This window comes from Tolumonas auensis DSM 9187, from assembly GCF_000023065.1.
In the GTDB taxonomy this organism is placed as follows: domain Bacteria; phylum Pseudomonadota; class Gammaproteobacteria; order Enterobacterales; family Aeromonadaceae; genus Tolumonas; species Tolumonas auensis.
This window is the reverse complement of sequence record NC_012691.1, coordinates 30,001-145,343: the sequence shown is the minus strand read 5'-3', so window position 1 is coordinate 145,343 and position 115,343 is coordinate 30,001. Positions and strand designations below refer to the sequence as shown.

113 protein-coding genes, 1 tRNA gene and 2 rRNA genes (2 of these 116 only partly in view) are annotated in these 115,343 nt (G+C 52.2%); 46 read left to right on the top strand and 70 right to left on the bottom strand.

What is annotated here, in order from left to right; translation table 11 throughout:
• From TOLA_RS00700 to TOLA_RS00690, 3 genes are all read right to left on the bottom strand, one after another.
• Positions 1-509 carry the 5' portion of a 3-deoxy-D-manno-octulosonic acid kinase gene (locus TOLA_RS00700; RefSeq protein WP_012728364.1) on the bottom strand. The gene continues 211 nt to the left of window position 1, outside the view, so the window shows 509 of its 720 coding nt (coding positions 1-509); it begins with the start codon at positions 507-509; its stop codon lies beyond the left edge, outside the window.
• Positions 510-577: 68 nt separating this feature from the next.
• Positions 578-1,504 (bottom strand): PA2778 family cysteine peptidase, encoded by a 927-nt coding sequence (locus TOLA_RS00695; RefSeq protein WP_012728363.1) that lies wholly within the window; start codon positions 1,502-1,504, stop codon positions 578-580.
• A gap of 3 nt (positions 1,505-1,507) precedes the next feature.
• Positions 1,508-1,891 (bottom strand): PA2779 family protein, encoded by a 384-nt coding sequence (locus tag TOLA_RS00690; protein ID WP_012728362.1) that lies wholly within the window; start codon positions 1,889-1,891, stop codon positions 1,508-1,510.
• A gap of 143 nt (positions 1,892-2,034) precedes the next feature.
• Here TOLA_RS00690 and coaD point away from each other — a divergent pair, with 143 nt between their 5' ends.
• Positions 2,035-2,529 carry a pantetheine-phosphate adenylyltransferase gene (gene coaD / locus TOLA_RS00685; RefSeq protein ID WP_012728361.1) on the top strand — a complete coding sequence of 165 codons (495 nt, stop codon included), beginning with the start codon at positions 2,035-2,037 and terminating at the stop codon, positions 2,527-2,529.
• Here the strand turns inward: coaD and mutM are convergent.
• The gene (gene mutM, locus TOLA_RS00680; protein ID WP_012728360.1) at positions 2,520-3,350 is read right to left on the bottom strand and encodes a bifunctional DNA-formamidopyrimidine glycosylase/DNA-(apurinic or apyrimidinic site) lyase; all 831 of its coding nucleotides are present in this window, start codon (positions 3,348-3,350) and stop codon (positions 2,520-2,522) included. The two genes, coaD and mutM, sit on opposite strands and share 10 nt — an antisense overlap.
• A 171-nt stretch (positions 3,351-3,521) precedes the next feature.
• Here mutM and yccX point away from each other — a divergent pair, with 171 nt between their 5' ends.
• Positions 3,522-3,803, top strand: a complete 282-nt coding sequence (gene yccX, locus TOLA_RS00675) for an acylphosphatase (RefSeq protein ID WP_012728359.1) — start codon at positions 3,522-3,524, stop codon at positions 3,801-3,803.
• 2 nt (positions 3,804-3,805) lie between these two features.
• Here the strand turns inward: yccX and TOLA_RS00670 are convergent, their stop codons facing one another.
• Together TOLA_RS00670 and metB are read right to left on the bottom strand one after the other, a co-directional pair.
• Positions 3,806-6,244: a bifunctional aspartate kinase/homoserine dehydrogenase II gene (locus tag TOLA_RS00670; protein WP_012728358.1), complete on the bottom strand. Its 2,439-nt coding sequence runs from the start codon at positions 6,242-6,244 to the stop codon at positions 3,806-3,808.
• A 52-nt stretch (positions 6,245-6,296) separates the two neighbouring features.
• Positions 6,297-7,457, bottom strand: a complete 1,161-nt coding sequence (metB, locus tag TOLA_RS00665) for a cystathionine gamma-synthase (RefSeq protein ID WP_012728357.1) — start codon at positions 7,455-7,457, stop codon at positions 6,297-6,299.
• Positions 7,458-7,611: 154 nt separating this feature from the next.
• On the opposite strand from metB, the gene metJ reads away from it, so the two are divergent.
• On the top strand, positions 7,612-7,932 hold the full coding sequence (gene metJ / locus TOLA_RS00660) for a met regulon transcriptional regulator MetJ (protein WP_012728356.1): 321 nt from the start codon (positions 7,612-7,614) through the stop codon (positions 7,930-7,932).
• A 14-nt stretch (positions 7,933-7,946) separates the two neighbouring features.
• Here metJ and TOLA_RS00655 read toward each other — a convergent pair whose 3' ends face one another.
• From TOLA_RS00655 to argC, 33 genes are all read right to left on the bottom strand, one after another.
• Positions 7,947-8,534, bottom strand: a complete 588-nt coding sequence (locus TOLA_RS00655; RefSeq protein WP_012728355.1) for a GNAT family N-acetyltransferase — start codon at positions 8,532-8,534, stop codon at positions 7,947-7,949.
• Between the two features lie 196 nt (positions 8,535-8,730).
• Positions 8,731-9,117: a 50S ribosomal protein L17 gene (gene rplQ, locus TOLA_RS00650; RefSeq protein WP_012728354.1), complete on the bottom strand. Its 387-nt coding sequence runs from the start codon at positions 9,115-9,117 to the stop codon at positions 8,731-8,733.
• A gap of 43 nt (positions 9,118-9,160) precedes the next feature.
• Entirely contained in the window at positions 9,161-10,150 is a 990-nt protein-coding gene (locus TOLA_RS00645) for a DNA-directed RNA polymerase subunit alpha (protein ID WP_012728353.1), read from the bottom strand.
• A gap of 25 nt (positions 10,151-10,175) precedes the next feature.
• The gene (gene rpsD / locus TOLA_RS00640; protein ID WP_012728352.1) at positions 10,176-10,796 is read right to left on the bottom strand and encodes a 30S ribosomal protein S4; all 621 of its coding nucleotides are present in this window, start codon (positions 10,794-10,796) and stop codon (positions 10,176-10,178) included.
• 31 nt (positions 10,797-10,827) lie between these two features.
• Positions 10,828-11,217, bottom strand: coding sequence for a 30S ribosomal protein S11 (gene rpsK / locus TOLA_RS00635; RefSeq protein WP_012728351.1), 390 nt, complete (start codon positions 11,215-11,217; stop codon positions 10,828-10,830).
• A 15-nt stretch (positions 11,218-11,232) separates the two neighbouring features.
• On the bottom strand, positions 11,233-11,589 hold the full coding sequence (gene rpsM, locus TOLA_RS00630; protein WP_012728350.1) for a 30S ribosomal protein S13: 357 nt from the start codon (positions 11,587-11,589) through the stop codon (positions 11,233-11,235).
• A gap of 140 nt (positions 11,590-11,729) precedes the next feature.
• Positions 11,730-11,843, bottom strand: coding sequence for a 50S ribosomal protein L36 (gene rpmJ, locus TOLA_RS00625; RefSeq protein ID WP_012728349.1), 114 nt, complete (start codon positions 11,841-11,843; stop codon positions 11,730-11,732).
• A gap of 27 nt (positions 11,844-11,870) precedes the next feature.
• Positions 11,871-13,202 (bottom strand): preprotein translocase subunit SecY, encoded by a 1,332-nt coding sequence (gene secY / locus TOLA_RS00620; protein ID WP_012728348.1) that lies wholly within the window; start codon positions 13,200-13,202, stop codon positions 11,871-11,873.
• 7 nt (positions 13,203-13,209) lie between these two features.
• Positions 13,210-13,644 (bottom strand): 50S ribosomal protein L15, encoded by a 435-nt coding sequence (gene rplO / locus TOLA_RS00615; protein ID WP_012728347.1) that lies wholly within the window; start codon positions 13,642-13,644, stop codon positions 13,210-13,212.
• Between the two features lie 2 nt (positions 13,645-13,646).
• Positions 13,647-13,829, bottom strand: coding sequence for a 50S ribosomal protein L30 (gene rpmD / locus TOLA_RS00610; protein ID WP_012728346.1), 183 nt, complete (start codon positions 13,827-13,829; stop codon positions 13,647-13,649).
• A 7-nt stretch (positions 13,830-13,836) separates the two neighbouring features.
• On the bottom strand, positions 13,837-14,337 hold the full coding sequence (rpsE, locus tag TOLA_RS00605; protein ID WP_012728345.1) for a 30S ribosomal protein S5: 501 nt from the start codon (positions 14,335-14,337) through the stop codon (positions 13,837-13,839).
• Positions 14,338-14,351: 14 nt separating this feature from the next.
• Positions 14,352-14,705 carry a 50S ribosomal protein L18 gene (gene rplR / locus TOLA_RS00600; RefSeq protein WP_012728344.1) on the bottom strand — a complete coding sequence of 118 codons (354 nt, stop codon included), beginning with the start codon at positions 14,703-14,705 and terminating at the stop codon, positions 14,352-14,354.
• A 9-nt stretch (positions 14,706-14,714) separates the two neighbouring features.
• The gene (gene rplF, locus TOLA_RS00595; protein ID WP_012728343.1) at positions 14,715-15,248 is read right to left on the bottom strand and encodes a 50S ribosomal protein L6; all 534 of its coding nucleotides are present in this window, start codon (positions 15,246-15,248) and stop codon (positions 14,715-14,717) included.
• A gap of 11 nt (positions 15,249-15,259) precedes the next feature.
• On the bottom strand, positions 15,260-15,652 hold the full coding sequence (gene rpsH / locus TOLA_RS00590) for a 30S ribosomal protein S8 (protein ID WP_012728342.1): 393 nt from the start codon (positions 15,650-15,652) through the stop codon (positions 15,260-15,262).
• Between the two features lie 22 nt (positions 15,653-15,674).
• Positions 15,675-15,980 (bottom strand): 30S ribosomal protein S14, encoded by a 306-nt coding sequence (gene rpsN, locus TOLA_RS00585; RefSeq protein ID WP_012728341.1) that lies wholly within the window; start codon positions 15,978-15,980, stop codon positions 15,675-15,677.
• An 11-nt stretch (positions 15,981-15,991) separates the two neighbouring features.
• A complete protein-coding gene (gene rplE, locus TOLA_RS00580) occupies positions 15,992-16,531 on the bottom strand; it encodes a 50S ribosomal protein L5 (RefSeq protein WP_012728340.1) in 540 nt (179 codons plus the stop codon).
• Positions 16,532-16,544: 13 nt separating this feature from the next.
• On the bottom strand, positions 16,545-16,862 hold the full coding sequence (rplX, locus tag TOLA_RS00575) for a 50S ribosomal protein L24 (RefSeq protein WP_012728339.1): 318 nt from the start codon (positions 16,860-16,862) through the stop codon (positions 16,545-16,547).
• A 12-nt stretch (positions 16,863-16,874) separates the two neighbouring features.
• Positions 16,875-17,243, bottom strand: a complete 369-nt coding sequence (rplN, locus tag TOLA_RS00570) for a 50S ribosomal protein L14 (protein WP_012728338.1) — start codon at positions 17,241-17,243, stop codon at positions 16,875-16,877.
• Between the two features lie 154 nt (positions 17,244-17,397).
• Complete coding sequence (gene rpsQ, locus TOLA_RS00565; RefSeq protein ID WP_012728337.1) at positions 17,398-17,646, bottom strand: 30S ribosomal protein S17; 249 nt, start codon at positions 17,644-17,646, stop codon at positions 17,398-17,400.
• Positions 17,646-17,837: a 50S ribosomal protein L29 gene (rpmC, locus tag TOLA_RS00560; protein WP_012728336.1), complete on the bottom strand. Its 192-nt coding sequence runs from the start codon at positions 17,835-17,837 to the stop codon at positions 17,646-17,648. Before rpmC ends, rpsQ begins: the two co-directional genes overlap by 1 nt.
• The gene (rplP, locus tag TOLA_RS00555) at positions 17,837-18,250 is read right to left on the bottom strand and encodes a 50S ribosomal protein L16 (protein ID WP_012728335.1); all 414 of its coding nucleotides are present in this window, start codon (positions 18,248-18,250) and stop codon (positions 17,837-17,839) included. The genes rpmC and rplP overlap by 1 nt, the downstream gene beginning before the upstream one ends.
• Before the next feature lie 13 nt (positions 18,251-18,263).
• The gene (gene rpsC / locus TOLA_RS00550) at positions 18,264-18,980 is read right to left on the bottom strand and encodes a 30S ribosomal protein S3 (RefSeq protein ID WP_012728334.1); all 717 of its coding nucleotides are present in this window, start codon (positions 18,978-18,980) and stop codon (positions 18,264-18,266) included.
• A gap of 3 nt (positions 18,981-18,983) precedes the next feature.
• Entirely contained in the window at positions 18,984-19,328 is a 345-nt protein-coding gene (gene rplV / locus TOLA_RS00545; RefSeq protein ID WP_024872127.1) for a 50S ribosomal protein L22, read from the bottom strand.
• Between the two features lie 10 nt (positions 19,329-19,338).
• Positions 19,339-19,617: a 30S ribosomal protein S19 gene (rpsS, locus tag TOLA_RS00540; protein WP_012728332.1), complete on the bottom strand. Its 279-nt coding sequence runs from the start codon at positions 19,615-19,617 to the stop codon at positions 19,339-19,341.
• Between the two features lie 21 nt (positions 19,618-19,638).
• On the bottom strand, positions 19,639-20,460 hold the full coding sequence (gene rplB, locus TOLA_RS00535) for a 50S ribosomal protein L2 (RefSeq protein ID WP_012728331.1): 822 nt from the start codon (positions 20,458-20,460) through the stop codon (positions 19,639-19,641).
• A 14-nt stretch (positions 20,461-20,474) separates the two neighbouring features.
• Positions 20,475-20,780: a 50S ribosomal protein L23 gene (gene rplW, locus TOLA_RS00530; RefSeq protein ID WP_012728330.1), complete on the bottom strand. Its 306-nt coding sequence runs from the start codon at positions 20,778-20,780 to the stop codon at positions 20,475-20,477.
• Complete coding sequence (gene rplD / locus TOLA_RS00525; RefSeq protein WP_012728329.1) at positions 20,777-21,382, bottom strand: 50S ribosomal protein L4; 606 nt, start codon at positions 21,380-21,382, stop codon at positions 20,777-20,779. Before rplD ends, rplW begins: the two co-directional genes overlap by 4 nt.
• 17 nt (positions 21,383-21,399) lie before the next feature.
• Positions 21,400-22,038, bottom strand: coding sequence for a 50S ribosomal protein L3 (gene rplC / locus TOLA_RS00520; RefSeq protein ID WP_012728328.1), 639 nt, complete (start codon positions 22,036-22,038; stop codon positions 21,400-21,402).
• A gap of 22 nt (positions 22,039-22,060) precedes the next feature.
• Positions 22,061-22,372: a 30S ribosomal protein S10 gene (rpsJ, locus tag TOLA_RS00515; RefSeq protein WP_005307944.1), complete on the bottom strand. Its 312-nt coding sequence runs from the start codon at positions 22,370-22,372 to the stop codon at positions 22,061-22,063.
• Between the two features lie 286 nt (positions 22,373-22,658).
• Positions 22,659-24,044 carry an argininosuccinate lyase gene (gene argH / locus TOLA_RS00510; RefSeq protein ID WP_012728327.1) on the bottom strand — a complete coding sequence of 462 codons (1,386 nt, stop codon included), beginning with the start codon at positions 24,042-24,044 and terminating at the stop codon, positions 22,659-22,661.
• An 89-nt stretch (positions 24,045-24,133) separates the two neighbouring features.
• Entirely contained in the window at positions 24,134-25,045 is a 912-nt protein-coding gene (locus TOLA_RS00505; RefSeq protein ID WP_012728326.1) for an ornithine carbamoyltransferase, read from the bottom strand.
• Positions 25,046-25,071: 26 nt separating this feature from the next.
• Entirely contained in the window at positions 25,072-25,854 is a 783-nt protein-coding gene (gene argB / locus TOLA_RS00500; RefSeq protein WP_012728325.1) for an acetylglutamate kinase, read from the bottom strand.
• Positions 25,855-25,871: 17 nt separating this feature from the next.
• Complete coding sequence (argC, locus tag TOLA_RS00495; RefSeq protein WP_012728324.1) at positions 25,872-26,879, bottom strand: N-acetyl-gamma-glutamyl-phosphate reductase; 1,008 nt, start codon at positions 26,877-26,879, stop codon at positions 25,872-25,874.
• Between the two features lie 243 nt (positions 26,880-27,122).
• Here argC and argE point away from each other — a divergent pair, with 243 nt between their 5' ends.
• Both argE and ppc read left to right on the top strand, forming a co-directional pair.
• Positions 27,123-28,268 (top strand): acetylornithine deacetylase, encoded by a 1,146-nt coding sequence (gene argE, locus TOLA_RS00490; RefSeq protein ID WP_012728323.1) that lies wholly within the window; start codon positions 27,123-27,125, stop codon positions 28,266-28,268.
• A 129-nt stretch (positions 28,269-28,397) separates the two neighbouring features.
• A complete protein-coding gene (gene ppc, locus TOLA_RS00485) occupies positions 28,398-31,031 on the top strand; it encodes a phosphoenolpyruvate carboxylase (RefSeq protein ID WP_012728322.1) in 2,634 nt (877 codons plus the stop codon).
• A gap of 60 nt (positions 31,032-31,091) precedes the next feature.
• On the opposite strand, the gene TOLA_RS00480 is transcribed toward ppc, so the two are convergent.
• The gene (locus TOLA_RS00480) at positions 31,092-31,679 is read right to left on the bottom strand and encodes a YhgN family NAAT transporter (RefSeq protein ID WP_012728321.1); all 588 of its coding nucleotides are present in this window, start codon (positions 31,677-31,679) and stop codon (positions 31,092-31,094) included.
• Between the two features lie 184 nt (positions 31,680-31,863).
• Between TOLA_RS00480 and TOLA_RS00475 the strand changes: the two genes are divergently transcribed.
• The gene (locus TOLA_RS00475; RefSeq protein WP_012728320.1) at positions 31,864-32,406 is read left to right on the top strand and encodes an acyloxyacyl hydrolase; all 543 of its coding nucleotides are present in this window, start codon (positions 31,864-31,866) and stop codon (positions 32,404-32,406) included.
• A 65-nt stretch (positions 32,407-32,471) separates the two neighbouring features.
• Here the strand turns inward: TOLA_RS00475 and TOLA_RS00470 are convergent, their stop codons facing one another.
• Positions 32,472-32,714 carry a YecH family metal-binding protein gene (locus tag TOLA_RS00470; protein ID WP_012728319.1) on the bottom strand — a complete coding sequence of 81 codons (243 nt, stop codon included), beginning with the start codon at positions 32,712-32,714 and terminating at the stop codon, positions 32,472-32,474.
• 574 nt (positions 32,715-33,288) lie between these two features.
• The gene (gene pspF / locus TOLA_RS00465) at positions 33,289-34,323 is read right to left on the bottom strand and encodes a phage shock protein operon transcriptional activator (RefSeq protein WP_012728318.1); all 1,035 of its coding nucleotides are present in this window, start codon (positions 34,321-34,323) and stop codon (positions 33,289-33,291) included.
• Positions 34,324-34,499: 176 nt separating this feature from the next.
• On the opposite strand from pspF, the gene pspA reads away from it, so the two are divergent.
• From pspA to wrbA, 4 genes are all read left to right on the top strand, one after another.
• Positions 34,500-35,174 (top strand): phage shock protein PspA, encoded by a 675-nt coding sequence (pspA, locus tag TOLA_RS00460; RefSeq protein WP_012728317.1) that lies wholly within the window; start codon positions 34,500-34,502, stop codon positions 35,172-35,174.
• Positions 35,174-35,431 carry an envelope stress response membrane protein PspB gene (gene pspB, locus TOLA_RS00455; protein ID WP_012728316.1) on the top strand — a complete coding sequence of 86 codons (258 nt, stop codon included), beginning with the start codon at positions 35,174-35,176 and terminating at the stop codon, positions 35,429-35,431. Before pspA ends, pspB begins: the two co-directional genes overlap by 1 nt.
• A gap of 13 nt (positions 35,432-35,444) precedes the next feature.
• Positions 35,445-35,816, top strand: a complete 372-nt coding sequence (gene pspC / locus TOLA_RS00450) for an envelope stress response membrane protein PspC (protein ID WP_012728315.1) — start codon at positions 35,445-35,447, stop codon at positions 35,814-35,816.
• A gap of 166 nt (positions 35,817-35,982) precedes the next feature.
• Positions 35,983-36,582, top strand: coding sequence for an NAD(P)H:quinone oxidoreductase (wrbA, locus tag TOLA_RS00445; RefSeq protein WP_012728314.1), 600 nt, complete (start codon positions 35,983-35,985; stop codon positions 36,580-36,582).
• An 829-nt stretch (positions 36,583-37,411) separates the two neighbouring features.
• On the opposite strand, the gene TOLA_RS00440 is transcribed toward wrbA, so the two are convergent.
• Complete coding sequence (locus tag TOLA_RS00440; RefSeq protein WP_012728313.1) at positions 37,412-37,711, bottom strand: YfcZ/YiiS family protein; 300 nt, start codon at positions 37,709-37,711, stop codon at positions 37,412-37,414.
• Between the two features lie 104 nt (positions 37,712-37,815).
• On the bottom strand, positions 37,816-39,882 hold the full coding sequence (locus TOLA_RS00435; RefSeq protein WP_012728312.1) for a S9 family peptidase: 2,067 nt from the start codon (positions 39,880-39,882) through the stop codon (positions 37,816-37,818).
• Between the two features lie 233 nt (positions 39,883-40,115).
• On the opposite strand from TOLA_RS00435, the gene TOLA_RS00430 reads away from it, so the two are divergent.
• The 6 genes from TOLA_RS00430 (at position 40,116) to TOLA_RS00405 (ending at position 45,379) form a co-directional block, all read left to right on the top strand.
• Entirely contained in the window at positions 40,116-40,712 is a 597-nt protein-coding gene (locus TOLA_RS00430; protein WP_012728311.1) for an NAD(P)H-dependent oxidoreductase, read from the top strand.
• Positions 40,712-42,574, top strand: a complete 1,863-nt coding sequence (locus tag TOLA_RS00425; protein WP_012728310.1) for a monovalent cation:proton antiporter-2 (CPA2) family protein — start codon at positions 40,712-40,714, stop codon at positions 42,572-42,574. The genes TOLA_RS00430 and TOLA_RS00425 overlap by 1 nt, the downstream gene beginning before the upstream one ends.
• 14 nt (positions 42,575-42,588) lie before the next feature.
• Positions 42,589-43,029 (top strand): universal stress protein, encoded by a 441-nt coding sequence (locus tag TOLA_RS00420; protein ID WP_012728309.1) that lies wholly within the window; start codon positions 42,589-42,591, stop codon positions 43,027-43,029.
• Between the two features lie 146 nt (positions 43,030-43,175).
• Entirely contained in the window at positions 43,176-43,364 is a 189-nt protein-coding gene (locus TOLA_RS00415) for a hypothetical protein (RefSeq protein WP_012728308.1), read from the top strand.
• 131 nt (positions 43,365-43,495) lie between these two features.
• Complete coding sequence (locus tag TOLA_RS00410; protein WP_012728307.1) at positions 43,496-44,602, top strand: CobW family GTP-binding protein; 1,107 nt, start codon at positions 43,496-43,498, stop codon at positions 44,600-44,602.
• A gap of 216 nt (positions 44,603-44,818) precedes the next feature.
• The gene (locus TOLA_RS00405) at positions 44,819-45,379 is read left to right on the top strand and encodes a gamma carbonic anhydrase family protein (RefSeq protein WP_012728306.1); all 561 of its coding nucleotides are present in this window, start codon (positions 44,819-44,821) and stop codon (positions 45,377-45,379) included.
• A gap of 92 nt (positions 45,380-45,471) precedes the next feature.
• On the opposite strand, the gene TOLA_RS00400 is transcribed toward TOLA_RS00405, so the two are convergent.
• From TOLA_RS00400 to TOLA_RS00375, 6 genes are all read right to left on the bottom strand, one after another.
• The gene (locus tag TOLA_RS00400) at positions 45,472-45,840 is read right to left on the bottom strand and encodes a PDZ domain-containing protein (protein WP_148210400.1); all 369 of its coding nucleotides are present in this window, start codon (positions 45,838-45,840) and stop codon (positions 45,472-45,474) included.
• A 143-nt stretch (positions 45,841-45,983) separates the two neighbouring features.
• Positions 45,984-47,198 (bottom strand): DUF3289 family protein, encoded by a 1,215-nt coding sequence (locus tag TOLA_RS00395; protein ID WP_012728304.1) that lies wholly within the window; start codon positions 47,196-47,198, stop codon positions 45,984-45,986.
• A gap of 2 nt (positions 47,199-47,200) precedes the next feature.
• Positions 47,201-48,064, bottom strand: a complete 864-nt coding sequence (locus TOLA_RS00390) for a DUF4123 domain-containing protein (protein WP_012728303.1) — start codon at positions 48,062-48,064, stop codon at positions 47,201-47,203.
• On the bottom strand, positions 48,064-50,097 hold the full coding sequence (locus TOLA_RS00385) for a type VI secretion system Vgr family protein (RefSeq protein ID WP_012728302.1): 2,034 nt from the start codon (positions 50,095-50,097) through the stop codon (positions 48,064-48,066). The genes TOLA_RS00390 and TOLA_RS00385 overlap by 1 nt, the downstream gene beginning before the upstream one ends.
• A 139-nt stretch (positions 50,098-50,236) precedes the next feature.
• Positions 50,237-50,845, bottom strand: coding sequence for an HAD family hydrolase (locus TOLA_RS00380; RefSeq protein ID WP_012728301.1), 609 nt, complete (start codon positions 50,843-50,845; stop codon positions 50,237-50,239).
• Positions 50,846-51,799, bottom strand: a complete 954-nt coding sequence (locus TOLA_RS00375) for an NADP-dependent oxidoreductase (protein WP_012728300.1) — start codon at positions 51,797-51,799, stop codon at positions 50,846-50,848. It abuts the gene before it with no gap.
• Between the two features lie 53 nt (positions 51,800-51,852).
• On the opposite strand from TOLA_RS00375, the gene TOLA_RS16740 reads away from it, so the two are divergent.
• From TOLA_RS16740 to glpD, 3 genes are all read left to right on the top strand, one after another.
• Positions 51,853-52,020, top strand: a complete 168-nt coding sequence (locus TOLA_RS16740) for a hypothetical protein (protein ID WP_012728299.1) — start codon at positions 51,853-51,855, stop codon at positions 52,018-52,020.
• A 167-nt stretch (positions 52,021-52,187) separates the two neighbouring features.
• Positions 52,188-53,681, top strand: a complete 1,494-nt coding sequence (gene glpK, locus TOLA_RS00370) for a glycerol kinase GlpK (RefSeq protein ID WP_012728298.1) — start codon at positions 52,188-52,190, stop codon at positions 53,679-53,681.
• A gap of 171 nt (positions 53,682-53,852) precedes the next feature.
• Positions 53,853-55,394: a glycerol-3-phosphate dehydrogenase gene (gene glpD / locus TOLA_RS00365; protein ID WP_012728297.1), complete on the top strand. Its 1,542-nt coding sequence runs from the start codon at positions 53,853-53,855 to the stop codon at positions 55,392-55,394.
• A 215-nt stretch (positions 55,395-55,609) separates the two neighbouring features.
• Here glpD and TOLA_RS00360 read toward each other — a convergent pair whose 3' ends face one another.
• Positions 55,610-56,371: a DeoR/GlpR family transcriptional regulator gene (locus tag TOLA_RS00360; protein ID WP_012728296.1), complete on the bottom strand. Its 762-nt coding sequence runs from the start codon at positions 56,369-56,371 to the stop codon at positions 55,610-55,612.
• A 344-nt stretch (positions 56,372-56,715) separates the two neighbouring features.
• On the opposite strand from TOLA_RS00360, the gene dbpA reads away from it, so the two are divergent.
• Positions 56,716-58,125 carry an ATP-dependent RNA helicase DbpA gene (dbpA, locus tag TOLA_RS00355; protein ID WP_012728295.1) on the top strand — a complete coding sequence of 470 codons (1,410 nt, stop codon included), beginning with the start codon at positions 56,716-56,718 and terminating at the stop codon, positions 58,123-58,125.
• Positions 58,126-58,197: 72 nt separating this feature from the next.
• Positions 58,198-59,667: a DEAD/DEAH box helicase gene (locus tag TOLA_RS00350; RefSeq protein ID WP_012728294.1), complete on the top strand. Its 1,470-nt coding sequence runs from the start codon at positions 58,198-58,200 to the stop codon at positions 59,665-59,667.
• Between the two features lie 49 nt (positions 59,668-59,716).
• On the opposite strand, the gene TOLA_RS00345 is transcribed toward TOLA_RS00350, so the two are convergent.
• Entirely contained in the window at positions 59,717-60,214 is a 498-nt protein-coding gene (locus TOLA_RS00345) for a MarR family winged helix-turn-helix transcriptional regulator (protein WP_012728293.1), read from the bottom strand.
• Positions 60,215-60,346: 132 nt separating this feature from the next.
• Between TOLA_RS00345 and TOLA_RS00340 the strand changes: the two genes are divergently transcribed.
• A complete protein-coding gene (locus TOLA_RS00340; RefSeq protein ID WP_012728292.1) occupies positions 60,347-61,501 on the top strand; it encodes an aminotransferase-like domain-containing protein in 1,155 nt (384 codons plus the stop codon).
• A gap of 69 nt (positions 61,502-61,570) precedes the next feature.
• Here TOLA_RS00340 and metF read toward each other — a convergent pair whose 3' ends face one another.
• The 4 genes from metF to recC all read right to left on the bottom strand — a co-directional run bounded on the left by metF (position 61,571) and on the right by recC (position 71,438).
• Positions 61,571-62,464 carry a methylenetetrahydrofolate reductase gene (gene metF, locus TOLA_RS00335; protein ID WP_012728291.1) on the bottom strand — a complete coding sequence of 298 codons (894 nt, stop codon included), beginning with the start codon at positions 62,462-62,464 and terminating at the stop codon, positions 61,571-61,573.
• 162 nt (positions 62,465-62,626) lie between these two features.
• On the bottom strand, positions 62,627-64,525 hold the full coding sequence (recD, locus tag TOLA_RS00330) for an exodeoxyribonuclease V subunit alpha (RefSeq protein WP_012728290.1): 1,899 nt from the start codon (positions 64,523-64,525) through the stop codon (positions 62,627-62,629).
• Positions 64,522-68,049 (bottom strand): exodeoxyribonuclease V subunit beta, encoded by a 3,528-nt coding sequence (recB, locus tag TOLA_RS00325; RefSeq protein WP_012728289.1) that lies wholly within the window; start codon positions 68,047-68,049, stop codon positions 64,522-64,524. Before recB ends, recD begins: the two co-directional genes overlap by 4 nt.
• The gene (gene recC, locus TOLA_RS00320) at positions 68,046-71,438 is read right to left on the bottom strand and encodes an exodeoxyribonuclease V subunit gamma (RefSeq protein WP_012728288.1); all 3,393 of its coding nucleotides are present in this window, start codon (positions 71,436-71,438) and stop codon (positions 68,046-68,048) included. Before recC ends, recB begins: the two co-directional genes overlap by 4 nt.
• Before the next feature lie 291 nt (positions 71,439-71,729).
• On the opposite strand from recC, the gene TOLA_RS00315 reads away from it, so the two are divergent.
• Positions 71,730-72,653, top strand: coding sequence for a L,D-transpeptidase family protein (locus TOLA_RS00315; RefSeq protein ID WP_012728287.1), 924 nt, complete (start codon positions 71,730-71,732; stop codon positions 72,651-72,653).
• Between the two features lie 244 nt (positions 72,654-72,897).
• Here the strand turns inward: TOLA_RS00315 and TOLA_RS00310 are convergent, their stop codons facing one another.
• Together TOLA_RS00310 and TOLA_RS00305 are read right to left on the bottom strand one after the other, a co-directional pair.
• Positions 72,898-73,146: an LPP leucine zipper domain-containing protein gene (locus tag TOLA_RS00310; protein ID WP_012728286.1), complete on the bottom strand. Its 249-nt coding sequence runs from the start codon at positions 73,144-73,146 to the stop codon at positions 72,898-72,900.
• 217 nt (positions 73,147-73,363) lie between these two features.
• Positions 73,364-75,982, bottom strand: coding sequence for a hybrid sensor histidine kinase/response regulator (locus TOLA_RS00305; RefSeq protein ID WP_012728285.1), 2,619 nt, complete (start codon positions 75,980-75,982; stop codon positions 73,364-73,366).
• Positions 75,983-76,139: 157 nt separating this feature from the next.
• Here TOLA_RS00305 and TOLA_RS00300 point away from each other — a divergent pair, with 157 nt between their 5' ends.
• The 7 genes from TOLA_RS00300 (at position 76,140) to TOLA_RS00270 (ending at position 83,836) form a co-directional block, all read left to right on the top strand.
• A complete protein-coding gene (locus TOLA_RS00300; protein WP_012728284.1) occupies positions 76,140-77,663 on the top strand; it encodes a sugar ABC transporter ATP-binding protein in 1,524 nt (507 codons plus the stop codon).
• A gap of 25 nt (positions 77,664-77,688) precedes the next feature.
• Positions 77,689-78,678: an ABC transporter permease subunit gene (locus TOLA_RS00295; protein ID WP_218916112.1), complete on the top strand. Its 990-nt coding sequence runs from the start codon at positions 77,689-77,691 to the stop codon at positions 78,676-78,678.
• Between the two features lie 73 nt (positions 78,679-78,751).
• Positions 78,752-79,693: an ABC transporter substrate-binding protein gene (locus tag TOLA_RS00290; RefSeq protein WP_012728282.1), complete on the top strand. Its 942-nt coding sequence runs from the start codon at positions 78,752-78,754 to the stop codon at positions 79,691-79,693.
• A gap of 109 nt (positions 79,694-79,802) precedes the next feature.
• Positions 79,803-81,248, top strand: a complete 1,446-nt coding sequence (xylB, locus tag TOLA_RS00285; protein WP_012728281.1) for a xylulokinase — start codon at positions 79,803-79,805, stop codon at positions 81,246-81,248.
• The gene (locus TOLA_RS00280) at positions 81,249-81,938 is read left to right on the top strand and encodes a D-lyxose/D-mannose isomerase (protein WP_012728280.1); all 690 of its coding nucleotides are present in this window, start codon (positions 81,249-81,251) and stop codon (positions 81,936-81,938) included.
• A gap of 12 nt (positions 81,939-81,950) precedes the next feature.
• Positions 81,951-82,811: a ketose 1,6-bisphosphate aldolase gene (locus TOLA_RS00275; protein ID WP_012728279.1), complete on the top strand. Its 861-nt coding sequence runs from the start codon at positions 81,951-81,953 to the stop codon at positions 82,809-82,811.
• The gene (locus TOLA_RS00270; protein ID WP_012728278.1) at positions 82,811-83,836 is read left to right on the top strand and encodes a carbohydrate kinase family protein; all 1,026 of its coding nucleotides are present in this window, start codon (positions 82,811-82,813) and stop codon (positions 83,834-83,836) included. Before TOLA_RS00275 ends, TOLA_RS00270 begins: the two co-directional genes overlap by 1 nt.
• Here the strand turns inward: TOLA_RS00270 and TOLA_RS00265 are convergent, their stop codons facing one another.
• Positions 83,837-84,577 carry a response regulator gene (locus TOLA_RS00265; protein ID WP_012728277.1) on the bottom strand — a complete coding sequence of 247 codons (741 nt, stop codon included), beginning with the start codon at positions 84,575-84,577 and terminating at the stop codon, positions 83,837-83,839.
• Between the two features lie 113 nt (positions 84,578-84,690).
• Between TOLA_RS00265 and mak the strand changes: the two genes are divergently transcribed.
• Positions 84,691-85,605, top strand: a complete 915-nt coding sequence (mak, locus tag TOLA_RS00260) for a fructokinase (RefSeq protein ID WP_012728276.1) — start codon at positions 84,691-84,693, stop codon at positions 85,603-85,605.
• Positions 85,606-85,653: 48 nt separating this feature from the next.
• Here the strand turns inward: mak and malT are convergent, their stop codons facing one another.
• Positions 85,654-88,374, bottom strand: coding sequence for an HTH-type transcriptional regulator MalT (malT, locus tag TOLA_RS00255; RefSeq protein ID WP_012728275.1), 2,721 nt, complete (start codon positions 88,372-88,374; stop codon positions 85,654-85,656).
• Positions 88,375-88,630: 256 nt separating this feature from the next.
• On the opposite strand from malT, the gene malP reads away from it, so the two are divergent.
• Both malP and malQ read left to right on the top strand, forming a co-directional pair.
• Positions 88,631-91,066: a maltodextrin phosphorylase gene (gene malP / locus TOLA_RS00250; protein ID WP_012728274.1), complete on the top strand. Its 2,436-nt coding sequence runs from the start codon at positions 88,631-88,633 to the stop codon at positions 91,064-91,066.
• Between the two features lie 9 nt (positions 91,067-91,075).
• Positions 91,076-93,196 (top strand): 4-alpha-glucanotransferase, encoded by a 2,121-nt coding sequence (gene malQ, locus TOLA_RS00245; RefSeq protein ID WP_012728273.1) that lies wholly within the window; start codon positions 91,076-91,078, stop codon positions 93,194-93,196.
• Positions 93,197-93,324: 128 nt separating this feature from the next.
• Here the strand turns inward: malQ and TOLA_RS00240 are convergent, their stop codons facing one another.
• From TOLA_RS00240 to malE, 6 genes are all read right to left on the bottom strand, one after another.
• Positions 93,325-94,290 carry an MBL fold metallo-hydrolase gene (locus TOLA_RS00240; protein WP_148210399.1) on the bottom strand — a complete coding sequence of 322 codons (966 nt, stop codon included), beginning with the start codon at positions 94,288-94,290 and terminating at the stop codon, positions 93,325-93,327.
• 90 nt (positions 94,291-94,380) lie between these two features.
• Positions 94,381-94,713, bottom strand: a complete 333-nt coding sequence (locus TOLA_RS00235; protein WP_012728271.1) for a type II toxin-antitoxin system RelE/ParE family toxin — start codon at positions 94,711-94,713, stop codon at positions 94,381-94,383.
• Positions 94,697-94,957 carry a type II toxin-antitoxin system Phd/YefM family antitoxin gene (locus TOLA_RS00230; RefSeq protein ID WP_041609574.1) on the bottom strand — a complete coding sequence of 87 codons (261 nt, stop codon included), beginning with the start codon at positions 94,955-94,957 and terminating at the stop codon, positions 94,697-94,699. The genes TOLA_RS00235 and TOLA_RS00230 overlap by 17 nt, the downstream gene beginning before the upstream one ends.
• A 165-nt stretch (positions 94,958-95,122) precedes the next feature.
• Complete coding sequence (gene malG, locus TOLA_RS00225; protein WP_012728269.1) at positions 95,123-96,013, bottom strand: maltose ABC transporter permease MalG; 891 nt, start codon at positions 96,011-96,013, stop codon at positions 95,123-95,125.
• 11 nt (positions 96,014-96,024) lie between these two features.
• A complete protein-coding gene (malF, locus tag TOLA_RS00220; protein WP_012728268.1) occupies positions 96,025-97,611 on the bottom strand; it encodes a maltose ABC transporter permease MalF in 1,587 nt (528 codons plus the stop codon).
• 69 nt (positions 97,612-97,680) lie between these two features.
• The gene (malE, locus tag TOLA_RS00215) at positions 97,681-98,862 is read right to left on the bottom strand and encodes a maltose/maltodextrin ABC transporter substrate-binding protein MalE (RefSeq protein ID WP_012728267.1); all 1,182 of its coding nucleotides are present in this window, start codon (positions 98,860-98,862) and stop codon (positions 97,681-97,683) included.
• Positions 98,863-99,332: 470 nt separating this feature from the next.
• Here malE and malK (TOLA_RS00210) point away from each other — a divergent pair, with 470 nt between their 5' ends.
• The 13 genes from malK (TOLA_RS00210) (at position 99,333) to TOLA_RS00150 (ending at position 112,783) form a co-directional block, all read left to right on the top strand.
• Positions 99,333-100,442, top strand: a complete 1,110-nt coding sequence (gene malK / locus TOLA_RS00210) for a maltose/maltodextrin ABC transporter ATP-binding protein MalK (protein WP_012728266.1) — start codon at positions 99,333-99,335, stop codon at positions 100,440-100,442.
• Positions 100,443-100,514: 72 nt separating this feature from the next.
• Positions 100,515-101,750: a maltoporin gene (locus tag TOLA_RS00205; protein ID WP_012728265.1), complete on the top strand. Its 1,236-nt coding sequence runs from the start codon at positions 100,515-100,517 to the stop codon at positions 101,748-101,750.
• 66 nt (positions 101,751-101,816) lie between these two features.
• Complete coding sequence (gene malM / locus TOLA_RS00200; RefSeq protein WP_012728264.1) at positions 101,817-102,692, top strand: maltose operon protein MalM; 876 nt, start codon at positions 101,817-101,819, stop codon at positions 102,690-102,692.
• Between the two features lie 146 nt (positions 102,693-102,838).
• Positions 102,839-103,948 carry a maltose/maltodextrin ABC transporter ATP-binding protein MalK gene (gene malK / locus TOLA_RS00195; RefSeq protein ID WP_012728263.1) on the top strand — a complete coding sequence of 370 codons (1,110 nt, stop codon included), beginning with the start codon at positions 102,839-102,841 and terminating at the stop codon, positions 103,946-103,948.
• Positions 103,949-104,047: 99 nt separating this feature from the next.
• Positions 104,048-105,001, top strand: coding sequence for an ADP-glyceromanno-heptose 6-epimerase (rfaD, locus tag TOLA_RS00190; RefSeq protein ID WP_012728262.1), 954 nt, complete (start codon positions 104,048-104,050; stop codon positions 104,999-105,001).
• Positions 105,002-105,085: 84 nt separating this feature from the next.
• Positions 105,086-106,336 (top strand): O-antigen ligase family protein, encoded by a 1,251-nt coding sequence (locus TOLA_RS00185; RefSeq protein ID WP_012728261.1) that lies wholly within the window; start codon positions 105,086-105,088, stop codon positions 106,334-106,336.
• Positions 106,336-107,361: a lipopolysaccharide heptosyltransferase II gene (gene waaF, locus TOLA_RS00180; RefSeq protein WP_012728260.1), complete on the top strand. Its 1,026-nt coding sequence runs from the start codon at positions 106,336-106,338 to the stop codon at positions 107,359-107,361. The genes TOLA_RS00185 and waaF overlap by 1 nt, the downstream gene beginning before the upstream one ends.
• Positions 107,362-107,464: 103 nt before the next feature.
• Positions 107,465-108,532, top strand: a complete 1,068-nt coding sequence (locus TOLA_RS00175; protein WP_012728259.1) for a glycosyltransferase family 9 protein — start codon at positions 107,465-107,467, stop codon at positions 108,530-108,532.
• Positions 108,525-109,310 (top strand): glycosyltransferase family 2 protein, encoded by a 786-nt coding sequence (locus TOLA_RS00170; protein WP_012728258.1) that lies wholly within the window; start codon positions 108,525-108,527, stop codon positions 109,308-109,310. Before TOLA_RS00175 ends, TOLA_RS00170 begins: the two co-directional genes overlap by 8 nt.
• Before the next feature lie 63 nt (positions 109,311-109,373).
• Positions 109,374-110,408, top strand: coding sequence for a glycosyltransferase family 4 protein (locus tag TOLA_RS00165; protein ID WP_012728257.1), 1,035 nt, complete (start codon positions 109,374-109,376; stop codon positions 110,406-110,408).
• A 38-nt stretch (positions 110,409-110,446) separates the two neighbouring features.
• Complete coding sequence (locus TOLA_RS00160) at positions 110,447-111,532, top strand: glycosyltransferase family 4 protein (protein ID WP_012728256.1); 1,086 nt, start codon at positions 110,447-110,449, stop codon at positions 111,530-111,532.
• A gap of 70 nt (positions 111,533-111,602) precedes the next feature.
• The gene (locus TOLA_RS00155; RefSeq protein WP_012728255.1) at positions 111,603-111,947 is read left to right on the top strand and encodes a transposase; all 345 of its coding nucleotides are present in this window, start codon (positions 111,603-111,605) and stop codon (positions 111,945-111,947) included.
• Positions 111,899-112,783 carry an IS3 family transposase gene (locus tag TOLA_RS00150; RefSeq protein WP_083757710.1) on the top strand — a complete coding sequence of 295 codons (885 nt, stop codon included), beginning with the start codon at positions 111,899-111,901 and terminating at the stop codon, positions 112,781-112,783. Before TOLA_RS00155 ends, TOLA_RS00150 begins: the two co-directional genes overlap by 49 nt.
• Positions 112,784-112,820: 37 nt before the next feature.
• On the opposite strand, the gene TOLA_RS00145 is transcribed toward TOLA_RS00150, so the two are convergent.
• From TOLA_RS00145 to TOLA_RS00130, 4 genes are all read right to left on the bottom strand, one after another.
• A complete protein-coding gene (locus tag TOLA_RS00145) occupies positions 112,821-113,618 on the bottom strand; it encodes a lipopolysaccharide kinase InaA family protein (RefSeq protein ID WP_012728253.1) in 798 nt (265 codons plus the stop codon).
• 192 nt (positions 113,619-113,810) lie between these two features.
• A tRNA-Asp gene (locus TOLA_RS00140) sits at positions 113,811-113,887 on the bottom strand.
• A 63-nt stretch (positions 113,888-113,950) separates the two neighbouring features.
• A 5S ribosomal RNA gene (gene rrf / locus TOLA_RS00135) occupies positions 113,951-114,065 on the bottom strand.
• Positions 114,066-114,191: 126 nt separating this feature from the next.
• Positions 114,192-115,343: ribosomal RNA gene (locus TOLA_RS00130) — 23S ribosomal RNA — on the bottom strand (it continues 1,737 nt past the right edge of the window).

Sequence of the window (115,343 nt, the reverse complement as noted above, 5' to 3'; positions counted from 1 at the left end):
AAATCCGAATGATAAACACCGGCCTGATGGAACTGCGCCAGCACTTGTCCAATCTGCTGCCAGGTCTCCCGGGATAATGCCTCCCGCTTGAGGATCTGAACCAGATCTTCGGCTTCCGGAATACGTTCAATCAGGATGTCTGCCTGATAATACCAGCGCTGGCGCACCATCCGGGCAGCCACTGGTCGCGGCACGGGTAATTCATCCTCCACCAGCCTTTGCAGCAGATTAAATTCCGCAAACGCACGCGAAGAACTCAGACCGGTATAAAAAAACTGATCCGGAATATAACGGCCGATCAGGCCGCCACGCCAGTAATGACGCAGAACCCAGTGAGCCGAGTGATGCTGAAGAAACCAGGTTACGCCCCGGCCATGGGATTTCCCGGTGATCGCATTTTGCTGCTGCCAGTATTCAGCCGAAAAGTAATCCGGTGTGAAATCAGGTGCCAGCAAAGGGTCAAAACAACAAATTTGTCCGGCACTTTTCAGAATACGGGAAGCAGTCATGGAATAGCTCTCAGCGAAATGAACGCGCAATTCTACCCGCGTCGGCGTAACTTTGCATATCGGCCATATTATTCCGCATGCAAGGCACGCAGAACTTGCTGCAGGGTATCTCTGGCCGGCGCTCCGCCATCGGCCAGGACCGCTTTTTGCGCCCAGACAAACGCTTCTGCCGGCTCACCGCTCTCCAGTAAAGTCTGAGCCAGATTGTTGGCTGCTACCGCAGATGACGGATGCTGAATTGCGGCCCGCTGAAACCATTGTCGGGCAAGCAACAGATCCTGCTGCTGGTATGCGGCTAACCCTAAACCGATCAATGCAGTCAGGTTGTCTGGCCAGCGCTGCAATGCGGTCTGGTAGGCGGATTGAGCAATAGCTGAACCCGATGTCTTCTCTAAATCCAGTACGGCCTGAAGATAACGATCTTCCTGTGCTGACGCTGGCGGTAATTGCACCGGAGAAAGCGCCAATAACCCCCAGCGGCCGCCGCGCTGCCAGAGATTGTCAAATTGAGTGAATGTCCAGCGCTGATTCGCCAGAGAACCGGAATGCAGAATGATCTCCTGATGCGATAAATCATAACCGGTGACCACCGCATAATGCCATTTCGGATACCAGTTAAATGCCAGATTTAACAGCACAATTACTGGTCGACCTTCATCGATTTCTGCCAGTAATGCAGGCAACTCAGGTTTGATTTCATACGCCAGATAGCCCTGCCGGCGGACACTGGCTTTCAGCTCGGCCTGTAACGAACCGCCTCTGGCTGGCAGCAGCATTTCCTGAGCCAAATCCGATACTGACACCGTCTTATTTTGTTCTGCCAGCACCATTGCCAGAGCCGAAGGGCCACAATATGCGTCATCCTGCTGAATAAATGGCACCGATAACTGTTTATACGAAGAGCTAACGGCTGAAGCGGAGATAACAGGACGCTGCGCACAGGCAGATAAAAATAAAAAGCCCACCAGCAGGAGGGCTTGAATTATTAACCGCATAACTCAGCGAACAGAACGCGTGAACGGGAATACTTTGGTTAAACCAAGAATGTCCGTCACCAGTAAGAGAACAAATACAAATACCACTGCACCCAGTACAGCATTACCCGCAGCAGGTAATTGATCAATTTTATCGGATAACTGATTAATCTCGTCATCACTCATCGCGGCAACACGTTGCTGAACCAGCGCAATGTCCACGCCCTGAGCGGCGATGTGTTTCGCAACATCTTCTCTGGCCAGGAATTGCATCACCTGAGTACGTTCACTGGTCTGATGTACAGACATTGTTTCCTGTGCCGACATCATAGATGCTTTAGCAGGTAACGAGAGTGCCAATAATGAAACGACCAGCAAACGAGCCATTACACCCCAAAATGCAGACATACCATATCCCCTTTGTGTTTTTTTACTGTATGTATAATAACAACTTGATATTTTAGTGTTACGCAGCATATCCATTGCAGTATCTAAACACCAGATATCGCCTTTATAATAATAAACATTAATGTCTCTTGAGCGAAATTTTCATGCGCCAGAAAGTCGTTTTCCCCGGAACGTTTGATCCATTGACCAGTGGTCATTTCGACCTGATCAACCGGGCATCCATCTTATTTGATGAAGTCATTCTGGCTGTGGCAGCCAGTCCGGGTAAACGTCCGCTATTTTCACTGGAGGAGCGGCTCGCTCTGGCAAAAGAGGTCTGTCAGTCACTGCCTAATGTCACTATTACCGGATTCAGTAACCTGCTGATTGACTTCATGAAAGAACAACAGGCAACTATCCTGCTGCGGGGCATCCGGACTGGCAGTGATTTTGAATATGAATCACAGCTGGCGGCGATGTACCGCCGCATGATGCCGGAAATGGAAATCATATTCCTGCCGCCGGCGGAACAATACGCCTTTGTTTCCTCCACGCTGGTCAGGGAAATTGCACTGCACGGTGGCGATGCGGGTCAGTTTGTTACGCCTAATGTTGCTGAGGCAATCAAAGCAAAGCAATTACAGCTCGCTCAGTCATAACCTCCGGCAAACGGCTGACAAATCGGGCAATACACACTACTGCGCTGACCAAGGCGCAGTTCTTCCAATGGATGCGCACATACCGTGCAAGGTTGCCCTGCCCGACCGTATACCAGTAACTCCTGAACAAAATAACCGGGTTTACCATCAGTTCGCATGAAATCCCGTAACGTAGTGCCGCCTTGCGTGATCGCGCGGGCAAGCACTTTTTTCACGGCAGCAACTAAAGCCTGACTCTCTTCTGGTGTCAGCGAGTTCACTGCGCGTTTCGGGTGAATATGTGCCATAAAGAGCGCTTCATTGGCATAAATATTCCCAACACCCACAACAACACGGTTATCCATCAGCCACGGTTTAATCGCGCTGCGGGGTTTCCGGCTGCGTTGCCATAAATAATCGGCAGTAAACGCATCCGTTAATGGCTCCGGCCCCAGAGTCTTTAACAACGGGTGTTGATAAGGATCCTCAGCTGTCCACAATAAAGCACCAAATCGTCGCGGATCATGAAAGCGCAGCAATTTACCATTCGCTAATTCCAAATCCACATGATCATGTTTTTCTGCCGGCGTTCCGATTGGCAATATTCGCAAACGACCCGACATGCCCAGATGTAAAATCGCCGTTCCCAGTGTTGAACGCAGTAGCAAATATTTAGCTCTGCGTTCAATCTGTCGCAAAGGCTGCCCCTCAAGCAAACGGATCTCCGACGGAATGGGCCAGCGCAAACGGGGATGACGGATAACCACTCGCTCTACTACTATTCCCTCCATCCAGGGAGTAATACCTAATCGGCTGACTTCAACTTCTGGTAATTCCGGCATGCTGCATTCCTGAGCGTTAAACGATCTGATGACTTATTGTATTCCACAGTAACATTCAGCATATACGGAGCAGATTGCGATTCAGATCGTTCTTCATCGGCAGTAATACTTGTCGAAATTCGGAGCTGTGACTAAGTTAAACAGATAAAAGTGATAGATGGAGCAGACAAGATGACACCGCCACGCAGCGTCAGAATACAGGTTTACGGGATAGTTCAGGGCGTGGGCTTCCGTTACTTCACCCAGCAGGAAGCCAGCCGTCTCGGCCTGTGTGGCCGGGCGACAAACCTGTCTGATGGTTCCGTTGAAGTGCTCGCGCAGGGTGATGCACAGGCCGTGGAAAAATTGATCCACTGGCTGAAAACAGGTCCGAGAACAGCCAGTGTAGATTATATAGAAATCACCGAATTGGCAGCCGGCGCGGTGAATGCTTCTTCATTCCGCGCCTACTAGTTTTATCTTAATGTCGCACAGATTTTCCAGAGATCGGCCTGAACAGCCGCCGCGGTCACTTCCCGTCCGGCACCCGGCCCCTGCAGGATCAGCGGATTCGTACGATAAAAATCTGTTTCAATTGAGAAAATATTATCGCAAGGACGAAGGTTGGCAAACGGGTGTTCGGCTGAAAGCATATCCAAACCTACCCGGGCAGAACCATCCCGATCCAGTCTGGCAACATAGCGCAGTACCTTGCCACGAGCTTTCGCTTCATCAAAAGCCGCCACAATAGTCTTGTCCAGCTCGGTCAACCGCTCAAAAAATGCTTCCAGCGGGATATCTGCCAGCTCAACCGGCACCAGACTCTGCAAAGAGATATGATCCGGTTCCAGCTCCAGCCCTGCTTCGCGAGCCAGGATCAACAGCTTACGCCTTACATCATGCCCGGAGAGATCTTCCCGAGGATCCGGTTCAGTCAGACCATGCTGCCATGCCTGATCCACCAATTCAGAAAAAGGAACCGAACCATCATACTGCTGGAATAACCAGCTCAGGGTCCCGGAAAAAATACCGGAGATGCCATGAACCCGATCCCCCGATTCCAGCATCATGCGGATACAAGCCTGTACTGGCAAACCGGCACCAACGGTAGCGTTATACCGCCACTGTACCTGATGCTCAGCGAAGCTCTGCCGGACCCGCTGATAAAAGGCGCTTTCCGCCGCGCCCGCCAATTTGTTCGCTGTAATCAGGTGAGCACCGATCTGCGCAAACTCAGGATAATAACTGCTGACGGTCTCACTGGCGGTAAGATCGAGAATAATCAATTCGTCAAATGGGTGCTGCTCCAGTTGCACCAGCAATTCGGCCCAAATCACCGGCTGAGGATCAAAGCTATCCAGAACCTGCAGTGGATCAAGTCCGTCATCACTCAGAATGCCGCCCCGGGAATCAAATAATCCGTATAAGGTCAGTGTCAGCTGATGGGCCTGTTCAACATGATGCTTCTCTTTCGCCAGCAACTTCAGCCACTGACTGCCAATATTCCCTTTCCCTAATACGACCAGACCGACTCGTTTCGTCTGCAGAAACATAGCATGGTGCAGCGCGATCAACAGCGGCTCCAGAGTGATTTCACGTACAACGGCAACCAGACTCAAACCCTCAGGTGAGGTATAAATAAATTCCAGCGGCTGATCGACCAGTAAACGATAGAAGCGATGACATTGCTCCGCATTATCGCAAACACCCGTTCCAACCAGTCCAATCAGACTGAATCCATCGCGGCGAATGACTTCTTTGACATTTGCATGCTCTTGTTGCTGCAGCATGAATTGATACGCATCTGATACCATTTCCAGCGTATAAGCCAGCCGGACTATCCGGCGATCTTCCTGACATTTGCTGACCAATGGTGACAATTGCCGGGCGGCTAATAACTCTTCCAGGTGCGCAACCGCATCAACATAGTCACAGCCCGGTTGAATACGTAATTCAATTAAAGCAATCTGATCCAGCGAGGTCACAATCCGCGCGCCTTTCACCTGTGATTTACGGCGTAATATATGTGACGCACCCCCGTTAGGCGCATAACTTGAACGTAGCACCAGTTTTTGCTGACTGTGCAACAGCGGTTGTAACGTCCGTGAATGCAATACCGGCGCCCCTAATCTGGCCAGTTCATTGGCTTCGGTCAGTGACAAACGCTCCAGCAATTTCGCATCTTTTACGCAACGCGGATCTGCACTATATACGCCAGCGACATCACTCCAGATAGCCGTCGATTCTGCATCGGCCAAGGCTCCCAGCAATGTAGCGGAATAGTCAGAACCATTGCGGCCCAACAATAATGTCCGCCCCTCACTGTCTGCGGCAATAAATCCGGTAACAACAACCCGTTGCTCACCTGTACCCGCCAGGACTTCACGTAGCTTTTCACGGGACAATAGCTCATTGACCCGGGCCAGTGCCCCCTCTTCAGCCGAAAGAAAACGACGCGCATCCAGCCAGGCAGCCGGATTGCCACGTTCCGTTAACAGTGCTGCCAGCAGACGAGCGGACCATACTTCACCGTTAGCTAATATTCCGTTACGTTCATAACGATCATAACTACGCTTCAATACACCGGTTATTGTATCTATATCTTCCATCAGCTGTAACGACAGCGCCTGACGAGCCGGCCCATCCAATACATCTTCGATGAGACTTAATTGATAGCTTCGCAATCCATTCAGTGCCGCAACAACAGCATCATCGCCTGCTTCGCTCAGTTCCAGTACCTGCAGTAAACGATTCGTGGTTTTCCCTGCGGCAGAAACTACGATTAAAGCCCGCGGATCCGACTCCTGTTCGATTAATCCGGCGACACGGCGATAACAATTCGGATCAGCCAGGCTACTTCCACCAAATTTATGTACCTGTCGTCCTGGCAGGTGACCCGTTGCAGTATGCGGCATACTTCATTACCCCTTAATGCAGCCCCTTCGTGCTGTATTGATCATTTTTGTTCTACTTGCTGGCAACACAAGCGAAAGCCTGTTCCAAATCGGCCAGCAGATCGGTGATATGCTCAATCCCGACAGATAAACGTAATAACTGATCCGAAATGCCCGCCACACGCCGGGCTTCCGGATCCATTCCTGCGTGAGTCATACTGGCCGGATGAGCTACCAGACTTTCTACTCCACCTAATGACTCTGCCAGACAAAACAACTGCAAACCACCCAAAAATTGCTTTAACTGTTCGATATCAAAATCAACTTCAAAGCTCAGCATGGCACCAAAACCTTTTTGTTGCCGCTTTGCAATCTCATGCCCCGGATGATCAGGTAAACCCGGATGATAAATTTTAGTCACCTGTGGTTTTTGCTGCAGATATGCCAGAATAGCGGCGGCATTTTCCTGATGCGCACGCATACGTGGTGCTAATGTTCGCAGACCACGCAAGGTCAGATAAGCATCAAAAGCACCACCGGTATGACCCAGACAATTACCCCACCAAGCCAGTTTTTCGTGTAATTCGGTTTCTTTCGCAATAACAGCTCCGCCAACGACATCGGAGTGACCATTTATATATTTAGTTGTCGAGTGCACAACAATATCAGCACCTAATGCCAGGGGTTGCTGCAGTAACGGCGACAGGAAGGTATTATCAACCGCCACCAAAGCCCCGACTGCATGCGCCTGCTGGCAAATAGCCGCAATATCAACCACGCGGAGCAATGGATTAGATGGCGTCTCAATCCATACCAGTTTCGGCTTTTGTGCTAAAGCCTGTGCTAATGCTTCCGGATCAGTTTGGTCAACAAACAACACGCGGTAAGAACCCTTAGCGGCAACATGCTGAAATAACCGATAAGTCCCGCCATAACAATCATGTGGCGCGACCAGCAAATCATCCGCAGATAACAGTGCGGTTACTAGGTTAATAGCGCCCATGCCACTCCCGGTGAAAACGGCACCTGCCCCCCCCTCAAGTGCAGCCAACGCACCAGCCAAGGTGCTACGGGTTGGATTACCGGAACGACTATAGTCAAATTCTCTTTTTTCACCAAAGCCAGCAAACGTGTAATTAGTTGACAAATAAATAGGCGGGACTACAGCACCGAATTGTGTATCGACAGCAATTCCCGATTTGACAGCATATGTTTCCTGTTGGTAATCCGACATGACTAGTTCCTTGATGGCCGCTCGTTGTATCACGGTAACCCACCACCAATAAGACGTCAACACTTCTGGACGTCTACATGGCTTTGCCTATGGATTGCCATTACAGCCCATACGGGTTACTATGCTGAAGAGTGGATGAAATGACAGGTGTGAAATGAAAACGGCGTGGAATGGCGAATATATCAGTCCATATGCAGAACATGGCAAGAAAAGTGAACAGGTTAAAAAAATCACTGTATCCATTCCTCTGAAAGTATTAAAAATACTGACAGATGAACGGACTCGCCGTCAGATAAATAACCTGCGGCATGCAACTAACAGTGAACTACTCTGCGAAGCTTTTTTACATGCTTACACTGGGCAACCACTACCAGCAGACGACGATCTTCGCAAAGACTATCCGGATGATATCCCGCTGGCCGTGCAGCAACTCATGGCGGAAATGGGTAAGCCGATTGAAAAATACGATGAGTAATTACTGATTATCTCTCAATAATCCAGCTCTTCCGGAGATATATCCACCAGATCAATCTCCGGGATCATGTCTTCATGCCCGATGCGGCTATACACCAGCATATCGTCCAGATGTCCCTGCGTACGGCACGCATTTTGTAATGTGGCCTCAAGTCTGAAACCGGCACGCTCCGCTACAGCACGGCTTTTGTCATTACTGGCTGCGGTACGAATCTCTAGCCTTGTCGCATGCAAATGAATAAATGCATAGTCAGCCAGCAGCAAAACAGCTTCTGTAATATAGCCTTTCCCTGTTGCGGATTGCCGGACCCAATAACCTATTTCGTAATAGGGAACAGAGACATCCCTGACATGCAGACTGATGCTTCCCACTAACGCCTGATCTTCCCGTCGCACAATCATAAAACGTAATTCATGTTCTTTACGTTCGAACTGCTCTTTCGCCACATTCATTGTAGCGGTCACAGTCAGCAGAGATGGGTCTGGTTCTGCCCAATCTAAAAATAATTGATGTAATTCATAACTTTCAGATAAAGCAAGACGCAGTGGTTCAACCCATTCAAGCGATGGGGGCTTTAACTCAATTCGGGAAGAGATCAGCATCGAATCCTTTAGATCACTGGCAATAGATAACTAAAAACGAACCATGAATTTCTGCTTAAAAAACAGGAAGATAATCCCGGTTGCTCATTATGGTTACAGTATAGCAGAGGAAGGATCAGATCATAAGATGAGAAGAAAGGATATGGCAATCAGACTATAGTCTGAAAAAATAAAGCCGGGAAACCCCGGCCTTATTTTATTCTTCGGTAACTGCTTCAGCATCTACCGGACGACCAACCAGCTCAATATAAGCCATTGGTGCATTATCACCAGCGCGGAAACCGCATTTCAGAATGCGAGTGTAACCACCTGGGCGACCTTGAAAACGTGGGCCAAGTTCAGTAAACAGTTTACCAACAACATCTCTGTCACGGGTACGAGCAAATGCCAGACGGCGATTTGCAACACTGTCACTCTTAGCAAGAGTAATCAAGGGCTCAACTACACGACGTAGCTCCTTTGCTTTAGGCAAAGTCGTCTTGATGATCTCATGACGAACAAGGGAGCTGGCCATGTTGCGGAACATAGCCTGACGGTGGCTAGCATTCCGGTTCAGTTGACGACCACTCAAACGATGGCGCATGACCTTATCCTTCTAACAAAATCGGTAGAACCTGCGATCTGGATTAATTATCAGCCAGACTTGCCGGTGGCCAGTTCTCAAGGCGCATGCCCAGAGACAGACCGCGGGAAGCCAGTACGTCTTTGATTTCGGTCAAAGACTTCTTACCCAGGTTAGGAGTCTTCAGCAACTCAACCTCGGTACGTTGTACCAGATCACCAATATAATGGATTGCTTCTGCTTTCAGGCAGTTCGCAGAACGAACTGTCAATTCCAGATCATCAACAGGACGCAGCAGGATCGGATCGAACTCCGGCTTGTCTTCTTTCTTCTCCGGAACGGAAACATCACGCAAATCAACGAAGGCATCCAATTGTTCAGCCAAAATAGTGGCTGCACGACGAATGGCTTCTTCCGGATCCAGCGTGCCGTTGGTTTCCATATCGATAACCAACTTATCCAAATCAGTACGTTGTTCCACACGAGCGGCTTCAACATTATAGGCAATACGCACTACAGGGCTGAACGCAGCATCCAGTAACAAACGACCAATAGGACGATCTTCATCATCTGTATGTAAACGAGCTGATGCCGGAACATAGCCGCGACCACGTTGAACACGCAGACGCATACTAATTTCAGCATTAGCACCGGTCAGATGACAAATCACATGCTCCGGATTGACAATGACAACATCATCACCATGGATGATATCACCTGCCGTGACCGGGCCCGCACCAGACTTGGTCAGCGAAAGGATTACTTCATCTTTACCTTCCAGCTTTACTGCAATGCCTTTCAAGTTCAGCAAGATTTCCAGGATATCTTCCTGAACACCTTCTTTACTGCTGTACTCGTGCAATACGCCGTCGATCTCAACCTCAGCAACTGCACATCCCGGCATGGACGACAGGAGAATGCGTCGTAACGCATTACCTAAAGTATGACCGAAACCACGCTCCAACGGCTCAAGAGTTACCTTGGCATGAGTCGGACTGAGTTGCTCGATATCAACCAAACGTGGCTTGAGAAAATCTGTTACAGAACCCAGCATTATGTCCTCTCTTAGAAGCTAAGCCTTACTTAGAGTAAAGCTCGACGATCAACTGTTCATTGATGTCAGCAGACAGATCTGAACGCTCTGGCAGACGCTTGTAAACGCCTTCCATTTTGTCTGCATTGATCTCAATCCAAGTTGGCTTTTCACGCTGCGCAGCCAAGTCCAGTGCGGCCTTGATACGAGCTTGTTTTTTCGCCTTCTCACGAACAGTGACTACATCTTCAGGAGAAACCTGAGAAGAAGGAATGTTAACTACTTTGCCATTTACTACGATGGCTTTGTGGCTAACCAGCTGGCGAGCTTCAGCACGGGTCGTTGCAAAACCCATACGATAAACTACGTTATCCAGACGACCTTCCAGCAACTGCAGTAGGTTTTCACCAGTATTACCTTTCAAGCGTGTAGCTTCACGGTAATAGTTACGGAATTGTTTTTCCAGAATGCCGTAAATACGACGGACTTTCTGTTTTTCACGCAGCTGTACACCATAGTCAGACAGACGTGGCTTACGCGCACCGTGCTGACCAGGAGCTGTGTCAATTTTACACTTAGAGTCGATAGCACGAACGCCTGATTTCAGGAACAGATCGGTGCCTTCACGACGGCTAAGCTTCAGCTTTGGGCCTAAATATCTTGCCATGTTCTTTCTCCAACAATCCTACTAGACAACGTTATACACGGCGTTTTTTAGGAGGACGACAACCGTTGTGCGGGATCGGAGTTACATCCGTGATATTGGTGATGCGGAAACCCGCAGCATTCAATGCACGAATAGATGACTCACGGCCCGGACCAGGACCTTTAACCATTACTTCCAGGTTTTTAACGCCATACTCTTTGGCGATCTCACCAGCACGTTCAGCAGCAACCTGTGCAGCGAACGGAGTGGATTTACGAGAACCACGGAAACCTGAACCACCAGCAGTTGCCCAAGACAGAGCGTTACCCTGACGGTCAGTAATGGTCACGATTGTGTTATTGAAAGAGGCATGAACGTGTGCAATGCCGTCGCTAACTTGCTTTCTAACGCGCTTACGAGCACGAGTAGGAGCTTTTGCCATTTTCTACCTTCCCGTTTACTTCTTAATCGGTTTACGAGGACCCTTACGGGTGCGCGCGTTAGTTTTGGTACGTTGTCCACGAACCGGCAGACCACGACGATGACGCAAACCACGGTAGCAACCCAAGTCCATCAAACGTTTGATGTTCATGGATACTTCACGGCGCAGGTCACCCTCGACAGTAAACTTACCAACTTCAGTACGAAGCGCTTCAATTTGAGCTTCGTCCAGATCTTTAACTTTCACATCCTCGGCGATACCAGCTGCTGCGCAAATGCTCTTTGCACGGGTGTCGCCAACGCCATAAATCGCAGTTAACGCGATAACTGCATGTTTATGGTCAGGAATGTTAATGCCAGCGATACGGGCCACTATTCCACTCCTAAACAAATAGTAATTTTACGACCACCACAAAGCCCGTTCCGGATACATGGTGATCTTCCTACACACAAATGTAGGCTGGCTAATGTACTTAGCCAGCCCCGACTTTTCAAGTCTCTACCGAAAATATATTAGCCTTGGCGTTGTTTATGCTTCGGCTCAGTGCAAATCACACGCACCACACCGTGGCGTTTGATGATTTTGCAGTTACGGCAGATTGCTTTAACGGAAGCGCGAACTTTCATTGCTTAACTCCGCAATATTAGACCGGATTAACGGCCTACGCCTTTAAGATTGGCTTTTTTCAGTACATCCCCATACTGATGAGACATCATATGAGTTTGTACCTGTGCCATAAAGTCCATGATGACAACAACGATAATCAGCAAGGAAGTACCACCGAAGTAGAACTGCACGTGCCAGAAGGTCATCAGTAACTGGGGTACCAAGCAAATCGCTGTGATGTACAAGGCTCCGGCCAGTGTTAGACGTGTCATTACTTTATCGATAAAACGAGCTGTCTGCTCTCCTGGGCGGATACCCGGGATAAATGCACCACTCTTCTTCAGATTATCCGCAGTCTCACGAGGGTTAAATACCAACGCAGTATAGAAGAAACTGAAGAAAATGATGGCAACTGCATACAACAATTCATATAACGGCTGACCTGGCTGCAAGCTCATCGAAATTTCTTGCAGGATATTTGCAATCCATGAATCACCCTGACCAAACCAAGACGCAATCGTCCCCGGGAACAGAATAATACTTGATGCAAAAATCGCAGGGATAACACCCGCCATATTCAGTTTTAACGGCAAATGCGTGCTTTGTGCTGCAAATATCTGATTACCTTGCTGACGTTTCGCATAATTTACGACGATACGTCGCTGACCACGCTCAACAAATACAACAAAGTAAGTAACAGCAAACACAATAACAACGAGCAACAATAGCAACAGAATATGCAACTCACCCTGACGAGCCTGTTCTGCTGTTGCACCAATAGCTTGGGGCAAACCAGCAACAATACCCGCGAAGATGATCAGCGAAATACCATTACCAATACCACGTTCGGTAATTTGTTCACCTAACCACATCAGGAACATGGTTCCGGTAACCAGACTAACCACAGCAGTAAAGTAGAAGCCGAAACCGGGGTTGAGCACCAAGCCATGCATCATATTTGGTAAACCAGTAGCAATTCCGGATGCTTGTACTGTGGCTAAAACCAGAGTACCCCACCGGGTATGCTTGCTGATAACACGCCGACCGCTCTCACCTTCCTTCTTAAGCTCAGCATAATAAGGACTGATGACGGTCAGTAGCTGGATAATAATTGAAGCCGAAATATACGGCATAATACCCAACGCAAAAATAGATGCACGAGACAGGGCACCACCACTGAACATGTTAAACATTTCAATGATGGTTCCCTTCTGTTGCTGGAACAACTGTCCCAGCACAGTAGCGTCAATACCAGGAATCGGCACATAAGCGCCCGCACGGAAGACGATGATAGCACCTAGAACGAAAAGTAAACGACTTTTCAGTTCGCTCAGGCCCCCCTGCGAGCCCCGTGTTACTAATCCTGGTTTCTTGGCCATCTACTTATTATTCCTCGATTTTGCCACCGGCAGCTTCGATTGCAGCACGAGCACCTTTAGTAACGCTCACACCACGCACAGTCACTGCACGATCGATGTTCCCAGAGAGAACGATCTTGGCAAACTGCATGCCTTTAGTGATTACACCAGCTTGCTTCAGGGTGTTCAGATCTACTACGTCGCCTTCAACTTTAGCAACTTCGCTCAAGCGAACTTCGGCAGTTACCGCGCCTTTACGAGAGTAGAAACCAAATTTTGGCATACGAATTTTTAAAGGCATTTGACCACCTTCAAAACCCGCACGCACACCGCCGCCAGAGCGTGAACCGGCACCTTTAACACCACGGCCACCAGTTTTACCTAAACCAGAACCGATACCACGACCTACACGCTTTTTAGCAGATTTTGCACCAGCAGCCGGAGAAAGAGTGTTTAAACGCATGATTACTCCTCCACCTTCACCATGTAATAAACCTGGTTGATCATGCCGCGAACACATGGAGTATCTTCCACTTCAACAGTATGACCAATACGACGCAAACCCAAGCCCAGCAAAGAGGCTTTGTGCTTCGGCAAACGACCGATGGAGCTGCGAGTCTGTGTAACTTTTACAGTCTTGTTAGCCATGTCGTTATTACCCCAGGATTTCTTCCACGCGCAGACCACGTTTAGCAGCAACTTGTTCCGGTGATTTGATGTCAGCCAGTGCTTCAATTGTTGCACGAACTACATTCATCGGATTGGTTGAGCCATAGGTCTTAGCCAGAACGTTATGTACACCAGCCACTTCCAGAACGGCGCGCATTGCACCACCGGCAATGATACCGGTACCCTGAGAAGCAGGCTGCATGAATACGGTAGAACCAGCATGGGTTCCTTTAACATGATGGTGCAGAGTGCCTTCAATCAGCTCTACTTTAACCATGTTACGACGAGCTTGTTCCATTGCTTTTTGAATAGCAGCAGGAACTTCACGCGCTTTACCGTAACCGAAACCAACGCGGCCAGAACCATCACCAACAACAGTCAGAGCTGTGAAGGAGAAAATACGACCACCTTTAACTACTTTTGAAACACGGTTTACTGCGACTAACTTTTCTTGCAGTTCACCGGCTTGAGATTCGATTTTAGACATTGTCGACTCCTGGCTTAGAACTGAAGACCAGCTTCACGTGCAGCAGCAGCTAGTGCGGCTACGCGACCGTGATATTGGAACCCAGAGCGATCGAACGCTACAGTGGTAACACCTTTTGCCAGAGCACGCTCTGCAATAGCTTTACCCACAGCGGCGGCCGCATCGGCGTTACCGGTGTATTTCACTTGCTCACGAATGGTTGACTCAACAGTTGATGCAGAAGCTAAAACTTCGGCACCGCTTGCTGCGATAACCTGCGCATAAATATGACGCGGAGTACGGTGAACCACCAGACGAGTCGCGCCCAGTTCCAGCATTTTACGACGTGCTTTAGTAGCACGACGGATACGAGCTGCTTTCTTGTCCATAGTGTTACCTTACTTCTTCTTAGCTTCTTTAGTACGCACAACTTCGTCAGAATAGCGTACACCTTTGCCTTTGTAAGGCTCCGGGCTACGATAGGCACGGATATCAGCCGCAACCTGACCCAACATAGCTTTATCAGCACTTTTCAGTACGATTTCAGTCTGAGTCGGACATTCAGCGGTAACACCTTCAGGCAGTTCGTGGTCAATTGGATGGGAAAAACCCAGAGCCAGACCAACAGACTTACCTTTCGCCTGTGCACGGTAACCTACACCAACCAGCACCAGTTTGCGCTCGAAGCCAGTAGTAACACCAATAACCATGTTGTTTACCAGTGCGCGTGCTGTACCAGCCTGCGCGTCAGCACCAGTCACACCCTCTTGAGGTGCGAACTTCAACACATTTTCTTCTTTGGTGACGATAACTGCAGCGTTCAGAATGCGCTTCAGGGTGCCATTTTTACCTTTAACAGCTATTTCCTGGCCGTTCAGGGTTACTTCCACGCCAGCCGGAATAGTAACAGGTGCTTTCGCAACACGAGACATTTCCTAGCTCCTTACGCTACGTAGCAGATGATCTCACCGCCCATGCCAGCTTTACGCGCAGCACGGTCAGTCATCACACCTTTAGAAGTAGAAACAACAGCGATACCCAGACCATTCATGATCTTTGGCAGGTCGCCACGTTTCTTATAAATACGCAGACCAGGGCGACTTACGCGCTGGATCAGCTCAACAACAGGCTTACCCTGGAAATATTTTAATTCAATTTCCAGTTCAGGTTTAACATCTCCGCTCACTTTAATGTCAGCGATGTAACCTTCTTCTTTCAGCAGATTAGCAATAGCTACTTTCAGCTTGGAAGAAGGCATAGAGACGGAAACCTTGTGGGCCGCCTGACCGTTGCGGATGCGGGTCAGCATGTCCGCGATCGGATCTTGCATGCTCATGTGTCTTAACTCCCGTGATTAATTACCAGCTAGCCTTTTTCAGGCCAGGAATTTCGCCTTTCATCATGTGCTCACGCACTTTGATGCGGCAAAGACCGAATTTACGCAGGTAGCCATGTGGACGACCTGTGATATTGCAACGATTACGTTGACGGCTCGGGCTGGAGTCACGCGGCAGTTGTTGCAGCTTGAGCACTGCGTCCCAACGAGCTTCATCAGAAGCATTCACGTCGGCGATGATCGCTTTCAGTGCAACACGCTTCTCGAAGTGTTTTGCAATCAATTTTGCACGTTTATCTTCACGTGCAATCATGGACAGTTTTGCCATAACCCTACACCTTACTTACGGAATGGGAAGCTAAAGGCAGCCAGCAGAGCACGGCCTTCCTCGTCAGTCTTCGCAGTCGTTGTGATAGTGATATCCAGACCACGTACTTTATCGACTTTATCGTAGTCGATTTCGGGGAAGATGATTTGCTCACGTACGCCCATAGAGTAGTTGCCACGACCATCAAAGGACTTAGCACTAACACCACGGAAGTCACGAATACGTGGCATAGAGATGCAAATCAAGCGCTCCAAAAACTCCCACATACGCTCGCCGCGCAGGGTTACTTTACAACCGATCGGGTAGCCTTCACGAATCTTGAAGCCCGCAACAGATTTGCGTGCTTTGGTGATCAGTGGCTTTTGACCAGAAATTGCAGCTAAATCACCAGCAGCATTTTCCAGTACTTTTTTATCAGCCAAGGCTTCACCGACACCCATGTTTAGGGTGATCTTCTCGATCCGAGGGACTTGCATGACAGAATTGTAGCCGAACTGGTTCATCAGTTCCTGGACTACAGTTTGTCTGTAGGTATCATGCAGTTTCGCCATCGTTAAACTCCAATTACTTTACAAGTTCACCGTTAGATTTGAAGAAACGAACTTTGTTACCATCTTCAAATCGGAAACCAACGCGATCTCCCTTGCCAGTAGCAGGGTTGAAAAGCGCTACATTTGATACATCAACAGCTGCTTCTTTGCTAACGATACCGCCAGCAACACCTAAAGCCGGAACAGGCTTCTGATGTTTTTTCTTCACGTTGATGCCTTCAACAATTACTTTGCCCTGTTCAACCAAGACTTTAGTGACTTTGCCACGTTTGCCTTTGTCTTTACCGGTCAAAACAATTACTTCGTCTTCACGACGGATTTTTGCTGCCATGTTCTGTGCTCCTTACAGTACTTCCGGGGCCAGGGACACGATCTTCATGAACTTATCATTACGCAGTTCACGAGTCACTGGGCCGAAGATACGAGTACCGATCGGCTGATGTTGGTTGTTCAACAGCACAGCCGCGTTGCGATCAAAACGGATCAAAGAACCATCCTGACGGCGAACGCCTTTACGGGTGCGAACGACCACCGCATTGTACACATCACCTTTTTTCACTTTTCCACGCGGAATTGCTTCTTTGATGGAAACTTTGATGATGTCGCCGACACCGGCATAACGGCGGTGCGAACCACCCAGAACCTTAATACACATTACGCTGCGTGCGCCGGAGTTGTCGGCGACGTCCAGCATACTTTGCATTTGGATCATGTTAGTGCTCCGCTAAATAACTACTTCCCACAAAATGTGGGCATCTGGCTACCTTTGAAAGGCGCAGCATAATATCACAGCACCAAACAAAGTCATAGCCAAAAAATGAGCGGCCCAGATAAAGGGCCGCTCACATTCCAATCCTAATCGATGATTAGGCTTTCTCTACAACGGATACCAGAGTCCAACACTTGGTCTTGGACAATGGACGACACTCGCGGATTTCCACCAGGTCGCCAGTCTTGCATTCGTTGTTTTCATCATGGACATGCAGCTTGGTTGTGCGCACGATAATTTTCCCAAGCATTGGGTGTTTTACCTTACGTTCAATAGCTACAGTAATGGACTTGTCCATTTTGTCACTAACTACACGACCTTGCAGAGTACGGATTTGATCAGTCATTACGCACCTGCCTTCTCGTTCAGTACAGTTTTGACGCGCGCGATGTCGCGACGTACTTGTTTGATAGTGTGAGTCTGGTTCAGCTGACCAGTGCTCTTCTGGATACGCAGATTAAACTGCGCACGCAGCAGGCCCAGCAGCTCAGTTTTCAGCTCTTCCACACTTTTTTGACGCAGATCTTGAGCTTTCATCACATTGCCGTCCGAATTACAAAGGTGGTCTTAACAGACAGTTTAGCGGCTGCCAGCGCAAATGCTTCACGCGCTGTCTCTTCCGGTACACCGTCCATCTCGTACAGCACTTTGCCAGGCTGGATCAAGGCAACCCAATATTCTACGTTACCCTTACCTTTACCCATACGCACTTCAAGCGGTTTTTCGGTGATTGGTTTGTCCGGGAAAACACGGATCCAAATCTTACCTTGACGCTTAACAGCACGAGTCATCGCACGACGTGCAGCTTCGATCTGACGAGCAGTCAGCTGGCCACGAGTTACCGCTTTCAGGCCATAGGTACCGAAGGATACATCGCTACCTGCATTAGCCAGACCGCGGTTACGGCCTTTATGAACCTTACGGAACTTTGTACGCTTTGGTTGCAACATTTACCGGTTCTCCTTACTTAGCACCACGCGGTTTGCGTTTCGGCTTGGCAGGAGCCGGCTCTTGCTGTGCAGCTGCAGCTGCAGCAGTAACAGCAGCCAGACCGCCCAGGACTTCACCTTTGAAGATCCATACCTTAACACCGATAACACCATAAGTGGTGTGTGCTTCAGAGGTAGCATAGTCAATGTCTGCACGCAGTGTGTGCAGAGGTACACGACCTTCACGATACCATTCAGTACGTGCGATTTCTGCACCACCTAAACGGCCGCTAACTTCAACTTTGATACCCTTGGCACCCAGACGCATTGCGTTTTGTACCGCACGCTTCATAGCGCGACGGAACATAACACGACGTTCCAGCTGAGAGGAGATACTGTCAGCAACCAGCTGAGAGTCCAACTCTGGCTTACGAACTTCAGCAATGTTGATTTGTGCAGGCACACCAGCAATGCTGGCGATTTGCTTGCGCAGTTTCTCAACATCTTCACCTTTCTTACCAATCACTACGCCTGGACGGGCAGTGTGGATAGTTACGCGAATACTTTTAGCTGGACGTTCAATAACAATGCGAGACAAAGAAGCTGCTTTCAGCTCTTTGGTCAGATACTGACGCACCTGAAAATCACCGTGCAGATTGTCTGCAAACTCTTTGGTATTTGCATACCAGGTAGAGTTAAACGGTTTGGTAATCCCTAAACGGATACCATTCGGATGAACTTTCTGACCCATTGCTTATCTCCCAGCCTTAGCGTCGGATACCACCACAGTGATGTGGGCAGTACGCTTGACGATACGGTCTGCACGGCCTTTAGCACGAGCACGAATACGCTTCAAAGATGGACCTTCGTCAACCATGATAGTTTGCACTTTCAGGGTGTCGATATCCGCGCCTTCGTTATGCTCAGCATTAGCAACAGCAGACTCCAGAACCTTTTTGATCAGCTCAGCAGCCTTTTTCGGGCTGAAAGCCAACAGGTTCAAGGCCCGATCCACAGGCAAACCACGGACCTGATCAGCAACCAGGCGGGCTTTCTGTGCAGAAGTCCGGGCGAAACGGTGTTTAGCGATAGCTTCCATCATTTACCCCTTATTTCTTCTTGGCCTTCTTATCAGCGGCATGACCGCGATAAGTACGAGTCGGTGCAAATTCACCCAGTTTATGTCCAACCATTTCGTCGGATACATAAACGGGTACGTGCTGACGACCATTATGGACAGCGATGGTCAAACCAATCATATCTGGAATGATCATTGAACGACGGGACCAAGTCTTGATAGGCTTTTTGTCCGCGCTTTCCACCGCTTTCTCAACCTTCTTCAGCAAGTGCAGGTCAATAAATGGACCCTTCTTGAGAGAACGTGGCATGGCGATTCCTCTATATAAGAATTACTTATTACGACGACGTACGATGTACTTGTCAGTGCGCTTGTTGCTACGGGTGCGATAACCTTTAGCCGGAGTACCCCATGGGGATACAGGCTGGATACCTTTGTTGCGACCCTCACCACCACCGTGTGGATGGTCAACCGGGTTCATCGCCATACCACGAACGGTAGGACGAATACCACGCCAGCGATTAGCACCAGCTTTACCCAATTGACGCAGCATATGCTCAGCATTGCCAACTTCACCAACAGTAGCACGGCATTCAGCCAGAACTTTACGAACTTCACCTGAACGCAGGCGTAAGGTTACATATGCACCTTCACGCGCCAGGATCTGTACGCTTGCACCAGCAGAACGAGCGATCTGTGCGCCTTTACCTGGTTTCATTTCTACTGCGTGAACAGTAGTACCAACCGGGATATTACGCATTGGCAACGCATTACCAGCTTTGATTGGCGCATCCACACCAGAAACGATTGGATCGCCAGCTTTCAGATTTTTCGGTGCCAGAATGTAACGACGCTCACCATCTGCGTACAACACCAGTGCGATGTTAGCAGAACGGTTTGGATCATATTCCAGACGTTCGATCTTAGCTGGGATACCGTCTTTGTTGCGTTTGAAGTCAATCAGACGATAATGCTGTTTGTGACCACCACCGATATGACGGGTAGTGATACGACCGTTGTTATTACGACCACCAGTCTTACGCTTTTCTTCCAGCAGACCAGCAAACGGTTTACCCTTGTGCAGCTCCGGTGTGACGACTTTAACGACGTGACGACGGCCCGGAGAGGTAGGCTTACATTTTACGATTGCCATTTTTTAAACTCCTCTTACTCGGCAGCGCCGCCCACGAAGTCGATGTCCTGACCTTCAACCAGAGTCACATAGGCTTTTTTCCAATCGGAACGACGGCCCATACGTGACCCAGTACGTTTGGTCTTGCCAACAACGTTCAGGGTACGAACAGCTTCAACCTTAACTTCGAACAGTTTTTCAACTGCCGCTTTGATTTCTGCTTTAGTAGCATCAGTAGCAACTTTGAATACGATAGTATTCAGTTTTTCAGCTACCATGGTGCTCTTTTCAGAGATGTGCGGAGCCTTCAGAACTTTTAGTAGACGCTCTTCACGGATCATGCCAGCATCTCCTCGATTTGCTTCACTGCATCAGCAGTCATCAGTACCTTGTCGAAGGCGATCAGGCTAACCGGATCAATACCTGTCACATCGCGTACGTCAACCTTGTACAGGTTACGTGCAGCCAGGAACAGATTTTCTTCAACTTCTGGGGTAACGATCAGCACGTCTTTCAGATCCAGTGCTTGCAGTTTGGTCAGCAGCTCTTTAGTTTTCGGAGCGTCAACACCAAATTTCTCTACAACTACCAGACGGTCCTGACGAACCAGCTCAGACAGGATGCTTTGAATCGCACCACGATACATTTTACGGTTTACTTTCTGGCTGTGATCTTGCGGTTTAGCAGCAAATGTCACACCACCGCCACGCCAAATTGGCGAACGGATAGTACCAGCACGAGCACGGCCAGTACCTTTCTGACGCCACGGTTTCTTACCGCCGCCAGACACTTCAGAGCGAGTCTTCTGCGCGCGAGTACCCTGACGGGCTCCAGCAGCATAGGCAACGACTACCTGGTGAACCAGAGCTTCGTTGAACTCACGACCGAAGGTAGTTTCGGAAACCTGAAGAGCGCTCTGCGCGTCTTTCAATACCAATTCCATTACTATCTCCTCAGACGTTACGCTTTAACGGCAGGCTTGACGATAACGTCGCCGTTGGTCGCACCTGGCACTGCACCTTTGATGAGCAGCAGGTTACGTTCAACATCAACGCGAACAATATCCAGGCTCTGAACGGTTACACGTTCACAACCCAAATGGCCAGCCATTTTTTTGCCTTTGAACACTTTACCCGGAGACTGGTTTTGACCGATAGAACCCGGAACACGATGTGAACGCGAGTTACCATGGGTCATGTCTTGGGTGCGGAAGTTCCAACGTTTAACAACGCCAGCAAAGCCTTTACCTTTAGAGATACCAGTAACGTCTGCTTTTTTAACGTCAGCGAAAATGTCTACTTTCAGCTCAGAACCAACAGTTAAGTCAGCACCTTCGCCGTCGTTCAGACGGAATTCCCACAGACCGCGACCTGCTTCTACTTCAGCTTTGGCGAAATGGCCAGCTTCAGCTTTAGTCAGGCGGCTTGCCTTTTTAACACCAGTTGTTACCTGAACAGCGGTGTAACCGTCAGTTTCCAGAGTTTTCAGCTGGGTAACACGGTTGGCTTCTACTTCAATAACAGTCACTGGAATAGATACGCCGTCTTCAGTGAAAACGCGAGTCATACCCAATTTGCGACCTACAAGACCGAGAGTCATTGTCTATCAACCTCTTTCCGAATTAACCCAAGCTGATCTGGACGTCAACGCCGGCAGCCAGATCCAGACGCATCAGAGCGTCTACGGTCTTGTCTGTCGGTTCAACGATATCAACCAGACGCTTGTGAGTGCGGATTTCGTACTGATCACGAGCATCTTTGTTCACGTGTGGAGAAATCAGTACAGTGAAACGCTCTTTGCGAGTTGGCAGTGGAATAGGACCACGTACCTGTGCACCAGTGCGTTTGGCAGTTTCTACGATTTCCGCAGTAGACTGGTCGATCAAACGATGATCGAAAGCCTTCAGGCGGATACGGATTCTTTGGTTCTGCATGGACCAGAGCTCCAGATGGCAAAAAGAACATGAAACAATACCGCCCGAGATCGTTTTATTCCGACCCGGAGGTTGTTTCTTCGTGTTTCCCTCCCAATCGGAGGGACTGTTGGGGTGTCGATATATCTGACACCGGAGCATATAGCTCAGCTTGGTATTAGCAAGCTGACGTATTATACGGTTCTTAATTTTCAGTGCAAGTTTTATTGACGGTTTAGTGCACAAATTCCACAAACAAAAAAGAGAGCAAATGCTCTCTTTTTACTGGCACACTTCTCTCTCAAATCTATTTATGGCGGGTACTCAGATGTTGCTCTGCTTGTTGTAATGCAAAGGCAATCTGTTCCGCACAAACACCACCCAGCGCCTGACGTTTTGCCAGCGTGGATTCCAAAGACAGAATTGGGTATACATCGTCTGCTATCACCGCATTGAATTGCTTAAATTCGGCAACGCTCAGATCTTCCAGTGGCTTCTGCTGAGTAATGGCATACACCACGGCTTCACCTACAATATGGTGAGCTTCGCGGAACGGAATACCTTTTGCAACCAGGTAATCAGCTAATTCAGTGGCATTGGAATAACCGCCCATCGCTGCTGCTTTGGTGACTGGTTCGTTGACTTTCAGATCTTCCAGCACCAGTTGCGCCATATCCAGACAGTCATGCCAGGTATCAAGCGCATCAAACAGGCCTTCTTTATCTTCCTGCATGTCTTTGTTATAGGCTAAAGGAAGCGCCTTCAGTGTCATCAGCATACCGTTCAGGGCACCGGCAACACGGCCTGTTTTACCACGGATCAGTTCCAGCGCATCCGGATTTTTCTTCTGCGGCATCAGTGATGAACCGGAGGTTACTTTATCCGATAACTCGATGAAACCCGCTTCGCCTGAGGCGTAGAAGATCAAATCTTCGGCAAAACGGGATAAATGGATCATGGATAACGCGGCAGAACTCATCAGTTCAATAACATGGTCACGATCAGAAACGGAATCAAGACTGTTGCGGGTAGCACGGTCGAAACCAAGATCCAGAGCTAGCACCTGGCGGTCAATCGCATAAGCGGTACCAGCCAGCGCGCCGGAGCCCAGCGGGCTGGTATTCAGGCGTTTCAGCGCATCCTGCAGACGGGAGTAGTCACGATCCAGCATTTCTACATAAGCTAATGCCCAGTGAGAAAACGTCACTGGTTGAGCGCGCTGCAGATGGGTGTAACCCGGTAAAACGGTGGTTTGATACTGACGGGCGGTAGCCACCAGCTTGGTCTGCAGGCCGTGAATGCTGTCCAGCAGCAGATTGCCCTGTTGTTTGCACCACAGTTTCAGGTCAGTTGCTACCTGGTCATTACGGCTACGACCGGTATGTAATTTCTTACCCAGATCACCTACCCGCTCGATCAGTTTGCCTTCAACCCAAGAGTGAATATCTTCTGCATCAGAACGCAGGATCTGCTCCGGGTCAGCTTCGACTTCGGCTTTTAATGCCAGCAAGGCGACTTCCAGTTTTGCTTGTTCTTCTGCAGTCAGGATCCCAACACTGACCAATGCTTTTGACCAGCCAATGGAGCCGACGATATCCTGCTCAGCCAGACGATAGTCAAAACGCAGTGAATCATTGAATTGTTTGAATCGGGTATCAGCCGCCTGGCTGAAACGTCCACCCCATAAAGCCATGTCAGGTTCCTTTTTAACTCTTACGATATTGCTTAGTGTAGCGAGGCAATGAAGTTAAGAGGAGTCACTTTTGATGACTCCTCTCAGAATTATGCTTGATTGATTAAGGTATGCAGGATGGCATTTTGAATATGCATGCGGTTTTCCGCTTCATCCATTATCAGTGAAGCCGGTCCATCCATCACTTCCGAAGTGATTTCCAGTTCGCGGTGAGCAGGCTGGCAGTGTAATACATGACGAATACCGGTGTTATCCAGTAATGCCTGATTGATCTGATATGGCATAAACTTGTCTTTTACTGCGTCCATCGGGGTATTGTCACCCATGGAAACCCAGGTATCCGTGTACGCCACATCAAAACCACGAATATCCGCACAGTTGTCAGTGACCGCCAGTTTAGCGCCGGATTGACGTGCCAGCTCAGCTGCCAGATTAAAGATTTGAGCATCCGGACCTGAACCTTTTGGCGATACCACGGTTACATCCGTACCCAGAATGGCCCCGGTGATCAGCAGGGAGTGCGCAACATTATTGCCATCCCCCAGATAGGCCAGTTTCACTTTGCTCAGGTCATCGTAGTTTTCAGCAATGGTCATGAAATCTGCCAGTGCCTGACATGGATGATACAGGTTACACAGCGAGTTCACGACCGGTACAGTGGCATGTTCGCGTAAACCCAGTAAGGTTTTATGATCAAATACGCGGGCAACAATACCATCACACCAGCGGGACAGGTTCATCGCGAAATCTTTTACTGATTCACGCTGGCCCATAACGCCATTCTGCTGATCCAGATATACCGCATGGCCACCGAGACGATTGATGCCAATATCAAAGGTCACGCGGGTACGCAGCGACTGTTTTTCAAACAGTGTGACGATGTTTTTGCCAGCCAGCCCGGTACGGAATGCCGCCGGATTCGCTTTCATTTCCCGACCTAATGCAATCAGGGCTTCTAATTCGCTTTTATTGAACTCAGTAGTATCTAACAGATGACGCATCGCTGCGCTCCTTAACAATCCATTGATTAAGCTTGAAGACGAGTACCTGCTGCTTCACCATTAGCGAGCTTCACTAACAGTTCAGGGTCACGCCAGCTGGCAACCACAATCGGTTTTTGTATCGCAGCGGAAACCTGCAGTGCGGCTTTAACCTTAACCGCCATACCGTCAGTAATCACACCATCTGCGATCAGTTGTTCTGTTTTAGCCGGGTCCAGTTCAGGGATAAGCTGTTTGTTGGCATCCAGAATACCAACGACATCCGACAGCATGAGCAGATCGGCATCCAGCAATTCTGCCAGTGCGATCGCCGCCTGATCCGCATTCACATTCATCAGCTGACCTTGCGCGGTAATACCGATAGAGCTGATCACCGGCAGGAAGTCCTGTGCCAGCAGCGCTTTCAGCAGTGCCGGATTCTTCGGTTTGCAATCACCCACCGCGCCCAGTTCAGGATCAAGCTGGGTCACTTCACACAGACCACCATCCGCCAGACTTAAACCAACCGGATTCAGTCCTTGTGCAATCGCTTCTGCCATCATCTGCTTATTAGCGGTACCGGCCAGAGCACCTACAACGTAAGGGATCTGATCGAATGGCGTAACCCGCAGACCATTTTTCTTGGTGCTGGTTTTACCCAAGGCTTTCAGCAGGTCATCAACCAGACAACCGCCGCCGTGAACCAGCACCAGCGGACGCGGATACTGTTTCAGGAAATGTTGAATGCCGCCAATAAACGCAGTCAGCGCGCCTTCAGTTTCCAGTAAGGCACCACCGAGTTTGATGATCAATGGAACTTGTTGTGTCATTGCTACTTTCCTTGTACTTACATCAAGCCAGTGGTTGGTGCAAAACCGAACCGCAGGTTAATACATTGCAGCGCCTGAGAAGAGGCACCTTTCAACAAGTTATCGATCGCAGAACCAACAATCAGCAATCCGTCCTGCATTTGCCAGTGCAGATCACAGAATGGGGTACCGGCAACACTACGAATAGAAGGCCATTGTTTGCTTAAACGCACAATCGGGCTGTGGCTGTAAGCCTGCTGATAAGCGGCATCAATCTGTTCAGCAGTAACGCCGTCGGCCAGCTGTACATAAATAGTCGCCAGAATGCCGCGTACAAAATTACCAAGATGTGGCTGGAATACCACTTTACCACCCAGGTGATAACTGATTTCCGGCTGATGACGGTGATTGAAAACACCGTACGGGTTCAGACTGACTTCGCAGAAGCTGGTACCGATAGCGGCTTTACGGCCAGCACCGGAAACACCGGATACGGCATTGATGATTGGTGTGGTATCCGCCTTGATCAGACCGGCTTCCATCAACGGTTTCAGCGCCAGCAGTGATGCGGTCGGGTAACAGCCAGCAACCGCGACCAGATCAGTTTTCTTGATTTGCTCTGCATTCCACTCTGCCAGACCATAAACAGCCTTAGCCAACCATTCCGGTTGATCATGAGTGAAACCGTAATATTTATCGTAGAAACCATCCTGTTGCACACGGAAAGCACCGGACAGATCAAACACCGGAATGCCTGCATCCAGGAATTGCGGTGCCAGGTTCATACTGACTTCATGTGCAGTAGCCAGACAGACCAGATCGGTACCGGTTTTGGCTTCCAGCATGCCAGCTTCATCTAACGGTTTTACCGGCAGATCGACCAGGCCCAGGCACTGCGGATGCAATGCAGAAAAAGGTTTGTTGGCATCCTGACTGCCTGCAGACACATAGAGTCCTTTCAGGTTAAGCTCAGGATGTTTATGTACTAATAAGGCTAATTCAGCCCCGGCGTAGCCACTGGCACCAATAATTACGACATTAAGCATAGCGCTTTCCATTTATCTCAATTCAGATTAATTCATAGCGAAGTGAAATGCGGACTTCTGCGGCACATAGTGTGGCAGATTCAAACAGAAATATATCGTCGTTCGATGAAAAATTGCTGAATGAACATATTTGGTGCCCTGTGACTGAAGTCGCTATAGATCGCCTTCAGAAGTTAATATTTATGCATTTCGATTGCATTTCTATTATTTACCAAATTAAACTGTGCCGCGCAAGGAGGAAACATGAGTAATCTCGATTTTTTTCAGATGTACCGCGATATTATCGCGCTGCCATCCATCAGCAGCACAGATCCTGCCTGGGATCAAAGTAATCAGAGTGTAATTGAACTGCTGGCTTCCTGGTTTGAAAAATTAGGTATGCAGATAGATATTACCCCTGTTCCCGGCACTGCAGGAAAATTCAATCTGATTGCCACTATTGGTAGTGGTGATGGCGGACTGCTCCTTGCCGGGCACACAGATACCGTACCCTTTGATGCCGGTCGCTGGCAGAAAGATCCTTTCCAGCTGACACAGGACGGTGATCGTATCTATGGTCTCGGAACTATAGATATGAAAGGCTTTTTCGTTTTTATCGTTGAAGCCCTGAAAGATATTGATTTAACTCAGCTGAAAAAACCATTACGGATCCTGGCTACCGCTGACGAAGAAACCAGTATGGCTGGTGCCAAGGCGATTGCGGATACCCATCCGATACGACCGGATTATGCGGTGATCGGTGAACCGACCGGTCTGGTGCCTGTTTTTATGCATAAAGGGCATATGTCGGAAGCCATCCGGGTGACAGGGAAAAGTGGGCATTCGTCTAATCCGGCCAATGGCGTCAATGCCATTGAAATCATGCATAAAGTGCTGACCCAAGTACTGATCATGCAACAGGAACTGAAACAGAAATACCATAACGCGCACTTTGACGTGCCCTACCCGACGCTGAATCTGGGCAGTATTCATGGTGGTGACAGTGCGAACCGCATTTGCGGCGGCTGTGAACTCTGTATCGATCTGCGTCCGATCCCTGGTGTGATGCCGGAAGATTTGATTGCGGAATTAAAACGTCACCTGGCACCTGTAGAAGCGGAGTTCCCGGGGGCGATCAGTCTGACGCATCTGCATGAGCCGGTTCCGCCTTATGGTTGTGATGAGAACTCGCTGCTGGTTAAAGAAGCGGAACAATTAAGCGGAAATCAGGCGGAAGTCGTTAACTACTGTACCGAAGCCCCGTTTATTCAGCAGCTCGGCTGCGAAACGATCGTGATGGGACCCGGTCATATCGCCCAGGCTCACCAGCCGGATGAGTACCTCGATCTGTCGTTTGTTAAACCGACGACGGAATTATTGCGTCATTTGGTACAGCGTTTCTGCTTATAGCTACCACCGTGCATTTTTTTGCGTTTTAACGGCGCTCACTAATTGATCTGCCAGTAAGATTACTGATAATTGGGATTGCTTGCGGGGCCAAGGCTGTATGCCCCGCTATTTTTGAAAGGACGACACATAATGAACGATATGTACGCGGCGTTGCGCGGTAATGTTGGCATGCTTGGCCATCTACTGGGCAAAACCATCAAGGAGCATCTTGGCGATGAGTTTCTCGACAAGATAGAAAATATTCGTCAGCTGGCTAAATCGTCCCGTCAGGGTAACGAAGAAGACAGACAAAAACTGATAACTACATTAAAGAACCTGAGTGATGACGAATTATTACCTGTCGCGCGTGCATTCAGCCAATTTCTGAATCTGGCCAACGTAGCAGAACAATTTCACTCGATGTCACGTCAGGGTGAACTGCATACGACTCTGGATCCATTGGATAGCCTGTTCGATAAATTAAAAAATGCCAATTTATCCGAACAGGAAATCATTGATACCGTCTGCGAACTGGATATTGAACTGGTACTGACTGCGCATCCGACTGAAGTCACCCGCCGGACCCTGATCCACAAACACGTTCAGCTGAACGAATGTCTGGAAGAGCTGGAGCTGCAGGATCTGACGCCGCGTGAATGCAAATTTATCCAGCACCGCATTGAACAGCTGGTAAACCAGTCATGGCATACCAATGAAATTCGCGAGCAGCGCCCGACACCGGTTGATGAAGCCAAATGGGGCTTTGCGGTTATCGAGAATAACCTGTGGCCTGCCATACCGTTATTCCTGCGTCAGCTGGATGATCGTTTGCAGGAAAACTTTGGTATCCGCTTACCGCTGCGTGCGCATCCTGTCCGTATTGCATCCTGGATGGGTGGTGACCGTGACGGTAACCCGTTCGTGACCGCAAAAGTGACCCAGGAAGTGCTGCTGCTTTCCCGCTGGGTGGCGATCAACCTGTTCCTGACCGATATTCAGGAGCTGGTATCTGAACTGTCGATGACCGACTGTAATGAAGAACTGCGTCAGCGCGTCGGCGAATGCAGCGAGCCTTATCGCGCGATCCTGCGTGTCGTTCGTGATTCACTGCGCGAAACGCAACAGGCGGTCACCGCGAAGCTGCAAGGTCAGTACACCGAAAACCGCGATTTGATCACCCGCACCGAACAACTGCGCGAACCTCTGGAGCTGTGCTACCGCTCTCTGCAGTCCTGCGGCATGAGCATCATTGCGGATGGCATGTTGCTGGATGTGCTGCGCAAGCTGGCCTGCTTCGGCGTTAATCTGCTGAAACTGGATATCCGTCAGGATGGCGAGCGTCATGGTCAGGTGTTGTCTGAGCTGACCCAGTATCTGGAACTGGGCGATTACGCAGAATGGCGCGAAACCGAGAAGCAAGAGTTCCTGCTGAAAGAACTGGCCTCCCGTCGTCCGTTACTGCCGGCCAACTGGCAGCCAAGTGCCGAATCACAGGAAGTTGTTGATACCTGCCGCGTGATTGCACAAACCGATCCGGATGCCTTTGGTATCTACATTATTTCTATGGCGCGTCAGCCATCCGACGTATTAGCGGTGCAATTACTGCTGAAAGAAGTCGGCTGTAAATTCCATATGCCGATTGCGCCACTGTTCGAAACCCAGAATGACCTGCAGAATGCGGCCGCTGTATTGAACCGTCTGCTGTCTGTTGAATGGTACCGTAATTACATCCGCGGTCAGCAATATGTGATGATCGGTTACTCTGACTCGGCGAAAGATGCCGGCATGATGTCAGCGGGCTGGGCACAATATCGCGCGATGGAAGATCTGGTCGCCATTGCAGAACGTGAAGATCTCAAACTGACGCTGTTCCATGGTCGTGGCGGCACTATCGGCCGTGGCGGCGGACCAGCACATCAGGCGATTTTGTCTCAGCCTCCGGGATCACTGAAAGGTGGTTTCCGTGTCACTGAACAGGGCGAAATGATCCGCTTCAAGTTTGGTTTGCCGGAAGTGGCGATTCATAACTTCAAGCTCTATACCAGTGCGGTACTGGAAGCGAACCTGCTGCCACCGCCGAAACCGGAAGCAGCGTGGTATGACGTCATGGATAAGCTGTCAGAAATTTCCTGCCAGCATTATCGCAGTATCGTCCGTGATGAACCTGACTTTGTACCTTACTTCCGTGCCGCTACGCCGGAAATGGAATTGGGCAAACTGCCGCTGGGTTCACGTCCATCCAAACGTAAGCCGAATGGTGGCGTTGAATCGCTACGTGCCATTCCGTGGATCTTCGCCTGGACACAGAACCGTCTGATGCTGCCATCCTGGCTGGGTGCTCATGTGGCGCTGCAGGCAGTGATGGATGAAGGTAAAGAAGACCTGCTGAAAGAGATGGATCAGCAATGGCCATTCTTCCATACCCGTCTGGAAATGCTGGAAATGGTATTCCTGAAAGCGGATCTGTGGCTGGCTGAATACTATGACCTGCGTCTGGCACCTGAAAACCTGTGGCCGTTAGGCAAACGGTTACGTCAGGAATTGCAGGACTCCATCAATGTGGTGCTGCAACTGCTGCCTAAACGCGGTGAGTTACTGGATGATCAGCCATGGATCAAAGAATCCATCAAGTTGCGTAATCCCTACACCGACCCGCTGAACGTACTGCAGGTTGAACTGCTGCATCGTTCACGTGCGACACCGGATGAAGTGAATCCGCAGGTTGACCAGGCATTAATGGTGACCATTGCCGGTATTGCAGCCGGTATGCGCAATACGGGTTAGTCTGTAACCGCACACGACAAAGGAGGCGATCAAGCCTCCTTTTTTATTACTGTTCCGTTATCAGCGATGTAAATATTGCACAGCGCCATCCAGCAACATCTGTACTGAAATCATCACCAGCAGCATCCCCATCAGACGTTCCATGGCAGTCAGCACTCGTTCGCCCAGTAGTTTATGCACCTGTTCATAGAACATCAGGATCACAGCTGACGCCCCCCACGACAGCAATAACGCCAGAACCCAATCGGTCATCTGATCCGGATACTGATGAGACAACAGCACCAGTGCTGCCAGAATCGAGGGGCCGGCAATCATCGGGATCGCCATGGGTACAATCAGCGGCTCCTCACCCTCCGGCAAACCGGTCACACCACCCTGACCGGGAAAAATCATCCGCAACGCGATCAGGAACAGTACGATGCCACCGGCAATACTGACCGCCTCCTGCTTCAGGTTCAGCAGATTCAGCAACTCCTGACCGGTAAACAGGAAAAGCAGCATGACCGCCAGAGAAATCAGTAATTCCCGGATCATCACCTTGCGGCGACGTTCTGCCGGAAGATGCCGCAGAATTGACAAGAATACCGGCAGGTTACCAACAGGATCCATAATCAGAAATAGCATTACTGCCGCTGTAATCACACTCATATGCTGTAATCCGAAAGAAAGACAAAAGAAAAAATGGCTAAACCGGCAACAGTCTAGCAAAACCTATAACAGCAGGCGATGTAAGTCGGCACAACAGCATTATCCCGGAACAAACCTATACTTAAATAAGGAAAATCCACACAACACAGTGTGAGAGAATTTTCTGTTTCGCAGGAGGCGCATCATGTCGATTACTTCTGTTACTCCGATCAGGTCTGTAACCATCCTGCTGAGTAGCATGGCGATGTTTATCAGTGCCGCAAGTTCGGCAGCAGATCTATCTCTGGCTTTGGGTCATTCCGGGGACAGCACCATGACTTATCGTACCGGTATACAGTTTCCCTGGCAGCAAAGTTGGTTTGAGACAGAAGCAGGCCGGCTGAGTGGTTACTGGACGGTAGGTTATACCTACTGGGACAGTCAGGATAAGGTCAATACCCATAGCTTGTCCGCATCACCAGTACTGACCTGGGAATTTGGGGCGCGTGGTGCCGACGTTCAACCGTTTATTGAGGCCGGTATTGGTCTGGCAGCCTTCAGCCGGAATAAGATAGAAGATCGGGAACTGGGTTCCAGTGTCAATTTCGAAGATCGGTTTGGTTTCGGCATCCGCTTTTATCAGCGTCATACCATCGGCGCACAGGCTTTACATTATTCGAATGCAGGTATCAGCTCCGATAATGCAGGGATCGAATCGTATAACATTTACTACCGGTTTGATTTCTGAAAAACCGCAAGAACCGGGCGGTGTGATGAGCACCTTGCCCGGCTACCAAATCTGCAACTGAGTGATCAGTGCTGGCAGATATGTTCTTCACGAGTGTTAAAACCGGCATCGGAGGCAACAAATTTGCCTTTTGCCTGCAGGAAGTCGATCAGCTGTTCCGCTGTCATATCTTCCGCGCTGCAGGTATGAAAACGGGTATCAGCACCAAAGCGGGTTTCAATAGCGGACTTCAGACTGTCGCGGGTGAACTGACCACCCAGCTCCAGCATCATATGCATCACGTCGTGACCGTGTACTGATTGACTCATAACAAACTCCTGATTGGATAATGATGCATAATTTAAACATCATTACCGTTCAGCCATGCCGGTACAGATCAAAAAAGTAGCACAAAAAACAAAGGGGCGACTTCATGTCACCCCCTCCACAGGCATCGGTTGCCTAAACCGAAGATTGCTTTACGTGAAACATATAGCATTTTTTCTTGCGTACAGCGCAGGCTTCCTTGCAGGCATCATTCCATCCGTGGGCTCACATTCCCGCTCTGCTTCCTGCATAACCGCTGTTCCGTCACCGGCTATCATCAGATCCTTCTGATGTCCTTTAAACCCGCCTCCGGCAGGGGTCCTACTTATCTCTTCCTGAACAACGACTCATATTACCCCGCTGTCGGTTTCCTTATGACTAATAGTAGTTTGTTATCCGGAAAGCGGAGGTTGAATATTCAGCGAAAAAAGCATTGAGAATGGATTTCAACTCTTAAAAAGATATTTATATTCATCAAGATAAAATCAAAATCATCTTCTTTCATCACAATAAAAACGGATTATACGCACAGAAACTATGGCAAATATCCTACACACAGATCAGCGTTAAATGACATCAACCTTCGTTACTGCTTCGCTTAGTTAAAAGATGCGGATATTTGCGCAGTGCCGCCCGCAATTGATCGTAACTCACACCCAGCGCCTGCGCCGTGCGGCGCTGATGAAAATGCTGCTGTTGCAATGCCTGCAGGATCAGACGCTGCTCCAGCCGGGCCAGTTCGGTTTTCAGATCGCAGGTCTGCAAAACAGGTGATATATGCGGTTCTGCTGATACCGGAATGACAGAAGGTGAAATCATGGCAGATGACGTCCGCCACGGACTGGCAAAGGGATCCAGCACGATATCGGCAACTGGCTTTGCCGGATCTGCATGCCGGTAGATACTGCGTTCGACCACATTTTTCAGCTCACGCACATTACCCGGCCAGTCATGCTCCATCAGTTGCTGCAGTGCATGTACCGTGAACCCGGAGAAATAGTCATACCCCAGCTCCAGACACATCCGCAGCGCAAAATGCTCTGCAAGCTCGGCGATATCCTCTTTGCGGTAACGCAGTGGTGGCAGATTCAGCACATCAAATGCCAGCCGATCCAGCAAGTCACCCCGGAAACGCCCCTGCCCGACCAGCGCCGGCAGATCTTCGTTACAGGCGGCCACGACCCTGACATCCACCCGCAGGGTTTTACTGCCGCCCAGTCGCTCGAAACGACCATATTCAATGACCCGCAGTAATTTTTCCTGCACTTGCAGACTGGCTGTCGCCAGTTCATCCAGAAACAAGGTGCCACCATCCGCACGCTCAAACAGCCCTTCCCGACTGCGGGTAGCACCGGTAAATGACCCCACTTCGTGACCGAACAATTCTGACTCCAGCAGGTTTTCCTGCATCGCCGCACAATTGACCTGCAAGTAAGGCTGCTGCCAACGTTTTGACAGATAGTGAAGGCGTTCAGCAATCAGTTCTTTGCCGGTACCGCGTTCACCAATGAGCAATACGGGACGGTTCAGCGGTGCCAGCTGCGACGCCTGCTGCAAGACCTGATGCCAGATTTCGGAACTGCCGATCACATGCTGTTTGGGAGTGGTCATAGAATCCGCCTGATTTGGTTTTATTGACTATAAACATGGTCAATATAGCCAATTATTTAACCAGAGAGTGGCTATTTTTTATGCATCAAAAGTAAACCGATGTAAAAACAGCCAGTTATAAAAGTGGCATGACTTTCGCTCTGTTATAGAGGTCAATCCGTAAACAGGAGTTCATCATGGGTATCTTTTCTCGTTTCAGCGACATCATTAATTCCAACCTGACCGCGCTGCTGGATCGCGCCGAAGACCCGGCCAAGATGGTCCGGATGATGATTCAGGAGATGGAAGAAACACTGGTGGAAGTGCGCACCAGTTCTGCACGCGTACTGGCAGACCGCAAGGAACAGGAACGACGTCTGCAGCGTCTGCAATCTGACGTGCTCGATTGGGAACACAAAGCCCGCCTGGCACTGAGTAAAGGCCGGGATGATCTGGCCCGGGCTGCGCTGGCAGAAAAACAGGCGGTTGAAGAAACATTGCAATTGGCCGGGCGTGAGCTAAAAGTGATAGAGGATCAGCTGTGTGTGCTGAATGAAGAGATCAGTCAGCTGCAGCAGAAACTCGATGATGCCAAAGCGAAACAGCAGTCTCTGCTGGCGCGGGAACAGACCAGCCGTTCACGCATGGACATTCGTCGCAGCAGCAACCGGGAAAAACTGGAAGAGGCATTCCGTAAATTCGAAGCCTATGAACGCAAGATGGATAACATGGAAGCTGAGGTTGAGGCGCAGGATCTGGGCCGTACACGCACCTTGCACGATGAATTTACCGAACTGACGCGTAACGATAAGGTTGAGTCTGAGCTGGAGGCACTGAAAGCCAGTATGACAAACCAGAGGAGTGAACATTAATGTCACTGATGATGTTCTTTTTTGTACCTGCGGTGGTGTTTCTGGCGCTGGTGGCGCCAGTCTGGCTGATCCTGCATTACTGGACACAGTCACGGCTCAACCGGGGATTATCCGCGGAAGAACGCCTGCAGATGGAAGATGCGCTGGCGCTGGCCAACCGGCTGGAACAGCGCATCTCGGCACTGGAAACCATTCTGGATGTGCAGCAGCCGGACTGGCGCCGCCACGACGATAACCGCAATCACCGCTCTTCATAACGGGAGGTAAATCATGAACAGTTCCGGCCGTAAACTATACCGCAGCAGTAATCAGGCCTGGCTGGGCGGCGTCTGTGCCGGTGTCGCCGAGTGCTATGGCCAGCCGGTCTGGCTGGTGCGTATTCTGATGATAACACTGTTTGTGTTCAGTGGCAGTCTGGGGATACTGGTGTATCTGGCCGGTGTATTCCTGCTGGAAAAACAGCCGACGCAACTGCCACCGCAGCCGGGGATCCGCCCGCAATTCGGCTATGGCGAAGATACTGCCCAGCGCGCACGTCAGTTAGGCGAACGGATGAAAAAACTCGATCAACGCTTACAGGCAATGGAACGGTACGTCACGTCCAGCCGTTACCGCTTTGATAAAGAGTTTAATAAATTATGAAGGTTTTCCGTGCATTGTTCCGGATCCGGCAACGTTGTATTTCCCGAATTGAACTGTCGGAATAACAAACCAAAGTCTATTGTTTGACTATGCTTAATGCTGAACCATTGCCGGCGTACCTGTTGTGAATGATACGCCATCATTCATTGCATAAAGGGAACATACGATGACGAAAGTGCTTGTACTCTATCATTCCATGTATGGTCATATTGAAACCATGGCAAACAGTATCGCCGAGGGAGCGCGGGAAGTAAGCGGGGTTGAAGTCACGATCAAACGTGTGCCGGAAACCATGGATCCCGCCAGATTTGCAGCTGCCGGTGGAAAAACTGAACAAAGCGCACCAGTCGCTACCCCGGCTGAACTGGTTGATTATGATGCCATCATCTTCGGAGTTCCGACCCGGTTCGGCAATATGACCGCACAAATGCGTAATTTCCTCGATCAAACCGGTGGCTTGTGGGCTAAAGGTGCACTGTTCGGCAAAATTGCCAGTGTCTTTGCTTCTACCGGTGTCGGTGGCGGACAGGAAATGACCATTACCTCGACCTGGACGACGCTGGCCCATCACGGCATGGTGATTGTGCCAATTGGTTATGGCACAGCAGAGATGTTTGATATCAGTCATGTCGGTGGCGGTACGCCATACGGCGCGACCACCCTCGCCGGCGGGGATGGTTCGCGGCAACCGGATGCCCGTGAACTGGCTATTGCCCGTTTCCAGGGAAAACATGTGGCGACGGTCGCTGCAAAAATGAAAGGCTGATAACGGGAAGGAAACTTCGGGCGGGGTGAATCAACGCCCGGAGTTTTTGCCGGACGCACAAAAAATAAAAGGGCGACATGAGTCACCCCCTATAAAATCTTGGTTGCCCAAGCCGGCGATGCTACAGCATCGTCTTATCTCATCCTTGAAGGCCTTCCCCGATCCATCGGGACATCCTTTTAAGCATCCTGCGTAACAATCAATCCGTGACTGTTACTTTCTTCATCCGTGAAGAGTTCCTGATAACCACATCTTGTGGTGGATCCTTCTGCCATCCTGGCTTGCTACTCTTCCTGAGTAACAACGACTCCATCCTGAGGTGTTCCTTTGTCGTCCTGACAGTTACTCTTCCTGAGCAACAGTTACCTCATCCTGAGGTTATCCTTTGTCATCCTGACAGTTACTCTTCTGAGTAACAGTTACCTCATCCTGAGGTATGATCCTTTTGCCATCCTGACAGTTACTCTTCCTGAGTAACAGTTACCTCGTCCTGAGGTTATCCTTTGTCATCCTGACAGGCTTCCTTATCCTGGGAAACCGCAGCGCGTCCTGCAGAAGTAATACTAAAGATTTATGCATTTCCTACAAGTAGCTGAAAAAGCTATTTATGCCAGAAAACCCATCAATTAATTATCAAAAACCTTAAAAATCAATGCTATACAAAAAATGAAATCAGGGTGGCTTGCATAAATAAGCGCTCAGGCTCACAACAACTATGGCAAATATCCTACACGAGTGTAAGCCGCCAAGATGGCGAGGGCTGGAATGAAAGGGTGAAAAAAAGCAGGAACCGCCGCCAGCGGGGAGAGAAATGGCGGCGGATTACAGATTAACGCACGAAACGTGCGCGCATCTCAAATATCATCTTCTCAGCAGTGCAGGTAAATTGCAGCGTGGTATTCAGCACAACACCATCTTCCACAGTTTGCAGCTCACTGCTCACCAACACATCCGGGCAGGCTTCTTTCGCCACGGCAATATAACGTTCCTGACGCGCACGGGCATCTTCTTCGTTGTCACCTTCAACCGGAATCATTACGAGATCATCGCCATCACGAATGATGGTGCCTACCTCGGCCACACAGCCACAGGCTTCGCACACTTCTTCCATATGATCTACTGTTGTCATGTTCTGCTCCTTAAATAAATAAATCGGGCCGCGCACAGGATCTCGCAACCAAGCTTTATAAAGTTAGTGTAGCAGCATCCACTTTGCCGGATGCTGCCGTCAGATCAAATAGATGCAGAATTTATACTAGTATCTGCCAGCGCCAGCATGAAGGCATATTCCTGTGCAATATCGAGGAAATAACGATAACGCCCTGATTTCCCGCCATGTCCGGCATCCATATCCATGCTCAGTAATAGCAGATGGTCATCCGTTTTGTTAGCCCGCAATTTCGCAACCCATTTTGCCGGTTCCCAATATTGCACCTGGGAATCATGCAAGCCGCTAACCACCAGCAGATGCGGATAAGCCTGCGGCTTAATCTGATCGTAAGGGCTGTAACTCTTGATGTACTGATACACCGCAGGGTCACGCGGATCACCCCATTCATCATATTCACCGGTGGTCAGCGGGATTGACTCATCCAGCATCGAAGTCAGCGTATCCACAAATGGCACCACCGCTACCACGCCGAGATAACGCTCCGGCGCCATATTGGCCACAGCCCCCATCAGCAGACCACCGGCACTGCCGCCGGTTGCGAACACCCGTTTCGGATCACCATAACCGGCGGCGAGAATCCCCTCGGTAGCGTCGATAAAATCAGTGAAACTGTTCATCTTTTTGAGCTGTCGTCCCTGTTCATACCAGTGACGTCCCAGCTCTTCCCCACCGCGGACATGCGCAATGGCAAAGATAAAACCTCTGTCGAGCAGGCTTAAACGGGAGGAAGCGAAATAAGGATCTTCACTCATGCCATAAGCACCGTACCCATAGACCAGCAATGGGTTCTGGCCCGGCTGGTACAGATCCTTACGATACACCAGTGACACCGGCACCTGGGTGCCGTCACGCGCTTCGATCCACAGCCGCTGGCTCTGGTAATAATCCGGTTTGAAATCACCCAGCACCGGCTGTCGTTTCAGCATCTTGCGTTCGCCGCTGGCAATGTCCAGGGCATAGTGGGTGGTCGGTGTCGTCAGTGACGCATAACCATAACGGAACTCCGGATTATCCGGATCAGGATTCGTACCCAGCCACAGCACATACGCCGGATCGTCGACAGCGATAGTCCGGACCTCTTTTCCCTGCAGATCGAGTTCGCGCAACCGGGTCAGCCCCGCATCCCGCTCTTCTACAAACAACGCATTCCGGAACAGGACGAAGTCCTGCAGCAGTGTGTGTTCCCGGACAGGCAACAGGCACTGCCAGTGTTGTTCCGCACCGTCATCCGCCAGATAAAGAGCGAAATTACGGCCTTCACGGTTCGAACGTACATAGAAATGTTGCTGGAAATGATCCAGCCCGTATTCATGCCCGCGACGGCGCGCCAGAAACAGTGTCGGCGTACCATGCGGGGTTTTCAGTGACAGCAAGTGCACTTCGGAACTCAGCGTGCTGGAAAGAGAGATCAGCAGATACTCTTCGGAACGACTATGACTGATATGCAGGTAATAGGTGTTATCGGCTTCCTCATACACCAGCTTATCCTGCGCCGGATCCGCGCCCAGCGTGTGATACCAGACCTGATACGGCAACAGGGTTTCGCTGTCTAAACGGACATAGAAGAAACCTGCACTGTCGGCGCTCCACACCACATCACCGGAGGTATTCTCCAGCAGATCCGGTAACCATTCGCCGGTCTGCAGATTACGGACACTGATCTGATACTGCCGGCGGGAAACAAAATCCTCGCCGCAGGCCATCCAGTGATTGCTGGGGCTGACTTCCAGCGCACCCAGATCGTAGAAGTCCACCCCGGCGGCACGCTGATTACCATCCAGCAACAGTTCCGTCGGTGCATCCGGCCGCGCGGCCAGTCGTTCATACAGCGGATATTCCTGCTCCGGCAGATAACGACTGCGATACCAGTAACCTTTCAGGTAATACGGAACGGAGCTGTCATCCGGCAGCTGGCGATCCACCATTTCCTGATACAGCGTCTTCTGCAGCGCTTCGGTTGGCCGCAACATGGCTTCGGCATAACCATTTTCGGCATGCAGATAATCGAGCACTTCCGGGTTACTGCGCGTGTCATCACGTAGCCAGTAATAGGGGTCGATGCGCTCATCACCATGAAAAATCAGAGAATGCGGGTGTTGGGTGGCAATCGGGGGCAGAATCGAGTTCATACAACGCCTCTTGTCCTGTTGAAATGCTATAAACATATCAAAAGCATATCACAGCGGCACTCAATGGCATCCGACGCAGTTAACAGGATGATAACAAAGTGGGATTTCAGCAAAAGAAATGCCCCGCTCCGGTTCAATTATGTTTTATCCTTGTCACTCTTAAGTGAACTAAGCTGAATAAGAGCATCGGATGTTTTTATCTTATTCAGCGACCCGGGAGGTGGTGGCAGTCTATGAAACGTATTTTGATTATCTTCGCGCATCCGGGTTACCACCGTTCGCATGCCAACCGGGCCATGCTGAGAGGCCTTAAAGGGCTGGAAGATGTCAAAGTACATGATTTGTACCAGCATTATCCCAATATGTTTATCGATGTGGCCCGCGAACAACGCATGCTGCGCGATTACGATATCATTGTGTTTCAGCACCCGATTTACTGGTATTCCTGCCCGGCGATCCTGAAAGAGTGGATGGAGCAGGTGCTGGAATATGGTTACGCTTTCGGACCGGAAGGTAATGCACTGAAACATAAATACCTGCTGGCCGCCGTAACGACCGGGGGCAGTGCCGCATCCTATTCTACGACCGGTCACAACCATCATCCTATTACCGATTATCTGCTGCCAATCCAGCAAAGCGGCCTGATGTGCGGGATGCGCTGGCTGCCACCGTTTGTGGTGTATGGTTATCACAGTGTGAACGATCCGGATTATCTGAAGATGAAAGGTCAGCAATACCGTCGTCTGCTGACCGCACTGCGGGATGAGGAGTTCACACCGCAGCAACTGCATAATGCCACCTATCTGACCGATCTGCTTAAGGAGCTGTGATGGAGCAAAATATGCTGTTTGATGCTGCCATCTTTCTGACCGCTGCGGTAGTTTCAGTGCCGCTTGCCCGCCGCTTGGGTTTAGGCTCGGTGCTGGGGTATCTGATTGCCGGGGTGATTATCGGCCCCTATCTGTTTAATTTTGTCGGCGCCAGTGATGAGGTGATGCACGTTGCCGAATTCGGTGTCGTACTGATGCTGTTTTTGATCGGGCTGGAACTGAAACCGGCGCTGCTGTGGCAACTGAAGGGTCCGATTATCGGTATCGGTGGCAGTCAGGTGCTGTTTACCTCCACCGCATTCACACTGATCGCGCTCGTGTTTGGGCTGCGCTGGCAACAGGCACTGGCCGTCGGCATGATACTGGCGCTCTCCTCCACCGCGATTGTACTGCAGAGCCTGACCGAACGGCGCATGCTGAAAAGCGAAGCCGGTCAGACCAGCTTCTCCGTACTGCTGTTTCAGGATATCGCCGTGATCCCGATGCTGGCCTTGCTGCCATTTCTGGCTCCCGGTATCAGATTTGAACCCGAACCGTCGGCACTGAGTGGCTGGCAGAACGGCTTACTGATTGCGCTGGTCATCTCCGGAATTGTACTGGGGGGGCATTACCTGATGCGCCCGGTCTTCCGTTTTATCGCGCAATCTGGTCTGCGGGAGATTTTCGTCGCGGCTGCGTTATTGCTGGTGATCCTGACGGCACTGGCTACCGAAGCGGTCGGTCTGTCACCGGCATTAGGCACCTTCCTGGCGGGCGTGGTTCTGGCAGAAAGTGAATACCGCCACGAGCTGGAAGCGAACATTGAACCATTCAAAGGATTACTGCTCGGTCTGTTTTTCATCTCGGTGGGAGCTGGTATTAACTTCTCATTGCTGGCGGAGCATCCGTTTCTGATCGCCGGTCTGCTGCTGCTGTTACTGAGCGTCAAGTTCCTGATCCTGCAGGGTGTCGGCGGACTGGCACATATGACTCATGGTCACCGCTGGTCATTTGCCTTTGCACTGGCTCAGGGCAGTGAATTTGCGTTTGTATTGTTCTCGTTTGCACAACAACTCAAACTGTTCGACACCCAGCTTACCGCACTGCTGACACTGACTGTGGCCCTGTCGATGGCCTTTACTCCGTTACTGCTGATGCTGAATCACTATCTGCAGAGCAAATGGCAGGCAGAAGAAAAAGAAGAGCGCGCAGCCGATCAGATCGATGAACAGGATAACCCGGTGATTATTGTCGGCTTCGGCCGTTTTGGTCAGGTGATTGGCCGTCTGCTGCATGCCCACGGCATCGGCACCACGGTATTGGATAATGACGTCTCGCATATCGATATGCTGCGGAAATACGGTTACAAGGTGTTTTACGGTGATGCCGACCGCATCGATTTGCTGCAGGCCGCCGGAGCTGACAAAGCCAAACTGCTGATTGTCGCGGTCAGTAATCAGGCCAAATCGATAGCGCTGTGTGAGCTGGCACAACGCCATTTCCCGCAATTAAAAATTCTGGTTCGTGCTGTAGATCGCGCGCACGCGCATCAGTTGCTGCAATTAGGCGTCGAATTGATCTATCGTGAAACAGTAGGCTCTGCTGTTGATCTGGGTGTTTCGGCACTCCGTCAGCTGGGGATCAGAGGAAATCTGGCATGGCGTGCCGGACAGACGTTTAAAGAACATGATGAAAAACTATTGCGTGAACAGACCGCATTCCTCGACGACGAAAAAATGTATATCACCAAGAGTGTGCAATACCGCCATATCCTGGCGGAAATGCTTCAGGCAACGCAGCAAGACCGTCATAGCGAACTGATGCACGCCTGGGAACACATGGACGATGAGGATGAGGAAGATGAACATGAGGGCATTCATTAGCCCAAGGAGCACTTATGAATCAGGAACACTCTTATAACCATGTACTGGTAGCTCTGGATATTAACGACGACTTTCAGCCACTGCTGGAAAGAGCGATTGCCGTTGCGCGCCGGCATAATGCCAAACTATCCGTCCTGCATGTGGATATTAATCTGCGCGACCTCTACACCGAAATGGTCGATATTGATGTCGAGCGGGTACAGCGCAAAGTGCTGGCAGACACCAAAAACAAACTTGATACCATCCTGGCCGGTATTGATTATCCGCTGGAGCGCAGCATGGTGATGTGCGGTGATCTGGTCGAAGAGGTCAATCAGGTGGTGGATGCCCAGAACATCGATTTGCTCATTTGTGGTCACCATCAGTCATTCTGGAATCTCCTGGCTTCCGCCGCCCGTCAGTTGATGAATTCGGTCCGCTGCGACCTGCTGATTATTCCTATTCCGGCTAAATAATCACACTTCCGGGAACGGCGATAACGGGTACAGCATCGCCGTTTTTATAACTGCATCAAATTTTTTTCTTCTCATGTTGCTGAAAACACAAAACCGTAACATTTATGTCTACACTGAAGATGTTTTTCACTCAAAGGAGACTCGACATGGCAGGATACCGCGCCGGTTACGGCGACGAAGATGAAGATGTTTGGGGTGAAGGTCCGGATGAAGAAGAGGAAGGTGTTGAGCCGGACTGGGATGACGATGAAGACGAAGAATGGGATGAAGAGACTGGCGACTGGAGCGAAGGTGAAGATGACTTCGACCTCGATCCTGACGATGAAGAAGAGTAATCCCTGCTGACGCCGGCTGCTGCCGGCGTTGTTTTTTCCGGCAGCGCTGAACTTTCGGCGGCAGCTGTTATACCATAACGGCCTTTAATCTGTCTGACACACCCGGCACGCCGAAATCAGGAAAAAACTGCATGTCTGAATCTCGTTTTGATACCGAGGATTTTCGTATTCCGGTTACCGTACTCACCGGCTTTCTTGGCAGTGGTAAAACCACCCTGCTCAACTACTGGGTCAAACAACCGGAAATGGCAAACTGTGCCGTCCTGATCAATGAATTCGGGGCTGTCGGACTGGATCATCATCTGGTAGAGAAGCTGGATGACAACGTCGTCATGCTCGAATCCGGCTGTGTCTGCTGCACCGTACAGGGCGATCTGGTCAATGCACTGCGCGACCTGTTTATGCGCGCGATGCGCCGTGAAATCAAACCATTCCAGCGTGTACTGATTGAAACCACCGGCCTCGCCGATCCCGGCCCGGTATTATTCACACTGCGTAACGACCCGTTTTTCGCCCAGCGTTACCGTTTCGATGGCACGGTGACAGTGGTCGATGTCTGCCATATCACCCGGCAGCTTAACCAGCAATATGAAGCGGTAAAACAGGTCGCACTGGCCGATCTGCTGGTGCTGACCAAAAGCGATATCGCCGATTTTGGTGTCTTGCCGGAGGTGGAAAACCTGTTACAGCGCATCAACCCGATGGCACCGCGGCATATTGCCATCAAGGGTGAATTATCCCCGGCTGTGCTGGAACAGAATGGTCCGTTCGGCAGTGGCTCACAACGCAGTACACAGGAAATCCGTAAATGGCTGCAGGGAGCCATTGCTGAGTTAGGCTTAGCTTCACCCATGAAACCGGCCACACCGACTGTCTCGCCACTGATAGCCAATGCCCCTGTTGCCAGTGCCCACAGCGATATAGACGCTTTCTGCCTCCGCTATACCAAGCCGATACCCACCGCGCGCTTTCTTGATGGTCTGCGCATGGTACAGATGCGTTACCCGGAGCGCTTATTACGTTTCAAAGCCATTCTCTGGCTGGAAGAACAGGATACACCGGTGGTGGTACATGGTGTTCATGACCAGCTCTATCCCATCATGAACCTGCCGGCGTGGCCGAATGGTGAACCCGCCAGTGAATTGGTGTTCATCATGAAACAGACCGATCGTCAGGAAGTGGAAGAGATGCTGCAGGAAGAATTTTTCCCCAAATATCCGCGTTTTCAGTATGAATGACAGACAAAACACTCAGAAATAATGGTATTTCTTATATAACTTTCTTAAATGGCGCTTAATGGCGCCATTTTTCATCCGGAATGACTCACTCTTCATAAAAACGGGGATTGCAATTCACCGGCTGTCGCTGTCATCATGTGCATCGCTCACAAACGTGATCAAGATCAATTTTTGCCAAACCATCAGACGTCTATTCACAGACGCCAGGGAGCTAACATGATCCGCAAAAACCCCTCAGGTCACTTACCCGTTATTGCTGAATCAGCTTATGTCGACAAAACCGCGATTATCTGCGGCAAGGTCATCATCAAAGATAACGTCTTCGTCGGTCCTTATGCCGTGATCCGTGCCGATGAAGTGGATGCAAACGGTGAGATGGAACCGATTGTGATCGGCGCTAATTCCAATATTCAGGATGGCGTGGTGATCCACTCCAAATCCGGTGCCGCCGTAACGATTGGCGAATACAGTTCTATCGCCCACCGTTCTATCGTCCATGGCCCGTGCAAAGTCGGTAACCGCGTCTTCATCGGTTTTAATACCGTACTGTTCAACTGTGAAGTGGGTGACGGTGCCGTGATCCGCCATAACTCGGTTATTGATGGTCAGGATTTGCCGGCCGAATTCTATGTGCCGTCCAGCACCCGCATCTGCCCGCAGACCAACCTGGATGAAATTCCGCGTGTTACTGTTGCCGCAACCGAATTCTCGGAAGACGTGGCCCATACCAATATCGATTTGGTGAAGGGTTATAAAGCGCTGCAGAATGAGTTTTGATTTAATCCTGGATTTTTTAAAAGACCGCCAATGAATGCGGTCTTTTTTATCAGAAGATAAAAATATACCATCCACTGATAACAAATATTAAATTACTTCACATCAGTACAATCATTATTGTATTCTTTTTCACCATCATCCCTCTCATATATAGCACAACTGGATGCACCATAATAATCTGAGAATGTTAATCTATAACTTTTAACTCGATTAATATTTTCGCGCTCAGCAATAAAAAGTCTGTCAGAATAGCTTACACATGGTTCTTCATCATTTTTTTGTTCTAATAAACAAAACTGAACTGCCTCTTCTTTTGATTTATTTTCAAATTCATTTTTAACAAAAAGAATGCTTTCCCCCTCATCAAGACCATTTACTTCATCAAGAATGTATTTTTTGTTTTCACTCCAAAAAGATAACATGTCTTTTTTTGTCAATGGTGGATTTGCAATCGTGATCACGAATGAACCTTGGTCTGACTCAAACTCAGATTTATATATTGTGTCAATCTTTGATGGTAACCAGTAATCAGATGTAAAATACAAAATAACGAAAATAAAGAAAAGCCACCCAACATGTGATTTCTTCATCTTTAAATTATATATCATCTAAAGTCCCCGCTTATTTTTCTAGTATGATTCATTTCCGTTATAAATGGTTTGTAACCAAAGCCTTTATACCTCTGCAAAATAAACCACGACCTGAATAGTCTCAAAAATTCAAAATATTTATCTCCACTTACATCATCAACATTAAGTCCAAAGTGATCCTGAGCTTTGAATGATACTACCCCATTAAATGTTCTATTAACCAAATCAATACTCAAATTCTGTAACGTGAGCTGTAAAGACCATATACCGTGGACTGTAATACCTAATCCATTAAACCAATCAGGTGTAGTGTCAAAACCTGGCAGATGAATGGAATTTTTTCCTGTAGCTAGGCTATTCCATATCTTTTTAATATCGTTATCTTCCAGCTCCCCACTTTTTTTCTTCAGTTCAGCTGATATTGCATCAGATATCTTATCTACTACAGCATCCGTGTTTTGATGCGATTTGGCTGCTTTATCTAACAACGGATGTGTAAATTTACCCCCAACGTTTTGCTCAAATCGATCTATCATCATTTTCGTCAATGAACCATATTCCCCCCAAGATACCGAGCTGGCAAACAGTCTGAAATTGGCAAAATGATCACTTGCTGGCAGATCAAATTCATAATCCAGCTTACTGAATGGTTTAAACATTCCAAGATTCATTATTTGGTTCCTGGACATATCTCCGGATTGCATATCATCGGCTTTTATATCATCCATTGGTTTTTGTGATTGAAAGATGACCAGAGGTAGATGTAACTGAGTTAATGCTCTGACTTCAAGAAAATAACTATTATTGCTAACCATACGTAATAGCTTGCCAGTTTGCCCTGCTTTGTGTCGGTCAGAGACCATTCCAGGCTCTAACTGCCACACATCACCCATGGTTATAAATTGATATTTTATTTTACTTTTCTCATATCCTTTATGTTTATCAGCATACTCTTTAGCCGGTGATGTCTGTGGTGACGGTCGGGGTTTATGTTTTTTCGCTTCATTCAATAACGCTGAGGTTTCAATTTTCAGTTCGACAGGACCAGCCGGGAGATCTGTAAGCAACAGATAGCCGCCAGACAACGTCACCTGATGTTCAACGCCAGAGGAATCCTTTAATTTGCCAGACAATGAGCCGAATGGCTGATTCATTTCATCGACCAACCGGATCTCTATCCACTGATCTTTTGGCTGACAATCCCGGCACTGATTTATTTTTGCTGTCATTTTTATTCTGCTCCGCCTGTTTGTGCTTTTTTTATTTGTTGGATGACTTTCGCCATCACATCCCGTTGTTCGTCAGCGCCTCGAATCTCTTTCAGGCTTTGGATCTTAGGCCACCAATGCAGATATCCCATGAGATCAAGGATCATCCATGCCGGTTGCCACAGCTCGGGAATACTGCCTGACATTGCCCGTTGATATGTCTGTTCAAGCTGTTCTGATATCGGACCATTTCGCTCATATAACACGGTTGTAAGCTCATTGGCATTCCGCCAAAGCCATTGTTCGAGATTGAACAGCGTTATTTCTTTCTCTCCCGGCTGCCCGACAAAATGCCCGTCTTGCATCCGCCACCAGGGTTCAGCATGTTCAGTTAAATCCAGTTCCGGATAAGGAGAGGTGATAAGCCAATCATTTTGATGCCACACGACCAGTTCATTGGTTGGCCCCAGAAAACGGCGGGTTTCCTCTTCGGTGAAGGTATAGAGCATGGGACCCAGTATTCGCGGGTCGTAGTAGCGAAAAATCACTTCTTCGCCATCCAGCCCGGCAAGCAACAGGCTTTGCCAGTGCTGAACCAGTTTTCCCGGCATGTGTTCTGACGCTATCAGCATGCCGGTCGCATAGCCGGCAGCTTCCTGTTCCCGCCACCATGCCTGCCAGCCGGGCAGTTGTGCCAGAGGCAGTAACCACAGGCCATACAGAACTTCATCTTTAAATTCGGTTCCGGCATAGAGCGGCCAGGCGTCGGTTTGGTCGGCCTGCCGGTACCAGTATTCCAGTGGTTTGTTGTCCGCCAGCGGGTCAATAAGTGCATACACCATATAGGTTGCAGGCAGTTTTTGTTGCCAATCGTCCAACGTCATCATTATTTCTGCTTCCGGCAACGTTTCGATGCGGCAGCTTTTGCACTGCGGGCCGCCGCGACAACCGCCCCGATAGGTTTAATCATATCCAGCAGGCTCAAATCTGACCCGACCAGCGGTGCGCCACCGCCGTTGAGGCTGATAGCAGGAGCAACCATCTGCACGCCGGCTGGGCTGAGGGTAATAAAGCTGCCGCCGACTTTAAGTGTTAGTCCGGCTCCCGCTTCCATGTTGATTTTGATGGCGGCGTTCTGGTGCAGTTCATCCGCCACTGACACCATAAATGACTGCTCGATTTGCTGTTGCTGAGTACCTTTAAGCTTGAGCCGATCATCGGCATTGAGCTCTTCAAAACGCTCTTTTTTTACCGTTTCGCTGCGATCGTGTTTTACCCGCTCAATGACATTGCCTTGTGTCAGACGATGGCTATCACCGTCGATGGTGGCATAGGCATTGGCTTTGACCATCAGTTCCCAGTCGCGCTGGGCATGCAGGAAGATCTGTTCACGGCCCTTTTTGTCTTCAAAGCGCAGTTCGTTAAAGCCGCCACCACCGGGGGTGGACAGGGTCTTGAACACGGTTCTGGTTTTATGCGCCGGTAAGGCATACGGATGCTGGTTCGCCCCGTTATAGACACAGCCCAACACCAGTGGCCGGTCGGGATTGCCATGTTCAAAGCTGACCACCACTTCCTGCCCGACCCGCGGGATCCAGTGACTGCCGTAGCGATCACCGGCCCAGCCTTGTGCAACCCGCAGCCAGCAGGAGGTTTTATCATCCCCCTGACCTTCTTTGTCCCAATGGAACTGCACTTTGATACGGCCATAGACGTCGGTGTAAATTTCTTCGCCTTTCGGACCGGTGACAATCGCGGTCTGATAACCCGGCAGATCAGGGCGTTTGGACCACCAGCCGGGGACAAACAGCACCTGCCACGGGACCGCAACAAACTGGTTGTGGTAGCTGGCCTGACCGCCACTGGTTTCCTCCAGCACCTGCGGCTGTTCACCTTCGTGATGCACCTGTCTGACCAGCCATAAGGGTTCAAATTCACGGCGCGGCAGTTCATGGAAGGTGGTGAATTTTCCGGCGACCAGATCTCCGTGATCGGTCACACCCTGCAGTTCGATAGCCGCCTGCATGTGCCGCGCCAGTGCCAGTTTGTTCTGACGCAGATTTTCAGCCTCGGTATCACTTAAGTTTGGCCAGCGGTATTCCTCCAGTTTGTCAGAAGGGTTCGCCTGTGCGGAAGGCTGGTTTTTAGCAGAAATCTGCGTCTGGTGATTTTGCGCCACAGGTGGTGGCGTGACTTCGCTGTCTAGTGGTGTAACCGGACGCAGAAAGGTGAAATCACGGCCACTGACCTTGCCGGAAACGGTACGCCAGAAGGTCTGACATTCCCGTAATGCCGGTTTGTCGGGGTTTAGGCCACTGGCCGGAAGGTAGTCCATTGCCACACCGTTGGCGAAAGCAGCATTGCTGTCACCGAACACCAGCACCGTCTGGCCATTTTGTGTTGCATAGTGATAGTGAATGCCCTCCTCCGATAAAATCCGGTGGATAAAATCGTAGTCCGACTCCGCATACTGCACGCAATATTCACGCGGCTGATGTTGTTCGTGCAGACGCCAGCGGTAATCCAGTGTGGTGAAGCCCGCTTCCTGCAAAAGTTGCTCAACGATTTGCTGCGTCGCCAGTTGCTGATAGATACGGTAGTTCACCCGAAGCTGCAGCAGGTCAAACCGGGGTTTCACGGTGATGTGGTATTCGGTGAAACGCAAACCGGTATCGTGCTGACTGATGTCATACACCACGCCGGTAATTTCACGAATGCGGTCGGGACTTTTTATTTTCAGAACGCAGGGCTGATAGAGGAAAGAAGCCAGATCGAGCTGATTATCTTCACAGACCAGTGTTACGCGGAAATCAAAGCTTTTACTGATGTATTCTTCGCCGCTGAATCGCAAAACCTGAAAAGCAGCAGCATGACCCGGGACTGCGAACAGAAACCGGGCTTCATTGGCCTCGAAAAACATATTTTATCCCGTTTATTGTTGGATTAATCCGTCACTGCGTGCAGGCAACGGGCGGCGAAATCGCCGCGATAAACGGGAGTTTAGAATATAAAACAACTCATATGAAGCCGTCAGTTGCGACAGCTTCAGACGGATTTTTCTACTGTAATGGACGCTGTACCGGCCAGAGTTTACGTACATCCACTGCTGCCATACCAGCCGCTGCAGCTGCCTTCAGACCGGCGTCTGCATCTTCAAATACCAGACAGCGTTCCGGTTTCACACCCAGCTTTTCTGCGGCCAGCAGGAAAGTATCCGGCGCGGGTTTCGGGTTGGTAACCTGATCCGCCCCCACCACGACCGGCAGATAGTGATCCAGCGATAACCCGGCGAGGATACGGCGGGCCATGTCAGTGTGACAACCGGTCCCAACCGCCATCGGTTTTTCGCCTAAAAAGGGCAATACCACACCGGCAACCAGTGGTGTCGGCGATAAAGTTGTTGGCAGTAATTCGTAGAACCGGCGATCACGCACATTCACTACGGCCGGAACATCCACGCGGATACCGGCTTCATCCGCCAGAATTTCAACCGTATCGGGGATCGGCACACCACCCAGCTGCTGCATACGCTCGCTGGTAAAAGGAATAGCAAACTGCGTCAGTGCATGCTGCCACGCCAGATCATGCGCCTGCAGCGTGTTGGAAAGGGTACCGTCGAGATCAAAAATCCAGGCGGCATAATTCTGATAAGCATTAACATCAAACATTTACATCTCCTGACTACCCGGATCGAGCAACAGCTTGCCGCGGGTACGTCCGCTTTCAATGGCCTGATGCGCCTTGGCACCTTCAGCCAGTGGATAAATCTTACTGACATGAACCTGTAATTTGCCGGCTGAACACAATGCCAGCAGGGCAGCCAGACCATCAGCATCCTGATGCACCAGCATACCGGACACAGTTTTACCCTGTGTCTCCGCGACGGCTTTAATGGCCGGAACCGCAATGGTCGGCACGGTCACTTGTCGTCCGCCCGCTTTCAGCAGGGAGAGCGCCGTTAATCCGCTGTCAAAACCGACCAGATCAAATACGAAATCAACTTGTCCGGTTAACGCTGCCATTGCCTCTGCATCATGGTAATCGACGACTTTATCCGCACCCAGCTTTAACAGAAAATCATGATTAGCTTCGGAAGCAGTGGCAACAACGGTAGCACCCGCCTGTTTGGCCAGTTGCACGGCAATATGCCCGACACCACCGGCCGCGGCAGAAATCAGCACGGTTTCACCCGCCTGCAGCTGGCCGAATTCAAATAACCCCTGACGGGCGGTCAGTCCGGCCAGTGGCAAGGCGGCTGCCTGCGCGTGAGTAATATTTTTCGGTACCGGTAAAAGTTCTGCGGCCGGAGCCAGCATCGCCGAAGCATAAGCCCCACCGCCGGAGGTCATACCGCAGACCCGCTGACCGACACTGAACGTCGTCACGTCAGAGCCAGCTTCGCGTACCACACCACAGACATCAAACCCCGGCGTCCATGGCAGCGCATCTTTAAACTTCTGTGCCGCCCAGCCTAATCCGGCACGGGTTTTGGCATCGATTGGGTTCACACTGGCAAGCAGCACCGCCAGCAATACCTGATCTGCAGCCGGTGCCGGGAGTTCCTTTTCCGTCAGTTGTAATACGTCCACGCCGCCAAAGCGGGTGATTTGCAGTTGAGCCATCACCGATCCCCTACTACCATCAATATTATGTGCAGCATAACAAGAGAGCCGCCATGGCGCGATTATTCCTGTTACCCTTTTTGCTGGCCTTGGGCTGGACTCTCTGGCTGGTCTATTTCCGTATTCCGCTCTATCAGGGCCGCAAAGGCTTCTACTGGATCATCGGTGTCAGTGGCGTTCTGGTCGCATTCTTTAGTCTGATGTTATTCATCACGCACTAACGCTCATCAAATGTACCTAAAACAACAAATAGCTGCTTAAAACCCACTCTATTTTTTCTTTATTTCCCCAAAACCACCTCACATTCTGTTTTTAAGATCTAAAATGAATGCATTCGAACATTTTTATGCGCGAGATCTGAGCGCGCAATAAATAAATGGAGAACAACATGACAAAACAACGTTACGTCGTCGCACTCGACCAGGGTACTACCTCTTCCCGCGCCATTATCTTCGACCATGATGCGCGTATTGTGGCGGTATCTCAGCGTGAATTCACCCAGCACTATCCGCAACCGGGCTGGGTAGAACATGACCCGATGGAAATCTGGGCAACACAGTCCTCCACGCTGACAGAGGCACTGGCAAAATCCGGTATCCATAACGACGAAATTGCCGCGATTGGTATCACCAACCAGCGTGAAACCACGGTGGTATGGGAAAAAGCGACCGGGAAACCCGTGTATAACGCCATCGTCTGGCAGTGCCGCCGTACCGCCGCTATTTGTGAAGAGCTGAAAGCGCGTGGTCTCGATAACTACGTGCGTGAAAATACCGGTCTGCTGCTGGATGCTTACTTCTCCGGTACCAAGGTGAAATGGATCCTCGATAACGTCGAAGGGGCGCGTGAAAAAGCGGAACGGGGTGAACTGCTATTTGGCACAATTGATACCTGGCTGATCTGGAAAATGACCAATGGTGAAGTGCACGTCACCGATCCGACCAATGCGTCGCGCACCATGCTGTATAACATCCGCGATCTGCAGTGGGACGGTCATATTCTGCAGGAACTGGGCATTCCGGCCTCGATGCTGCCGCAGGTTCGTCCATCTTCTGAGGTCTATGGCTACACCACCCGTGGCGGCGGTGCGCAGATCCCGATCTCCGGTATTGCCGGCGATCAGCAGGCGGCGTTGTTCGGCCAGCTCTGCTTTGAAAAAGGCATGGCAAAGAACACTTACGGTACCGGCTGCTTCCTGCTGATGAATACCGGTGAAACGCCGGTGAAATCAGAAAGTGGTTTGCTGACCACCATCGCCGTGGGCCCAACCGGGAATGTGAACTATGCGCTGGAAGGCTCGGTGTTTATGGGTGGCGCGACGGTGCAATGGCTGCGCGATGAGCTGCGGCTGATCGATGATGCCACCGATACCGGTTATTTTGCCGGCAAGGTAAAAGACTCTAACGGTGTCTATCTGGTGCCGGCCTTTGTCGGACTCGGCGCTCCCTACTGGGACCCGTATGCCCGGGGCGCAATCGTCGGCCTGACGCGTGGCGCTAACCGCAATCACATCATCCGTGCCGCACTGGAATCGATCGCCTATCAAAGCCGTGATGTGCTGGATGCGATGCAGAAAGACTCCGGTATCCGGCTCGCCAGTCTGAAAGTCGATGGTGGTGCGGTGGCGAATGACTTCCTGATGCAGTTCCAGTCCGACATCATGGGTACCACCGTGGTGCGTCCGAAACTGATTGAAACCACCGCACTGGGTGCCGCCTTCCTCGCCGGACTCGCGGTCGGCTTCTGGGAGAGCACCGCCGAGCTGAGCGATAAATTCAGCATCGATCGCGAGTTCGAACCGGCACTGCCGGCAGAACAGCGCGAACAGCTGTATAGCGGCTGGCAGAAAGCGGTCACGCGCTCACAGCACTGGGTGGATTAGCCATACCGGAAGCCGGAAAACTGCCAGCCACCGACTTGTTCCGGCTGGCAGTGGATAAATTTCATTGATTGATCACATTTTAGTCACACTAATGCTCAATATTGTTCTATATTTTCGTTATCGAACATTAATATGTTTCTATTCGAGCATAATGACGCTGGAGCAAAGAATATGATGAACACCATTCCGCATTACGATTTGGTCGTCATTGGTGGAGGAATCAATGGCACCGGCATTGCCGCCGATGCTGCCGGGCGCGGACTTTCTGTTGCTCTGTTCGAGGCGGATGATCTGGCCAGTGCTACATCGTCGGCTTCCAGCAAGCTGATCCACGGCGGTTTACGTTATCTGGAACACTACGAATTCCGACTGGTCAAAGAAGCACTGGCGGAACGTGAAACCTTGCTGCGCATGGCCCCGCATATTGCCCATCCAATGCGTTTTCGCCTGCCACACCGCCCTCACCTGCGCCCGGCATGGATGATCCGCGCCGGTTTGTTCCTTTACGATCATCTGGCAAAACGCGTGACCTTACCTGCCTGCAGCAGTATCAAATTTTCACCCAATGATGGCGTACAGCCGCATTTGGTAAAAGGCTTTGAATACTCCGACGCCTGGGTGGATGACGCGCGTTTAGTGGTGCTGAATGCCATGCAGGCACGAAACCATGGTGCACGGGTTGATACCCGTACTGCCTGCGTCAAAGCCCGTCGTGAAAAAGAACACTGGCAGCTGACGCTGCAGGATCAGCTGAACGGCAATACCTTTGAGGTCACCGCCAATGCACTGGTGAATGCGACCGGTCCGTGGGTCAAACGTCTGTTTGATGAAGCGATGGAACTGAAATCACCGCGCAACATCCGGCTGGTGAAGGGCAGCCACATTATTGTGCCGCGCATTCATGAACGCGAAGAAGCCTATATTCTGCAGAATGAAGATAAGCGCATCGTGTTTGTCATCCCCTATCAGCAACACTTCTCGCTGATTGGTACCACGGATCTGGAATACAAAGGTGATCTGCGGGCAGTGAAAATTAATGAGGAAGAGGTGCAGTACCTGTGCGATGTGGTGAATAAACATTTCATCCACCAGATAGCACCGAAAGATGTGGTCTGGAGTTACTCCGGCGTACGTCCGCTGTGTGATGATGAATCCAGTTCTCCGCAGGCGGTCACCCGCGATTACACGCTGGAACTGGCTGATGAACAGGGCAAGGCACCGCTGTTGTCGGTGTTCGGTGGCAAGCTGACCACTTACCGCAAACTGGCACAGGCCGCTTGTCATAAACTGGCGCCTTATTTCCCGCAGGCACGGGAGGACTGGACCGCAACCTCGAAACTGCCGGGTGCTGATTTTGAAGGGAACGTGCTGCATCTGACCCAGAAGTACCGCAAACAGGCACCGTGGCTGGATGCCGCAACCGCCCGCCGGATCGCCAGTTGTTACGGTAGCCTGGCTGCTGGCTGGTTGCCGAAAGAGCTGACGCTCAACTTTGGCAGTGAATTATGCCGCGAAGAAGTGGATTACCTGATGGAACAGGAATGGGCCTGCAGTGCGGAAGATATTCTGTGGCGCCGCACTAAACTCGGCCTGACCCTGAGTGACGCTGCACAGGCGCAACTGAAAGCCTATGTAGCACAACGCATGGCAGTGCGTTGCGGTAAACCAGTAACGCAAATAAAAGAGAACATCGAAGAAACATCAGCCGCCTGAGCATGCCAGATTCGGCCAAAACTTCATACAAGACGGGCAAAGGGTCCATTCCGACAACCCTCCGCGTCAGGGATGACGCGGCGGAGTCCCCATGGATGGGTTCACGACGTGTTGGCGGGGTGGACCCTTTGACCGGCGCCAGCTATGCGAAAACAGGCGGAGGGTCGATAAATACTATCTTTGGTCAGCCTGAATTACTCCGAACGCCGCAAAAACTAACAGATACAACACTCCACCTGCCCCTGCTGCATGATGCGCTGGATTTCTTCCGGCGGTTGCTGGTCAGTGAACAACACATCCACCTGACTGATATTACCCAGATTCACCATCGCATTCCGGCCAAACTTGGTGTGATCGGTAGCCAGAAAAACCTGCCGGGAATGGGCAATAATCGACTGCGCGACCCGCACTTCGTGATAATCAAAATCGAGCAGGGCACCGGTCATATCGATGCCGGAGATACCGATGATGCCAAAATCCATGCGGAACTGACCGATAAAATCCCGCGTCGCCTCACCGATAATGCCGCCATCGCGGTTACGAATTTCGCCGCCGGCGATGATGACTTTAAAGTCATCTTTTTCGGTCAGAATCATCGCCACGTTCAGGTTGTTGGTCACGATGCGCAGATCTTTGTGATGCAACAGCGCACGGGCAATCGCCTCCGTGGTAGTGCCGATATCGATAAACAACGACGCGCCGTCAGGAATGCGCGCCGCCACCTGCGCGGCAATCCGTTCTTTTTCTGCCAGCTGCATCACTTTCCGCGTGCTGTATGCCGTATTACTGGTGCTACTATCAGGTAACGACGCACCACCATGATGACGGATAATTTGCTTCTGTTCCGCCAGCTCATTCAGATCACGGCGGATAGTTTGCGGACTGACATCAAACTGCGCCACCATCTCTTCGGTGGAAACAAACCCGTGCTGATTCAGCAGGTTCAGAATGTTCTGATGTCGTTGACTCTGCTTCATGTTCACTCCCTGAGCGCAACAGCCATAGACTGTGGCGGATGTCGCCATAAACGAAAAAGTAACTCACTGCATGGTAACGGTATTTTTCGCTGGCGAAAATAAATTCACGCCGCCATGACATCAGTTTGCAAACACTGCCGCCTTCCCTTAAGCTACGCAGCGTTTGATGCGTTGTTTGCACGTTTTCACCTTCCATTTCGCCATTTGACGTTTGCTCAGATGCTGCGGCCTGAAACCGGTACAAATTTCCCCGACATTCGTTGCTACTTTGGTGCGATGTCCTGCGTCCGACACCCATTTCGCCTGTCCGGCGGTCTTGTTATTGGTTTAATTCAGGATTAGTCATGTCTGATACAAATTCGGCTGCAACTGCGGCATCGTCTGCTTTTGCGCAATTAGCACTGCAACCAGCGCTGCTGGAAAATCTCACCGCGCTGGGTTACAGCGAAATGACCCCTATTCAGGCCCAGAGCCTGCCTGCGGTATTGCAGGGTAAGGATGTGCTGGCGCAAGCCAAAACCGGTAGTGGTAAAACTGCCGCGTTCGCACTGGGCTTACTGCAAGGTCTGGATGTTAAATCCCTGAACGTACAGGGGCTGGTGCTGTGCCCGACCCGTGAACTGGCCGATCAGGTGGCTGGTGAAATCCGCCGTCTGGCACGTCTGATTCCGAACGTCAAAGTATTGACCCTGTGTGGTGGCATGCCAATTGGCCCGCAATTCAGCTCGCTGGAACAGGGCGCACATATCGTGGTCGGTACGCCGGGCCGTGTGCAAAAACATCTGGATAAAGAAAGCCTGAGTCTGGCTGCACTCAAAACGTGGGTGCTGGATGAAGCAGATCGTATGCTGGACATGGGTTTTGCCGATGCCATGCGCGAAATAGCCAAAGTTTGCCCACGCCAACGTCAGACCCTGCTGTTTTCTGCTACCTATCCGGAAGACATTCAACGTCTGAGCACCGAGTTCCAGCGCAATCCGTTAAGCGTGCGTGTGGAATCAACCCACAGTGCGGTGCAGATCGAACAGCGTTTCTTTGAGCTGCCAAATCAGGAAGCCAAATTCCCGGCATTGCTGAAACTGCTGCAGCATTATCAGCCACGTTCCACGGTGATTTTCTGCAATATGAAACACCAGACCCAGCAGGTTGCCGATGCATTATCTGCTCAAGGCTACAGTGCACTGGCGCTGAACGGCGATCTGGAACAGCGCGAACGCGACCAAGTCGTGGTGCGTTTTTCTAACCAGAGCTGCGCCATTCTGGTTGCCACCGATGTGGCCGCACGTGGTCTGGATATCAAAGAATTACAGGCTGTAGTGAACTACGACCTGACACCGGATCCGGAAATTCATGTGCACCGTATTGGTCGTACCGGCCGCGCCGGACAAACCGGTCTGGCACTGACGCTGACCACCGCGTCACAGACTAACCGTGTGCTGCAGATCGAAGATTACCAGCAAAGCCAGGCCGTCTGGGGCAACCTTGATGAGCTGAAGAAAAACCCGGACAACATGAAACCCGAGATGGTCACGCTGTGCCTCGACGGTGGCCGGAAAAGCAAAGTCCGCCCCGGCGATATTCTCGGTGCGCTGACCAAAGAGGCCGGTTTTAACGGCCAGCATATCGGCAAAATCAATATTGCAGAATTACATGCCTATGTTGCGGTGCATCACAGCATTGCCAACAAGGTCTACGGTTATTTACAGGACGGCAAAATTAAAGGCCGCAAAGTGAGAGTTCGCAAGCTGGTGTGAGGCCTTATCACCGACGAACCACACGAACAGCTCCGCTGCTTTCACATTTTATAAAACAGGAATCACCATTTAATGTCATTTACTGAACTTGGCTTAAGCGAACCACTACTGCGCGCCGTTAAAGATAAAGGCTACGACACCCCATCACCGATCCAGTTACAGGCTATTCCGGCCGTATTGGCGGGTCAGGACGTGATGGCCGCAGCACAAACCGGTACCGGTAAAACCGCAGGTTTTACGCTGCCGTTGCTGCACCGTCTGTCGCGCGGTAATCCGGCCCGCTCTAATGCCGTTCGCGCACTGGTGCTGACCCCGACCCGCGAACTGGCGGCTCAGGTTGCTGAAAGCGTCACCACCTACGGGAAATACCTGCCACTGAAATCCGTGGTGGTGTTCGGTGGCGTGAATATTAATCCGCAAATGCTGGCGATGCGCAAAGGCGCTGACGTGCTGGTTGCGACCCCAGGCCGTCTGCTGGATCTGGTCAGCCAGAACGCCCTGCATTTCCGCCAACTGGAAGTGCTGATCCTGGATGAAGCCGACCGCATGCTGGACATGGGCTTTATCCGCGATATCCGCAAAATCATCAACATGCTGCCAAAAGATCGTCAGACACTGATGTTCTCCGCGACCTTCTCGGATGAGATCCGCACGCTGGCCAAGGGCCTGCTGAACGAGCCGGTACAGATTGATGTGGCACCACGTAACACCACTGCCGAAACCATCAAACAGACCATCTGCCCGGTGGATAAAGGCCGTAAACCGGCTTTGTTGTGCCATTTAATCAAACACAACAACTGGCAGCAGGTACTGGTATTTATGCGCACCAAACACGGCGCGAATAAACTGGTGACACAGCTGGAAACCGCCGGTATTCAGGCCGCCGCGATCCACGGTAACAAGAGTCAGGGCGCGCGTACCCGTGCGTTATCCGGCTTCAAAGATGGCTCCGTGCGTGTACTGGTTGCGACCGATATCGCCGCGCGTGGTATCGACATCGCCCAGCTGCCACAGGTAGTGAACTATGAACTGCCAAACATCGCGGAAGATTACGTGCACCGTATTGGTCGTACTGGCCGTGCCGGTATGGAAGGTCATGCTATTTCACTGGTGAGTGCCGATGAACAGCCGCTGCTGGTTGATGTGGAAAAACTGATCAAACAGATCCTGCCACGTGAAGAATTCGACGGTTTTAAACCACAGAATCCGGTCGCAATGACCACGGAAGCGCAACTGACCCGTCCGGTGAAAAAGCCGAAAAAACCTAAGATGTTTGATGATGGCCGCAGCCAGGAACCGCGTCAGCAACGCTCACCACGCTCATCACAGGGCGAGCAGCATAAAGCGCACTCGCCGCATACCGGTCAGCCTCGCCCGCATCAGCCAAAACAGGCGGAAGGTGCCGCGAAACCCGCATCGCCTACCCGTTCTGGTACTCAGCGTGCCGGTCAGCCGTCACGTTCAGCTAATGCACCAGCCGGTCGTCCGCAAGGCAACCGCTCTGCCGCTGGCGGACAACGCAGCAGCAAACCGCAGCACTAAGCAGCATCGGATAGCGGAGCCCATCTCGATAGGCTCCGCTATCGTCACCTCAACATTCTGCGCTCCAGCCCTCGCCTGCTTTATCGCTGTTGTCCTGATTCAGCAAATGAGCAAATTTGGTTTCTGCCAGTTTCAGCATAATGGCACGCCAGTGCTGCTCGGCATCCTCACCTGCGTCAGTAAATACTTGCGTCATCAGCTCGCGCTGGCTTTGCGATAACCGGTTTTCCAGGGCCTGCCCCTGCTCACTAAGTGTTAACCGCTTGATCCGCTTATCAAATTCATCAGAGTTCGCATCAATCAGATCTAACTCTTTTAACGCTCGTAGCGGGCCGTTCAGTGCCTGTTTACTCACACCGAGAATTTTCAGCAACGCGTTGACACTGATCGCCGGATTGCGGCCGACAAAATAGAGAATGCGATGATGCACCCGCTGTAACCCCTGTTCCGCCAATATCGCATCTGGCCCTGAGGTGAACGCACGGAAGGCAAAATGGAACAACTCTAACGCGGCATTGAGCGAATTTTGATTATTTTGGTCAACCATATTGACTTAACTTGGTGTGCTGGCAAGATAGGTCAACTTCGCTGACGTATCTACCGATAATTTCCTAGAATTTATCGTCCTGCATCAGAAATAGCAATTAAACAAACTCATGCCCGCATGACCGGAGGCCGCATGTTTGCCCAGCGTATCCAACACCTAACATCCTCAATCATCAGAGAAATATTAGCCAGCGCCCAGAAACCGAACGTGATTTCGTTTGCCGGTGGTTTACCCGCGGAAGGCAGTTTTCCTGACATTGACTGGTCAGTCTTGCCGAATAAAGTCAGACAATACGGTATGAGTGAAGGTGAACCGGAACTACGGGAAGCCATTGCGGCGGAAGCGCGGCAAAAAGGGATCAGCTGTGATGCCAGTCAGGTGCTGATCCTTTCCGGCTCACAACAAGGGCTGGATCTGGTCTCCAAATTGTTTATCGATCCGGACAGTAATGTGCTGGTTGAATCACCGACCTATCTGGCCGCACTGCAATGTTTTAATCTTTTCCAGGCCAATTGCCGCGGCGTAAACCTGAGCAGCCAGGGCCCGGATATTGCGAATTTTGAACATCAGATCCGCGACTACAAGCCTCGTTTCACTTACCTGATCCCGAGCTTTCAGAATCCGTCAGGCACCTGTTATACCCCCGAATCGCGTCAGGCTGTCGCGGCGTTGCTCGACCAATATAATCTGCCATTGATTGAAGATGAGCCTTACTGTGAGCTGGATTATGACAATCTGGCGAAACCACCGATCTGCTCTTTCATGAAAACCGCGCCGTGGATTTACTTCGGTTCATTTTCCAAAGTGCTGATCCCCGGTCTGCGTATCGGTTATCTGATTGCCCATCCTGATCTGATCACGCCTCTGGTCCGCCTGAAACAGGCATCGGATCTGCATACCAACCGTCCCGGCCAATGGCTGGCACTGGAATATATGAATTCGGCGGATAAACCACAGCGTCTGGAACGGCTGCGCGAGTTCTACCGCGTACGTCGTGATGCGTTTGCCGCGGCGCTGGAAAGTGAATTTGCCGATCTGGCGGAATGGCAGATCCCGTCCGGTGGTTTGTTCTTCTGGTTAAAACTGAAGAAAACCGTGGATACCCGTCCGCTGCTGAAAATTGCACTGGAAGCCGGTGTCGCCTTTATGCCGGGTGAAGCATTCTTTGCAGAAGAAAATCCGCCGCATGGTTATATCCGCCTGAACTTCAGCCATACCGAACCGGAACTGATGGTGGAAGGATTACGTCGTTTACGTAAGGTATTGCTGGAATCCGATAACGCCTGATCTTAAATCGGCGGCATGAAAAAAGGCGCGATACATGACTGTATGGCGCCTTTTTTGTATTCCGGCTGATTACGCTTTCGGACGTACACCCAGCGTGTGACAGATCGCGTAGGTCAGTTCAGAGCGGTTCAGCGTGTAGAAGTGGAAATCTTTTACCCCTTCACGTGACAGCACGCGCGCCATGTCGATGGCGATGCTGGCACCAACCATGTTACGGGTCATCTGATCATCATCGGCGATGCCTTCAAAACGCTGATGCAGCCATTGCGGGATTTTCACGTTGGTGAAACCGGCAAATTTCAGCAGATTTTTGTAGTTAGAGACCGGCAGAATGCCCGGTACGATTTCGGCTTCAATCCCGATCGCCGCACAACGGTCACGGAAACGCAGGTAGCTTTCCACGTCGAAGAAGAACTGGGTGATCGCACGGTTGGCACCGGCATCAATCTTGCGTTTCAGGTGCAGCAGATCCGCCTGCGCGCTTTTCGCTTCCGGATGCACTTCCGGATACGCGGCCACAGAGATGTCGAAATCAGCCACTTCTTTCAGCAAAGCCACCAGATCGTTGGCGTACATTTCCGGTTTGCCGGCACCCGGCGGAAGATCGCCACGCAGCGCGACGATGTTACGGATACCGTTGTCCCAATAGTCTTTGGCAATCGCACGCAGTTCGTCACGGGTCGCATCGACACAAGTCAGATGCGGTGCGGCAACCAGACCGGTACGTTCTTTGATATCTTTGATAATGCTGTGGGTACGGTCACGGGTACCGGAGTTCGCACCATAAGTTACTGAGACAAAAGAGGGTTTCAGTTTGCTCAGGCGTTCAATGGAGTTCCACAGCGTCTGTTCCATGCTTTCAGTGGCGGGCGGAAAAAACTCGAACGAAACATTAATATCGCCGCTCAACTCGGCCAGATTCTGGTTCAGGGCTTCTACCTGACGTGCGCTGTCAAAACTCATCATTACTCCTTGCCTGCCTTACGGCCTTTTGGGCGGAAGGCTCCGCTTCCCGCATCATCTAAAACAGATGTTTGGACGTCTAAATGTCCATACATCTTATTTGAACTGTTCAGAATGTCAACATTCCTGAATTAAGCATATCCGACATTCCTGTCAGCGTCGTTATTCTGCGTCATGCAACGCACGCATTGTTTCCAGCATGGTCACTAAGCCGCTGTAGCGTTCGGTCTGTTTGCGCACCATCAATGCCAGCACTTCCGGCGTGGCAAACAGATCCAGCTGTTCACGTGCCCGGGTGATGCCGGTATAGAGCAACTCGCGGGTCAGCAACGGGTTCGTCTCCGGCGGTAACAGCAGCAGCGTGTGGGTAAATTCCGAACCCTGCGATTTATGTACGGTCATCGCCCAGGCGGTATCGTGCGCCGGCAGGCGACTGGGCAGAAAACCATGCGCCTTTCCATCCGGCAGCACAAACCAGACCCGCAACCGTTCACCGTCGCTGGCAGCAATGCCGATATCGCCATTATACAGCCCCAGACCATAATCATTCTCGGTGATCATCACCGGGCGACCGGCAAACCAGTCCGCCGTCATCTGCAGTCTGCCCTGAGTCTGCAGGCGCTGACCAATCGCCTGATTCATGCCATTGATGCCCCACGGCCCGTCATGCAGGGCGCACAGCAGGCGGATCTGGTTGAAAGCCTGTAACAGCGCGACCGCGCCTTCGGCGCTCATCGGTTTATCCAGCAATGCCAGATAGGCATGATATCCCTCAGCGGCCAGCTTCACTGCCATTTCCAGCCGCTGTTCATCGCTGTGCAGACGGATATCGCGGTAATCCCGCGTCCATACCGCTTGTGCCGTTTTTTCATCGCCATTATTCACCGCTTCGGCCAGTTTACCGATGCCGGAGTCCGCAGCAAAACGCCAGCTTTTCCGTAGCAGACAAAGCCGATCGCACAGCGGATGCCCGGTGACCTGCACATACGGCTGCAAATCATAGCCGGTGCGTTGCTGCAGGCATTCCGCCTGTGGCTGACTGATGCCCTGCGCCACAAACCGGCAGATATCGCCCAGCACCGCACCCGCTTCGACCGACGCCAGCTGGTCTTTATCTCCCAGCAGGATCAGCCGCGCCTGCGGCGGTAACGCGGCCAGCAGACGTGCCATCATCGGCAGATCGATCATCGAGGCTTCATCGACCACCAGCACATCCAGTGGCAACGGATTCTGCGCATGGTGGCGGAACTCCGGCTGACCGGGGATCACCCCCAGCAGACGATGCAGGGTACTGGCCTGCGTCGGAATACCTTCCAGCCAGTCGGCATTCACCTGTGTTGCCAGTTCGGTTTTGGCTTTGGCGATCGATTCCGTCAGCCGGGCAGCCGCCTTTCCGGTCGGTGCCGCCAGCCGGATCAGCAATGATTGCTCACTCTGCGCCACCAGCAACGCCAGCAGTTTGGTCACTGTCGTGGTTTTCCCAGTGCCGGGGCCGCCGGAGATCAGGGTAAAGCGCCCCTCACAAGCCGTGGCGACGGCCACCGCCTGCCAGTCGGTTTCCGGCTGCGGTGTAAACAACTGCCGTAACTGCGCGGCCAGTTCGGTTGCATTCACGGCGTTGTCCGCTGGCAGACTGGCTTGCTGCAGCCAGCACGCCACCTGCTGTTCAAAACGAAAGTAACGGCTGAGGTAGAGCCGGCCGGCAAACAGCGTCAACGGCTGGCCCTGTTCCTCAGCATCCGAAGGATCAGTGATGACCCGTACCAGCGGGCTCTGCTGTAGCTTTGCATCCAGCGCTGCCACGGTGGTCTCAGGCCAGCTTAATGCTGCCTGCGATAGCTGGGCCTGCCACTGCGCCAGCCGCTCCGGCCAGGTACTGAGATCAAAGCAGACATGCCCGCGCCCGAGTTCCTGACTGGTCAGTGCCACCGCCAGCTGCACGCTTTCGTCAGCATCCCAGCGAGCCAGCAGTTGCGCTAGCTGGACATCCAGATCACGCAGCAGACGGGCTTCCAGTAATGCCTGCCAGCAAGGGGTTAACGCAGGAAAAGTGAATGTCATACCGTAAACTCCCCGGATCCGATTTCAGACTGACCGGCAAACAAGGCATCCAGCGCCGCAATATGTTGTTTATCCGGTTTGGTGGCATATACCCCGCTACCGGCATCACCGTTCATGCCGCGCAGGAACAGATAGCAGACACCGCCGATATGCCGCTCATAGTCGTAGTCCGGCAACCGGCAACGCAGATAGCGGTGCAGGGCCAGCGTATACAGCTGATACTGCACATCATAGCGGTGTTCCAGCATCGCCTGCGCCATTGCGTCCTGCTGATAGGCTGCCGGATTATCACCAAGATAATTCGACTTATAGTCCACCACGTAGAAACGTCCCTGATGTTCAAACACCAGATCGATAAAGCCTTTCAGCATGCCCTGAACTTCATTGAAGGCCAGCGGTGGTGCGTTGGCGGAAAGCGCATCCCCCGCGGCCAGACAGCGGTTCAGGGCGGGGGCTGACAATGGCGCTAACGGCAGCAGAAATTCCATCTCGCTCAGGCATTGCTGCGGAGTCAGTTGCGACAGGGATAATCCGGGGAACAGCTCACTGTTCAGGATCTGCGTCAGCCATTGTTCCAGTACCGGTTGCCACGGTTCCGGCTGCCAGTCATGACTGAGCTGCACCCCCTGCAGATGTTCGGTGATCCATTTTCGGCAGAACGCATCGTCAGCACCAAAATCGAGATCTTCCAGCAGACTGTGCAGGAAAGTACCGGCGTGCGCACCACGCGGAAAACTGAACACATCAAAGCGGGGCGCCTGTGGTTCTTCATCACTGACCACCACCGGCAAGGGTGGTGTTGGCTGATAGGTACTATGACTAACCGTCAGTGCGGAATAAGAGGTCACCCGCCAGTTGCGCTCCAGTTGCCCGCTAAAATGCCGTGCCTGCGGGGCGGGCAATGGCACACTGATTTCGTGATACGGCGTCTGCGGGAAAGCAATTTCCGCCACCTCAGCCGCCCGATCATGATTGTTCAACTGCTGCAGCCACTGCCGGAAACGGACGGTCAGCGCAGAATCACTGTCGTTCTTTAGCAAATAATCCAGTGCTGCTGGCCGGTCATCTTTCGCCTTGGTTTTGCTGTTAATTTTCAGATCTGCCAGCCCCAGCCAGGTGACAAAGACACCGCGCGTCAGGGCAACATATAGCAGCCGCAAATCCTCCGCCAGCCGCTCTTCCGCCGCCTTTTCCCAGGCGTGTTCCGAACCGGTGAGGTCCAGCTGTACGCCATTACCGGTGTGATAACGCGGCATATCGTTACCGCGATAGGCACAGATAAATGGCAACAACACCAGACCGTACTGCAACCCCTTCGATTTATGGATGGTGACGATTTGTACCCGCTGCCGTTCAGAATCGAGCCGCAGCTGTTGTTCATCCGCATCACCGTTCGGCTGATGACAACGTTCCAGCAGCCAGCGCAGCAATGCATGTTCGCCGTTTAATGTACTGGCAGCAGTTTGCAGCAGTTCGCCCAGATGCAGCACATCGGTCAGCTGCCGCTCGCCGTTGGTATCCGCCAGCAAACGTTCCGGGATTTGATACCAGAACAGCCATTGCCGCAGCATCGGCAAGATCCCCCGGTTACGCCACAACTCGCCGGCCAGACGGATGTGTTCCACCGTCTGTTCCCACAACGTCTCATCATCGTTAAGCCGGGCCAGCTGACTCACGGTCCAGCCCTGCAGCCCGGTCGCCATCGCAGCCCGGATCAGCATTTCATCCTGCGGATTGAGACAGGCTTCGAGCAGCCGTGCCACATCCTGCGCCACCGCCTGCGCAAACACCGATTCGCGGTTGGACAGATAGACACTGGCGATGCCGCATTCCCGCAGTGCCTGCTGCATCACCGCCGCTTCCCGGCCGCTGCGCACCAGCACCGCAATATCGTTCGGTCGCAGTGGTTTACCATCCAGCGTGGCCTGCTGTTGCTGGGCTCCTACCAGCCAGGTGTGGATCTGTGCGGCCGCCGCCAGCGCCATGCGTTGCTGATAAGCAGCACCACTGACCTCCCCCGTTCCTTCCAGCGGAAAACAGCACTGCAACGCGGTCTGCGGCAGCCCCTGCAGCACAAACCCGGCCTTTTTCCCCTTGGCCCTCACCGCCTCGAACGGGATATCCTGCTGATAGATAAACGGTGCACCGGAATGCGCAAACAAGGCATTCACGGCTGTCACCAGCTCGTCGGTGGAACGGAAATTCGTCTGCAGGGTGTAATGAGCCGCGACCTGCTGCTTTGCCTGCATATAGGTGAAAATATCCGCCCCGCGGAAGGCATAAATTGCCTGTTTCGGATCGCCGATCATGTAAAAACCGCATTCGGGATTGTGCGCATACAGGGTGGAAAAAATCTGATACTGCAGCGGATCGGTATCCTGAAATTCATCGATCATGGCCACCGGATACTGTTCCCGGATCCGCTCCGCCAGCAAAACGCCGCGCTCGGAATTTAAAGCCCGTGCCAGATTGGTCAGCAGATCATCAAACGATAACTGCTGCTGCCGTAATTTCTGCTGCTGCAGACGCGCCCGCACCTGCGTTAACGCATCGGCAATTACCACATCATCAATGTCGTTCGGTTGTGCCAGCAGAGTTTCAATCTGAGCAAACAACGGATGTGACGGCACAGTGCCACTTTTACTCTTCGCCGCCAGTTCATTGCCTGCAAAACGCGACAACTCTTTCGGCAGGCTGTAACTGCTCAGTGGCGCATTGACCCAGTCGCCGACTTTCTGCAGCCAGTTCGGCAGATTCTTTTTGGAATAGCTACGTTTATCGACATCGGAACCACTGATTAAACTTTCCAGTTCACCGGCTGCCGCCTGCCAGGCTTCGCGAAACATGTTCAACCGGCTAATGATCGCCTGATGCCGTTCAGCCAATGTTTCTGCCGTGCGCGGCTGACACTGCAGACCGGATAATGCCAGATGCGGACTGATCTCCCGCAGCAAATCCTCCGGGCCTTTCCAGTGATCGAGCAGCGCCTGTGCCAGCAGCGCATCGGCCTGATACGTGATATGGCGCCAGAAATCGGCCACCGCCCCCGCACGCAGCGTCTGCTCTTCCGTCAGAAACTCATTATCAAACAGACTGCCGGATTCAAAGGCATTTTGCGTCAGCATGCGCTGGCAGAAACCATGAATGGTATAGATCGCCGCTTCATCCATCTGCCGCTCTGCGGTCAGCAACTGCCGTAACGCCAGCTTCTGATCCGGACATTCGGAAATTAAGTTCTGTATCAGCTGATCGTCACTGTGCCCTACTTCCAGTGCGCGCCGGGTGTCGCGGATGGCTTTCAGAATACGCTGGCGCAACTCCGCAGTGGCGGCTTCGGTGAACGTCACCACCAGAATACGATCCACCGGCAACGGCGTACCAAATGCAGCATCACCGGAGCCATGGCCGAGCAACAAGCGCAGATACAGACCCGCAATGGTGTAGGTTTTACCGGTACCGGCACTGGCCTCAATCAGACGCAGACCACCCAGCGGAAAGGTGAGAATATCCAGTGGAATGCTCATGCTTCAGCCTCCTGCAAATGCTGGCGTAACGGCAACAACAGCTGCACCGCCCACTCCTCTATTTCTTCCCAGTACTCACTGCTCAGTTCCGGGAAACAGCGCGCCAGATAGGTATCCTGTCCTTCCCCGCTCACAAACGTGCCGTCACCGGTATACGTTTTCTGTGCGGCCTCTCTGGCCTGTAACTGCTGCGCGTCATCGCCCAGACAACCGCTCTCTGTCGTCGCCTTCTCAAGCCATTGCCAGGCAGTATTCACCGGTAAACAGAGCGGGCGTTGCATGCCTTCAGTAAATGCCTGCCACCACAGCAGCAGTTGTTCACGGGCAGCATCGGCACTCAATACCGCCAGTAACCATTCGCCCAGCTTACCGTTATCCAGCGCCAGCAGACGGGTGGGCTGTGTCAGTTTACCGGCCGCAGACAGCGCCAGATGTTCCAGCCAGATCGCCACCAGCCAGCTGGCTTTCAGTTTGCTGACCCGGTGCCGGACCAGCTGGCCGGCATACACTTCTCCGACACTGCCCAGCAGTTGCCAGCCGGCAAAATCCAGGTGGAAGGTCTCCCGCTGCGCCGTGGCCAGTGGCCAGGTTTGCAAAGCAGCTGCCAGCGGCGCGAGATTTTTTGCATCGGCCTGCAATGCCAGCCGGCCGAATTCACCATCCGGCAGCATCCCTTCTGCCAGCAACCGTGCCTGCCAGACCGCTTGATCGACATCCAGCCGCTGATAACGCAGCAGACGCTCACGCAACTGATATTGCTGTAATTTATCCAGCCAGAATGGCTCGGTCTCCTCCAGTGCCGCTTCGCGTTCCACAAACTGCACCCGCAGACGACGACGGAAGAATCCCGCCACCGGATTGCGAAAAAAACGCAGCCAGTCGGCCAGCTCAATCTCCGGTTTTCCCTGCAGCTCTTCCGGTAACGACAACCGCGCATCGAAAAAGCCAGCCTGACCGGTCGGTGTCAGCGCCGGCAGCCATTCGGCGGCATAGCTGAACAGATCTGCAGTGGCCGGTGGTACGGTAGGAGAAAAATAGCGCCGGTCATACGGCACCAGCGGGTGCCCGGTCAGCAGATGCTGATGCAGTGCGGTTTCCTGTTCGGTTTCCGCTTTTTCTTCATCTTCCGGCAGCAAGAATGCGCGCTGACAATATTCGACCAGTTCGGTGACCAGCACCGAGGGCATCAGGTCGCGGTTATCGATCGCACTGTGCGCGACATACGAAATATAGAGTTGTTGCTGTGCCGCCAGTAAGGCCTCCAGAAACAGATAGCGATCGTCTTCGCGGCGCGAACGATCGCCTTTGCGCGGCTGATCGGCCATCAGATCAAAGCCCAGCGGTGGCATGCTGCGCGGATACAAACCATCGTTCATACCGAGCAGACACACCAGCCGGAACGGGATCGCCCGCATCGGCATCAGGGTACAGAAGTTCACCCGGCCGGCGAGGAACTGCTGCCCGCCACGCACGGCATTCAGTTCACTCTGCAGATGGTCATGGAACACCGTCAGCGGTAACGGTTCCTGATACTGCATCTGCGACAGACGTTGCTGCCAGCTCTGCAGGGTCGAACGGATCAGGTTCAGTGCCGCGGCATCATCCTCTTCCAGTTGTTCCTGCGGCAGGTAAAAATCCAGCAACAGACGATCAACCAGATTCTGCCATTCGGTGATCGGACGTGCGGTCTCCAGCTCATCGCGCAACGCCATCACCTGAGCAATAAACCGCGCCAGCTGGCCGAGTTTCACCGCATTTTGCCCTTCAATCGCGGTGTACGGTGCCACATCAGCAAACAGTGTCTCATTGCCGCTGGCAAAACCAAGCAGCATGCGTTCCAGCCCGAACGACCAGGTGTGCCGCTCCCTTGGCGGCAGTTCAAACCGCTCACCATCGCCGGATTCCAGCCCCCAGCGCACCCCGGATTCCATCGCCCAGCGGCGCAGCGTGGTCAGGTCGGCCTCTGCCAGACCAAAGCGTTTTAACAACGCCGGCACTGCCAGCAGTTCCAGTAATTCGGTCGCGGTACAACGCTGATCAGGTAATGACAAGAGCGTGAGGAAGCTCTGCAGCAACGGATTTTCCTGTGTTGCCGACCGGTCAGAGATAGAAAACGGGATATAACGTTCCCCGGTGGCATTGCCGAACACCGCCTGAACATAAGGGCCATAGCGGTTAATATCCGCCACCATCACCACCACCTCTTTCGGGGTCAGGGTCGGATCGGCCGCAAAGCGCTGCAGCAACTGGTCATGCAGTACCTCCACTTCCCGCAACGGGCTGTGGCAGCCATGCAGCACCAGTGAACGATCGCTGGCGGAGATCGGTCGTTTCGGACGGAGACGGGTACCATCCTGCAACTCCAGCAGATCCTGCTGTAACAGATGCAGCAGGCTATCCCCGTTGATCTCGGCAAAGGCATCAATCTCTGCCGCACTGATCTCGGCCAGCAGCGACAGATAATCACGGCCCTGCTTACCCAGCGACACCAGCAGCGGATTGCCCTGTTGTTCGCCTTCGTCACTAAACAGCTGCTGCCAGTCGGTTTCCGGTAATAAGGGTTTGTGCTGTTCGGCCTGCTGCCACTGCTCCCGGCGCTGGGCCAGCAGTTTATTCAGTACCCGCTGGTTGATCTGGTTCTCTTCCTGCAAATCGCCCCAGTAATAACGGCACGGATTGGTCAGCAGCAGATGCACTTCACAATGCTCACCCAGCGCCATCAGCGCTTCCAGATAATGCGGCGGCAGCGAAGAGATACCGAATACAAACAGCCGTTGCGGCAACACTGCCTTGGGTTTCCCGGCTTTGAGCGTATTGATAAAACTGGAGAATAAATTAACCCGGTGCAAATGACTGGCCTGCTGCTCGGTCAGTGCCACCAATTTACGCCACAGTACCGGCTGCCACAGCTGCGTCTCTGCACCCTGCGCACCACCGCTTTCCCAGTCCACAATCCAGTCCGGACGGTATACCAGATACTGGTCGAACAGATCCGCAATCCGCTGACAGAGCTGATAGCAGCGCCGCCCGTCATGATCTTCGGCCAGATAGCCGGCCAGCGGCGCAAACAGCACATCGTCCATGCACTGCGGTAACAGTTGCATCAGCCGCCACAGCATGGCTGGTTTGGTATAGGGGTTTTCCTGCGGTACTTCCGGCAATACCTGATGAAACATCTGCCAGATAAAACTCGACGGCAGCGGAAAGGTGATATTCGCCGCGACACCGAGATCCTGTGCCAGTGCCTGTTTCAGCCACTGTGCCATGCCGGGGCTTTGTACCAGGATCGTTTCGGCGGCCAGAGCCGGTTGTAATGGCGAGAGCTGAATGAGATGTGCTAACAGACTTTTCAGAACATCCAGCTGATTGGAATGGTAAACCCTGAACATACCCGCGTCCTGTATCCGTGCTAATCCCCCGATAATAGAGGAAAGCAGCACATCATCACTATCCGCAACGACACAATCTTCGGAAAAACCGATTTTTTCCCCGCTAAAGATTGATATAGGATCTCATTTTCCCGTGATCGGCATCATAAAGTTGAAATATTGCACAGACAGGGCAAAATGCGCACCTTGGTCAGGATCAAATTCCGGCCAGTCGACTGAGCATCGAAAAATACCAACAGATAAAGCGTTAACCCAATCAGTGTTTAATAAAGAAATAATTACAGGATCTCTATGAACATCATGCGCAATGCCATGCCAGCTCTGCTGTGTGGACTGATGCTGACCAGCCTGTCCGCGTCAGCCATTGAATACGAGCTGCCAGAAGCCAACAGCCGCCTCGTCGGTCAGAATGTGGAATATGTGGTTCCGGCTGACAGCAAACAACCATTGGAAGCAATCGCGGCCAAATATCAAATCGGCCTGAGCGGCATGATGGAAGCCAACCCGGGCGTGGATCCGTATTTACCACACCCTGGCAGCACGCTGGTCATCCCGCATCAGCTGATCCTGCCGGATACACCCCGTCAGGGTATTGTGATCAACGTGGCTGAAATGCGTCTGTATTACTACCCGAAAGGCAAAAACACCGTGGAAGTCCTGCCCATCGGTATCGGCCAGCTGGGTACAGACACACCGGAAAACTGGGTCACCTCAGTACAACGTAAACGAGCCAACCCGACCTGGACGCCAACCGCCAAAGTACGTCGTGAATATGCGGAAAAAGGTGAGCCATTACCCGCTGTATGGCCAGCCGGCCCGGATAACCCGATGGGTCTGTTCGCACTGTATATCGGTAACCTGTATGCCATCCACGGCACCAATGCGCCATTCGGTATCGGTCTGCGTGTGAGCCATGGTTGTGTGCGTCTGCGTAATGACGATATTGAGCATCTGTTCAATGTCGTACCTGTCGGCACCCGTGTCCAGTTCGTCAACCAGCCAATCAAAGTAACGCATGAGCCGGATGGCCTCCGTTATATGGAAGTGCACGAGCCGCTGTCACGCACGTTTGAAGAGCTGAGCTCGAAGGAGCCATCCACATTGACCATGAGCCCGGCAGTAGGCCGTTTCATTGCCAATGCGGATACCGACTCGCATATCGTGAAACAGGCACTGGAAGAACGTTCTGGTATGCCAACCGTGATCAATCCGTAAGCGGATTACCGGATAAGTCATCAAACCTCGCTGCGGCGGGGTTTTTTTGTATCGCAATAAAAGCAGAAAGCAGAAAGCAGAAAGCAGAAAGCAGAAAGCAGAAAGCAGAAACAAGCTGCCAGATCAGAAGATATGTGACGATAAAAACAATGCGGGAATAGCTGAGCGGAAATTTTCAGGGGCCGGAAAATGATGAGGCACCGCTAAGCGGTGCCACATCAAGAGGATTATTCTTAAAGAAATATTATTTCTTGTAAGAAGTAGCCAGGTTGTCCAGACGTGCGTTAGCGCGAGCAGCTTCTGCTTTAGCGTCAGCAACGTCAGCAGCCAGTTTGCTCTGACCGTCTTTGATTGAACCGATTTCAGTAGCCAGCTGGTCAACTTTACCAGTCAGGGTCTGAACGTCAGATTCAACTTTAGAAGTGTTTGCACAACCAACCAGCAGGGTTGAGCTCAGAGCGATGGTGCCCAGCAGTACTTGATACTTGTTCATGATAACTCCTTTGACTTTATAGGATGGCTTCAAGCCTAAATAGTATGACACAAAAGCTGTCATTCGAATCAATACTAACGGAGATTTTTTTGCATTTTGCACTAAAAGCTCATCGTACTGATCCTTGGCGCTATCTTCTCCGATTTATGCCCATCAAACAATCTCTATGATAGGACTCAGGCAGAAAAAACTTGAAAAATACCCGCTCAAATCAATTTTAGGCGGTTTTTTTCTGCCATAAACGGGTTAATTGCGTCACCAGATCGGCCCGGGTGTAAGGTTTTATCAGCAAAGGCCAGCTCTGCGAAGCAGCCTGTTCACTAAAATCATGCCCACTGACCAGCAGTAACTTAATATCCCGCCGCAGTTGTTGTGCCTGCTGCACCACTTCAATGCCGCTGGCCTGCCCCGGCAACACAATATCACTGATTAATAACTGCACTTCAGGGATGGTCCGTACCCAGGACAGCGCCTGTTCACTGCAATCGGTATCCATCGTCAGGCAACCCATGCTGTGCAGGTATTCACACAAGGTCTGCCGCACATCCGCCTGATCTTCCAGCACAACCACCAGCGGCATCTCGTCATCCGACCAGACCGGCGCAGAAACCGTGGCTGAAGGCAACGCTATCGGTTCCGCTTCTGCACAGGGTAATTGCAGACGAACACAGGTGCCACGCTCCGGCTCACTGTCGATCTGTACGCGGCCTCCCGACTGGCGGACAAAGCCATATACCATCGACAATCCGAGTCCGCTGCCCTTGCCAGCCACTTTGGTGGTGAAGAACGGTTCAAACACCCGTTGCAGAACCTCCGGTGTCATCCCGCAGCCCTGATCGATCACTTCCACCGTCACCATATCCTGTACCCGGCCACTGGTCCGTTGCACCCGCTGATTAAACAGCCGTATACGGATCACACCGCTGCGGCCTTCCATGGCATCCCGGGCATTCACCACCAGATTCAGCAGGCTGTTCTCCAGCTGATTGGCATCCATCCAGGCCGGACGCAGCTCAGACTGAATATCCAGCTCCAGCCGCAACGAGGCTGGCAACGAATGCTCCATCAGTTCGCGCAGGTTGGTAACCAGTTCGGCCAGATCAATCGCCCGCGGACGCAGAGCCTGTTTACGGGAGAAGGCCAGCAGACGTTGTGTCAGCTGTGCCCCGCGCTCGGTGGCCTTATAGGCACGTTCAATACGCTGCCGGGTACGCTCGGCCAGCGCATCGTCATCGGTCAGCAACAGTTCCAGATTGCCCAGGATCACGGCCAGCAGATTATTGAAGTCGTGCGCAATACCGCCGGTCAGGTGCCCGACCGCCTTCATCTTCTGACTGTGGATCAGTTCCGCTTCCAGAATTTTACGATCCGTCCGGTCCAGCACCATGCTGGCCATACTCATGTCTGCCAGCCGGTTCAGCCGCAGCTCCACATACCGTTCCCCGGCCAGTTGTAATTCCAGTGTCAGCACATTGTCTTCCGCACGCCACAGATGATCCGGTGACAACGGTTTGCCGTCACTGCGTTGTGCGCCGTTCTGCTGCAGACGCTGCAATACTTCACGAAAGTGGCTGCCATGCGCGATCTGATCCAGTTGCAGTAAAGAGGCATATTGCGGATTACAGACAATCAGGGCACCTTCGGCATCAAACAGTGCAAAGCCATCGCGGATGGAGAGAAAGGTCGTTTCCAGCTGGATGCTTTTCTCTTTAAACAGCTTGGTCACCCGCGCCAGCGACGCGGCATTGTTGGCAAACACGTTAAACGCCCGCGCCAGATCGCCAAGCTCATCCTGCCGGTTCAGCGCCGGCACCTTGACGGTACGCTCCCCTTTACTCAACCGGGTCATGGCATCCGCAATCGCACTGACCAGCACCCCCATATTGTCATAGATATAATTCCCGGCTAAGGCGGTGATGATGACCGCCAGCAAACCGAAGATTTCAATCGTGAATGTGCTGGTCTGTAATTTGTTGTGGGTCAGCTCGGCCCGCGAACTGGCCGAATGCACCACCAGCTGCACATACTGGTTAATGTCCTGATCCAGCAGGTTCACCAGCGCCTTGATACGGAAGGTATGATAGGCAATCGCCAGATCGCTGTTTTGCAGCTTCTGATTCAGTTCGTCCACCGGCTGCAGCGTATTACATAATTCGAGCAATATCCGCTGCCGTGCGGAGTCAACCTGCGGGATCATCTGTTGCCAGCGCTGGCGCAGCAGCGAGAGTTGCGTCAGGACATCGGGGGATGCCGGAATCGTCAGCGTCATCTCCAGCATATTGGCAAACAGGGTCTGTTCTAATGCTGTGGGCCACCCCGCCCCGTTGTCTTTTGCCAGTAACTCTAATTGCGATTGCGCCTGATAAATCACCCCCAGCAAATCATGCCGCTCCAGATGACGGGTCCGGGTCAGATCCAGTAACCGACGCACACTTTCCTGCAGTTCATCACTGCGTGTATGAATACTGTTAATGAGTTGCGGCTGCTGCTGGGCCAGTGGTGCCGCCGCCATTTTGGCCAGCGAATCGCGCAAGCCCTGTAACGAGGTTTTCAGCAGATCGGATTCACTCTGATACTCCATCGCACCGATAACCTGCGTCAGACTCACCGCCACGGTGGCCACTTTGGCTGTTTTGACGCCGACTTCCATGCCGCTGTTCATTTCTGACAGCGTACTTTCCTGCATCTCGGTCAACAGTCGCCCGGCATTGTTAAAACCGAAGACGGCAATGATACCGATGGCCAGCGTCAGCGAGACCACCAGCAAATTGAATGACAAAAGGCGGCCACGGACACCTGAAAACAAGGGCTTACGACGGGATGACAATGACGGCATAACAAATTCTCATATCCAGCAAGGGTCTCAGAGTAGCCGCTCACCGCCATGAACTAAAGTGCCGTTAACAATATGACAATTGTGAATCACACAAAACATACGCCATTTACATACCGGTGTTTTACTGCTGGCATGAAACTTCACCATGAGGCAGATGATGAGCGATAAACAACCCATACTGGAGATGCGAAACATCGCCAAACGTTTCGGCCAGTTCTACGCCCTGAAGGATGTCAGCCTGACGATCTATCCCGGGGAAGTCCATTCTCTGATGGGAGAGAATGGTGCCGGTAAAAGTACCCTGATGAAAATTCTGGCCGGTGCTTACACCGCAACTGCCGGTGAAATCTTCATTGATGGCAAACCCTTTACCATCAACGGTCCGAAAGATGCGCTGAATGCCGGTATTACCCTGATTTATCAGGAAATCAATCTGGCACCGAATCTGACCGTTGCCGAAAACATTTTCCTCGGTTCGGAACTCACCCGTAACGGGATGGTGAACCGCCAGAAAATGGAAGAAGAAACCCAAATCGTGCTCGATCGTCTGGCCGCCCGCTTTAAAGCGTCGGCCAAAGTGTCCAATCTGAGCATTGCCGAACAGCAACAGGTCGAAATCGCCCGCGCCCTGCACCGGAAGAGCCGCGTGCTGGTGATGGATGAACCGACGGCCGCCCTCTCTTCCCGTGAAACCGACATGCTGTTTGCGCTGATCAAGAAACTGCGCAGTGAAGGCATGGCGATCATCTATATCAGCCATCGTATGGCCGAGATTTATGAGCTGTCGGATCGTGTCAGCGTGCTGCGTGATGGCCAGTATATCGGCAGTCTGATGCGCAGCGAACTCTCCGCCAGTGAGCTGGTCCGCATGATGGTCGGACGTCCGCTCAACGATCTGTTCAACAAGGATCGCACCATTCCGAAAGGGGATATGGTGCTGGAATGTCAGGATCTGACGGATGAGGACAAAGTCCTGTCCGGAACGCTGAATGTCCGCGCCGGTGAAATTATCGGTCTGTCCGGTCTGGTCGGCGCCGGTCGTTCTGAACTGGCACAAATGATTTTCGGTGCCCGCAAGGTCGCCTCCGGAGAAATTAAACTCCGGGGTAAACCACTGGAAATCAGAAATCCCCGTGATGCGATTGATTGCGGGATCGGCTTTCTGACGGAAAACCGCAAAGAACAAGGGCTGTTTCTGGAGATGACCGTACACGACAACATCGTGATGGCCACCATTGAACGGGACAGCAAATTCGGTGTGCTGAGCGAGCAGAAAAACCGCGCCATCAGCGACACCGCCATCAAAACGCTGAACATTCGTGTCCCGCACAGCCAGGTAGCGGCCGGGAGTTTATCCGGTGGTAACCAGCAGAAACTGCTGATTTCGCGCTGGGTCGCCATCCATCCTAAGTTGCTAATTCTGGATGAACCGACCCGCGGCGTGGACGTCGGTGCCAAGAGCGAGATTTACCGGATGATGACGGATATGGCACGCAAAGGCGTGGCGATTCTGATGATCTCCAGTGAATTACCGGAAATCGTAGGTATGAGTGACCGCGTTTACGTCATGCGCGCCGGCAGTATTGTCGGTGAACTGGACGGCGAAGCGATCACCCAGGAAAACATCATGGAGCTGGCTACCGGGGCAACCCACCATATAGCCGGCACGGCAGTTGCGTGAGAGAGAACCAGGAATGAGTAACGCTATGAGCACACCCAATACCCATACTGCGGCCACCAGCCCGGAGAAAAAATTCACGCTGCACAGCGTGATCCAGTCGGTAGGGATCTTACCTGTTCTGATCCTGATTTTTATTGGCTTCAGTCTGATGACGCCAAACTTTGCTACCGAATCCAACATCATGAACATCGTGCGTCAGTCCTCGATTAACACGGTACTGGCGGCCGGGATGACCTTTGTCATCATCACCGGCGGGATTGACCTGTCGGTCGGTTCGATTCTCGGTGCCACTGCGGTCATGGCGATGGTGACATCGCTGAGTCCGGAGCTGGGGTTACTGTCGATCCCGGTTGCGCTGATGGGCGGTTTGCTGATGGGGACGCTGAACGGCGTGATGGTGGCCTATATCGGTTTGCCGCCGTTCATTGCCACGCTAGGTACCTATACGGCCCTCCGGGGAGCAGCCTATCTGCTGGCGGACGGGACTACCGTCATCAACAACGACATTAGCTTTGAATGGATTGGTAACGCTTATTTAGGCCCTATCCCGTGGCTCGTGGTGATTGGTTTCGTGGTGATCGGTATCTGCTGGTTCATTCTGCGCAAAACCACACTCGGTATGCATGTCTACGCGGTCGGTGGTAATGCCAATGCGGCACGCCTGACCGGTATCAAGGTCGGTCTGGTACTGACTTTCGTATACGCCATGAGCGGTTTAATGGCCGGCCTGGGTGGGATCATGAGTGCCTCCCGTCTCTACAGTGCCAACGGTAACCTCGGCGTTGGCTATGAATTGGATGCTATCGCGGCAGTTGTGCTCGGTGGTACCAGTCTGTCAGGTGGTATTGGTTCTATCACCGGCACATTAATCGGCGCATTGATTATCGCCGCCATGAACAACGGGATGACGCTGATGGGTGTCTCCTACTTCTGGCAGCTGGTGATCAAGGGCTGTGTGATCATCATTGCAGTTCTGATTGATAAATATCGTACCCGGAAACATGCGGGTGCCTAATACACACACGGGCGTCCAATGACGCCCACTATAACGCAACACCCCCTTACAACAACGGCGGAGTACAACAATTATGCGTTTGAACAAACTGATGTCCACCCTGGTCGCAGCAGCAGTCATTACCACCGCACCGCTGGCTCAGGCCAAAGACCTGAAATCTATCGGTGTTACCGTCGGCGATCTGGCGAACCCGTTCTTCGTGCAGATCACCAAAGGTGCTGAAATGAAAGCGCGTGAACTGGCAGGTCAAGACGTCAAAGTAACACTGGTATCCAGTGGTTATGACTTAGGCCAACAGGTTACTCAGATCGATAACTTCATCGCCGCCGGCGTGGACATGATCGTACTGAATGCGGCTGATTCCAAAGGGATCGCTCCGGCAGTTAAACGTGCCCAGCAAGCCGGCATCGTGGTGGTAGCGGTTGACGTTGCCGCCGAAGGTGCTGATGCCACTGTAACTTCCAACAACACGCAGGCCGGTGAACTGGGTTGCCAATACATTGCCGACAAACTGCAGGGTCGCGGTGACGTTGTGATCATCAACGGTCCACCAGTATCTGCAGTAACCAACCGTGTTGATGGCTGTATGACTACGCTGAACAAATACAAAGACATCAAAGTACTGTCTTCTAACCAGAACGGTAAAGGCAGCCGTGAAGGTGGCCTGGAAGTGATGACTTCTCTGCTGGCTGCACATCCGAAAATTGATGCGGTATTTGCTATCAACGACCCGACCGGTATCGGTGCGGATCTGGCAGCCAAACAGGCGCAGCGCAGTGAATTCTTCATCGTCGGTGTAGATGGTTCACCGGATGCGGAAGAAGCTCTGAAACGTGATAACAACCTGTTCGTTGCAACACCAGCTCAGGATCCACAAGTCATGGCATCCCGAGCCGTAGAAATCGGTTATGACATTCTGCAGGGCAAACCAGCACCGAAAGAACCAGTGCTGATCCCGGTAACCATGATCGATCGCAACAACGTGAAAGATTACAAAGGCTGGACTGTTAAATAATTCACCCCATACGACACGCCGCCGCAAGGCGGCGTTTTTGCCACTGTGGTCAGTGTTTTTCTCCTCGTAAGAATGCTGACCAGACGGGCAATTTTCCGGGAGCCACCGCATGTTCCTTGGTATTGATTTAGGGACCTCCAGCCTCAAAGTCGTGTTGCTGGATAACAATGAAAAACTGATCGACAGCGTCAGCATGCCGTTATCGGTGCAACATCCGCAACCCGGTTTCAGCGAACAACACCCGGATGACTGGTGGCAGGCGCTGCAGCAGGCCATGTTACAGTTCAAAAAACGTCAGGCTGCCGCATTGCAGCAGGTCCGGGCGATTGGTTTCAGCGGCCAGATGCACGGGGCCACGCTGCTGGATGAGCGGGGTAGCGTACTGCGCCCCTGTATTCTGTGGAACGATGGCCGTAGTGCCGAAGAGTGTCGCTGGCTGGAACAACGCGCCGACTTCATCGGTATCACCGGTAACCGCGTGATGGCTGGTTTCACAGCGCCGAAATTACTCTGGGTACAGCGCCACGAACCGGATATTTTTGCCCGTACCGCACACATTCTGCTGCCAAAAGATTATCTGCGCTACCGCATGAGCGGTGATTTCGCCAGTGATATGGCCGACAGTGCCGGTACCTTGTGGCTCGATACTGCGCGCCGCCAGTGGAGCGAAGAGTTGCTGGTGGCCTGTAATCTCACCGTCAATCAGATGCCGGAATTATATGAAGGTAATCAGGTGACTGGCACGTTATATGATACGTTAGCCGATGACTGGGGTTTACCACGGAATACACCGCTGATTGCCGGTGCCGGTGACAATGCCGCCAGTGCCATTGGCCTTGGCGTGCTCAAAGCCGGCGATGGTTTTGTCTCGCTCGGCACGTCCGGAGTTATTTTTGTCGCCGCCGATCAGCACTACGCCAATCCGCAACAAGCGGTACACAGCTTCTGTCATGCCCTGCCCGAGCGCTGGCATCAGATGGCCGTCACCTTAAGTGCCGCCGCCTCTCTGAGCTGGTTTTCCAGACTCACTTCCACACCGGAAGCGCAACTGGCGCAGGAAGCAGAACAACATGATGCGGGCGATGTGCTATTCGCCCCGTTCCTTAATGGTGAACGCACGCCGTGGAATGCACCGCATGTGCGTGGCGCATTCTTTGGCCTCGCCGACCAGCATCAACGCGGCCATTTAGCCCGCGCAGTCATGGAGGGCGTCGCTTTTTCGTTAGCCGATGGCTACCGCGCGCTGCAACAGGCCGGTTGCGCCCCGCATCAGATGATTGCCACCGGTGGCGGTGCCCGCAGCCAGTTCTGGTTACAGATGATTGCCGATCTCACGCAATGCCGCATCATCGTGCCGACCTATGCCGATGTCGGCGCTGCCTTTGGTGCGGCCCGTCTGGCTCGGCTGGCCATTGAGCCGGAAGCCTTATCACATCTGACTTCGCACGCCGTACCTGCGACAGCCATCATCCGACCACAATCACAACCCGATCTGCAGGCACGCTATCAGCGTTACCAGCAGCTGACCCGCTGGTTGTGCCAACAGGAGGGGTAAATGCGTCGTTCACAGCTCAATGAAATTTTAGCCGACAGCCAGGCGCTGTTTGCACAACACCAGATTTATCTGCCGCCGTTTGCGCATTTCACACCACAGGACTGGACCACTCAGGATCTGACCCGTTTTCAGGAAGTGTTCGATCTGCAGTTAGGCTGGGATGTCACCGATATGGGCAGCAATGATTTTGCCAATACCGGGCTAACCCTGTTCACCTTGCGTAACGGTTCGGTCGGCGGAAAACCCTACCCGAAACCGTATGCCGAAAAAATCATGATCAGCCGCGAAGGTCAGCAAACACCATTGCATTTCCACTGGTACAAGATGGAAGACATCATTCATCGTGGTGGCGGCAACATGATTATTGAGCTGTATAACCGCACCGCCGATGAACAGTGTGACACCACCGATGTGGAAGTTGTGCTTGATGGCGAACGTCAACGGCATAAAGCTGGCAGCCGCTTGCGCCTGACCGCCGGACAAAGCATCTCGCTGACACAGGGTCTGTATCACTCGTTCTGGGCCGAGCCCGGACATGGCCCGGTGATCCTCGGTGAAGTCTCGATGGTGAATGATGACCGGCGTGATAACCGCTTCCTGCGGCCGCAATCCCGTTTCAGTGAAATCGAAGAAGACACCGATCCACTACACTTGCTGTGTAACGAATATGCCCGTTTTCTGCCACTTTAAGGAGCTACTGTTATGCCACTGATCTCTCTCGCTCAGGGTCTGTCTCATGCCCGTGCACATGGTTATGCTTTAGGTGCCTTCAATGTGCTGGACACCCATTTCCTGCGCGCGCTGTTTGCTGCCGCCAAGGCACAACGCTCACCGTTTATTATCAATATCGCGGAAGTGCATTTTAAATATGTCTCGCTGGAGGCGATCTGTGCCGCAATCAAGGCGGAAGCGGCGCTGCACGATATTCCGGTGGTACTGAACCTCGATCACGGCACCAGTTTTGACGCAGTGATGAAAGCGATTCGCCTCGGTTTTACCTCGGTGATGTTTGATGGCTCGGGGTTAAGTTATGAAGAAAATATCCGCCAGACCGCGGAAGTGGTGAAGATGTGCCACGCACTGGACATTTCAGTCGAAGCCGAACTGGGCGCGGTTGGTGGCGATGAAGGTGGTTCGCTGTACGGCTCCTGCGACAGCAGTAAATTTACCGATCCAAGCAAAGCCACTGACTTTGTCACCCGCACCGGTATTGATGCACTGGCTGTGGCGATTGGGAATGCGCACGGTAAATACCGCGGTGAGCCAAAACTCGACTTCCCGCGCCTGCAAGCGATTCAGGAACAAACCGGTTTGCCGCTGGTGCTGCACGGTGGTTCCGGTATCAGTGATGCGGATTTCCGCAAAGCGATCTCGCTCGGTATTCACAAAATCAACTTCTACACCGGCATGTCACAGAATGCCTTAGTCGCGGTAGAACAGGCGATGCAGCACCGTGAAACCGCCTACGATGAACTGGCGCACATGCTGATGGGCATTGAAGCAGCCATCCAGAAAACGGTGGAAGAGCAGATGCAGATCTTTGGCAGCGCAGGAAAAGCCTGATGAACGCCCCTCGTTGTGGCATCCTCGCCGCCGGCACCATGCTGGTCGATCATGTGCATCTGATTGATGACTGGCCGGAACAAGGGCGGCTGGCAACGATACTGCACACGGAGAATGCGACCGGCGGAGCCGTACCGAACGTGTTACGTACGCTGGCCCGGATGAAAACCGGGCTGCCGCTGGCCGCTGCCGGACTGGTCGGCGATGACCTCGACGGGGAGTTTATCCGTCAGTGTCTCAGTGATGATGATATTGATTGCCGCTGGTTGCAAACCGCAGCACTGCCCACCAGTATGACGCAGGTGATGACCAATCAGCGCAACGGGCAACGCACCTTCTTTCATGCCCATGGCAGCAATGCGGCATTTGATGCCCACATTCTGGAGGGGCTGCACAGTCCGCATAAGATCGTGCATCTGGCCTATCTGTTGCTGCTGCAGCAACTGGAAAAACCAGACCCTGAATACGGTGTGGTGGCAGCGCGCCTGTTCCATCAGTTACAGCAAAAAGGTTATCTCACTGCGCTGGATTTGGTCTCCATCGATGATCCGGAACGCGCCAAACGGGTGGTATTACCAGCTTTGCCGTATGTGGACTATCTGATCATCAATGAACTGGAAGCCGCCACGCTGACCGGCCAGCCACTGCGCACCAGTGAGGGTAAACCAGACCTGATCCAGATCCCGCATGCCGCAAAAAATCTGTTGCAGCAAGGGGTAAGGCAAGTCGTGGTGATCCATTGTCCGGAAGGTGCCTGGGCGGAAAACACTAACGGTGACAGCCTGTTTACCCCCTCCTACTGGATTGAACCGCAGGAGATTGCCGGCACGGTCGGTGCCGGTGATGCCTTCTGTGCCGGGGTGCTGTATGGCCTGCATCAGCAATGGGGACTGCTCGAAACGCTGCAGCTAGGGAATGCCTGTGCGCGCTTCAATCTGCGCAGTACCAATGCGATTGACGGCGCGGCCCCACTCGGGGAGTTACAGGCATTCATTGCCGCGCAAACCGCCGGCAATAAGGGGTGATCAGGCTTTATGTACGACCGTGACTTCCCGCGACATCACATAGCCGGCACCACGGATGGTGCGGATATATTCCGGTTGTTTCGGGTTAGGTTCGATTTTACGGCGCAGACGCATAATCAGCACATCGATGGTACGGTCAAACACGTCGAGCGCATCGCTGTGGGTCATCTCCAGCAACTGATCGCGCGTCAGCACTTTACGTGCATTTTTCAGCAGTACCGTCAGCAGCGAATACTCGCCCTGCGTCAGTTCGATATCATCGCCATCCGGGGTATGCAACCGGCCGGTATGGGTGTTGAGCAACCAGCCATCAAAGCGGAAGCCGGGACCGCTGATCGGCACGGCGATACGACGTTGCGGGTTATCGCTGACCGGGGTACGTCGCAGCACCGCTTTGGCCCGCGCAACGACAATACGCGGTACAAACGGTTTGGCGATGTAATCGTCGGCACCCATTTCCAGACCCACCACCATGTCGGATTCGGTAGCCAGACCGGTGAGCATAATGACGGGCAGATCAGGGAATTGCATGCGGATTTGCTGTAACAATAACAGTCCGCTCATGTCGGGCAGCATCAGATCCAATAGCACCAGTGCGATATCAGGTTCCTGCTGCAAAGTTTGCAATGCTGCTTGTGCCAGATGACAGCTTCTGACCTCAAAGACATGCTCACTGAGCACATCGGTCAGCAGTTCGCAGATCGCGATGTCATCATCCACAACCAGGATTTTGTTTTTCATTTTTATGCAGGCCCGTGCCGGAAACAGATAAAACAGATTGTAGTCATTTTACCAATAATGAACTGTGAGCTGACCTGCGTCAGCCGTCATCAAACAATAAGAGGAAACACAAAGTGCGCATCGGAATCGATTTAGGCGGAACCAAAATTGAAGTTATTGCTCTGGACAGCGATGGTGGTGAGCTGTTCCGGAAACGGGTGCCAACACCGCGTCATGACTATCAGCAGACCCTGGAAGCTATCACAGGACTGGTCCTGGATGCTGAAGCCGCAACCGGGAAGAAAGGCTCGGTGGGGCTCGGTATTCCCGGCACCATCTCGCCGTTTACCGGCAAGGTGAAAAATGCCAACTCCACCTGGCTGAACGGCCAGCCGCTGGATAAAGATCTGGAAGCCATGCTGGATCGCCCGGTCCGCATCGCCAATGATGCCAACTGTCTGGCCGTATCCGAAGCCACTGACGGGGCCGGCGCCGGTGGCAAACTGGTGTTCGCCGTGATCATCGGTACCGGCTGCGGTTCAGGTATCGCCATCAATAGCCACGTGCATGCCGGTGGTAACGGGATTGCCGGTGAATTCGGCCATAACCCGCTGCCGTGGATCGACGAGGAAGAGTGGAACTACCAGAACGCCACCCCTTGCTACTGCGGCAAAAAAGGCTGTATCGAGACTTATGTCTCCGGCACCGGCTTTGCTAACAGCTACAAATTCAATACCGGCAAAGAACTGAAAGGTGCGGAAATTATGGCACTGGTGGCGCAAGGCGATGCCGCCGCGATCAAGGCCATTGAGGACTACGAACGTCGTCTGGCCAAAGCGCTGGCCCATGCGGTCAACCTGATGGACCCGGATGTCATCGTACTGGGCGGCGGCATGAGCAACGTGGAGCGCATCTACGACAACCTTCCGCGTCTGATGAAGGAATATGTCTTCGGTGGTGAGTGTGAAACGCCGGTACGCAAAGCGCTGCACGGCGATTCCAGCGGTGTGCGTGGCGCCGCCTGGTTGTGGCAGCGGGATGATCTGTAATCCGGATAATCACTGAGGTGTCCGCTAACGGACACCTCTCCGTTTTTCTTACACCCCATACCCCATCAGTTTCAGCAGCTTCTGTGCCTGCTCGACCGCATCCTGCCGGTGCAGAATGCCCAGTTTCTGATACAGATTGCGGATATGCGTTTTGATGGTGGTTGCGGCGACATCCAGCTCGACCGCAATCTGCTCATTGCTGTAACCGGAGTAAATCAGCCCCAGCACCTGCCACTCGCGCTGCGTCAGCGGACTGGTGCGGATCAGCTCCGGTACATTCGGATGATTCAGCAATTTCTCGACAAACCCTTCATCGAAATGGGCGAATTTGTGGCGGTGATGCTGGTTGATATCTTTCAGCAGGCGCTGCGCCTTGTGCTGCTCCATCTCTGACAAGGTATTCAGCTGCAATAGCTGCCGCAGCAGTTGCGCCACTATCTCGCCTTCAATCACGAAGTGACTGACAAAGCCGGTACGATTCGACAGCGTCAGCGCTTCCATCAGCGTACGCTGCGCTTCACTGCGCTCGTCACATTGCCAGTGCAGCACGGTACAGAGCAGCAGATTACGGTTGAGATCGCTGTACAGATTCAGCCGCCGCGCTTCTTCGTTCAGGTGCTGCAGAATTTCCGCAGCCAGATCGTTTTCCTCCAGAATCAGGTGCGCCCGGGCAATGTTACGCCACTGTCCCTGCAGAAAATGGTTACAGGCCGCGTCCGGACGTTCCGCCTGTGCCAGCCAGTTGCGTACCGACTGTTTGTCGCCGGTCATCTGCCAGTACAGCAGCCGCGGAATATCGGCATTATTGATCCAGTCACTGTGATAATCGGCATTGTGCAGCAGCACTTCACAACGCTGCAGATGCTGACTGGCGTTGTCGATATCGCCGCGTGCCAGCGACACTTTCGCCAGCATCGCCACACACTGCAGTTGCTGCTTCTGCTCATATCCCGCTAACACCTGCAGCCCCTGCCGGGCACAGCTTTCGGCTTCATCCAGCCGGTACCACGACCAGAGCACCTGCGCACGGATACGCAGCAAAAATTCATGCAGCGGTAATTGTTCCAGATGCTGGTTCTGCACCAGTTCCAGCGCCTTATCCTGCACCTCATACGCCGCCTGCAGGAAACCCTGTGCAATCAGGATTTCACTCTGCTGCAGCAACGCCCACAACGCATAGTGATAGGTACCGTGGCGCCGCGCCATCTGCTCGGTACGCTGCATCATCGGCAGTGCACTGCTCAGCTGCCCGAGATAATGGTGCACTTCGCCAATGACCGAGGTGGCGACAATCCGGCCATAGAAATTGGTCGGTGGCAGTTGCTGCAACGCCTCACGCGCCAGATGGATCGCCTCCTCCGGCTGGTTGGCATTCAGCGCCACCTGCGCCCGCAGCGCATTAAACTCACCCTGCAGCGCATCGTTGAGCCGTACCTGATGTTCCGCCATCGCCTGTTTCGCCCGCTCCAGCAAGGCATCCACCTGCGTGTAGCGGTGCTGGCTCTGCGCCAGCCAGGCCTGCAGCAGCACCAGATTCGGACTTTGAATGAGCTCGTCATACGGCAGTGCCTCCAGACAGCCGGACAGCAGCGCCAGTTCGCCATGATGGAACAGCGACCAGCCGTATTGCAGCAGGATCTCCCGCAGCAGCAGCGCATCACTGGCCGCCAGTGCATGGTGGATCGCTTCCGACGGAATGTTCAGTGCCTGCCAGCCGGCCGCGGCCCGCCGGTGTAGTTCCGGCAGTTCCGCCGCCAGTTGCTGCAGACAACAGTGCTGCAGAAACGAGGCAAACAAGGGGTGGAAACGGAACCAGATGGTATCGCCGTCCATGTCCATACGCTGCACAAACAGCCCCCGCCGTTCCAGCTCACCGAGCTGCGCCAGTCCATCCTGTCGGCCGGTGAGTTTCGCCACCAGCGAATCATTCATCGAACGCAGTACCGAACAACGCAGCAGAAAATCCCGCGTTGGTGCATCAATGCGATCCATTACTTCTTCCGCCAGATACTCCCACAGATAGGTAGTATTCAGACCGGAAAGTTTGCGGGCTGACTGATGGACCGTAGAACGGGAATCCGGTGAGGACAAGGCGATCAGCTGCAGTGCCGTTGCCCAGCCCTCCACTTCATCACACAGCGTGGCGCTCTCCTGCTCATCCATCGGTGTCGTCAGGCGATTACAGAAAAATTGCTGTGCTTCCTGATGGTTAAACGCCAGCAACTGGTTATCCAGCTCCAGCAACTGCTCCCTCACCCGCAGGTTGGCAATACCGAGCGGCGGCAATGCCCGCGAGATCACCACCAGCGTCAGATTGTCCGGCTGATTACGCAGGAAGAAGCGCATCGCTTCATGAATCTCTTCATTATCAATCAGATGGTAATCATCGATGATGAGGTAGGTCGGTTCGGTCCAGTCGGCCAGTTCGGCAAACACCTGCCCCAGCAATGATGATAGACGCGCGTACTGATGCTTCTGACTGAGCGACTCGCTCTTCACGCAATGGCCACCGGTCGCATGTTGCAGCGCCGCGACCAGATAACGGGCAAAACGCTCCGGCTGATTGTCACTGTCATCCAGCGAAAACCAGCCGACATGCGGCAATGTCGCCGCCCACTGCGCGATCAGCGTGGTTTTGCCATAACCCGCCGGGCCATGCAGCAACACCAGACGATAATCCAGAGCCGTTTGCAGGCGTTGCAATAACCGCTCGCGGGTGATGGCATTTTGCAGTCGTACCGGGCGACTCAGTTTCGAAGGGATCAGCATAACGTCATTTCCAGTTATCTGTGGTCTCACAACCGCCACAGAACAATATTTTCAACTGCGGCACACGGTGCCTGCCGGATGATCTTTTTTCAATGCAGTCACTCACAAAACCATACTAACCGCTCACTAATCGCCTGTCCTACGCCCTGCTCATCCTCCTCGCTAATCTTTTTTCAGGAGGAGGTAACAGCTGATTTTTCGCTTCAGGATAGTCATCAATCGATTTGGGTTTTCCTGATGACGAAGGACGAAACGAATGACAATCAAGAAGCAGAGTAAAAAGCCGGCACTGTTTTCGGCCGCCGAATTTGAAGCAGCACTGACCCGCCAGTGGCAGCGTCTGGGTTTGCAATCCGCCACTGAAATGACGCCATATCAGTGGTGGCTGGCAGTGAGTGCCGCCGTCAACGAGCAGGTGGCGGCGCGCCGTACTGAAGGACAACTGCGCGCGGCAACTGGTGCCGAACGCCATGTGAACTACCTGTCACTGGAATTTCTGGTCGGTCGTCTGACGCTGAATAACCTGATCAGTCTCGACTGTGCCGATGTCGTGGCCGACGTGGTCAGAAAATACGGGCGTGAACTGACAGACCTGCTGGAGCAGGAAGTCGATCCAGGTCTGGGCAACGGCGGTCTGGGCCGTCTGGCCGCCTGTTTCCTCGACTCGATGGCCGCGGTCGATCAACCGGCGATCGGGTATGGCCTGAGTTACCAGTATGGTCTGTTCCGTCAGTCGTTCCGCAACGGTGAACAACAGGAAGCGCCGGATGACTGGCACAGTGAACATTATCCGTGGCTGACCAGACACACCGGCCTCACGCTGCCGGTCGGCTTTGGTGGTGAAGTGCGTACCGATGACGAAGACCGTCAGTACTGGGTACCAGCGCTGGTCGTGCAGGGCGAAGCGCATGATTTGCCGATCCTCGGCTACCATAATCAGGTGGTACAAACCCTGCGGTTGTGGCATGCCAGCCACCCGACCCCGCTCGATCTGCAGAAATTCAACGACGGTGAGTATTTACAGGCCGTTGACGCCGGTGTCACCGCCAGCAAACTGAGCAAGGTGCTCTACCCGAGCGACAACCATCAGCCCGGCAAAGAGCTGCGCCTGATGCAGCAATATTTCCACTGTGCCTGCTCAATTGCCGACATTCTGCACCGCCATTTGGCCGCTGGCCGCACACTGCTGTCACTGCCGGATTATGAAGTGATCCAGCTGAACGACACCCATCCGACCATCGCCATTCCGGAACTGATGCGCGTGCTGCTGGATGATCATCAGATGTGCTGGGAAGATGCCTGGTCGATCTGTACCCGTCTGTTTGCCTACACCAACCACACCCTGCTGCCGGAAGCGCTGGAGTGCTGGCCGCAGGATCTGGTGGCCACGCTGCTGCCGCGTCATTTCTATATCATTGATGAAATTGATCGCCGTTTCATGGCGCAGGCGCAGCAACAGTGGCCGGATAATGAAGACGTCTGGCAGAAAGTGGCGGTAATTTATGACGGTCAGATCCGCATGGCGAACCTGTGCGTGGTGACCTGTTTTGCCGTCAATGGCGTGGCACAGCTGCACTCCGATCTGGTGAAGAGTGATCTGTTCCCGGAATACAACGACCTGTGGCCACACAAATTCCACAACGTCACCAACGGCATCACCCCGCGCCGCTGGCTGAAACAATGTAACCCGGATCTGGCCACGCTGCTGGATGAGACACTGAAAGTGGACTGGGCGCGCGATCTCGACACGCTGCGCGATCTGGAACCGTTCGCGGCGAAAACCGATTTCCGCCATCGTTACCGCGACATCAAGTTCGCCAATAAACAACGTCTGGCCGATTACGTCTGGCAGACTCAGGGCATCAAACTTGATCCACATGCCATCTTCGATGTGCAGATTAAACGTTTGCACGAATACAAACGCCAGCACCTGAATCTGCTGCAGATCATCGCCCGTTATCAGCAACTGCGCGCCCAGCCGAATCTGGCGGTGCCGCCACGCGTATTCCTGTTTGCCGCCAAAGCCGCACCCGGTTATCACCTGGCGAAAAACATCATTCTGGCGATCAACAAGGTAGCGGAGCGCATCAATAATGATCCGTTTGTCAACGACAAGCTGAAGGTGGTGTTCCTGCCGGACTACCGCGTCACCATGGCGGAACTGCTGATCCCGGCTGCCGATGTTTCCGAGCAGATCTCCACCGCCGGTAAAGAAGCCTCCGGCACCGGTAACATGAAACTGGCGATGAACGGTGCACTGACCGTCGGCACACTGGACGGCGCTAACGTCGAAATTTCCGAGCAGGTCGGCCGCGATAATCTGTTTATCTTCGGTCATACCGTGGACGAGGTGAAAGCGATGCTGGCCGCCGGTTACCAGCCGCAGCATTACTATCAGCAGAATCCGCGTCTGAAAGCAGCGCTGGATGAACTGATGAGTGGTTATTACACCCCGGACAATACGCAGGCGCTGCAGCCGCTGTGGCACAGTTTGCTGGAAGGGGGCGATCCGTATCTGGTACTGGCTGACTTCGATGCCTACTGGGAAGCACAGCAACAGGTCGATGCGCTCTACCAGCAACCGGAAGAGTGGCTGCGACGCTGCATTCTGAACACCGCCCGTACCGGTATGTTCAGCTCTGACCGTTCCATCCGTGACTATCAGCGCCAGATCTGGCAACCAGCGGTATAAGGAAGCCTCATGGATATTTCTGTAATTGAAGCGGCCGCGAAAGCGGCCGGTATTGCCGACAGTTACATCAGTGCGCTCGGTCAGCCAGTGCAGATCGCGATCAGCACTCAGGAAAAAATTCTGGCGGCGCTGGGTCATACCTCGCCGGAAAATAATCTGCTGCCGGCAGTCAGTGTGTTCCGGCAAGGCGAACTGTTCCGCGTCCTGCTACAGGATGCGGTGACGGATACCTGCCACTGGCGTTTACAGCCGGAAAGCGGCAAACCGCTGCGGGGTGTGCTGGCCAACGGTTTCCTGACGCTGCCGGATAATCTGCCGCTTGGTTACCACAAACTCTGCCTGCTGCAGGGGCGCAAAGTGATCGCCGAAAGCCGCATCATCATTGCACCTGCCCGCTGCTATGAACCACCGGCGATCCAACAGGGCAAGAAAACCTGGGGCGCCTGCGTACAGTTGTATACGCTGCGTTCGGAAGAAAACTGGGGCATCGGCGATTTTGCCGATCTGAAACAGATGGTCACCGCACTGGCCGCACAAGGGGCGGACTTTGTCGGTCTGAATCCGCTGCATGCGCTGTATCCGGCCAGTCCCGACAGCGCCAGCCCGTACAGCCCCTCTTCCCGCCGCTGGCTGAATATCATCTACATCGCCGTACATAAACTGCCGGATTTTCAGCTCAGTTCTGCCGCACAATTGTGGTGGCAAAATCCTGAAATACAGCAACAACTGCAGGCCGCCCGTGCCAGCGACTATGTCGATTATCCGCAGGTCACCGCGCTGAAACTCGCCGGACTGAAACTGGCGTATCAGTATTTTGCCTCACTGCCAGATGACATTCCTCGCGTCGGTGAATTTGAGCAGTTCCGCAGGCAACAGGGGGAAAGTCTGCAGCAGCAAGCCACTTACGATGCCTTGCACGCCTGGCTAAAACAGCAGGATGAGCACGCCTGGGGCTGGCCGGCATGGCCTGCTGAATATCAGCAATGGGAAAGTCCGGCACTGCAGCTATTCCGCCAAGAACATGCAGATGAGATCCGTTTTTACGCCTGGCTGCAATGGCTGACACAGGGTCAGTTGCAGGAGTGTCAGCAAAGCGCGCGCGATGCCGGCATGCTGATCGGTATCTACCGTGACCTCGCGGTCGGCGTCACCGAAGGCGGCACTGAAACCTGGTGTGATCGCGAACTGTATTGCCTGAAAGCGTCGGTCGGTGCGCCGCCGGATATCCTCGGTCCGCTTGGCCAAAACTGGGGCCTGCCACCAATGAGCCCGCAGGTGATGCGGCAACGGGGCTATCAGCCGTTCATCGATCTGATCCAGTCGAATATGAAAGCCTGCGGTGCACTGCGTATCGATCATGTCATGGGATTGTTGCGTCTGTGGTGGGTACCGCAGGGCTCCACCGCCGTGGAAGGTGCGTTTGTCAGTTATCCGGTGGATGATCTGCTGGCGATTCTGGCACTGGAGAGCCAGCGTCATCAGTGCATGGTGATCGGTGAGGATTTGGGTACCGTCCCGGATGAGATTGTGGCCAAGCTGCGCGATAATGGCGTTTATTCCTACAAGGTCTTTTACTTTGAACGCGCGCCAGCTCCGGACAGCGGCTTCTACTCGCCGCGCGATTATCCGGCACAGGCGATGACCACCCTTTCCACGCATGATATGCCGACGCTGTACGGCTACTGGCAGGCGGATGACCTGACGCTGGGACAAAAACTGGGTTTGTATCCGGATGCCGAAGTGCTGTCCGGCCTTTACGCCGATCGGGAACAGGCCAAACAACGCATGCTCGACAGTCTGCACAGCTTGCACAGTCTGCCGGAAGAATACAGCCGTCAGGCACAGGGCATGATGATGAACCCGGCGCTGAACCGCGGCATTCACTGCCATGTCGCGCAAAGCAACAGTGCCCTGCTCGGCCTGCAGCCGGAAGACTGGCTGAATATGACCATGCCGGTCAACATTCCCGGTACCACACATGAGATTTACCCCAACTGGCGCCGCAAGTTGAGCTGCACGTTGGAAGCCATGTTTAACGATTCAGATGTCATCTCGCTGCTGGCTGAAATAAACCGGCGCCGCCGACAGCTATACCCAAACAACTTGGAGTTGCAGGTAGGCGGCAAGTGAAGAGACCCCATGAACATAGATAAACTATGTGATTGGGGCGAATGAACGCGGCCAACACCGCTGCAACTTCAAGTGGGAAGGGTATATCGAGCTGAGCGGAGTTTGGGGACTGCCACGCAGTCCCTTTTTTATTTCACCGCTAATGCCACGGAGAGGTCGATGCGGGGAAACTCCAGTGTCTGCCCGATTGCCGGGATTGCTAAACGGGCTAGCGGTAACTGCAGTTTATGCCACAGATCGCGCAACCGGATCGGCGGCTCATTTAACGGTTCATCAGTGAGTTTGAAGGTACCCCAATGCATGGCGACAAACAGTTTCGCTTCCAGTGCCACAAACGCCTTTAATGCATCATCCGGATCCATGTGCTGATGACGCATAAACCAGCGCGGCGCATAGGCACCGATCGGTAGCATCGCCACATCAATCGGACCGCAGCGCCGGCCAATTTCCCGGAAACCGTCAAACCAGGCGGTATCCCCGGCGTGATACAAGCGAAAGCCGTCATGTTCCATGACAAAACCGCCCCACCAGCTGGTATTCATGTCCATCAGCCCGCGACGGCTCCAGTGCTGTGCCGGCACAAAGGTCATGGTGGCATTGCCTACCTGTGTCTGCTGCCACCACGCCAGCTCCTGTACATGCGGAAAGCCGTTTTTCAGAAACCAGTGCCGCATCCCGTGAGGCACCAGATACAGCGGATTGGGCCCCAGCTTTTTCAGCGTAGGCACATCCATATGATCCCGGTGATTGTGGGTGATCATCACCACATCAATTTTTTTCGGTAACGCCGACCAGCTCAACCCCGGCGGGGCATTGCGCGGCACCACACCGCCCAGTGAGGACGACATCACCGGGTCGATCAGCATATTGAGACCACCAAGTTGCAGTAAAAACGAAGAGTGACCGATCCAGGTCAGCGTATCGTGCTGCTGATGATGCAAATCGGCACCGTCATTATGCACGATCGGCACCGGTATTCCGGTACGCCCCGAGCGCGGTTGCCGTTCGCCATGCCAGCCGGTCTGGCGGCGCAAGACATGTTTTAACGGGAATGACCGCTGACTGCCATCCTGATTGGTGTAGCGCATAGCCATACCACTCCTGCCAAAAAGGGAACAGCGACGATAGAACTGTCATTAAGGAAAGCGTAGCAGAAAAAAATGCCAGTCAGGCGACAGAGAATTTCAGATTTTTACTTTGCGATTTTCGAGGTGGCTATCAGGCACCATACTCTGATGCAGAACAGCCATCACAATCAGTTGCTCATTGAGCAACGTGTAATAGATGGTATGACTAGCATAGGGGAAACTATAAATTCCATTGCCCAAATCCTGCTCACGGCAGATGCCCATTTGTGGCATTATCGTTAAGCGACTCAACGTCTGCTGCAATTCCTGCAAATAATGCACAGACTGGTTTTGTCCCCAGTTTTTTAACGTAAAACGGCGGATCTGTATCAGATCAGCTTTGGCTTCATCCGTGAAAACATAACGCATTTCGCTAATCGAACTCTCCATTCAGTAAACTACTGAATAATGCGTCGCCCTCCACCAGCTTACCAGCTGCTATATCTGCTCTGGCTTGTTCAATCTTTTCCTGTAGAAGCCGCAGTTTGATGGCTTCCAGTGCCTGATAATCCTCTACCGACAGCAGTACCGCCACCGGTTTACCATTACGACTGATTTGCACGGGTGCCCGCTGCACTTTGAGCAACATATCACCAAACTGAGTTTTTGCCTGATTAGCCGTCAGCGTTTCCATAACACCCATCCCATATCATCCGAATCGAACGAAACAACCAAATCAATTATAGATGATTAACCAGCCAATCACAGATGAAAAAAATGCCAGTCTGGCGACTGGCATCCGGAAATAAGCTCCGTCAAAACAAGGAAAGATAAATGAACACGACCATGAAAAACTGAATTACCCTTTCACACCTCCGGCGGTCAGACCACCCACCAGCCAGCGCTGTGCCAGCAGGAATACCACGGTGATCGGAATCGCGGATAACACCGCCGCTGCCGCAAAATCACCCCACAGATAGTTCTGCGGATAGAGATACTGCTGCATCCCCACCGCCAGCGTGTAGCTGCTGACATCACGCAGCAACAGCGAGGCGATTGGCACTTCGGTCACCGCGCCGATGAACGACAGAATGAACACCACCGCCAGGATCGGTACTGACAACGGCAGCAATACCAGCCGGAACGCCTGCCACGGGGTAGCACCATCCAGCGCCGCCGCTTCTTCCAGCGAACCATCGATGGTTTCGAAATAGCCTTTGATGGTCCAGACATGCAGCGCGATCCCGCCAAGGTAGGCGAAAATCAGCCCACCGTGCGTGTTCAGCCCGAGGAACGGAATGTACTGTCCGATGCGGTCAAACAACGCATACAGCGCCACCAGCGACAGCACCGCCGGGAACATCTGGAAAATCAGCATCCCTTTCAGCAGCGCACTCTTGCCGCGGAACTTCATGCGGGCGAAGGCATAGGCACAGGTGGTAGAAAGCGCCACGATGCCGACCGCGGTGACAAACGCCACCTTCACCGAGTTCCACAGCCACAGCAGCACCGGAAATGGTGGTGGTGTCACCGAGCCATCCGGATTAGTGACGCTGAAACCCAGTGCCAGCTTCCAGTGTTCCAGTGACGGATGCGACGGGATCAGCTCACCGGTGGCGAAGTTACCGCTACGCAGTGAAATCGCAATTACCATCAGCAGCGGGAACATGATCAGCGCGATGAAGCACCATAATCCGGCATGGGCTGCCCACAGGCGATAACGTAATGCTTTGGTTTGAACGATAGCCATACTGCAGCTCCTTATTGTTCCACACTTAACTTACTGGCTTTCAGGTTCAGAATGGCCAGGGCGCCTACCAGCAGGAAGATCAGCGTCGCAATCGCTGCCGCCAGACCGAAGTCCTGCCCGCCACTACCCTCAAACGCGATGCGGTAGGTATAGCTCACCAACAGATCGGTATTACCGGCCGGCGTACTGGTACCCAGCATGTTCGGGCCACCGTTGGTCAACAACTGAATCAGTACGAAGTTATTGAAGTTGAACGCGAAACAGGCAATCAGCAACGGTGTCAGCGGCTTGATCAGCAGCGGCAGCGTGATACGGAAAAAGTTCTGCAGCGGGGTCGCGCCATCCAGTGCCGAGGCTTCATACAGATCATCCGGAATGGCTTTTAACAGCCCCATGCAGAGGATCATCATGTACGGGTAGCCCAGCCAGACGTTGACGATCAGGATCATCGCTTTCGCCAGCATCGGATTAGTAAACCATTCCGGTTTCAGGCCAAACATCTGCTCCAGCAGCATGTTGATCTCACCGAAGCTCTGGTTAAACAACCCTTTGAAAATCAGGATGGAGATAAAGCCCGGCACCGCATACGGCAGGATCAGCAGCAAGCGATACATTGCCTTGCCTTTCAGTGGCTGCCACTGCACCAGACAGGCCAGCACCATGCCGACGGCCAGTGTGAACATGACGGTCAGACCCGCAAACAGCACGGTCCAGATAAAGATTTTGATGAACGGCTGCTGGATGCCTTTATCCTGTAACACGCGCAGGAAGTTATCCCAGCCGATGGTGACGGTATAACCCGGGCTCATGCGTGTATCCGCAATCCATTCACCTTTAGCATCAACGGCCTGATAGAAGCCCATCTCGTCATTCGGCTGATACAGTTCACCGGTCTGGTTATTACGCAGACCACGGTCATCCTCCTGCAGGGTATACAGTGGTTTGATCGCCGAGAACTGCCGCAGGGAACTCATCACCAGTTCGCTGCCATCCGGCATCACCGCAGTCAGCTGACCCAGTGCCTGACGGTTTTGGGTGATCACTTTCAGTGGTGCTTTCGTCGCCCCCGTATCGGCCGTTTTTGGCACCATATTCAGTCGTTGTGGCTGGTTATCCAGCGCAAACGGTGCCGATAACAGGGTCTGATTGGTTTCACTGTCCTGCAGTTGCAGCTGCCAGTGGCCATCACTGCCCAGCAGGGTAAAATTCAGCGTATTACCGCTCTGGAACTGGCGATCCAGTATCACCGACTGCGCACGCTCAAAGCTCAGCTGATGCACGGCACTGTAGTTGGTAAACGCGATGCCAATGGTGCAGAACAGCGGGAACAGCACAAACAGCCCCATGCCGACCAGACCCGGATAGACATAGCGCCACGAGTAGGCTTTGCGGCTGGCAAACAGGTAGATCCCGGTGCCGGCCAGTAACAGTGTCAGCATCGCAAACAGATATTCGCGCTGCGCGTACATCTGCACAATCAAATAGCCATTCAGCACGGCCACCAGGCCAAGTAACGAACGGGTAAACATCGCGCTGCGCCACCACTTCTTATTCTGTGGCAGGCGCGGCGGAGTGGTATGGGCAACAGATAACTGCATGAGGCACTCCGTCTGATTACAACTGAGGGCGGCGACCCGCCCTCTTTTACGACTTTTGACGAGCGGAAATTACTTCGTCATTTGCTTGGCTACTTCATCCAATGCCTCTTTCACTGGCTGACGACCAGCGGTGGCATTGACGATCGCGTTTTTCTCGGCATACCAGAACGCGGTCATCTGCGGAATGTTCGGCATGATTTCACCTGCCTTCGCGTTAGCCATGGTGGCCGCAATGCGTGGGTCGGCTTCCAGTTTTTTCTGGAATGACATCAGCGATACCGCACCTAAAGGTTTGTCTTTGTTAACTTTATCCAGACCGTCGTCGGTCAGCAGATAGTTCTCGAGGAATTCCGCGGCCAGATCCTTGTTCGGGCTGGCCGAGTTGATACCCGCAGTCAGCACCCCGACAAATGCTTTCGATGGCTTGCCTTGGAAGGTCGGCAACTGCGCAACACCGTAGTTGATACCGCTCTTGTCCGAGTTGCTCCACGCCCACGGGCCATTGATGGTCATGGCGGTTTCACCTTTGTTGAACGCCGCATCAGCAATCGAGTAATCGACGTCCGCCGAGATATGTTTGTTCTTCACCAGATCGACGATGAACTGCAGACCAGCCTGTGCACCGGCGTTATTCACACCGACATCTTTCGCGTCATAGCCGTCCGGTGTAGTTTTGAATGCATAACCACCAGCCGCCGCCAGCAGTGGCCAGGAGAAGTAAGGCTCCTGCAGGTTCCACATAATGGCGCTCTTGCCTTTGGCGCGCAGTTCTTTATCTAAAGCCGGAATGTCTTCCCAGCTTTTTGGCGGTGTCTTGATCAGATCTTTGTTATAAATCAGCGACAACGCTTCCACTGCTACCGGATAACCAATCAGCTTGCCATTGAAACGCACTGCATCCCAGGTGAACGGGAACATTTTATCCTGCAGCTCTTTGGAAGGATGAACTTCGGTCAGCAGACCAGACTGGGCATAGCCACCAAAACGGTCATGTGCCCAGAACACGATATCCGGACCATCGCCGGAAGCCGCGACCTGCGGGTATTTCTCTTCCATCTTGTCCGGATGTTCCACCAGTACCTGTACCCCGGTGTCCTGCTCAAATTTCTTACCGACTTCTGCCAGACCGTTGTAACCTTTGTCGCCGTTGATCCAGATAACCAGTTTTCCTTCCTGCAGCTTGGCCATCGCCGGAGCCGAAATCACCAGCGCGGCTAACGCGGTCAGAGCCAGGTTTTTTATCTTTTTCATTGTCACGTCCTTCTTGAGTGGCATAACTCTTCACATGAATAGATATCGTATGAATAGATGTCGCATGGATAAATGTTGCGGAAAAGAGTGCTAATTACAGTCGCAGAGTACAGGGGATGACTCTTTCTCTTCCGGCAGCGGTACACAGTCTGCAATGGCGTAGCTAGTACAGCATCCTCCTCCTCTCTACGCCCCACCCCCTGTTTTGTGTGACCCAACCGACACAACCGTAGATTTTGTGCGCTGGCGCAACAAATTCTCATGTCAGCTTTGCGGTCAGCCTCACAATATTTCGCTTCGCCGGCCTCACCCTCCCGGTTTTCATCCGGCCTCCTCCTCCCGCCTCATCCCCCTCAAAAAGATTCTCCGCGGATGATTTCGTCCTCGCCAACCCGCCGCACTATGCACCTCAGTCAGTAATCCGGTTGCAACAGGCAATACGGAACAAGTCAGGTGGTAAGGAGTAACTCATGGCGGGCGTGACACTGCGTAATGTATGCAAAACCTACGGCGAGGTAGCGATTTCCAAAGACATCAATCTGGAGATCAATAACGGCGAGTTTGTGGTCTTTGTCGGTCCGTCCGGCTGTGGTAAGTCAACCCTGCTGCGCATGATTGCCGGTCTGGAAGACATTTCCGCCGGGGATTTGATGATCGGTGAACGCCGCATGAATGACGTGCCCCCCGCGGAGCGCGGTGTCGGCATGGTGTTCCAGTCCTATGCGCTCTACCCGCATCTCTCCGTGGCCGACAACATGTCGTTTGGCCTGAAACTGGCCGGCGCCGGTAAACCACAGATCCAGCAGCGGGTAAATCATGCATCGGAAGTGCTGCAACTGGCGCACCTTCTGGAACGTAAACCGAAAGCCCTCTCCGGCGGCCAGCGCCAGCGCGTCGCCATCGGCCGGACGCTGGTGGCGGAACCGCAGGTGTTCCTGCTGGATGAACCACTGTCCAACCTCGATGCCGGTCTGCGCGTGCAGATGCGTATCGAAATCGCCCGTCTGCACAAGCGTCTGCGCAGCACCATGATTTACGTCACCCACGATCAGGTCGAAGCGATGACGCTGGCCGACAAAATCGTGGTGCTGGAAGGCGGCAGCATCGCCCAGGTCGGTAAACCACTCGAACTCTATCACTATCCAGCCAACCGTTTTGTCGCCGGTTTCATCGGCTCGCCGAAAATGAATTTCCTGCCGGTGCGGGTACACGCCACCGAAGCCGAACGCGTACAGGTGGAGTTACCGGATGAGCAGCTGTTGTGGTTGCAGGTAGACAGCCGCGATGTGCAAATCGGCAGCATGCTCTCACTCGGTATCCGTCCGGAGCATCTGCTGCCCGGCGAAGCCGCCGAATACCGCCTGCGCGGTGAAGTCAGTGTGGTCGAACAGCTCGGTAACGAGACCCAAATCCACGTGCAGATGCCGACCATCCAGCAAAACCTGGTCTATCGCCACAACGACGTCGCACTGGTCGAGGAAGGCTCCATGATTGAAATCGGTCTGCCCGTGCAGCGTTGTCACCTGTTCCGCGAAGACGGCACCGCCTGCCGCCGGCTGCATAAAGAATTGGGCGTCTAGCCCAGATCTGGCCCGGAACCCTCGCTTTTCCCCCGGGCCATTCCAACGCCAAGTGCAAGGAGAAAAACAACAATGATGCATCATCTGCAAAAACTGCCGCTGGCTCTGGCCATCGGTGCGGTACTGAGCTCCGCCTCCGCGATGGCGGTCGATTTTCACGGTTATGCCCGTTCCGGTATCGGCTGGACCAGTGATGGTGGCGAACAGCAGTGCCACCAGCTGGCCGGTGCCGGCGCCAAATATCGTCTCGGTAACGAATGTGAAACCTATGCCGAGCTGAAACTGGGGCAGGAGCTGTACAAAGAAAACGATCAGGTCTTCGCGCTGGATACCAACGTCGCCTATTCCGTATCACAGCAGAATGACTGGGAGTCCACCAGTCCGGCGTTCCGTGAAATGAACGTGCAAGGTAAAAACCTGATTGCCGCACTGCCCGGTGCCAACCTGTGGGCCGGTAAACGCTTCTACCAGCGTCATGACGTGCACATGATCGACTTCTACTACTGGGATATTTCCGGTCCGGGCGCCGGTCTGGAAAACATCGATCTGGGCTTCGGCAAACTGTCTGCCGCCGTCACCCGTGACACTGAAAGCGGTGGTTCTACCGCGTGGATTGATGGCACAGAAACCACTAAAGATACCAATAACGATATCTTTGATGTGCGTCTGGCCAGCCTGGCCACCAATACCGACGGCACGCTGGAACTGGGCGCCACTTACGGCCATGCCAACACGGCGGATGGTTACGAGCTGGCGGATGATGCCTCTGAAAACGGCGTCATGTTAACGGCCGAACATACCCAGAGCATGCTGAATGGCTTCAATAAATTCGTGGTGCAGTATGCGACCGATTCCATGACCTCCTGGAATAACGGCCATGCACAAGGCGCATCCGTCAACAACAACGGCAGTATGGTCCGCGTTATCGATCACGGTGCTATCAGCCTGAACGACAAGTGGGATCTGATGTACGTCGGTTTGTATCAGGACACCGACCTGGACAATGACAACGGCAGCACCTGGTACAGCGCCGGCGTTCGTCCGATGTATAAATGGACGCCGATCATGAGCACCCAGTTCGAAGCCGGTTATGACCATGTCAAAGACCAGGCCTCTGACGAAACCAACAAGCAGTATAAAGTCACGCTGGCACAGCAATGGCAGGCCGGTAACAACCAGTGGGCCCGTCCGGCGATCCGTCTGTATGCCACCTACGCCAAGTGGGATGAAAAATTCGGCACCGGCACCAGCAGTCTGGCTGACGATAATCAGGTTACCTTCGGCGCACAGTTCGAAGCCTGGTGGTAATAGTTCTGAGCCGGCTCAGCAGAGCCGGCTGTTTGCTTTGCTGTCGTCTGAAATAAGGTCGCCTTTATGAAATACACCACGCTCGCTTTTTTGCTTTCGCTGACAATCGGTGGTCTGGCTGCACCGGTTTTCGCAGCAGAAGACAACCATACCGCCCCGGCCATTACCGCGTCACAGCTGCAAACCATTCACTGGCAATCGGTACAGGCCGGTGAAAACGCCGAATTCGACATGAATGCCTCAGGACAAAACCTCAGCCTGAACCAGATCAGCGGCAAAGTGCTGGCACTGCAACTGCCTGCTGATCACGGCACGCTGACACTGCGCTTACGCAGTCTGATTGATGGCAAACAGGTCTTTTCGCCGAACGTACTGGTTTTGGATCAGCAACAGCAGCCCGCCGCGTTTTACTCCAGCAACCAGTTCAGCTACCAGCCCGCCTCGCTGTTAACCGGCGATCGACTGGAAGGCACACTGAAACTTTCCCCGGCACCGGGACAGAAAAGTATCTATCTGCTGATCTACACCACACCGCAGGATGTGGCGCAACACACCACGCTGGAAGGTGCGGTGAAAGCCTATGCCAAAGCCACCGGCAATCAGCCACCGAATATTCCCGATCCAGTCGCCCAACACAGCGCACAGGGTCATCTCAGCCTGAAAGTCACTACTGAACGGAATAATGATGCGGTCACCATCGGCAGCAATCATTCCGGTATCGCCGCCGCCAGCCCGGTCGCAGCACCGGCAACGCAAGAAATCACTGCACCGGCAGTAACCGGCTTGCTGCCCGAGACGGAGAATTACTTCAACCTGCAGATCCGGCAAGCAGTTAAAAACAGCGATATGGCACGGGCACTCACATTAGTCGGAGAAGCCGAGCACTTGGGCTCCGCCACCGCCCGCACCACCTTCATCAACAGTGTTCAACCCCGTAAATGATGGTCCCCGGCCCGTACTTTGGTGCGGGCCGGCCCATAAATGCCTTTCTCCTCGCAAAAAATACTCATCTGAATTTCCCCGCCAGCCAACTACAGGCACTATGCTCGTTATCCACCAGCCACATTAAGTAGTAAAAGGAGCCTGGTATGGCGGGAGTTATCCTGCGTAACGTCTGTAAAACCTTCGGCGATGTCACCATATCCAAAGACATCAATCTCGATATTGAAGACGGTGAGTTTGTGGTTTTCGTCGGCCCGTCCGGCTGCGGAAAATCCACCCTGCTGCGCATGATCGCCGGGCTGGAAGATATCACCTCCGGTGAATTGCTGATTGGCGAGCAACGCATGAACGAAGTACCACCGGCCGAACGCGGCGTCGGTATGGTGTTCCAGTCGTATGCGCTCTATCCGCATCTTTCGGTTGCCGACAACATGTCCTTCGGCCTGAAACTGGCCGGCGCCAGCAAAACCGAAATTCAGCAGCGGGTACAACAGGCCGCCGACATCCTGCAACTTGGCGCATTACTGGATCGCCAGCCAAAAGCCCTCTCCGGCGGACAACGCCAGCGCGTCGCCATCGGTCGTACCCTGGTCGGCGAACCCAATGTCTTCCTGCTGGACGAACCGCTGTCCAACCTCGACGCCGCGCTGCGGGTACAGATGCGCATTGAACTGGCCCGCCTGCATAAACGTCTGGGTTGCACGATGATTTACGTGACCCACGATCAGATCGAAGCCATGACACTGGCGCATAAGATCGTGGTACTGGATGGCGGACTGGTTTCGCAGGTGGGTAAACCGCTGGCGCTGTATCACTACCCGGCCAACCGTTTTGTCGCCGGTTTTCTCGGCTCGCCGAAAATGAATTTCCTGCCCGTCACCGTACTGGCAGCAGAAAGCGCACGGGTACAGGTAGAGATCGCCGGACAAACCAGTCTCTGGCTTCCCGTTGATGGCACGTCTGTTTCAGCCGGAGATCAGATGACACTGGGTATCCGCCCGGAACATCTGCTGGATGCTGCCGCCAGCCCGCATCAGTTGCACGGCACCATTCTGGTAGCCGAACAACTCGGCAATGAAACGCAAATCCATCTGCAACTCGCCGGGCAAGAACACCCGCTGGTATACCGCCATCATGATGTTGCCGTGGTCAGGGATGGCACCGCGCTAACCATCGGATTACCCGCTGAACGCTGCCACTTGTTCCATGCCGATGGCCGGGCCTGCCAGCGCCTGCACCCGGAGCCCGGCGTATAAATCAGAACAAACTGCACTGTGCACGAAATATGATAAACTGCCGGTATATTCTCAGTAAGCACTGAGCATCTTTAGATAACGTCTGCGAGGCGATAGCACATGATCATCGTAACTGGTGGCGCCGGTTTTATCGGCAGTAATCTGGTAAAAGCATTAAACCAGGCGGGTCGTAAAGACATCGTGGTGGTTGACGATCTGACTGACGGCACCAAATTCGTCAATCTGGTCGATCTGGATATCGCTGATTACATCGACAAAGACGAGTTCATTGCGCGCATTGTTTCCGGTGACCATTTCGAAGAGTGGGGCGGCATCAGCGCCATTCTGCATCAGGGCGCCTGCTCCGCCACCACCGAGTGGAACGGCAAGTTCGTGATGGACGTGAATTACGAATACTCCAAAGACCTGCTGCATTACTGTCTGGAATATGGCGTGCAGTTTATTTACGCCTCGTCTGCCGCGACTTACGGTGGCCGCAATGACAACTTCATCGAAGAGCGTCGTTTTGAACAGCCGCTGAACGTTTACGGCTACTCCAAATTCCTGTTTGACGAATATGTCCGCCGTATTCTGCCGGAAACCGATCTGCAGATCGTCGGTCTGAAATACTTCAACGTCTACGGCCCGCGTGAACAGCATAAAGGCAGCATGGCCAGCGTGGCGTTCCACCTGAACAATCAGGTGCTGAAAGGTGAAAACGTCAAACTGTTCGAGGGTTGTGACGGCTTCCCGAATGGCGGCCAGACCCGTGATTTCATCTACGTCGAAGACGTTGCCAAAGTGGTACTGTGGTTTATGAATCACCCGGACAAATCCGGTATCTTCAACTGCGGCACCGGCAAGGCAGAACCATTCCAGAACGTGGCCGAAGCCGTACTGAAACATCATGGCAAAGGCGAGATTGAATACATCCCGTTCCCGGATCACCTGAAAGGCCGCTATCAGAGCTTTACCCAGGCCGATCTGACCAAGCTGCGCGCCACCGGCTGTGACGTGAAATTCCGTACCGTCGCTGAAGGTGTTGCTGAATACATGGCGTGGCTGAACAAATAAAAGCTCTCAGGCTCTCAACCTAATAAACGTATCCAAAAGCATAGTCCTGATTAAGGCTATGCTTAATTTTTATGTGGAACACACATGCCAGTAAGCAGTGAACAAGTAAAATCCCTGATCATTCAAAGTTGCTATTTTTTGTTCGGTGTACTCTGTATCAGTACGAGAAGTGGTTACTCCTATGCACCAGCTGTGTTGCTGCTCATGTCATTGCCTCTGCTTTTCAGGAAACAAACCTACCAGATACTGGATAGAAACGGCTGGCTACTATTTGCGATTTTACTGATCTATCCACTGGTCCACGGTCTGTCGATTCTCACCGATGGCGGAACTATCAAAGAGTTTGATCGCCCGAGTAAAGTCATCATGGGTGCGGCGATCCTGCTGTTCTGTCTGCGCAATCCCCCCCGCTTTAAATGGCTAATGCTGGGCATTGCGACCGGCGCTATTACTGCTGGCAGCCGGGCTCTGTTTGATCGACTGGTGACGGGTTACGGCAGAGCCTTTGAATGGATGGTACCGATCCAGGGTGGCGATATCAGCATGACACTAGGTCTGCTCAGTCTGTGTGGTGTGATGTGGTCGATAAAAACAGCAAACAAAGGCCTGATCGTCTATTTTGCGCTAGCCTCAATCCTTGGCGTTCTGGGCAGTATTCTTTCCGGTTCCCGCGGCGGCTGGGTGTTATTTCCGGTCATCCTGTTTGTCATTTACCGTATTTTTAAAGACTGGTTCTCACCGAAAGTGAAACTCGGTATGGGTCTGGCGCTATGCCTGTTAGTGGCGTTCTGCCTGACTCCGCAGAGTGGTGTCCCGACACGTATTGCAGCCGCAAAAAGCGATATCAGCCTTTACTTGTCCGGGCAAAACAAAAACACCTCTCTGGGCCACCGCTTTGAAATCTGGAAAAGTTCGGTGGATAGCTTTCTGGAAAAACCACTGTTTGGCTGGGGCTACCACGGTGTGCGTCAGTCGCAGGAACAGCAATACAAACAAGGCTTAATAACCAAAGAGGCATATGACTTTAACAGTCATGCTCACAACCAGTTTCTGGATGAGATGGCCAAACGGGGCATTATCGGCTTAGGTGCCCTGCTGGCGCTGTTGCTGATCCCACTCTATCTGTTCAAACAATATCTGAATCAGTCATTCACACCGGAAACCCGGACACTCGCGGCAGCTGGCGTTATAGTGGTACTTTCCACGATAGATTACAGCCTGAGTCAGGCCTTTTTGTACCATAGCTCAGGTATCGTGTTTTATTGTGCCTCGATCATATTCTTATATTCGGCAGTCCGTTCCCAACAACCCATAAATGGTAAGAGCCTACTGTAATGTCAAATATGCTTATTATTGGTCCGGCCTGGGTCGGTGACATGGTGATGTCGCAAAGTCTCTATATCACCCTGAAGCAACAGCATCCGCACATGAAGTTGCATGTCATGGCTCCCCGCTGGTGTCTGCCATTACTGGCGCGGATGCCACAGGTTGATAAAGCCATCGAAATGCCGCTGGGCCATGGTGACTTCAATCTGGCCGCCCGTTGGCGACTCGGCCGCCAGCTGAAAAACAATAAGTACGACCAGGCCATTGTTCTGCCAAACTCGCTGAAATCAGCGCTGATCCCGCTTTTTGCGGGTATTCCGCTGCGTACCGGCTGGAAAGGCGAATCACGTTATGGTGTGCTGAACGACCTGCGCCGCAATAAAGAAAGCTTCCCGCTGATGGTCGAGCGTTACTGCGCCTTAGCCTTCCCGCGCCGTAAAATGCATTCTGCCAAAGACTTACCAGCCATACCCTATCCTGCCCTGCAAGTCGACACTGAGCAGCAGACAGCCGTCAAAGAACGCCTCTCACTGACCACCGAAAGAGCGGTTTTAGGTTTATGTCCCGGTGCAGAATTCGGTCCGGCAAAACGCTGGCCGGAACAGCATTACGCAACGGTCGCACAACGCTGGATTGATAGTGGCGGGGATGTCTGGATCTTCGGTTCAGCCAAAGATCAGCCCGTTGCGCGTACCATTCAGGCACACCTGACTCCGGAGCAACAGGCGCATTGCCATCTGATTGCCGGCACCACCAGTCTGACCGAAGCGCTCGATTTACTGGCCGCCTGCAATAAAGTGGTGTCCAATGATTCCGGCCTGATGCATATCGCCGCGGCGGTCGGCACACCGCTGGTCGCAGTTTATGGCTCCACTTCGCCCGGCTATACGCCGCCGCTGTCGCAGAAGGTGCAAGTGGTCCAAACAGACATCAACTGTCGTCCCTGCTTCAAAAAGCAGTGCCCGCTGAAACATCTGAAATGTCTGACCGAACTGTCACCAGAGACGGTCTGGCAGGCATTAGCTGCGTTATAAGGCTCACCACAGCAGAAGGAATAGTCACATTCTGCTGTGGTGATTTCACTATTCCTCTGTGGTAAAGCATAATATCTGCATATTCCGCCCAAGCGATAAAACTATGCCTTTGTTTCTCCGTGCGCCTGAAGCGCTGTGTCTTATCCGCCTTTCTGCGATTGGTGACTGCGTACACGCCGTGGCTATGGTACAGGCCATCCAGCGCCAGTGGCCGCAGACTAAAATCACCTGGATCATGGGCAAAGCCGAAGCAAGCTTACTGCATGATTTACCGGGCGTTGAGGTCATAGTATTCGATAAAAATGCCGGGTTCCGGGCATACACGTCTATCTGGAAACAACTGCGTGATCGCCATTTTGATGCTTTGTTGCATATGCAATCGGCCCTCCGAGCCAGTTTGCTCACCCTGGGCATCAAAGCCGATAAAACCCTGGGGTTCGACCAGCAACGCGCGGGAGATGGTCAGTCATTATTTACTAACCTCAAAGTACCCTCACCGCAGTCACCTCACGTATTAGACGGTTTCATGGCGTTTGCCGCCGAATTAGGTGTGCATGATTTAACACCGCAATGGCATATACCTGTAGCCGAAACCGACAACGACTGGGCAAAACAGAACATCAGCGGGGAAAAACCGACGCTGCTGATTGCGCCCTCCGCCAGTAAAGCCTACAAAAACTGGACCAAAGAAGGCTACGCAGCACTCGCCGACCATGCTGCCGCACAAGGATTCCAAGTGATGCTGTGCGGAGGCCCAAGCCCTCAGGAAAAATCCTTCGCCGAAGAGATCTCGGCACTTTGTCAGCATAAACCAGTCAATCTGGTCGGACAAACGACACTGAAACGGTTACTGGCTCTGATTAAACAGGCTACGCTGGTACTGGCCCCCGACACCGGGCCGGCACATATGGCCACTGCAGTGGGAACCCCCGTCATTGGTCTCTACGCTCACCATAATCCGGCAAGAACAGGCCCGTATTTCTGCAAAGACTACGTTGTCAGCGTATATCAGGCACTGATTGAAGCGCAGACCGGAAAAAAAATGGCGCAGTTAGCCTGGAGAACACGGTTAAAACAAGCCGATGCCATGCGACACATCCGGATCGCTGACGTTAAACTGCAGTTTGATAACCTTGCCGCCCAAATCCAAGAGACCCGAGCTCATGAATAAAGATGCCCTCATTTCCGCTATTCTGATCGTTAAAAATGAAGAGCAACACTTGGCAGCCTGTCTTGATACGATTAAAGACTGGGTCAGTGAAATTATTATTCTTGATTCCGGCAGCACCGACGACACACTGAAAATAGCTGAACGCTATCAGGCAAAAGTGTATCAGGACATTGACTGGCAAGGTTTCGGTGTACAACGGCAACGTGCACAGCGTCTTGCAAACGGCACCTGGTGTCTTTGGTTAGATGCTGACGAGCGCGTCACCCCAGAACTGCGGCAAGAAATAGAATCCGTGATTGCCAAGCCTGCTGATAACACCGGCTACTCGATACCTCGCCTGAACTGGTACTTCGGCCGTTATATCCGCCACTGTGGCTGGTATCCCAAACCGGTTCTTCGTTTGTATCCCAGAGCACTGACCACCTACAACGACAGCTATGTACATGAAAAAGTGATTGTTCCGCAGGATATGACGGTAAAACGCCTGAAAAACGACCTGCTGCATTATCCATACAAAAACCTGCGGCATCATGTCACTAAATCATCCTGCTATGCCCATGACTGGGCCTTAGCCAAATATCAGCAAGGGAAACGTACCACTCTTATTGCGGCATCCATGCATTCCCTGCTGAGATTCTGCCGTATGTATTTTTTCCAGCGCGGGTTGCTGGATGGCTCGGCGGGCTTCCTGTTGTCCGTGATTTCGGCTTATTACACCTTTCTGAAATATGCCGAGCTATGGGTAATGCAACGCAGCAGCAGTGATAAACCCAAGTAGTCCTGAATACGAAAATCGATCGCATCAGATATTATTTATTTCAAAACACCCAAAGGATCACCGATGACACCGACCATCATGCATGTCAACCTGGCCAAAGGATTCCGGGGTGGCGAACGACAAACGGAGTTATTAATCAAGGAGCTGGCAAAGCATGATCTGAAACAGTATCTGGTCTGCCGGGATAACTCACCGCTGCGCGAACATCTGAAAGCGGTCAGCAATCTTGAATTTATCACCGCCAACCATCAGCTGATGGGGCACTTTGCGGTTCATCAGAAGATAGACATGATCCATGCGCATGAAGCAAAAGCGGTGCATTGGGCATGGATTGAAAACCGCTTACGGGGTACGCCTTATATTCTGACCCGTCGGGTACCGCAGCAAATAAAACAAAATTTATTTAATAAACTTTGCTACAAATATGCCAGCCAGGCGGTTGCCATCTCCTCACCGATTGCCAGTTATCTTTCCGGATTGCAACTCGCCCCGGTAACCACCATACCCAGCGCATTGGCTCATCTGCCGCATAACCCAGATATCAGTAAAGAGATAAAAAAACAGTATCCGGACAAATTTCTGATCGGACATGCCGGCGCACTAGTTGATAAACACAAAGGACAGCGCGAAATCATCAAAGCAGCCACGTTGCTTGAAAATAAAGTGCCCAATATTCATTTTATTATGTTGGGTGATGGCCCGGATGCTGAACAGCTCAAAGATGAAAGTAAAACCCTGACCAACATGGAATGGTTAGGCTTTAAACAAAATCCGGGGGACTACTTTGCCGCGCTGGATCTCTTTGTCTTTCCATCAAGAAATGAAGGTTTAGGCTCTACCCTGCTCGATGTCATGGATTTCATGGTACCTATCATTGCAAGCGATGTGGATGGTATCCCGGACATAGTCAAGCATGAACAAACTGGTCTTCTCATCCCGGTAAACAATGCTGATGCATTAGCTAAAGCCATTCTCCGTTTGTTTAATGACAAACCACTGCGAGAACAGCTGGCAACGACAGCGAAAGAAAAATTAGATAATTTCACCCCTGCGACGATGGCAAAGCGTTACCTTGCGCTTTATCGCTCACTACTTTAAAAAGCTGAAATCAGCAGGCAGCGATAATTGATAAAACTATGGGATCTGACAAATTGAATAACGACAGAATTACAGGAATCAATATTATTTACCATACCATCAAACCCGGTGGTGGCATGGAACGGTATGCATTAGATCTCATAGAAAACTTATCCGCCAGAAACATTCCTTTGCGGGTTATCGCCCGGAAAATCAACTGGCCGGGGATTGCGCCGTCTAATGTAGAATTTGTTAAAGTGCCAGATTTCACACCGTTTTCCAGAGTCAACAAACACCTATTTGATGTAACCGCATCAAAATACATCAACAGTGCATGGCCAACTATTGGTCTGACCCGCGTAGCAGGTTCAACCGATATAGCTGTCGTTGGCGGTACACATAAAGGGTATTTAAATGCGATAAAAAAGAAACACCATGGAATTTTTGATTATTTGACAATAAAAAGAGAGACCTCTTTTTATAAAAATGCGAAATGTATTGTTGCTCACTCCAGACAGGTCGGACAGGAAGTTATCGATCATTACCAAATCGACAAAGATAAATTACACATTATCTACCCGCCAGTCAGCTTCAGTTCTTTTTCGTTAGCGGCAAGAAAAGAGAGAGAACAAATAAGAAAAGAACTGGGTGTTCAGGATGATCAGATCCTGCTTTTGTTCCCATCGAATAACCATGATCGGAAAGGACTGGATCTTATACTAACGGCACTGGAAAGATCTGATAAACGTTTTGTTCTGGCAATTGCCAGCCGGAAAGCAGTAACACATCCGCGAGTCATAAATCTTGGTTTCCGCAATAACATGCCCGCACTGTATGCGGCAGCAGATGCGGCAATTCTGGCATCGAAATATGAACCTTTCGGGTTGGTTGGGCCAGAAGCTGTACTATGCGGAACACCCGTTATATTAGCCAATACAGTAGGAGCCACAGAGGTTATTGCAGAACCAGCATGTACCCGTTTTCAGCTCACACCTGAGTCACTGACAGATGCATTAGAAAAATTTCTGAAGATGCAGAAAAGTGAACCTCTTATTATCACTAAACCAGATCTGCTCATGCCACAAATTACAGATGTAGATCAGCATTGCACTGAATTGCTGGAACTATTAAAAAAAACTAATTAAAACAATCAGAAAGGCTTGGACTTCACCCACTTTTTCGGACACGCATTGATAACTAAATCAGAGGTCATCAATGCCTGCTTATACCAATGCTAAACGTATTTTTAAGTACTCTGACGAGTTCAAAATGAAAGCCGTTCAGTGGAGTTTCGACCCTCAGCGATCAGTAAAGGATGTCGCTGCTGCACTGGACATTCATCCTTTTATGTTGTCTCGTTGGCGTAAAGAATTTCGTGAAGGGAAATATGGTCCGATGAAGCCCACAACCAAACCTTCTAAGCCCAATGCCCAGCTCAAAGAGCAGGATAAACTTAAAAAACTCAGAAAACGTATTGCTGAACTTGAAGAGGAAAACGACATCCTAAAAAAGTGGCAACGCTTTCTGGCCGAGGAACGACGGAAGCATTCCAATTCATAAAAAAGCATGCTTCTCACCTCTCTGTGAAACGTCTTTGCCAACGACTTGGCGTTTCACGTAGTGGCTATTATGACTGGCTAAAGCGCACTCCCAGTGTTCATGTGCAACAGGATGCTGTGTTACTGACGCACATTAAGCGTGTCTTCAAGGCATCGGCGGAACGATACGGCAGTCCTAAAGTTTATCAGGCACTTCGGACTCAAGGCGTTGTCGTTAGTCAGAAACGAGTGGCCAGATTGATGCGAGAAAATGGCTTAAAAGCTCGCGTTGAGCGTGTTTATAAACAATTGAATAAGATGCGGGCTGAATTAAAAGTGCTGCCAAATCATCGCTTGCAGACGCCCAAGCCAACAGGACCAAATCAACAGTGGTCTAGCGATGTCACCTATATCCGACATGGTCACAGGCATGTCTTCCTCGCGGTCATTGTTGACCTCTGGTCGCGGAAAATTATTGGCTGGGCGCTCCATGAGAAACTCAATGCTGAATTATCTGTTGCTGCTTTATATCAAGCATTGAAACAACGGAAACCAAAACCGGGTCTCATCCTACATACAGATCGTGGCGTTGAGTTCAGAGCACAAGCAATGCAAATTTGGCTCAATAAATTTGGTATTCGTCACAGCATGAACCGACCAGGTCGATGTACCGATAATGCTGAAGTTGAGTCTTTCTTTAAAACATTAAAGTCTGAACTGATTTATGAAAATTATTTTCCGACTGTATCTGCACTGAGAGATCAGATCAGCAGATACATCCGGAATTTTTATAATAAGGTGCGGCTGCACAGTAGCCTCAATTATGTATCTCCGATACAGTTTGAACATGCCGCTTAATAAACGCGTGTCCGTTTTATCGGGTGAACATCAGCTGCTAAATAGCAATATAGCCTTTCTGCCCCCATTTAATGAGTTTCAGCTCTGTTGCCTGATTTAATCTCTGAAAAAAACTCGTTTCCGTCATATCAAAATTATAAATACCCAACATAGATAAATACATTTCTCGTAGTTCATCAGAGCTGAGCATCTCAACCTGAGCCTTTTTCGCTGTCACAAAAAGATGAGCATTAAAATTCACAATATCGCGAAATCGCTGTTTGGGATTATTCGTAATGTTATCGACATCGATGAGAGAGACAGACACATTTCCATCTTTAGCATCAACAATAAACCCACCGAAATTCATATCCCCATGTGAAAATCCCTTAGCAAACAATTCAGCAATTAAAGCACCAATTTTTTTAAGTACGGTACTACGCAGGTTTTTATTGTTTGAGTAGTTAACAAAAAACGCTTCAGCATCAACACCGGGGATTGCTTCATGTACCACCAGACTACGTAAACCACCCAAATATGACATGGCTAAGACAGGCGTGGCGGTTGATACATTTTCATTAAGCAAGCGGATACTTTTTTTATACCCGTGAATACCATGAGAATAACGAAAAAGATGCTTGAGATATTTAATCGGGCTGGAAAACGAATATAGTTTTATATAAAAGATTCGCTCATTCAAGGAACAACAATAAACCGATCTATTTGCTGTCGATTTAATCATCCTGAATGTTTCCAGATTGCGCGCGGCTGGATTGCTTAGCACAACCTCTCTCATCTGTGTGATGAAAGAATCAGCAACATCAGCTTCATGATTGATGAATTTAATAACAAACATTTCGATTTATATTAGATTTTATTGGTATAGATAGGGGAGATTTTAATAACAAGAACCTCAAATACAAAACAGATTTATGATCTTTTTATGAAAGATTTAAGGCGGACGCGTAAAAAGTTAAACTCATTCGCTGCGAACATAAAAACTTAGAAAGCAAAAAGCCCTGAGCATGGCTCAGGGCTTTTGTGTTATTGGCGGAGTGGACGGGACTCGAACCCGCGACCCCCGGCGTGACAGGCCGGTATTCTAACCGACTGAACTACCACTCCGCACTTTTCGTCTATGCTCGCTTAACCGTTGTCACCCGGCCAAGGTCTTCACATTAATTTGGTGCCTGGCAGTGTCCTACTCTCACATGGCGAATGCCACACTACCATCGGCGCTACAACGTTTCACTTCTGTGTTCGGCATGGGTACAGGTGGTTCCATCGCGCTATTGCCGCCAGGCATATTCGGGTCCCTTATCACTAACTCATTGGGTCTCGTTAGCAATAAGTCTTGGAAAGCTGTGACCTCGCGGTCTTTATTTCGTTCATCAATCAAACAAGCGCTTCAAAACTACTTGGGTGTTGTATGGTTAAGCCTCTCGGGTCATTAGTATGGGTTAGCTCAATGTATCACTACACTTACACACCCCACCTATCAACGTCGTAGTCTTCAACGGCCCTTCAGAGGACTTATAGTCCTAGGGATGACTCATCTCGTGGCAAGTTTCCCGCTTAGATGCTTTCAGCGGTTATCTTTTCCGAACTTAGCTACCGGGCAGTGCCATTGGCATGACAACCCGAACACCAGCGGTTCGTTCACTCCGGTCCTCTCGTACTAGGAGCAACCCCACTCAATCATCCAACGCCCACGGCAGATAGGGACCGAACTGTCTCACGACGTTCTGAACCCAGCTCGCGTACCACTTTAAATGGCGAACAGCCATACCCTTGGGACCAACTTCAGCCCCAGGATGTGATGAGCCGACATCGAGGTGCCAAACACCGCCGTCGATATGAACTCTTGGGCGGTATCAGCCTGTTATCCCCGGAGTACCTTTTATCCGTTGAGCGATGGCCCTTCCATTCAGAACCACCGGATCACTATGACCTGCTTTCGCACCTGCTCGACCTGTCCGTCTCGCAGTTAAGCGGGCTTATGCCATTGCACTAACCTCACGATGTCCGACCGTGATTAGCCCACCTTCGTGCTCCTCCGTTACTCTTTGGGAGGAGACCGCCCCAGTCAAACTACCCACCAGACACTGTCCCTGACCCAGATAATGGGTTGAGGTTAGAACATCAAACATACCAGGGTGGTATTTCAAGGTCGGCTCCATGACAACTGGCGTCATCACTTCAAAGCCTCCCACCTATCCTACACAGGTAGGTTCAATGTTCAGTGTCAAGCTATAGTAAAGGTTCACGGGGTCTTTCCGTCTAGCCGCGGGTACACCGCATCTTCACGGCGAATTCGATTTCACTGAGTCTCGGGTGGAGACAGCGTGGCCATGGTTACACCATTCGTGCAGGTCGGAACTTACCCGACAAGGAATTTCGCTACCTTAGGACCGTTATAGTTACGGCCGCCGTTTACCGGGGCTTCGATCAAGAGCTTCGCTTGCGCTAACCCCATCAATTAACCTTCCGGCACCGGGCAGGTGTCACACCCTATACGTCCACTTTCGTGTTTGCAGAGTGCTGTGTTTTTGTTAAACAGTCCCAGCCACCTGGTCACTGC

Excerpts from the sequence above, each read along its gene's own strand:
- TOLA_RS00695 (WP_012728363.1), bottom strand. The coding sequence starts at position 1,504 with ATGCGGTTAATAATTCAAGCCCTCCTGCTGGTGGGCTTTTTATTTTTA.
- TOLA_RS00690 (WP_012728362.1), bottom strand. The coding sequence starts at position 1,891 with ATGTCTGCATTTTGGGGTGTAATGGCTCGTTTGCTGGTCGTTTCATTA.
- coaD (WP_012728361.1), top strand. The coding sequence starts at position 2,035 with ATGCGCCAGAAAGTCGTTTTCCCCGGAACGTTTGATCCATTGACCAGT.
- mutM (WP_012728360.1), bottom strand. The coding sequence starts at position 3,350 with ATGCCGGAATTACCAGAAGTTGAAGTCAGCCGATTAGGTATTACTCCC.
- yccX (WP_012728359.1), top strand. The coding sequence starts at position 3,522 with ATGACACCGCCACGCAGCGTCAGAATACAGGTTTACGGGATAGTTCAG.
- TOLA_RS00670 (WP_012728358.1), bottom strand. The coding sequence starts at position 6,244 with ATGCCGCATACTGCAACGGGTCACCTGCCAGGACGACAGGTACATAAA.
- metB (WP_012728357.1), bottom strand. The coding sequence starts at position 7,457 with ATGTCGGATTACCAACAGGAAACATATGCTGTCAAATCGGGAATTGCT.
- metJ (WP_012728356.1), top strand. The coding sequence starts at position 7,612 with ATGAAAACGGCGTGGAATGGCGAATATATCAGTCCATATGCAGAACAT.
- TOLA_RS00655 (WP_012728355.1), bottom strand. The coding sequence starts at position 8,534 with ATGCTGATCTCTTCCCGAATTGAGTTAAAGCCCCCATCGCTTGAATGG.
- rplQ (WP_012728354.1), bottom strand. The coding sequence starts at position 9,117 with ATGCGCCATCGTTTGAGTGGTCGTCAACTGAACCGGAATGCTAGCCAC.
- TOLA_RS00645 (WP_012728353.1), bottom strand. The coding sequence starts at position 10,150 with ATGCTGGGTTCTGTAACAGATTTTCTCAAGCCACGTTTGGTTGATATC.
- rpsD (WP_012728352.1), bottom strand. The coding sequence starts at position 10,796 with ATGGCAAGATATTTAGGCCCAAAGCTGAAGCTTAGCCGTCGTGAAGGC.
- rpsK (WP_012728351.1), bottom strand. The coding sequence starts at position 11,217 with ATGGCAAAAGCTCCTACTCGTGCTCGTAAGCGCGTTAGAAAGCAAGTT.
- rpmJ (WP_012728349.1), bottom strand. The coding sequence starts at position 11,843 with ATGAAAGTTCGCGCTTCCGTTAAAGCAATCTGCCGTAACTGCAAAATC.
- secY (WP_012728348.1), bottom strand. The coding sequence starts at position 13,202 with ATGGCCAAGAAACCAGGATTAGTAACACGGGGCTCGCAGGGGGGCCTG.
- rplO (WP_012728347.1), bottom strand. The coding sequence starts at position 13,644 with ATGCGTTTAAACACTCTTTCTCCGGCTGCTGGTGCAAAATCTGCTAAA.
- rpmD (WP_012728346.1), bottom strand. The coding sequence starts at position 13,829 with ATGGCTAACAAGACTGTAAAAGTTACACAGACTCGCAGCTCCATCGGT.
- rpsE (WP_012728345.1), bottom strand. The coding sequence starts at position 14,337 with ATGTCTAAAATCGAATCTCAAGCCGGTGAACTGCAAGAAAAGTTAGTC.
- rplR (WP_012728344.1), bottom strand. The coding sequence starts at position 14,705 with ATGGACAAGAAAGCAGCTCGTATCCGTCGTGCTACTAAAGCACGTCGT.
- rplF (WP_012728343.1), bottom strand. The coding sequence starts at position 15,248 with ATGTCTCGTGTTGCGAAAGCACCTGTTACTATTCCGGCTGGCGTGGAA.
- rpsH (WP_012728342.1), bottom strand. The coding sequence starts at position 15,652 with ATGAGCATGCAAGATCCGATCGCGGACATGCTGACCCGCATCCGCAAC.
- rpsN (WP_012728341.1), bottom strand. The coding sequence starts at position 15,980 with ATGGCAAAACTGTCCATGATTGCACGTGAAGATAAACGTGCAAAATTG.
- rplE (WP_012728340.1), bottom strand. The coding sequence starts at position 16,531 with ATGGCGAAACTGCATGATACCTACAGACAAACTGTAGTCCAGGAACTG.
- rplX (WP_012728339.1), bottom strand. The coding sequence starts at position 16,862 with ATGGCAGCAAAAATCCGTCGTGAAGACGAAGTAATTGTTTTGACCGGT.
- rplN (WP_012728338.1), bottom strand. The coding sequence starts at position 17,243 with ATGATCCAAATGCAAAGTATGCTGGACGTCGCCGACAACTCCGGCGCA.
- rpsQ (WP_012728337.1), bottom strand. The coding sequence starts at position 17,646 with ATGACTGATCAAATCCGTACTCTGCAAGGTCGTGTAGTTAGTGACAAA.
- rpmC (WP_012728336.1), bottom strand. The coding sequence starts at position 17,837 with ATGAAAGCTCAAGATCTGCGTCAAAAAAGTGTGGAAGAGCTGAAAACT.
- rplP (WP_012728335.1), bottom strand. The coding sequence starts at position 18,250 with ATGTTGCAACCAAAGCGTACAAAGTTCCGTAAGGTTCATAAAGGCCGT.
- rpsC (WP_012728334.1), bottom strand. The coding sequence starts at position 18,980 with ATGGGTCAGAAAGTTCATCCGAATGGTATCCGTTTAGGGATTACCAAA.
- rplV (WP_024872127.1), bottom strand. The coding sequence starts at position 19,328 with ATGGAAGCTATCGCTAAACACCGTTTCGCCCGGACTTCTGCACAGAAA.
- rpsS (WP_012728332.1), bottom strand. The coding sequence starts at position 19,617 with ATGCCACGTTCTCTCAAGAAGGGTCCATTTATTGACCTGCACTTGCTG.
- rplB (WP_012728331.1), bottom strand. The coding sequence starts at position 20,460 with ATGGCAATCGTAAAATGTAAGCCTACCTCTCCGGGCCGTCGTCACGTC.
- rplW (WP_012728330.1), bottom strand. The coding sequence starts at position 20,780 with ATGATCCGTGAAGAGCGTCTACTAAAAGTTCTGAAGGCTCCGCACATC.
- rplD (WP_012728329.1), bottom strand. The coding sequence starts at position 21,382 with ATGGAATTGGTATTGAAAGACGCGCAGAGCGCTCTTCAGGTTTCCGAA.
- rplC (WP_012728328.1), bottom strand. The coding sequence starts at position 22,038 with ATGACTCTCGGTCTTGTAGGTCGCAAATTGGGTATGACTCGCGTTTTC.
- rpsJ (WP_005307944.1), bottom strand. The coding sequence starts at position 22,372 with ATGCAGAACCAAAGAATCCGTATCCGCCTGAAGGCTTTCGATCATCGT.
- argH (WP_012728327.1), bottom strand. The coding sequence starts at position 24,044 with ATGGCTTTATGGGGTGGACGTTTCAGCCAGGCGGCTGATACCCGATTC.
- TOLA_RS00505 (WP_012728326.1), bottom strand. The coding sequence starts at position 25,045 with ATGCGTCATCTGTTAGATACTACTGAGTTCAATAAAAGCGAATTAGAA.
- argB (WP_012728325.1), bottom strand. The coding sequence starts at position 25,854 with ATGACACAACAAGTTCCATTGATCATCAAACTCGGTGGTGCCTTACTG.
- argC (WP_012728324.1), bottom strand. The coding sequence starts at position 26,879 with ATGCTTAATGTCGTAATTATTGGTGCCAGTGGCTACGCCGGGGCTGAA.
- argE (WP_012728323.1), top strand. The coding sequence starts at position 27,123 with ATGAGTAATCTCGATTTTTTTCAGATGTACCGCGATATTATCGCGCTG.
- ppc (WP_012728322.1), top strand. The coding sequence starts at position 28,398 with ATGAACGATATGTACGCGGCGTTGCGCGGTAATGTTGGCATGCTTGGC.
- TOLA_RS00480 (WP_012728321.1), bottom strand. The coding sequence starts at position 31,679 with ATGAGTGTGATTACAGCGGCAGTAATGCTATTTCTGATTATGGATCCT.
- TOLA_RS00475 (WP_012728320.1), top strand. The coding sequence starts at position 31,864 with ATGTCGATTACTTCTGTTACTCCGATCAGGTCTGTAACCATCCTGCTG.
- TOLA_RS00470 (WP_012728319.1), bottom strand. The coding sequence starts at position 32,714 with ATGAGTCAATCAGTACACGGTCACGACGTGATGCATATGATGCTGGAG.
- pspF (WP_012728318.1), bottom strand. The coding sequence starts at position 34,323 with ATGACCACTCCCAAACAGCATGTGATCGGCAGTTCCGAAATCTGGCAT.
- pspA (WP_012728317.1), top strand. The coding sequence starts at position 34,500 with ATGGGTATCTTTTCTCGTTTCAGCGACATCATTAATTCCAACCTGACC.
- pspB (WP_012728316.1), top strand. The coding sequence starts at position 35,174 with ATGTCACTGATGATGTTCTTTTTTGTACCTGCGGTGGTGTTTCTGGCG.
- pspC (WP_012728315.1), top strand. The coding sequence starts at position 35,445 with ATGAACAGTTCCGGCCGTAAACTATACCGCAGCAGTAATCAGGCCTGG.
- wrbA (WP_012728314.1), top strand. The coding sequence starts at position 35,983 with ATGACGAAAGTGCTTGTACTCTATCATTCCATGTATGGTCATATTGAA.
- TOLA_RS00440 (WP_012728313.1), bottom strand. The coding sequence starts at position 37,711 with ATGACAACAGTAGATCATATGGAAGAAGTGTGCGAAGCCTGTGGCTGT.
- TOLA_RS00435 (WP_012728312.1), bottom strand. The coding sequence starts at position 39,882 with ATGAACTCGATTCTGCCCCCGATTGCCACCCAACACCCGCATTCTCTG.
- TOLA_RS00430 (WP_012728311.1), top strand. The coding sequence starts at position 40,116 with ATGAAACGTATTTTGATTATCTTCGCGCATCCGGGTTACCACCGTTCG.
- TOLA_RS00425 (WP_012728310.1), top strand. The coding sequence starts at position 40,712 with ATGGAGCAAAATATGCTGTTTGATGCTGCCATCTTTCTGACCGCTGCG.
- TOLA_RS00420 (WP_012728309.1), top strand. The coding sequence starts at position 42,589 with ATGAATCAGGAACACTCTTATAACCATGTACTGGTAGCTCTGGATATT.
- TOLA_RS00415 (WP_012728308.1), top strand. The coding sequence starts at position 43,176 with ATGGCAGGATACCGCGCCGGTTACGGCGACGAAGATGAAGATGTTTGG.
- TOLA_RS00410 (WP_012728307.1), top strand. The coding sequence starts at position 43,496 with ATGTCTGAATCTCGTTTTGATACCGAGGATTTTCGTATTCCGGTTACC.
- TOLA_RS00405 (WP_012728306.1), top strand. The coding sequence starts at position 44,819 with ATGATCCGCAAAAACCCCTCAGGTCACTTACCCGTTATTGCTGAATCA.
- TOLA_RS00395 (WP_012728304.1), bottom strand. The coding sequence starts at position 47,198 with ATGACAGCAAAAATAAATCAGTGCCGGGATTGTCAGCCAAAAGATCAG.
- TOLA_RS00390 (WP_012728303.1), bottom strand. The coding sequence starts at position 48,064 with ATGATGACGTTGGACGATTGGCAACAAAAACTGCCTGCAACCTATATG.
- TOLA_RS00385 (WP_012728302.1), bottom strand. The coding sequence starts at position 50,097 with ATGTTTTTCGAGGCCAATGAAGCCCGGTTTCTGTTCGCAGTCCCGGGT.
- TOLA_RS00380 (WP_012728301.1), bottom strand. The coding sequence starts at position 50,845 with ATGTTTGATGTTAATGCTTATCAGAATTATGCCGCCTGGATTTTTGAT.
- TOLA_RS00375 (WP_012728300.1), bottom strand. The coding sequence starts at position 51,799 with ATGGCTCAACTGCAAATCACCCGCTTTGGCGGCGTGGACGTATTACAA.
- TOLA_RS16740 (WP_012728299.1), top strand. The coding sequence starts at position 51,853 with ATGGCGCGATTATTCCTGTTACCCTTTTTGCTGGCCTTGGGCTGGACT.
- glpK (WP_012728298.1), top strand. The coding sequence starts at position 52,188 with ATGACAAAACAACGTTACGTCGTCGCACTCGACCAGGGTACTACCTCT.
- glpD (WP_012728297.1), top strand. The coding sequence starts at position 53,853 with ATGATGAACACCATTCCGCATTACGATTTGGTCGTCATTGGTGGAGGA.
- TOLA_RS00360 (WP_012728296.1), bottom strand. The coding sequence starts at position 56,371 with ATGAAGCAGAGTCAACGACATCAGAACATTCTGAACCTGCTGAATCAG.
- dbpA (WP_012728295.1), top strand. The coding sequence starts at position 56,716 with ATGTCTGATACAAATTCGGCTGCAACTGCGGCATCGTCTGCTTTTGCG.
- TOLA_RS00350 (WP_012728294.1), top strand. The coding sequence starts at position 58,198 with ATGTCATTTACTGAACTTGGCTTAAGCGAACCACTACTGCGCGCCGTT.
- TOLA_RS00345 (WP_012728293.1), bottom strand. The coding sequence starts at position 60,214 with ATGGTTGACCAAAATAATCAAAATTCGCTCAATGCCGCGTTAGAGTTG.
- TOLA_RS00340 (WP_012728292.1), top strand. The coding sequence starts at position 60,347 with ATGTTTGCCCAGCGTATCCAACACCTAACATCCTCAATCATCAGAGAA.
- metF (WP_012728291.1), bottom strand. The coding sequence starts at position 62,464 with ATGAGTTTTGACAGCGCACGTCAGGTAGAAGCCCTGAACCAGAATCTG.
- recD (WP_012728290.1), bottom strand. The coding sequence starts at position 64,525 with ATGACATTCACTTTTCCTGCGTTAACCCCTTGCTGGCAGGCATTACTG.
- recB (WP_012728289.1), bottom strand. The coding sequence starts at position 68,049 with ATGAGCATTCCACTGGATATTCTCACCTTTCCGCTGGGTGGTCTGCGT.
- recC (WP_012728288.1), bottom strand. The coding sequence starts at position 71,438 with ATGTTCAGGGTTTACCATTCCAATCAGCTGGATGTTCTGAAAAGTCTG.
- TOLA_RS00315 (WP_012728287.1), top strand. The coding sequence starts at position 71,730 with ATGAACATCATGCGCAATGCCATGCCAGCTCTGCTGTGTGGACTGATG.
- TOLA_RS00310 (WP_012728286.1), bottom strand. The coding sequence starts at position 73,146 with ATGAACAAGTATCAAGTACTGCTGGGCACCATCGCTCTGAGCTCAACC.
- TOLA_RS00305 (WP_012728285.1), bottom strand. The coding sequence starts at position 75,982 with ATGCCGTCATTGTCATCCCGTCGTAAGCCCTTGTTTTCAGGTGTCCGT.
- TOLA_RS00300 (WP_012728284.1), top strand. The coding sequence starts at position 76,140 with ATGAGCGATAAACAACCCATACTGGAGATGCGAAACATCGCCAAACGT.
- TOLA_RS00295 (WP_218916112.1), top strand. The coding sequence starts at position 77,689 with ATGAGCACACCCAATACCCATACTGCGGCCACCAGCCCGGAGAAAAAA.
- TOLA_RS00290 (WP_012728282.1), top strand. The coding sequence starts at position 78,752 with ATGCGTTTGAACAAACTGATGTCCACCCTGGTCGCAGCAGCAGTCATT.
- xylB (WP_012728281.1), top strand. The coding sequence starts at position 79,803 with ATGTTCCTTGGTATTGATTTAGGGACCTCCAGCCTCAAAGTCGTGTTG.
- TOLA_RS00280 (WP_012728280.1), top strand. The coding sequence starts at position 81,249 with ATGCGTCGTTCACAGCTCAATGAAATTTTAGCCGACAGCCAGGCGCTG.
- TOLA_RS00275 (WP_012728279.1), top strand. The coding sequence starts at position 81,951 with ATGCCACTGATCTCTCTCGCTCAGGGTCTGTCTCATGCCCGTGCACAT.
- TOLA_RS00270 (WP_012728278.1), top strand. The coding sequence starts at position 82,811 with ATGAACGCCCCTCGTTGTGGCATCCTCGCCGCCGGCACCATGCTGGTC.
- TOLA_RS00265 (WP_012728277.1), bottom strand. The coding sequence starts at position 84,577 with ATGAAAAACAAAATCCTGGTTGTGGATGATGACATCGCGATCTGCGAA.
- malT (WP_012728275.1), bottom strand. The coding sequence starts at position 88,374 with ATGCTGATCCCTTCGAAACTGAGTCGCCCGGTACGACTGCAAAATGCC.
- malP (WP_012728274.1), top strand. The coding sequence starts at position 88,631 with ATGACAATCAAGAAGCAGAGTAAAAAGCCGGCACTGTTTTCGGCCGCC.
- malQ (WP_012728273.1), top strand. The coding sequence starts at position 91,076 with ATGGATATTTCTGTAATTGAAGCGGCCGCGAAAGCGGCCGGTATTGCC.
- TOLA_RS00240 (WP_148210399.1), bottom strand. The coding sequence starts at position 94,290 with ATGGCTATGCGCTACACCAATCAGGATGGCAGTCAGCGGTCATTCCCG.
- TOLA_RS00235 (WP_012728271.1), bottom strand. The coding sequence starts at position 94,713 with ATGGAGAGTTCGATTAGCGAAATGCGTTATGTTTTCACGGATGAAGCC.
- TOLA_RS00230 (WP_041609574.1), bottom strand. The coding sequence starts at position 94,957 with ATGGAAACGCTGACGGCTAATCAGGCAAAAACTCAGTTTGGTGATATG.
- malG (WP_012728269.1), bottom strand. The coding sequence starts at position 96,013 with ATGGCTATCGTTCAAACCAAAGCATTACGTTATCGCCTGTGGGCAGCC.
- malF (WP_012728268.1), bottom strand. The coding sequence starts at position 97,611 with ATGCAGTTATCTGTTGCCCATACCACTCCGCCGCGCCTGCCACAGAAT.
- malE (WP_012728267.1), bottom strand. The coding sequence starts at position 98,862 with ATGAAAAAGATAAAAAACCTGGCTCTGACCGCGTTAGCCGCGCTGGTG.
- malK (WP_012728266.1), top strand. The coding sequence starts at position 99,333 with ATGGCGGGCGTGACACTGCGTAATGTATGCAAAACCTACGGCGAGGTA.
- TOLA_RS00205 (WP_012728265.1), top strand. The coding sequence starts at position 100,515 with ATGATGCATCATCTGCAAAAACTGCCGCTGGCTCTGGCCATCGGTGCG.
- malM (WP_012728264.1), top strand. The coding sequence starts at position 101,817 with ATGAAATACACCACGCTCGCTTTTTTGCTTTCGCTGACAATCGGTGGT.
- malK (WP_012728263.1), top strand. The coding sequence starts at position 102,839 with ATGGCGGGAGTTATCCTGCGTAACGTCTGTAAAACCTTCGGCGATGTC.
- rfaD (WP_012728262.1), top strand. The coding sequence starts at position 104,048 with ATGATCATCGTAACTGGTGGCGCCGGTTTTATCGGCAGTAATCTGGTA.
- TOLA_RS00185 (WP_012728261.1), top strand. The coding sequence starts at position 105,086 with ATGCCAGTAAGCAGTGAACAAGTAAAATCCCTGATCATTCAAAGTTGC.
- waaF (WP_012728260.1), top strand. The coding sequence starts at position 106,336 with ATGTCAAATATGCTTATTATTGGTCCGGCCTGGGTCGGTGACATGGTG.
- TOLA_RS00175 (WP_012728259.1), top strand. The coding sequence starts at position 107,465 with ATGCCTTTGTTTCTCCGTGCGCCTGAAGCGCTGTGTCTTATCCGCCTT.
- TOLA_RS00170 (WP_012728258.1), top strand. The coding sequence starts at position 108,525 with ATGAATAAAGATGCCCTCATTTCCGCTATTCTGATCGTTAAAAATGAA.
- TOLA_RS00165 (WP_012728257.1), top strand. The coding sequence starts at position 109,374 with ATGACACCGACCATCATGCATGTCAACCTGGCCAAAGGATTCCGGGGT.
- TOLA_RS00160 (WP_012728256.1), top strand. The coding sequence starts at position 110,447 with ATGGGATCTGACAAATTGAATAACGACAGAATTACAGGAATCAATATT.
- TOLA_RS00155 (WP_012728255.1), top strand. The coding sequence starts at position 111,603 with ATGCCTGCTTATACCAATGCTAAACGTATTTTTAAGTACTCTGACGAG.
- TOLA_RS00145 (WP_012728253.1), bottom strand. The coding sequence starts at position 113,618 with ATGTTTGTTATTAAATTCATCAATCATGAAGCTGATGTTGCTGATTCT.